We start from the raw sequence: 115,343 nt of genomic DNA, 5'->3' as shown, positions 1-115,343 counted from the left end.
GGAAGAAACGACGACCTTCAAGCTACCCGCCGACGAAGTGATGGCGGAGACGGTCGAGGATTCGAAGGAAACTGCCACGAGCGAGTCGACCCCGACCGCGCCCCCTACCCCGCAAGCAGAACTCGAAAAGCCAGAGGTTGAGCCAGCAACATCGACACCCGAAGCTCCGGCTGCCGAAGCTCCCCAGGATCGCGTCGTTGCCAAGACGTTTGACGACATCAAGTTCGACATCCAGCCCGACGCGCCGTTCTTCCGCGAGATGCTCACCCCCGAGATCGAGCAGCTTGCCGGGCAGCGAATTCGTATCCGTGGATGGATGCTGCCTACTTTTCAGCGAAAGGGAATCACGCAGTTCGTCCTGGTGCGCGATAACCTGGAGTGCTGCTTTGGTCCGGGCGCCGCACTCTACGACTGCATCATGGTCGAGATGGTTCCAGGCACTTCGGCCGACTTCTCGACGCGATCGATCGCCGTCGAAGGAACCTTCAGCATTCGCCCGTTCATGGGGCCCGGCGATCGGCACCTCGCGATCTACCATCTAGATGGCGAGAGCGTAAAGTAGCTTGAAGGCTATTGGGACTCATCCCCGCCGAGGCCCAGCTTGCTGAACCACCGGCCTTTGCCGCCGCTCGAGACGGATCCCCCTGCTTGCTTCTTGGGGATCGAGTCCCGCAGGGCTTCGAGTTCGATCCGCCACTCGGCGAGCTCTGCCTGTTCGCGGGCAATCTTCGCCCGCTCGGTCGACATTTCCAGCTCGGCCTTACGAAGCTTGTCGGTCAGCTCTTCTTCGATTGCCGCAAGGCGAGCTCGTTGCTCTAGCACGACGTCGTCCGAGTCGATCGCTTCCTGCATCGAGTGATTGGCTTGCGAAGTGCTGGCGTGCTCTTCGGCCGATTCGAGTTTGTGGCGCAGCTCGTGGATCTCGCGGTCCTTCGACGCGACCACGTCGTCGGTGATGCGAATGGTGTGCTCGATCGAAGCCCGCTCTTCACGGCGATCTTCCGAGAGGTCGCCCGATTCCTCTTCCAGGCTCAGCAGCAACTTGCGCTTGAGCTCTTCCCACTTCTGCTCGCCACCGCCGGAAGCACTACTTGCAGCCGCTTGCGGACGTTTGGCGAGTTGCTCTTCGAGGCGTTCTTTCTCGGCACGCAGCTCGCGGACATCTTCCACCGCCATCTCGAAGCGGCGCTGTAGGTCGGCAACAGCTTGGTTGTCGCCCGCGGGCACGATCGGATGCGACCGCAACTCTTCAATCTCGGCAAGCAACGCCTCGCGCTCTTCGCGGAGCGAAATCAGCTCAGCCGACTCATCCTCGTTGGGCTCAGGCCGGCGAGCAAGCTCTTGCTCCAACTCAGCGTTCGCTTGGCGAAGCGTCCGCACGTCCGCCATCGCCAGTTCGAACTTGTGTTCCAAATCGGCAAGCGGCTCGCTCGTCAACTCTGCGGCGGCAAGCTTCTGCGAAACCTTTTCGAGCGTCGAGGCAAGCTGCGAGCACTCGGCTTCCAGCGTTGCGCGCTCTTGCTGCCAACCGGCAGCCGCTTGCTCACCCTGCTCCAGCGCTTCGCGAAGCACCAGGGCCTCGGCTTCGAGACTCTCGACGGTCGCCAAGGTTTCGGCGAGTTCCGCGTGGAGCGAAGCTTGCTGAGCGTCATTCGCCACCGAGCCCGCCGCAAGCTGCGCTTCGAGGTCGGCGATTCGCGCTTCCAGCTCGCTGGTAGCTGAGAGTTGCTTCGCGACGAGCTCGTCGCGCTCGGCGGCCAGGTTGCTGGCGTTTGTTTTCGCTTCGAGCAGTTCCGCTTCGAGCCGTGCTACTTCGCCCGACATCCGTTCGAGCTCGGTGCCGCTGATGGCGTGATCCGAATCAAACGAGTGACGCAGATTCGCGAGCTCTTCGTGGGCGACTTCAAGTTCCGACCGTGCTGCATCGCGCTCGGCGGAGGCGGTGGTTGCGGCCAGTTCGCTCGCGGCGAGCTGGGCACTGCGCTCCGCCAGCGCGTGTTCGAGCGACTCCAGTTGTTCGTCATGGGCGTGGCCGGCGAGCGCGGCGTCGCGCTCAAGAGCTTCGCGAACCTGCGCAAGACTGGCAGACTCCTCGGCGAGCGATGCCTGCTGATGGGCGAGCTCGTCGCGTTGCACCCGGCACGCTTCCTCGCGCTCGTTCGCTTCGGACTGGCGAGATTCAAACTGCGCCTCGCGCTCGGCGAGGTCCGCGAGCTTGGTGTTCAGCTCGTCCATCCGCTGGTGGAGCTCGGCATCGGTTCGCGCGAGCTCGGCTTCCCATTCGCCGCGTTGTTGCTCAAAGTCCTGGGCGGCGTGGGCGTTCGAGTCGTGCCGGGGATCGCTCGCCAACTCCGCGGCAATCTCCACCGCCACCGACTCAAGCCGCGTGCTAAAGCGAGATTCCATCTCCCGCATCCGTTCGCGCTGCTTCTCGAGCGAAGCCTGCGCGCGCTCGCGCAACTCGCGAAGGCGATCGCGGGTTGTTCCCTCGGCGGGGTTCTCGGTGGAGGATTGTGGGGTGTCCATACTTGGGTGCGAATAGTTTCCTGTCCCGAACTTCGGGCGCGCACGTCGTGCGCCGGCCGCCCTGTTCGAGCGAACAAAGACTCTACGCAGATATATAGGCCGAGCATTGGCCGAGGTCAAAAAACGAAACCCTACGCGGGTGGGGGTTTGCGGATTGCGCGGATGGTGGCGCGGGTATCGCCGATCATGCGGGCGAGTGACCACCGAGGAGGTGGCTGTTGACGATGTTCTCGGGCATGCGGCCCTGCAGCACGGCCACCACTTGCCTTGCAACACGTGTTCGCAGCTCCTCGACCGCCCGCGTCGAATAGAACGCGGCGTGTGGCGTGACGATTACACGCCGGTCGTTGTACGGCGGTTGGCTCAAATCGGGCGGCTCGGGAACCTGCACGTCGAGCCCCGCTCCGGCAAGCTGCCCCAACTCGAGCGCCCGTGCGAGTGCCGCGTGATCGACCAATCCGCCACGCGAGGTGTTGATGAGAAACGCGGTGGGCTTCATCTTCGCCAGCGTGTCGGCGTTCATCAGGTTCGCCGTCTCGGGAGTCAGCGGGCAAAGTAGCACCACGTAGTCGCTCTGGCCCAACAAGTCGTCGAGCGAGCGCCACTGGCTACACTCGGGGACCTCTCGCGAGCGATTGTTCGCCAGCACCCGCATGCCAAGCGCCGCGCACTTACGCGCAAACACCGACCCAATCTGCCCCACGCCGATAATCCCCACCGTTTGATCTTCAAGACGTTCTAGCGGCAGCGCGGCGTTGATGTTGTAGATGCCCGACTTGGTTTCCGAGTGGTAGAACGCAATCTTCCGCGCGAGCCCGAGCAGTAGCGCGAGCGTGTGCTCCACCACTTCAGGCACGCAGTAGTCCGGCACGTTGGTCACTAGCATGCCATGTTCGCTCGCCCGCGGCACGTCGATGTTATCAAGTCCGATGCCCGTCCGCGCGATGTGCCGACAATCCTTCGCGGCGTCGATCACAGCCGCGGTGACTTTCGCCCAGCAGGTGAGAATCGCTTGGCAGTCGCGAGCGTACTCGGCGAGCGTCTGTTCGTCTTCGGCCGGAGCGACGATCAATTCGCAATTCGCCTCGGCGAGAATGGCTCGCTCGAGTTCAATGTCGGCCCAAGGATAGTCGGTGTAGAGCGCGCGGGGCATGGTGAGGCGGAGGGCTAAGAGTTAGGCAGAAGGATGCCTGTATCCTAGCTACCTACACGGCCCGATTGAACCCGCCCAAACGTGCACGACTGCGACAGAGTCCTACACTTTTGCGACAAACGCCGCGATTCTCACGAGTATAGCCCCGCGATTTCCTTCGCGAAGTTGTGCTCGATCACCGAGCGACGCAGGCTGAGTTTCGGCGTCATTTCCCCCAGGTCGATTGAGAAGCCACGCTCGATCACCACGAACTTCTTCACCTGTTGCTGGGCCGGCTGTTGGGCGAGCATCGCGTTGATTTCGCGCTCGATGATCTTGCGAATCCGTGGGTGCGACACGCCCCGCTTCTTCGACCACACGAACAGCTTCTGCTTGCGAATCTCACTTTTGATTCGCTTGGGGTTGGGCACGATGATCGCCGACAGGTAACTGCGTCCCTCGCCAATCACCATTGCCTGCTCGATCCATGGCGAAGCGCAGATCAACGTCTCGATGGCCGACGGTACAATCTTCTTCCCCGTCGCCAGGGCCATCAATTCTTTCTTGCGGCCGACAATCGACAGCCGACCCTCGGCATCCCACTCGCCCAGGTCGCCCGTGTGCAGCCAGCCGTCCTTCAGCACTTCGTCGGTCGCGGTTTCGTTGAGCCAGTAGCCCTTCATCACGCTAGGACCACGCACCAGGATCTCGCCATCGTCGGCGAGTCGCACGTCGAGATTCGCAAGCGGCCGACCAACCGTCGAAGGAGAAAACTCTTGATGATTCGGCACCGTCACCACGGGCGATGCCTCGGTTAACCCATATCCAGGCAGCAGCGGAATCTGCTCTTCAGCAAAACGCTCCACCACGCTCGGCGCGAGGGCCGCACCGCCACAGTAGCAACGCGAAACTCGGCCACCTAGTAGCTGCCGCAGCGTCTTGGGGGGCGCATCACCTGGCTTTGCGTTTACGGCTTGTTCCAGTTCCGCGTCGGCGAGATCCACCAGTTTCTGATAGAGGTACGGCACCGCGTTGATCACCAGCGGCCGCACAATCTGGCAATCACGCATGAACGTCTCACGCGGATTCTCGGCCAGCACGAGCCGCGAGCCACGTTGAATCCAGCTATAGAGGTCGCACGTCCGCGCGTAGATGTGACTGAACGGAAGAAGCGACAAACGCAGCTCGTTGCGACTGCCCACGGCTTCGGAAAGCGCGAGGGTGTTCGAGACGATGTTGGCCTGCGTCAGCATCACACCACGCGGCTCGCCACCGGTGGTGCCCGAGGTGTAGAGAATCGTAGCAAGACTTTCCGGACCGCAAATCGCGTGCGGTGGCGATTCCTTGCCGATCCGTTCGAACGACCGCTTGCCGAGCTTGATCTTGTTGCAATCTTTGCCGAGCTCGATGACGTGCTTCGCGCCACAGTGGGCAACGAGCTCTTTCAGCTTCGCTTTGCTCAGCGAGGCGTGCAGTGGAACGTGTACCGCGCCGATGTAATGCATGGCCATGTCGTTGACCACCCACTCGACGCTGTTGGGGCCGATCTGCACGATGAGATCGCCCCGCACGATTCCTTTGTCGGCGAACTCGCGAGCCCGCGACTCCACCGCCGCGGCCAGCTCCTCCCAAGTGTGCCATTTCACCGCGTTGTCGACGATGAACCCCAGCGCCCGCTCGTGCCGGTGGGTACGCACGGTAGCCACGAACAGCTCGGGTAGCGTCTGTGCACTGGTCGCAGTGGTAGCGGACATGGATCGCATAGTGGCTAGAAATAGAAAATCGCACCGCGTGCGTCCAGACGACTTTACGCACGGACCGCCGCGAAAGCTAGCGGCCAAAAAGCCTCAAAAAGAAGAGTGTTCCGGTACAGTCATTGTAGCTAGCGGTGCCCGCAAGGCGAGTAATTTCTGTGCCCGAACTCGCCATCCTTCAGAAACTCACCTCCCCCAGCCACTGGCGGAAGCCTGTGGTTCAACAACCAACCAACTCTCCCCCAGGCCAAACCGCCGGCTCCCGCCCGCGGCTAATTTTCAGGAGTGGAGGTCCCGTTAAAACGGAAAACCACACGTAGTGACTTGGCACCCCCTCCCCTCCCCCGCCACAATATCGGGCATGGAGGAAACCCCTGACCCCGCTGACACTCCGCTAGCAACATCGTGCGACCGCGCGCCGCTGGGGGTGCGTGTGATCGCGGGGTTTTTGATCATTTCGGGTACATGCGCCTTGGTCGAGTTTCTGCTTAGTGTTTGGACGGGACGCGGGGTAACGCTGGGGTTGGGCACGGCACCGCTTCTGTTGGGGTGGGGGATGCTCCGTCGTTGCGAATGGGCTCGCATCTGGACCGCTTCACTCTCCATCCTGTCGTTCATCGGTGGACTCCTGGGAGTAGTAATGATGCTCGTCGTGGGCGACGCGATCGAGATGAACCCAGACGTGGGCATCACAAGCGATGCCATGAAGTGGTTCGTTTTCATGACTACCATGACCATCACGATGGCCTCCCTGGCATGGACCGCACGAACATTGACGACCAGCCGCGTTATCGATTGGTTTCATCAGGCACCGGACATTCCTTTCATCGAATGGAATCCAAAGCGTTGGAGGTTTGGAGTTGGAACACTGCTATTCTTGACCGTTGTCGTGGCCTTCGCGACAGTAAGTGCCATCCTGCATCCCGGTATTAGAACCATGCAAGCGCAGGAATGGATCTCCGGGCAGAATCTCCATGACAAAATCTACTTTCCGTACGGAGCCGCGGCGTTGCCAAAGCTAGGTGGTCAGGGGTACCTTACGCGTTCTCAGGACGACTTGACGGTATTAATTGGCTACGCTGTTGGATCGTCAATTACCGGGCAAGGAGGTCCAGAGGTCGACTACCTCGTCATGAAGAGGAGTACAGGACCAGAGCTAGTGCTGAAGTTCTCGTCAAGCTCCACTCCTCCCGGCAAACCTCAAAGGGCCGTGCTAAAGGTGGGAGACGAGTCCATCCAGTTTCCTGGTGCAGTTCAAATTGTCGAGGTGGTCAACGACAAAATCCGCACCAGCGACATGCGAATCACTCTCCTAGAATTCTGGAGCTTCCACGAACACCCGGACGCCGTGTGGTCACTCGAAGGTCTTGAAACCTACGTCAAAGACCTCCGCAAACGCGTCGCCGAGCGCGACGCAGCGAGACCCGCATCCCCTTAGCCGCATCGCAACATAGTACCTCCATACTCCGTATGGAGAGGCGTGTGAAAGGGTGTCGCCATTCTTTGCCACGCAAGACAAAGAGAAGCTGTTCTCGAAATAGCGGAGGTTTTTCTTGCGCTTAACCATACGGAGTATGGTTGTACTATGGTTCAAACCCTACGCCCGGAGTTCGCCGCCGAGTTTCTTCGACAGCTCGCCCACGATCGCGTCGCGGACTTTGTCGGCTTGTTCGCTCGTGAGGGTACCTTCGGTGCCGCGGAGGGTGATGCTCCACAGCAGGCTCTTCTTGCCTTTGCCCAGGCGATTCGCGTCGCGGTATTCCTCTTGGAACGCGATGCTCTCGAGCAACTTACCCCCTGCCCCGCGGACGATCTCTTCCACATCGGCCCAGCGGACCGCGTCGTCGAACACCACGTTCAGATCGCGCGACATCGGTTGGAAGCTGGAGAGCGCGGACGCTCTGGGGATGAGCTCCGCTGCGTCGAGCAGCGGACCCAAGTCGATCTCGGCGACCGTCACCGGGCCGCGTAGGTCGAACTGATCGAGGGCGGCTTTCGAGAGTTCGCCGATGTAGCCAACCTTTGTCTCGCCAAGCGACAGCCAAGCCGTTCGTGAAGGATTCAGCAGCGTGCCACCATTGGACATGCCTTCCTTCAGACCAGCACTGGCGGAGCCAGTGGCACACAGGCGGTTGGACATTCCGGCGGTGTCGGCGACGATGGCTTCGAGCGTTCCCTTCACGCCGAGGAACGGCCGGCCGCTGGCGATCGCGAGCACTAGGCGCTCGTTCGGAAGCTCGCCGGGCACTGGCAGGTAGATGCGTGCGATCTCGAACTGCTCGATCACTGGATTGCTCATCGCGACGTTCGTCTTTCGACACGTCAGCAAGCTTGGCACGATGCTTTGGCGCAGCGCGTTCGCGCGGCGTAGCACCGGTGTGCTGGTTACCAGTGGCGACTCGTCGGTCCACACGCGGTGGCATTCGACCAGCTCGGGCTCAACGGTGCTGAGCGTCAGCGCCTCGTCAAAACCGGCCGCCGTGAGCACACGCCGCACGCGGTCGAGCACGATGTCGCGACGACTGCGGCTCGAAGGAGCCATCCGCACGCCGACGTCCTCGGGGATCTTGTCGTACCCATAAATCCGCGCGACCTCTTCGATCAAGTCGATCTCGCGCGTCAGGTCCGCACGCCAAGTCGGCGGGACCACTTTGACGCAGTGACCGCAGACGTGAGTTTCTTCGCAGCCAAGATCGGCGAGAATCTTCTGCACTTGCTCGTCTGGGACGGTGATTCCAAGTAAGCGCGGAATCTGCTCGAACCGCAACTTGATCTCGCCGGTCGGTTCTGGCTTTGCACCGGCCTCGACAACACCTTCACATAAGGTCCCGCCGGCGAGTTCAAGGATCAGCTCGCAACAACGCCGGCTCGCCCAGTCGAGCCCTTCCGGATCGACGCCGCGCTCGAAGCGATAGCTTGAGGGACTGTGTAAGTGGTGCGATCGAGCGGTAGTGCGAATCGACAGCGGGTCAAAGTCAGCAGCTTCTATGAGCAGGTCGACGGTCGCATCCGACACTTCGGTGTCCGCGCCACCCATCACGCCGCCAAGCGCGACGGCACGCTCGGCGTCGGCGATGACACAAGTACCTTTCGACAGCTTGTAAGTCTTGTGATCGATCGCCAGGAATTCTTCGCCTTCTTTGGCTTCGCGGACGATGATCTTGCCACCTTTGAGCTTCGCGAGATCGAACGCGTGGAGAGGCTGGCCACACTCGAACAGCACGTAGTTGGTGATGTCGACCACGTTGTTGACGATCGCGCAGCCGAGTGCCTTCAGTCGGTCCTGCAGCCACGCGGGGCTCGGCCCGATCTTCACCCCCTTGATCACGCGAGCCGTGTAGCGCGTGCAAAGCTTCGGGCACGTGATCTCCACCGCCACCAAGCTCGATGCCTTGGGCCCCCTGGCCTTGGGCTGCGGGTCGGGCTTCTTGAGCTCGCCACCAAACAGTACCGACACTTCGCGCGCGACACCAATGTGTCCCAAGCAGTCGGGCCGATTGCTAGTCACCTCCAAATCAATCGCCACGTCCTTGCCTACCGCCTCGGTCGTCTCGAGATTCAGCCCCGCAAGCGTGAGTCGCTCCGTAAGCTCATCCAGCGGCATCGCGAGCGGCACGTAATCGGAAAGCCAGTCTTTGGAGACAATCATTTTGAGCTAACCACAGAGGGCACGGAGGACGCGGAGGGAAGAATGGGACGCGGATGAACGCGGATTGGGCAGGATTTACGCGGATGAATAGATTGGTGACTAACCACCTCGGAAGATCCAAGCAAAGAACATGAAGGGAGCGAGAAGTGTGTACTCGACGACGATCAGTATGAACATCAAAGTTTCAATGACCACTTGCGCCTTCGGGGACGTTGAACCTCTTCCGTAAATCACGCCGGCCTTGACCGCAGCGGCTAAACCAAACAGGGAGACGAGGCCCCAGGTGATGAATCGCGCCCTGTCACCTCGCAGTTTCCATTCTCGGTTCTCTCGTATCCTTCTTCGGTACTCTTCATCTTCCGCATCTACGTTGGCCCTGTACTGCGGAAGTAGTGGCTCGGTGCCTGCTACGACCGTGTGAGCAAGGGAGCCCGCGAAAACGCCAATAACAGGCGCAGCCAACGCAAGAAGCAACCAGAGAATCAATAGCTCCGACGTCCAGGCGGCTGGCGGTGTTTCGTCGACCGTGCGTTCCATGAGTTAGCCACTCCCGCTCTCGATCCGCGACGGATTCTTCGCTCCGCGCCCTCTGTGCTCTCAGTGGTTACAAATCAGAACTGGGCCAAGAAGCGCACGTCGTTCGTGTACAGGTCGCGGATGTCGGTGATATTGTGTTGGCGCATGGCGATGCGTTCGACGCCCATGCCGAAGGCAAAGCCGGTGACTTCTTCGGGATCGTAGCCGACAGCTCGCAGGACGTTGGGGTCGACCATCCCCGCGCCGCCGATTTCCATCCAACCACCCTGCCAGTTGATGTCGACTTCGACGCTCGGCTCGGTGAAGGGGAAGAAGCTCGGGCGGAAGCGGATATGAACCTCTTCCTCGTGTCCCGCCTCGCGCTTGTAGTAGCTCTGGCAGAACATGCGGAGCACGCTCTTCAGGTCGGCCATCGTCACGCCCTTGTCGACCAGCAGGCCTTCGATCTGATGGAACATCGGGTAGTGCGTCGCGTCCGCCGTATCGGGCCGATACACGCGGCCTAGCGACACAATGCGCACCGGCGGAGGTGTCGACTCCATCACGCGAATCTGCACCGTCGACGTTTGGCTACGAAGCAACAGCGGCTTGCCATCCGGACCCGCACCGGCCTTCGCGGTTTTGGTGGCGGTCGACAAATAGAAATTGTCGAGCGGATCGCGTGCTGGATGGCTGAGCGGGATGTTGAGGGCTTCGAAGTTGTGCCGGTCGTCTTCGATCTCCGGGCCTTCGACGGCCGAGAAGCCGAGGCGGCCCATGATCTCTTTCATCCGCTCGATGGTCTGCGTGATCGGATGCAGTCGACCAATTCGTAGCGGCGTGCCGGGGAGCGTCACATCGAAGTCGTCTTGGTTCACCGACGAACCGGCGGAAGCCAATCGAGAGCTCGCCGCTTCGAAGGATTCTTCGATCGCTTTCTTAACCGCGTTGAACTTCTGGCCGGCGGCGGGCTTGTCGCCCGAGTCGACAGTACCCATTCCCTTTTGCACGGCCTTTAGGCGGCCGGCTTTCGCGCCGAGAAACTCGACGCGGGCGGCTTCGAGCGCATCGCGATCCCCTGCTCCGCTGAACGCAGACTGCGCATCAGCGGCAAGCGAATCGAGCTCGGCGATGAAGTCCTGAAGTGCCAAGGTAGGTGAATGTCCAATGTTCAAACTTGCAATGACCAATGACCAAATCGTTTGGTCATTGGCCATTCGGCATTGGTCATTTACTTGAGAGCGGCCTTGGCCTTTTCGACCACGGCGTCAAACGCGGTGGGATCGGAGATGGCCATTTCGGAGAGCGTCTTGCGATCGAGTTCCAGACCAGCCTTGTTCAGGCCGTTGATGAACTCGCTGTAACGCAGACCACGCTCGCGGACCGCGGCGTTGATGCGGATGATCCACAGCTTGCGGAACTCGCGGGCCCGGACCTTACGGTCGCGGAACGAGTAGGCACCTGCGCGAACCAAGGTTTCCTTGACGGAACGCAGCATATTACGGCGACCGCCGCGATTGCCCTTGGCTGCTTTGAAAAGTCGCTTCTTCTTACGATTACGAGTCGAACCGTTAGTAGTACGCATGGTAGATGGCGTTCTATTCTTGGCATCTGCGACGCGAATGTTTCACGTGAAACATTTTCGTGGCGGTTGCCTTGTGCTGCGAGTGCCAGGCCTTTGCTCGACTGCTGAGCAAACGTTATCGTGCCCGACCCGCTTGGAGGGGCTCTGGGCTATAAGCTTTAGGCTATAGGCAAGAAGGGTAAACTTCTGGCCTACAGCTTACGGCCTACAGCTCAAAGCCTAGTAGCTATTGCCGCAAAGGGCTTTGGCAATGATTTTGCTGTTGCTGTCGGTCGTGGTGGTGGTGCCACGCAGGTTCCGCTTGCGCTTGTGCGACATGCGGGCGGCCAAATGGCTAGTGCCGGATTGGCGGTGCTTGGCCTTTCCCGAGGCGGTCAGCCGGAACCGTTTCTTGGTTCCCTTGTGAGTCTTTTGCTTTGGCATGGTACACGTCGGCAGATTGCGGTGTTCGGTGAGCAGTAGGCATACCTTCAGCCCACTGCGAGCCCCGCATTGTAGCAGATAAGGCAGATGGCGAAAGGGGCGTTTTGGGTCGAGAAAACGGGGTCGGAGCCCAGGCGGCAAGCCGCTAGACTGCGGGCCGATCCTTCCCCCAGGCCCTCGAAACTACTACCTCTCCAATCGGCGAAAGGTTTCACGATGAATAGGAGATTTCTCGGGGTATTTTTGGCGGTTTGGGGGTGCTGGGTGGGGCCGGCGGGGGCGCAGGAGCCTTGGTTCGGGAAAGAGATACCGGCCAGCGAAGGAATTCCCGTCGGTGATTATGGAGACCTGACCGAGCTGGAGATCGAGGGCAACGAGCACTTTTCGGTCGAGGACATTCGTGACGAGCTTGTCGATCATGTGCGTCTCCAAGCGGCGTGCCGTCCCAGTTCCGAGATCGTCCCGCTTATCGATCTCCTCCAGGAAGTGCTGCAGGAGGCCTACCGCCAATCAGGTTGCCCCGACGCCAAGGTGTCGGTTACTCCTTCGGAGGAGCGCCAAGTCCTGAGGGCGGTTGTGGAGGAAGGAGCTCGGTACTCAGCTGGCGAAATTCGGGTGCACGGAGTGGAGCCAGGGCTGGCAGGGGGTTTGGCGCAGTACCTAAAAACTTCGGAAAGCAAAAGTCCTGCACGCAAAGGTATGTACCTTGCCCGAGGGGCGACGCGAGTCAACCAGGAGAGTTCGAGCGACCGATTGTGGGTGGCTGGGGAGCCGGTCCGTGGGAGTCAAAATCATCTGGCGCGAATTCGGCAAGCGCTCATCGACGAGCTTGCTATCGCGGGTTATCCGCTTGCAAAGCTTGAGGTGGAGATTGTGCCAAACCCAGATGACTCGCAGATCGCCGATTTGGTTGTCGATATCATCGAACTGGGGCCACGAGCTCGACTGAACGTGATAGAGATTGAGGGCTTGGAGCGTCATGCTCGGAATGAACTCCTTGCCCTCATGCAAATCTCCGAGGGCGACGCGCTGGACGTCGAGGCGTTGGCATTGGCCTTCGATCGAGTGCGTGATAGTTGTCGATTCTGGCGGCACGACTTCGTTGTGCAGTTGCCGATCCCAGCGGAGCCCAAGTGGCGGTACGACACAGCCGATCCTCGCACGAAGCTCGTGATCAAGTTAATTGAGTACGATTTCGTTCCCAAGCTCGGGGAACCGTTGGGCGAAGTGGATGAGATACTGAGGCGGTCCGCCCTCTGGACGCGAGAGTTTTTCGAGCAAGATGAGTGGGCAGTGAGGGTTCGCTATTGGTCGGGGGAAACCTATCACAAAGTTTCTGATCTGGAAGTTGACGGGGTTTATTCTCCCTCAGATGGCCTTTATGCCGATGTCGCTTTTCTACTTACTCACGCTGGTTCGTCGACCACTCAGCTGGCGAACGTAGTGTTGAATCCACGTTACACGGCAATGTCGAATCTCGCGGGCGATGCCAGATTCATCCTCCTCGGGGGAAGAATGTCGCAAGGTTTTCTTACGGTAGTGGGATCCGAGAAGGTTAATGGCTTGTTCCAAGCAACCTTCCATTTAGGTATGTCGGCATCTAGTCGAAGAACAACTGCCCCACGTATATCTTTCGCAATGGACCCTGTGGTGCTCGTCCACGAGGCTCATCGTCCCGACTCGCATGTTGAGCGACAGGGCGATGTGCTCATCATCGAGCGGCCGCGGGCCAAATGGCAGATCGATTCTGCCAGCGGTCGAATCCGAGAGGTCCAACTAAATGATGGTCATCAGCAGCAAGTCCAAATCGTAAGCGTGAAACAAGCGGATACCGGCCTATTGCAGCGACTTCAGGCGATTCACGCTCTTCCCGATCGCAACGACAGAGAGAACCTATTTGAGTCGGTCACTCTCTGGACTTTGGATTCGGCCGAACAACTCTCTTCCGATGCCCCCATCATTCCACCTGCCGTCCGCTTGGCGACGCGTCAATGGATTGAGGCAGCTTCGGAAAGCGAGCACCGGGCTAGAGAAACTCGAAGTGAACGAGAGCTCCGGCGGGCTCGTGAATTTCGATTGGCAGAAGGAGGTACTGATTGGGACTTGTCGCTAGCTGGCTTACGAGACAGCGGGGCCGCCTGTAGCGATCTTCTGTTTGAGCGAGGCACATGGCCTTGGACCCTGTTTCGCGAGGTCAACTTCATTGCACGTGGGCTAAGCAAGGACGAAGAAGGAAAGGCGCGATACCGCGAAGAGTTAGCGCGAACACTGTCTCGTGACGATGCGGGCCCCGTCGCGTTCTGGGCCTACTTTCACGCAAGCTTTCTCAACGCGGAAGGCGCCGAGATGGGGGTCGATCGTCTCGACGATGGCTCCTTCGAGCGTGAAGTCGAAATGCTCACCACCCCCGACACCGGCATAATGAAGCTCCTTGCCAAGGTGGTGCCGGTGGTTCAGAGTTTGCCGGAGGAGGATACCAACTGGCTGTGCGGGCTTGCCGGGGACGACATGGCTCCGAAGCTGGAAGAGGTCTCGCGGCTACTCAGGAAGCTCGACGCTTCGAGTCACGAGGCGCTACAGCAGTCGCTACGGGCGCTGCTTGAGGGGGAGATTCGCGAGCGCGTCGAGGCCGACCTTCGCGCGGCGGCGAGTGCGCCGGATTAGGACTCGCTACTCATTCACGATTCAATAGCCGGAGGCACACTTGCCTCCGGGAAATTCTGCGAATGGCAAAGCTTCAATTCTCGCGGACCTCGTGGAGGTCCGGCTATTGAAGGAGAGGTAGCTCAGAGGGTGGCTATCAATCGAAGTCGGATTCCGCGAGCGGGGCCGCGTTGCGGAATGCATCGATAGCGCCGGTGAAGTCGCCGGGGTTGGCCGGATCGGAGCACTTCGTGCCGTGCGTGGTCAGCAATTGCTGGTAGACGGTGTAGTCGATGTTGACACTAATTGCGGTGCCGTGGCCATCCGCGAAGACCGTATTAAAGCTATCGCCAACGTGCAACGTATTCGGTCGAGCAAAGCAAGGTTGTGTTGGGTCCCACTGCCCTGGCGCAATCGACGGATTCGCATTGGCTCCATCATCACTAAAAGGGAATTGCTCGTCTCGGCCACCACAACCGGCGTCGGGGTTGACGCTGAACACCCAAGTGATACCAAACTGCTGTTCACCATACGTGTTGTCGACGCCCAGCCAACTGTAGCGGTCGAACTTGTTCATGTTCTCGGAGACCATAATGGTGGTTGCAGAGCCGTCCTTAGCATCCGAGATTCGGGCCTTCACATTGCCTTCGACCATGTTTTGGAAAAGACCGTTTTCTTTGGTATCGCCAACATAGTTCGTGCCATTCCAATCCCAGGTGCCGGTGTTTACGGAATACGAATTACCCGCCGCTCCGTCGGCGCTGGTTAGGTCCGTGTCGTCGGCACAGATGTAAAGTTCGATTCGGGGCACTGCTTGGAGTGCGGGTGCCGATGCCTCGGCACCTTGTAGATTCTCAGCCAGATCGCCACGGTCAATCTGTCCGAGGATGTGGCCTGACCAAGCGATACGCGAACCTTGTTTGGCCGCATCTTCCTGATTCTTATTGCTGTAAGTTTGAGCCACGTAGTAGGAATTTACGTTGAAGGGAGCCGCGGTGGCGTCGGTCCGCCACTGTACGTAGCCATTTTGCTTGTTGGTGCGGCCGCGAGCTTTCATCGGTTCGATGTATCCCGGCAACCGCTGCTTATCGCTGTCGTACGCAATCAGCGCCGTGCCGATCTGCCGCATGTTGTTCATGCAGGCCGCTTTTCGCATGCGGGCGCGGGCGGCTCCCACGGCGGGGATCAACAGGGCCACGAGCATGCCGATGATGGCGATGACCACCAGGAGCTCGACGAGCGTGAAGCCGCGGCGGGGAGTGCGGTGGGCGGATAGCATGCGGCGCATGGATCGATTCTCCTCTGTGTGTCCGTAGACTCTGGTCGGTTCCGCTGTGTGAAAAGCGTTAGGCGGGGCCCCTGTTGCCTAAGGTACCAGTATCCCCGAAAGTTGCCGGCTCGGCTAGTCAATCGTCCTCGCGCCGGCGCGAAAACGCGGTAAAAGGCGAAAGTCGGCCATTTTACGTTCGCCAGCGGCGGGGCAATTTATTCTCGCCGGCGGTGAACTGCCTAAGACTCTCCCCCGTGTGCAGCTTCTCGCTGGTCGGGCGGTTCGCTAGAATAGGGGTAGAGCCGCGAAAGTGCCGATGCGCTAAGCGTTTGCGCTCGGCTGGCTGCTTTTGCTCCCCGCGGCTGTTCGCCCCACTGGTTCGCCAACCACCCCAATCTGCCATGCCCCAAAGCTTTTCGCTGCTGACCCTCGCCCAAGCCCAAGGTGGCCCCAATCTAGAGAATCTGAGCGATAGTTGGATTGTTTGGGCGGTTGTTGGCGTGGTTTGCTTGCTGATGGGGGTGGCGCTCCTGGCGCTGTTCTGGAACTACCTGAGCCTGTGGTTTCAGGCGTACGTTTCGAACGTGCCGATGAATCCGCTAAGTCTGGTGGGGATGAGCCTCAGGCAGGTAAACCCCAAGACGATCATCGAGGCGAAGATTCGGGCGATCCAGGCTGGCGTGGGAACCGACCCTCAGACTGGCATCACGACGCGGCGGCTCGAAGCCCATTATCTGGCTGGAGGTAACGTGCCTCGTGTGATCCTGGCGATCATCGCCGCGCATCGCGCGGACATCGATCTCGACTTCGACCGCGCGGCCGCGATCGACCTCGCCGGGCGTGACGTGCTCGACGCCGTGCAGACGAGCGTGAATCCGAAAGTCATCGATTGCCCCGACCCCGCGAGTACGGGCCGCAACACGCTGAGCGCCGTGGCGAAGAACGGCGTGGAGCTGAAGATTCGGGCGCGGGTGACCGTGCGGACGAACCTGGCGCAGCTTATTGGCGGGGCCACCGAAGAGACCATCATCGCCCGCGTCGGCGAGGGCATCATTACGGCCATCGGCTCGGCTGCCGACCACTTGGTGGTGATGGAGAATCCTGACCGGATCAGCAAGGCGGTGCTCAACCGCGGACTCGACGCCCACACGGCGTTCGAGATCGTGTCGATCGACATCGCGGACATCGATGTTGGCGAGCAAATCGGCGCCCGTTTGGCGGCCGATCAAGCCGAGGCCGACACGCGGAAAGCCCGCGCGCTCGCCGAGCAACGTCGCGCGGACGCGATTGCCCACGAGCAGGAAATGAAGGCCCAGGTCGCCGCGAACCGAGCGGGCGTGGTGCTGGCCGAGGCAGAGGTGCCGCGGGCGATGGCCGAGGCGTTCCGCCAGGGACACCTGCTATCGAGCGGCGCGAATAACAACGGCGCGACGAAGTAGAGTTCGCGAAGCTGCCTACTCGTAGGCTTGGTAGTCTCAATCCCGAGCCGATGGGGGAAGCCTTCGGTTGGCGCTAGAGAAACCTTCGTCTTCCGACGGGGCTAGGTGCGAGATGTTAGTGCGCGCACGCCCGAACTCTTGCGAGTCCGGCTACAAGAATAGCGATCTCCTACAGTTGCCTTTGCAGCGCTTGTTGGATCGCGATGTTCGTCGATTCCAGGGCGTCGGCGGCTGGGGGGCGGGCTAAACGCCAGCGGTCGTTCTCATAGATGAGCTCGTAGGTGACGTGCTTCTCGGTGTTCACCGTCTGGCTCATGGCGGGAGGGGTGATGCGGCTGCCGGCGGCCTTCTCAAGATCACTTTTCAGCTTCTCTGGATCGAGTACCTCGACGCCCATTTCCTTCAGGTTGGAATTGAGCTCTCCCATATTATCGTTGCGGGGATCGCTCGACTCGGCTTCGGTGCCTTCCGATTCCTCTTGCGATTTCTTGGGCGCGGGGAGGAAGGAAAAGGTGGTGGTCTTCGTGATCTCCACGCTGACCTGCGGCGCACTTCCGTCCTTGGGTATCAACACACTCTTGGGAGCCGCGATGCTGTACCGAGTGGTGGAGGTGGCCGAGCCAGCCTCACCAGGCATGATCGTGCGGCCTCCGGTCATCTTGGGGTCGGCGGAGAGGATTCGTTCGAGCTCCAGAACGAGTCGCTGGTACTTGGCCTCTGGCGAGACATCGCGCGGGGGGCGTGCTGGCGCTGAACTGTTCTTGGAGTCGCAGCCCACGCTGACGACCGAGCACACGAGGAGCGCGGACCACGCCAAGTAACGTCCACCAGTCCGACTGCTTACGCCTGATTGCATCTTGTCTACCTAACGGCAGAGGACCACCGCAACGAAGGAGGGCGACCAGTCCGCCCTCGGAACACCCTTCCCTCTCAACATACCACTTGCGCTGGATAGGGACCACCAACGATTTCAGGTAACGCAGGGCGGGTCTGTTAGGGGCAGCGACTGTGTGGCTTGGCGCGGTTGCGCGGGCCGCGATAGTCGGCAGGCGACGCGGGTGAAAATCGAATGGGCGTTATTCTGGCCATGCGACCGCAAACCTAGCGAGGTCGCGGGCTCCGCGACACCTCAGGCTTAGGGGCCAACGTCAAAAGGACTGGCAGAACTGGATTCGGAGCTGTCTTCCATCATCGGCGTTTCCGACTCGGCCTCGTCGAAAGGACTTGCGGCGTCCGCTTCGAACGGATCGCCCTCGCCCGCGTTGAAGGGATCGTCCGTGGCCGGGGCACCGGCGGGAGGTTCCGCGGGGGCGAACTCTTGAGGAGGCCCACCTGGGCCCATGCCTGGAGGTGCCATTCCGGGAGGGCCCACACCAGGAGGTAGAGCGCCCGGGGGAAGCGAGCCCACAAGCGCGGACGCCTTGTCTGCAATATAAGCTTGCCCTGCACCCGTCGTTGATCGGCTGAACACGCCAAACAGGCTACTGGCTTTCATCGATCCGCGTGCTTCTTCAGGTACACCGTCCGCGCCACTGGCGCTCGTCGTCACCGGATTCGTTGCCGCGGGGTCGAGCACCGGTGCCGGGGTCGCCGCGAAGGCGCTGGCTTCGTTGGTAGCGTCGTCGGCGAAGGGATCGCCTGCCGGCGAGCGGGCCGCTGTGGAACCGCCTGCCGCAGGCTTACCCGCGACTTGGCGAGCTTGGTCGATCGACAGTCGGCTGGCGAGCGCCTCCATCGGCAACTCGTAGTTAGATCGCAGGACGACGCGTTCGCGGGCCTCGCGCTGTTGTTTGGTTTTTGCCATCACCTGTTGCCGAGCATTCACCTCGGCCGCGTCGCGGGCTGCGCGGCGGATTCGCTCGAGCGTTAATCGAGATGAGCCCTGCACCGCTGCCAACGACTGGTCGACGAGCGGCGAGCTCGTGCCCATGCGGGCTTCGAGTTCCGAGCCCTTGGCGAGATCGGCCTGGGCACCTTGCCGGTCGCCCGAGCGAAGGCGATTGAGTCCACGCAGGTAGTAGCCCCGCGGGTCGTCGGGACTCTCGCCGATGGCCTGGGTGAGATGTTTCTCCGCCTCGTCGGTGCGGCCCGCGAAGTAGGCTCCGGCACCGGTTTGATAAGCGGAGCGGCCCACGGGCTCCTGGGCAGTGGCCAAAGCCGCCACGGCTAGGCAACCGAGTGTCACGACAAATCGCAGGTCGACCATCCTCAAGGCATCCTCTCGGGGAGCGAGCACCAACGGGCGAAGGGCGGGTCGCACAATAGCCGGCCCGCTAATCTCCTCATGGTAATCGCCCTGCCGGGCGGTGACAAATATTGCCGACCACCTGGGAGGGATAATTACAGATTATTGCCCTGTTTCTTGAGCTTTTCGATTTGCGCGGCCAGCTCGTCGTAGTCCTTCTCTTCCAGCCGGCCCACGGTTTCGCGGGTAAGCCCAAGTTCCTCGGCACGCTTCCAGGCGGCGAGGGCCTCGGACTTCTGGTTCAGTCCCATGTGGGCCTGAGCCTTGTGGAAGTACTTCGATGCCGTCGGACCATCCGTGACCGCCAGGGTCATGTCGTCCACGGCAGCCTGGTACTCGCCACGATTGAGCCAGATGGTGGCCCGAGTGTCGAGCACGTCGGACATCGGACCCAGGATATCGGTGGCCTCCTTCATGAGCTTCACCGCCTCGTCCGCAGTTTGCTCTTCGGCAGCACCAAGAGCCAAGAGGTACGCCAAGTTGTTCAGCACGGCAGCCTTAGCAGTGCCTGCTAGATCGGTGTTCTGGAGCACCTTGCGGTACAACGCGGCCGCATCCTCGTAGCGACCTTGGATGTCGCAGAGGTTGGCTTCGGACAATGCGGCGGCAATCGACTGCGGATCGTCACGGCGAACGTTGTCGATCCAAGTCTGAACTTTAGCGTCGTACTTGTCCCCAATTTCATCTCGCTTGGTGCGGATGATGTTAATCGCAGTGTCGATGACCGGGAGAGCGTTCGAGTCGTTCGACATCTGGTCGAGCATCTCGAAGGCCCGTGCGGGGTCGCGGTACACGCCGATGAACTGGGCGAACTGCAATTGATCGCCGAGAGTCGCTTCGGGGCGGCTCACCAACGTTTGCAACAATTTCTCGGCATTCTCGGTGTCGCCCTGGCTAGCAAGTAGCGATGCGACGCGAGCAACTAATTGGTACCCATTGGCATCGAGCTTCGAGAGATCCGACGGCATCATGCGCTGGAGTGCCTGCTTCGCCCGCGTCTTGTCACCCGACTTGTCGTACACGATCGAAGCGAGTTCGAGCGTGGCCGGGGAATTGGGGGCGAGTCGAGCGAGCTGCGGGAGCTGGCGTTCGCGGGCGATGCGAAGGTCTTCGGGCCCACCACGGGTGACGAGCATACGAATGTAGGCATCGCGAATCACGGGGGCTTCGGGGTACTTGGTAATCACCGATTCCATGTGGTCACGGCTCTTGGGCCAATTGCCGACGGCGAAGTAAAGCTGACCCAGTTTCAGGTCGAGCTCGGGGGGCAACGGTTGTTGAGCCCGTACTTCTTCCAGCAGCTTGATGGCCTTGTTCCGCGAAACGGGCTCGGGGCGAGCCGAGAGAATCGTGGCCATCTGAATCTTGTCGTCGACCGCCAGCGCGCCGTTCACCGAGTTCGAGGCGAGCAGCTTCTCGGCTTGCAACAGATTCTGGTAATCGCGCGTTGCGGCGAGCATCTGTGCCGCCGTGCGGCGAGCCCAAGTGGCGTTATCGCGGCTCACCGATTCGGGATCGGCGGCGAAGTCCTTAAGGATCTCGTTGATCAGCGGCACCGCCTTCTGCGGGCCATCGCCGAGCGGGTAACGCTGACTCAGGTAGAACGTGGCCAGCTGACGGGCCACGTTGTCGGCGTCGGGGTTTTGCTCGTACGCAAGGCGATACAGGCCCTCGGCGTCGAACCACCGACCCATGTTCTCGTAACAGCGTGCGAGCAGCAGCGGCTGCTGATCTTCTTCCAACACCAACTGAGCTTGGCGTAGCGCCTCTTCGGCTTCCGCGGCCTTGCCCGAGGTCAGCAGGTTGGTGATGTGGGCCAGCCACGGAGCGGGCGAATCGCCCTGCAACTCCACGGCCTTGGCGAGCGCTACGCCCGCTTTCTCTTGGCACTGCTTACGCAGGTCTTCGGGGGCCGTGGCGATGGTGCTCATGCCCTGCATGAACTGTCCGTACCAAAGTTGGAGCGGTCCGTTTTCGGCACCGGCGGCTGCCAGTCGATCGGCGGCTTCCGCGGCGTCGCGGAACTTACCGGTTTGCAGCAGGATCTGCGGGTAGAGCTCGCCCACCAACGCCACGTTGATAGCGGGGTCGAATTGCTCTAGTTCCTTCGCAGCCTCGGCGAAGCTGCCTTGAGCAGCCAGCAAGCGGACGTATTGCGCGAGCGCTTGGGCATTCCCTCGACCGCGGGCGAAACCTTCTTTGTAGTCAGCAAGGGCCGCGATGTAGTCTCGATCGTTCACGGCCATCGCCGCGCGCAGAATATAGGGGTCGCTCCAGTCGGGGCGCTCCGCCAGCGAGGTGTTGACGAGGGCGAGGATTTCTTTCTTCAGTTGCTCGTTGTTCGGCTCGTTGCGGTACTGGACGAATTTGCGAGCGGCTTCGGTGAAGGCCCAGTTGGCGTCTTTCTTGGTTCCCACCAATTCGAGCACCTTCTTCTGGGCGGCCTGCATGTCTTCGTCGTCGTTACGCATCAGCGCCATGTCGAACACCTGCATCAAGGTCGGCAGGTCGTTCGGATTTAGCTCGGCAATCTTCTTCCAAGCGTCCTCCGACTCGTCACGCTTGCCAACGCGACCCAGCCGCGTGGCAATGCCTTTCCACAGTTCGATCTTGTGGCTTTGCTCCCAGTCGTCGATCCCCTCGGTCAGGGCCAACAGGTCTTGAGCCATTGTTTCCTTATTCATTGCGACGATCAGGTCGGCGCGGTCGAGACGCAACTGCCATTGATCGCCGAACTGCTGCACCGTCAGGTCGAGCAACTTCATGGCGTCTTCGGGACCTCGCTCGGGGTCCACCGCGACGAGTCGTGCGGCGGCGCGGCGAACGTTCAGATCATCCTTGGCCATGTCGAAAGCCGTGCGCAGAATCTCACGCGCTTCGGCGTACTTCTTGCGGGCCACCATCACCTGCGCCCGAAGCAACATCAATTGGACCTCGGATCGTTTGTTTTCTTCGGCCCACTTGGTGACGTACTTGTCGAAAGCGACCCAGTCCTGCTCGGCTTCGGGTTTGCGGATTTCCTCTGTCAAACGCTGGGGGAAGTCGCCCGCCACGCTCTGACCGGGAGTGGTCTCGCCCTTGACGCGGGCGTTGAGCGCGGCGAGTTGCTGGTCGATCAGCGGATTCTTCGGGAATTCGCGAGCCAGTTGCTCAAGAATGGGGAGTGCTTTTTCAGGGGAGCCCACCTTTTGGTAAGCCAGGCTCAGCAGCAAATCGAGCTGCAAGCGCAGCCGGCGATCTTCGGCCAGTTTCGGACGAACCTCTTCCAGCGCGCGAGTGGCGGGGAGCCAGTCTTCGCGGGCGGCCAGGATACGTGCTTCCTGGAACTCGACCTGCGGCAGCTTGAAGTCGATCTGCTTCTCCAGCTCTTTGATGGAGTTCTCCGCGCCGGTCAGATTCTTCTCGTCGATCTGAATATCGATCTTGTCGATCAGCAAGTAAGGCCGCTGCTTCTCGTCGACCTTCTCGAGACCGCGTTCGATTTGCTCGAGGGCGGCTTTGGTGTCGCCCTTTTCGCGTTCCAGGCCAGCCAAACCGCTGTAGAACACGCGGTTGTCGGTGCCGCTGGCAAGGCCCTCCTCAAGATACTTCTGGGCTGTTTCGAAGTCGCGATTGCCCAGGGCTTCGGCGGCTAGAGCCAGGAGAACGCTTGAATCCTTCGGATCAAGTTCGTAGGCCTTTTGCATCGCGGCGATGGCTTCCGCTCCGTGATCCTCGCGGCTTCCCTCGCCTTGGTCGATCGTGTTGTAGTACTGACCCATTGCGAGGTGCGCTTGGGCCGAGTCGGGGTTGCGGCGGAGCATTTGCTCGGCGACCGCCTTGGCTTGGTCGCGGCGATTCAGTTGGAACTGAGTGCGGATTAGCATGCGATAGGCATCGATGTCGTTGGGCGCAAGCGCTGCTTCGTCGGAGAACTTCTTGGTTTCGCGGTCGTAGCCCACCAACTTCTCGAGCACCTCGGCCGACTTGGCAGGTTCTTGAAGCACGGCATGGCACTGAGCTTGTTTCGTTAGCAGGCCTACGTCGTCGGGCTTCGATTTCAACAGCGCCTCGACGTGCCCTAATTGCTCTTTGGCGAAGGCGGCCATCACGTCCGGTCGGGTGCCAAGCAGGTCGACGTAATCCTCGCGGAGCTCGGTCTCGCCGGGATACTTGAACAGCACGTTGCTAACCGCACCGCGGAAGCCGTTGAACTCGCGAATCTCACCCGCATCGAGCGACTTCTGAGCAAGCAGAACGTAGAGCTTGGCTTGGCGGACGCGGGCCTCGTCGTCATCGGGACGGAAGCCGAGGTAGTTGTTGAGTTGCTTGACGGCTTCGAGGTGATCGCCCTTCTGTTCCGCAGCGGTTGCCTGGTCCAGCATGTCCGCGGCATTGTTGGTCATCTGCCACCGCCAGATGCCGTAGACCGAACCGCCGGCCACGAGGGTGCCAACCAACAGACCAATAAGCAAACCGTAGTTAACGCGATAGCGTTGCATGAGAGGATATCCTCAGGAAATCAGTTCAATCCCAATCACGACCCAAAGAGTGGGTCGTTATGGCGCTTGTAATAAGGTTCCGTCTGTGTACCGACCGCCCCCATCGCAACGGCGGGCGATGGCGACCGGCGAATGCAGGGGCATCGGGTGCGGCGGCAAGCGCGACGAGGGGGTAAACCCGCGAGCTGCCACCGGACCAAGACTCCCAGCCTTGGCTGGCCGCACCGGGCGTCCCTTCATGGTAGCCGCGTCAGTGGGGGTGTCAACGAACCGCCGAGCCCCCGCGGCCCGGTCGCAACAACCGCGGTCGCCCTAGTCTCTACGACCGTCACGGTCCGCTCGTTACGACCTACCGTATCAATATCCAGCAGGTGGCCGATCGCGCACCCGCAGCGGGGGACGTGGCCGGCGGATCGCTGGCGACCACCTGTGCTACAAGCCCCACGGGTCCGCGGCCCAACGCGCTGCTGTCAATTTCTACGCTGCCGCTAGCGGAGTCTACGAAGCCGACGCGGCGTTGGTTCTGCAAAATCTCGATTCCCGCCGCGTCCGCCGGACCGCGAACCGTCACGCGAATCTTCGTACCCGCCGACACCATAGGCTGGGGCGTGACTTCCATTTGTACCTGATTGTCCGCATCCGCTTCGCCACCCACCCGCACCGGCAAGATGGCCCGACCTCGGAAGCCAATCGGGTCATCGGTTGCGGCAACGAGGCGAAACTCGTGCATGCCGGGGGCAAGTCCCGCCGTATTCAGCGGCAGCGTCAGTTCTGCCGGTAGCCCCGCAGCCATGAGCCGGCCATCCAGGTAGAGCTCCATCATGCCTGCCTTCGTGCCAGCCTGGGGGACGACCTTGGCCTTCAGCTCGACTTTGTCTCCCAGCACTTGGTTGGGCTTCATCCCTTCGACTTCCACCTTGGGCGGCTTCGCGAACGGCTGGCACAAGGGATCGCCGACGATCAGCAGTTGGTAAGGCCCCGACACCGACTGATAGAACGCCTCGGCCAGCGAAGTACCGCGCCAGTAGTGGAGGTGCATGCTGGGTAGTGGGAACTTGGCTTGAATTGCATAAGGCTCTTCCACCGTGCCACTGGAGCCCGCCGCCCCGGCGCGAAGCCACACGGCGAGCGTGGTTTGCCACTTCTGGTCGAAGATGCCCCCATAGCTCGTGAAGTGGTCGCAGATGGCACCGGGGACCAGCGTCACCTTTCCCGGGTCCACCTCTAGGCTCGCCGCGCCGGCCATGATTCCCATGGCGGCGGGGGCTGATGCTGGCACGGTCCCCTCCTGCACTTCGGCCTCGGCACCTTCGCTACGAAGCTTGGCGGCTACCGCGGCGTAGCAGTCGTGGCGAGTTTTCGAGCGAACGTCGTTGTTCTTCATAAAATAAAAGGTGCCAACAGGGTGGCCGCCGTCGATGGCTGCCGAACGGTTGAGATAGTGAACCACCTCGTCGACGGTGTTGCCCCCTGTCGCCGTGACGCCGAGCATGGTCGACAGCATGTAGGTTTGGCCCGTCTTCGAGTCGGATGTTACCTGCCCATCCTTGCCCCAGAATTGACGCATGCCGAACCCGCGCGTCTCGACGTTCGCGCAGTCGATGCAGCTTGCCTGGTTGTTGCGAGCCGCTGGTGGAACGTACCAGTTGACGGTGGGCATGGTGAACGCCGCTTGGCCCTTCGCGACGTAAGGCCATAGGTAAGTCACTCCGGTGAGCGAGGCGACGGGGGTGAACTGCTTGGGGAGTTTCTCGTCCGCGAACTGCTTACGAAAGTCGACGCGTGTGGGGAAGTCGGAGGAATAGACAATGTACGTGATCTGCGCGCTTAGTTTCCGCTCGTCGATCGCCTTCAGAACCGGGGTAAGAATCTCATCACGGAATAGGGTTCCTCCGGTGGGCGCTGTGCCGTGCTTCCAGTCGAGGTAGAGCACGTTCGTTGGCGGGATGTCACGAAGGCGGATGTAGTGGTTCGCGATGGTCATCGACGCATCGCTGTTCTGGTTGACTACCAGCAGCACGTTCTCGGGGCCGCCCCCTGCCCTCGCGGCCCTCGTCGGCCCAGCAAGGGCAATGCAAATCAACACGAGCAATCGGCAGGCAAACAACATGCGAACTCCGCATCAGGAAGCAATAGCATCACTCTGTCCGTTGTACGCGACCCGCTCGGCGGGGGCAAACCGCTCGCTCCCTGCCCCACTACCGATCTTCCGCGGTAAGATAGGCATACGCCCCACCCACCCCTCGCAAGCGATACGGCCGACCCATGTCCAACCCACCCCGCCGTGGCGAGCGGGTTTTCGAGGCGCACAATATCACCAAGACCTACCATATGGGCGAGGTCGATGTGTTTGCGTTGCGTGGTGTCGACCTCGAACTCTACGCCGGCGAGTTCGTCGTGCTGCTGGGGCCGTCGGGCAGCGGTAAGAGCACCCTGCTCAATATTCTGGGCGGGCTCGATGTCCCCACCACCGGCACCATTCGCTATAGGGGCGCGGTGCTCACCGACTTCGACGACCGCGCCCTCACTATGTATCGTCGCAAGCACGTCGGGTTCGTGTTTCAGTTCTATAATCTGATCCCGAGTCTGACGGCCGAAGAGAACGTCTCGCTGATCACCGAGATCTCGACCAACCCGATGAAGCCGATCGAGGCGCTGTCGCTGGTGGACCTCGCGAAGCGGCGCACTCACTTCCCCGCGCAGCTTTCCGGTGGCGAGCAGCAGCGCGTGGCGATCGCCCGCGCGGTGGCCAAAAAGCCCGACGTGCTGCTGTGCGACGAGCCGACCGGTGCACTCGACGTCCACACGGGCATCCTGGTGCTCGACGCCATTCAGAAGATCAACGAAGAGCTTGGCACGACGACCGCCGTCATCACGCACAACGCCATCATCGCCGAAATGGCCGACCGTGTGATCCACGTCTCCGACGGGCGCATCGCGCACACCGAAATCAACTCCAAGAAACGCCGCGCGGAGGAACTCGAATGGTAAGTCGTTTCGAGGGGTTCCTGTCGGAATGGCACGCAACACTATCGCTTTTGGTCATTGGTCCTTAAGAAATTGGTCATTATTCCCACATGCTCTCCTCCCTCGACCGCAAGCTGTTTCGCGACCTGCGTGCCCTTTGGGGGCAGGCGATCGCGATTTCGCTGGTCATTGCGTCGGGGGTAGCCACGTTCGTCAATTCGCAGAACGCGCTGCGGTCGCTCGAATCCACTCGCTCGGCGTTTTACGATCGATCGCGTTTCGCCGAGGTGTTTGCTGGCGCCAAGCGAGTGCCCGACTCGATGAAGGGGCGACTGGAAGAAATCCCCGGCGTTGCCCACGTCGAAACCCGCGTGGTCGAAGGGGTGAATCTCGATCTGCCGACGCTCCCCGAGCCGGCGTTGGGGCAGCTCATCAGCGTTCCCGACACGCACAAGCCGCTGCTCAATCAGTTGTACTTGCGCCGAGGTCGCTGGCTAACGCCGGCGGTGGACGACGAAGTGCTGGTGAGCGAGAAGTTCGCCACGGCTAACGAGCTGGAGGTGGGCGACACCATCGCCGCCATCATCAACGGCCGCCGCAAGCAACTTCGCATGGTGGGTGTGGTGCTGTCGCCCGAGTACATCTTCCAGGTCAAACCGGGCGACATCGTCCCCGACCCCAAGCACTACGGCGTGATGTGGATGAACGAGGAGGCGCTCTCCATGGCGTTCGACATGGAGGGGGCGTTCAACGACGTGGCGATCGAGCTAATGCGCGGGGCGAACATCGACGAGGTGATCTTCCAGGTCGACCGACTGCTCGATCAGTATGGCGGGCGTGGCGCTTACGGTCGTAAGGATCAAATCTCGCACATGATTCTTGAGAGCGATATCAATGGTCTTAAAACCACCGGCCTTATCGCGCCCACCATCTTCCTTTGCGTCGCGGCGTTCCTGTTCAACGTGGTGCTCACCCGCACGCTTGCGCTGCAGCGCGAGCAGATCGCCGCGCTCAAGGCGTTTGGGTACACCAACATGGACATCGGCTGGCACTACATGAAGTTCGTGCTGATGATCACACTCTCAGGTGCCGCGCTCGGCACCGTGGGGGGCAACATCCTGGCGGCGCTGGTGACCGAAATGTTGGCACGGGTCTACCAGTATCCCGAAATACTCATCCGTGTTCGCTGGAGTGTCGTCGCCCTGGCAATTGGTGTTGCGGTCGGAGCGGCTCTACTCGGAGCGTCGGCGGCCATCTGGCGTGCCGTCCGTGTTCCGCCCGCCGAGGCAATGCGTCCCGAACCACCGGCGAACTTCAAGCCCACGATGTTCGAACGGCTTGGCCTGGGGCACGCCCTGCCGAACGTCGCTCGCATGGTGATTCGACAACTCGAACGGCAGCGGATAAAGACCAGCATCTCGATCCTCGCCGTGGGGCTGTCGGTCGGTGTGATCGTCGTTGGACAGTTCATGCAGGACGCCATCGACTACGTGATCGACCTGCAGTACTTCCGTATGCAATTGTACGACGTGCAGGTGAACACCGTCGAGCCATTGTCGACCGATATTACCTACGCCCTCAAGAGCATTCCCGGCGTGCTGCATGTCGAGCCGATGCGATCGGTCCCAGCCCGCGTTCGGCATGGGTCGCGGTATCGGCGGGTGGCGGTGCAATCGCTTCCCGAGAACGTTTCGCTATTACAACTCATTGATCGCCACCACAACTCCTGGCAACCACCACCGTCGGGGCTCGTGGTGTCGACGAAACTCGCCAAACTGCTGGACGCGCGGGTGGGCGACACGCTGCGCATCGAGGTGCTAGAGGGCAAGCGGCCGACACTCGAACTGCCCGTGCTAGCGCTGCTCGACGATCTCGCCGGGCTGAACGTCTACATGAGCCTCGACGAGATGAACCGCCTGCTCCGCGAATCGCCCCGCGCGAGCGGCGCGTACCTGAAGATCGACCCCGAGAAGCAGGACAGCATCTATCGCGAACTGAAGGAGATACCAGCGCTCGCGGGGGTGAGCGTCAAGGAGTATGGCTTAACCAGCTTCAAAGAAACCATCGCCCAGAACCTCGGGACGATCAAGGCGATCAACCTGAGCTTCGCCGTGATCATCGCCTTAGGCGTGGTTTATAACGGCGCGCGAATTGCGCTTTCGGAGCGAAGCCGTGAACTGGCGACGCTGCGCGTGATCGGATTCACGCGGCGAGAGATTTCCGCGATCCTTCTGGGGGAACTGGGCGTCATCACCGTGCTGGCACTCCCGCTGGGTCTCGGTATTGGCTGGTCGTTCGCCTATTTGCTCTCCACCTACCTTGCCGATGAAGAGGCGTTTCGCTTTCCGTTTGTCATCAGCAACTCGACGTATGGTCTGGCGGTGTCGGTGGTGTTGGCCGCTTCGGTGTTGTCGGCACTGCTGGTGCGGCGTAAGCTCGACCACTTGGATTTGATCGCCGTGCTGAAGTCCCGTGAGTAAGCAGCCAGTCCCCAGTTCTTGGCCCCAATCCCAAACTCTAAGCTCCCAATGAAAAGTTGGCTTTCCTGGATTCTTGCTCTCTTCGGCATCGCACTCGTCGTGTTGATTGCGCTGTCGTTTCGTCCCGATCCTGTGGAGGTGGACTTGGCTAAGGTCGAACGCGGCGAAGTGCTGGTGACCGTCGACGAAGATGGCCGGACGCGGATTCGCGAGAAGTACGTGGTATCCACCCCGCTCGCCGGGCGGCTGCTTCGCATCAACATGGATCCGGGCGATCCCGTGCAGGCGGGCGACACGCTGCTGGCCACGATCGAACCTCGCGACCCCGAACTGCTCGACGCCCGGGCCATCGCTCAGGCCGAGGCCCGCGTGAGCGCGGCCGAGTCGGCGGTGAAGAAGACCGAGCCAATGCTCGAACAGGCCCGCATCGACTTGGGCAATGCTGAGACGCAACTTGCCCGGCTGCGTGAGTCGCTTTCCTCGGTTACCGAGTCGGAACTCGACGACGCCGAGGCTCGCTACCATGCTGCCTCGGAAGAACTGCGAAGTTCGAAGTACGCGCAGGAGATTGCCGAGTTCGAGTTGCAGCAAGCACGTGCGGCGCTGCTACGCTCGCGCCCCAACGACGTGTCGCCCGGTGAATCCACCACGGGCGAACAAGCGAATGGCAACGGCTGGAACCACACCATCCTGGCTCCCATTTCCGGGCGTGTGCTTCGAGTGTTCCAGGAGAGCTCAGCCGTCGTAACCGCCGGCATGTCGCTACTCGAGCTTGGCGACCCCAATGATCTGGAAGTCGAAATCGACGTGCTGTCGAGCGACGCGGTGAAGATCAAGCCAGGCGCACGGGTGATGCTCGAGCATTGGGGTGGCGATCACGTGCTCCACGGCCGCGTGCGACTCGTCGAGCCCAGTGGCTTTACGAAGATCTCGACACTTGGCGTCGAGGAGCAGCGCGTCAACGTGATCGTCGATCTTACCGATCCAATCGAAGACCGTGCCGCGCTCGGCGATGGCTTTCGCGTCGAGGCCCGCATCGTCGTCGCCGAGGCCGACAACGTCCTCCGCATCCCGGCAAGCTCGCTGTTCCGCCCCGGTATAGGCTGGGCTGTGTTTAAAGTCGTCAACAACCGCGCGGTCGAAACGCCAGTCAAAGTCGGCTTTCAAAACGGCCTGGAAGCCGAGATCACCTCAGGCCTCGACGAAGGGGACCAGGTGATTGTCCATCCGAGCGATCAAATCGCTGATGGCGTGCAAGTGCGTGCTCGGTGATGGCTGGGACCGCGAAAAGGGAAGCAGAATCTCCACCTTCTAGCCGAAGCATAACGCCTCGTCGGACGCCCGTGATCTGCTATCTCGGCGATCCTATTCACTAGCGGCCCTCCGCAGTCGCTGCGTATATTACAATAAAGCTAGAATCCTCCTGTTTCGTCCCCCCCTGGCATAAGGCACCCTACGCGTGGGAATTGGCAATTTCTTTAAGTCGATGCTCGAAGGGGGCAAGGTCGACGTCCAGAAGCGGTACGAGTACCTCCGCGAGGCGGTGTCGGGGACGATGAGCGAGTTCTACTTGGCTCGCGATCGTCAGACCGATCAGCTCGTTGGGCTCAAGATTCTCGACATCGACAAGACCACGGCGCTCGAGGCCCGTTTCAAAGGTCTCGACAAGCCGAGCGAGGGGAAGATTGCCAGTTCGTTTAGCCACCCGCTGATCGTCACCACGCTGCAGTACGGTACGACGACCAACAATCAGCAGTTCATCGTCATGGAGTTCCTCGACGGCCCAGGGCTTAACTCGCTGATCGTCGGCAAGAGCAAGCTGCTCGATGGCAACCGCCTAACGCTGGTGCGACAGATGGCCGAAGCGATTAAGGTGGTACACGACGCGGGTTACATTCACCGGGACATCTGCCCCCGCAATTTCGTGTGCAGTAAGGACGCTACATCGCTCAAGCTCATCGACTTCGGGCTTACGGTGCCGGCGGAGAAGTCGTACATGCAGCCCGGCATCCGCACGGGGACGCCGAACTACATGGCCCCCGAAGTCGTGCGGCGTAAGCCGACCGACAAGCGGCTCGACATCTTCGCGATGGGGGTGTCGATGTATGAGATCTTCGCCTTCGATCTCCCCTGGACCCGCGGCAGCGACGGCCTCGCCGCGATGGCGCATGGTGGCACGAAACCCAAACCGATCAGCGCCCACTATCCGAAGATCGACCCCAAGCTCGACGCCGCGATTCTAAAGTGCATCGAAAACGAACCCGACGACCGGTTCGGCTCAGTGGACGATTTTCTGAAGGCGATCAAGGGGCTTAAGTCGGAAGACGCCGCTTAACCGATGGTTTACTTGTGGGAGAGCCCCCTCACAAAGTTGCTGGACCCCCCGGCCCTGACGGGCCCAGATCGCCTGGGGTGGGAAAAGCGTCTGCGAGTGTGCATTTCCCGCCCAAAATGCCCCCTTTTCCACCGGGGGGAGACCGTCTATACTTCCGGGCTATCGATTTGTTCCGATCATTGGCCCTCCAGTGGCCAAAGCTAGCGAGACCGTCCGATGACCATCGACAAGAGCCTCAAAGTTAAGCGTGGCACCAACTCCAACCGCAGCGTGATGACACGCGTCGAGCGGCTGCGAATTCTGCTGGACAATGGTCGTTGGTCGGAGGGCGATTCGCCACTTGGCATTCCCAAGACCCGCGTTCGCAAGCTGGTCATGAAGAAAAAGAAGAAGAAGACCAAGGACGACGAGAAGTAATCGTCGGACCCTTCTGCGGCGGCCTGCTATTGGTCACCGCATTGTTGTCTCCGCTACCTTCTTTCTTACATCTCTTCGAGCTTCGCCTCGAGCGTTTCAATGGCCGCCGCGTTTTCGCGATCGGTTTCGCTCAGCTGCGACAGCCGCTCCCCCGCCAGTGCTTTCGCGCGCGACAGCGTCGGAAGTTCGGGGGTCTTGCCCGGGTGGTCGAGCTCCACAGCGTCGAGGTAGATCTCGACGAAATCTCGCTGCTTCGCCAGTTGATCGAGTTCGCGAATCACCGGCATTAGCTCGGAGAGCGTCATGCTACGCGAGCTGACGAGTTTCGCCTCGACGCCTCGCAATCCATGCACGTAGCCCTGCACGCGGGCGTTCAGCTCGGCGACGTTAATGTCGACATCGTTCATGACGGGCGACTTGCTCAGACCAGCCGGCCGCATCGCGACGCGCGAAGTCCGCTCGCTGGTGACGACCGTCTCGTCGTCGGCGAAAGGATTGCCCAGGTCAATGGGCTTGGCCGACGGGTGACGCTGCCACACGCTGGCTTCCTGCTTGGGCTCGACTTCGGGCTTCACGGGGGGAGTCGAAGCAACGGATTCGGGAACCACCGGCTTTGATGCGTCCGTGGCGGGAGACGCCTGCTCGGCAACAGTCGACGGTTCGGGTGTCGTCGCCTTGGGCGGCGTGACTGGCTTGGGTGCCGCCGGCTCAATGGTCTCGGGCAGCGCGGGCGTGTCTTGCGCAACAACGGGTGCCGCGGCCTCTGTGTTCGGCGAAGCAATCCGCTCGGCAAACCACGGCAACTGGGGCATCGACTTGGTGGCGCCAGGTAGCGAGCTCTGCAGCGACTCTTGAAGCCACTCGCGCATCTGCTGCACGTCTTCGGCGGTCTTCGTCGAGTTGTTCCAGCGGTCGAGCGCTATGGCGAGTTGCTGCGTACGCTCGTTGGCGTCGCGTCCGTTGCGCTGGCGGATCATGCGAATCTGATCACCCAGTTGGTTGACCAGGGGCTGCAAGTCGCTCGTAGGCTCTTGGGCCGAGGCAACTTCGCTCAGCGAGATGGTGAGCAGCAACAGCAGGCTTAGGATTCGCGATAGCATGGCAATTCGTGGGGCAAACGTGATCGAGCGGGGCGACGCTGCACGCTCTCCCGCCGGGGTCTTCTGGAAGTAGAATAACCCCTGTGCGCGGCGCGTGTCACGTAAAACTAGACCCATCGCTACCGAAGTCAACCACCTCCGCTCCCACGGCCACCAACCCTATGCATTCGCTCCTCCGATTGGTTCTGGTGGTAGCGGTTGTATTGGGTGTGCCGCTGCTGACGGCCGCGTTGTGGAACGGCCCGCTCGAGCGATGGTTCGCGGCCTGGCACGACTCGCCTCCGCCGACGGCGTGGATTGTTACGGCGCTGGTTGGCGTGCTAGCGGCGGACATCTTGCTGCCCATTCCGTCGGGCCCCGTGATCACCCTCGCCGGGGCCGAACTGGGCGTCCCGGTGACGGCCGTGGCCGCTTGGCTTGGGCTGATGCTCGGTGGCACCTCGGCGTTTGCCATCACCAAGCGCTGGGGGACGCGACTCGCCGAGCGGTTCGCGGCGCCGGAAGACCTCGCCAATCTTCGCACCTCGGCCCGCGAACACGACGTGTGGCTGCTGCTCGTCACTCGCCCTCTGCCGATCCTCGCCGAGGCAACGGTGCTGCTGTGCGGTGCGCTCGACACCTGCTGGTCGCGAATGCTGTGGACGCTCGCCGTAGGCAACGCCGCGGTCGCCCTGGCGTTTGCCTTCCTCGGCAGCCAAGCCGAAGAGCACGAATGGATGACCGTGGCGATCGTGCTGTCGATCGTCGTCCCGCTCGCAGGAACATGGCTCGTGAGGCAGCGTCTGAAGCGACGGTCGTAGCCGGGCTTGCAAGAGTTCGGGCATATTAGGAACAGGAGGGAACGGAGATAACAGAGAAGAAGGAAGGAGGAGAAAGAATGCTAATCCTCGCCTATCTTCGCTAGTGAATGATTAGCGTCGATTAGCGCAGATTAGTGTTCCTGATTTCTTCTTTGTTGATTATCTCTGTTCTCTCCGTTTCCTCCTGTTCAAATCACTTCTCCTCTCCGCTCGCCCGAACTCTTGCGAGTCCGGCTACAGCTACTCGAACAATCTTAACTGGCCGGTGGTGACGCGGGGTGGGCGGAAGTGCGAGGCATCGAGTGGCTGTGACTCGGTGTCGAATCGGTGCTTCGCGCGGAAGACGCGGAAGGTTTGCTCGATCTGTCTAGCGATCTCACCTTCGCCCCGCATCCGCGAGCCGAACTTGCTTTGGTAGAGTTCGCCTTCGCGGGTGGTGCGAATGCGCGACGCGACTTTCTCGACGCGATCGGGGTAGAACCGCTCGAGCCAGCCGAAGAACACGTCGACCACCGTCAGGGGCAGTCGCAGCAAGATGTAACTAGCGGTCGAGGCCCCCGCTTCGCGTGCCGCGGCAAGAATCGCTGGGATCTCGCTGTCGTTGAGACCCGGAATTACCGGCGCGACCATCACCCGCGTCGGCACGCCGGCCGCGGTAAGCTCGCGAATAGTTCGCAGACGTGCCTCGGGCGAACTGGTGCGTGGTTCCATCGTGCGAGCGAGTTCGGCGTCGAGCGTTGTGATCGACACGGCGACTTGCGCGGCGCTATAGTGCGCAAGCTCGGCCAGCAGGTCGAGGTCGCGGGCCACCAAGGCGTTCTTGGTGACGATGCCCATTGGCTGCCGGCACTCGGCCGCCACGGCCAGGCAGCCCCGTGTTAGTTCGTACTCGCGCTCGACGGGCTGGTAGCAATCGGTGACGCCGGACATCGAAATCCACTCTGGCTTCCACGCGGGCCGAGCGAGCCACGCACGGAACAACTCGGGGGCGCGATGCTTGACCATCACCTTGGTTTCAAAGTCGAGTCCAGCACTCAGGCCATAATACTCATGTGTCGGCCTCGCATAGCAGTAACTACACCCATGCGAGCATCCGCGATAAGGGTTCATGCTGTAGCGGAAGGACACATCCGGGCTGTTGTTTTGCGAAACGATCGACTGCGACTCGTCCGGCAAGTAAATGGTCGCCGGGCGGGCGAGTTGGGCCATCAATTCGGTGTCGTCGGCCACGTCGTCCCAGTAGGGTTCGACCTGGACCGACACGTACCGATTGGCTGGTTGGTTCTGGGCACCGCGGCCTTTGATCGGTTCGTGGGGAGCTGGTGAGGCGGGCATGAGTTGAGTGTACAAGAAAACACATTTCGCTGCAAGAAGTGCGGTAAAACGCGGGCTTAGAAGAATTCTTGGGAATTCCGCAAATCGACATTGACGGTCCCTCGCCAGGGTTCTATTCTCCGCCCCGTCAGGTGACACCTGACAGCGAGCCACCAGAAGTTGGACGCCTCAAAAACGCCGGCTTCAGGTTGCTCTTGCGACCGGAGGGGAATCTCGGTTACCCTCACAACCCGGCTGCGGAGGCGATCCTCCTAAGCCGCGCAAGTGTTAAAGCTGTTGGTGGCAACGGGAATCCGTACCCACCAATTTGATAGACTGCTGTAGCCTCACGCCCCTGGCGTTGCTAACATTACATCACTGGCGTCACTCAAGAGCATCTCTCCCCCCACACGCTCTTGACGACGTCCGCCCTAGCGCAGGCGAGAATGCGTCCAATCGCTCCCGGAAGAGTTTGCCGTCCTTTGCCCCCCTGGGACGTGGCTTTTCTGGGAGCTTTTTTTATGCGCCCACGTCTCGCATAAACGCTCATCTTCGCGTTTACCTCTTCGGCGCGTCCCGCTACAATCCGCCACCCGCTGTGGAACAGGGAGTGTTTCTGCGCGGTGTGCTATGTCTACTTTCAATGGAGTAATTGGCATGGATGCCACTCGCCCTCTCCGGGGCTCAAACGAAACTCACGCTGCGTCTCGCGTTAACCTGCGCGACGAACCGCTCGACGAACTCGCTCAGCTTCGCGCCGCGCGCGAAGTGCTGCGGCTCGAAGCCGTCGCGGTCTGGAAACTATCGACTACTATCGATCACTCGATCACCGATGCCATCGCCCTGGTGCTTCGCAGCACCGGCAGTGTGATTGTCACCGGCATGGGCAAGGCGGGGCTCGTCGGGCAAAAGATCGCGGCGACGCTCGCTTCGACGGGCACACCGAGTCATTTCATGCATCCTGCCGAGGCGTTCCACGGCGACCTTGGCCGCATTGGCAAGCAAGACGTCGTGCTGATGCTCACGCAAAGCGGCGAGACGGGCGAAGTGGTCCAACTGCTTCCCTCTCTACGCGATATGCAAGTTCCCGTGATCGCGATCACCGCCAGCCGTCATTCGAAGGTCGGCCGCGCCGCGACGTGCGTCATCGAGCTCGGGCAACTGGAAGAAGCGTGCTCGCTGGGCCTCGCGCCGAGCACCAGCACCACGGCGATGCTCGCCCTGGGCGATGCGCTAGCGATCGTCATTAGCAAGCTCCGCGGTTTCAAGGCTGAAGACTTTGCCCGCTTCCATCCAGGTGGTAGCCTTGGCTTCAAACTCAGCAAGGTCGAAGACCACATGCGTCCACTCGCCGAGTGCCGAGTGGCAAGCGACAGTAAAACAGTTCGCGAAGTGATCGTCAGTTGCAGCCGTCCTGGTCGACGATCGGGTGCGGTGATGCTGGTGAGCGACTCGGGCGAACTGACCGGCATCTTCACCGACAGCGACCTCGCGCGACTCGTCGAGAGCCGGCACGAGCAAAAGCTCGACCAGCCGATCCGCGAAGTGATGACCAAGCAGTGTGCGCGAATCGCCATTGGTGATCGCACTCAGCATGCGATCGACATCCTGGTCGGTCGGAAGATTAGCGAACTGCCCGTGGTCAACGCCGAGGGGCAGCCCGTGGGCATGATCGACGTGACGGACGTGGTGGGTGCTTCGGACGCGGCCCACGATACGGCCACCGATACACCCACGGAAGAATCGCCTACGATCCGCGTGTTTCCCGAGTCCCGAACCACCGCCGAACGACGAGGAGAAGTCGCATGATTGGACGATACTTCCGAGCCATGGTGTTGCTCGTACTGGTTTCGACTACTTCCGAAGCCCAGCAGTTTCAGATCCAGCCGGGCTCGGCAGCGCCCTACGCCGAGCAATTTGGCTCTGCCGCCGACATCGACGTTTCGATCAATCCGAATATGGAAGTCCGTGATTTCGACGTTGATATGAAAGATCAGCCCGAGCTCTACGAAATTGACCAGTGGTCCTACGCCGAGCCTGAACGTCATTTGGCCGGGACCTTCGACATGCTGGTGTACGTGTACGACGTGCCGTTGCCGTGGGATCCGACGATGATCGAGCGCGTGAGACAGGCCAAGGTGGTGGATGAAGAAGCAACTTTTCCTCTACCAGTGCGATTCGCAGGGCGGTGTAGGGGTGTGGAAACGGTTAAAAGGCGCGGTCCCGATCCGACCGTCTTTGTCACGTCACTTCCTGAACGCAACCAGTCTGACCGGTATAGCGACCTGCCCCAGGGCGAGGAGCCGTTTGTAATACTCGACCTCGCTGAAAGCGAGCACTTGGGCATGGTTCCTGGTTCCTGGAGACCTTAGTTTGCTCACGCTTCTCTTTCTACTTCTGGTCGCGTCACTCGCTAATCTTCGCAAGTCTTTAGGGTCCACTCGAACGAATATCAACAGACGCCTTACGGCGGCCGCTCGCCGGATACCTTAGCCCCACGTACTGTACTCCATGCTTGCACGCATCACCCGCAGCGCTATCACGCTCGCCACGCTCGTCGTGGTGTACCAGGTGTACGTGCTCACGGTGGCCAGGGTGGTCGAACCGCCGGCGGTCGAGCGGTCGGTGAAAACGATCGACAAAGAGACGCGTGATGTCAGCTACGATGCGATTGGGCGCTATCAAGCATTGCTGGCGGCTTACTTTCCTGAGGGGCATTGGGCGCTGGTGTCGCCGCCCAAGGTGATTCGGCTCGACAAGCTCATGCTGGTGCTCAAGGACTATCGCCGGCATGACGATGGCAGCGTCGACCTCGACCAGTGTGCCGTGCTGATTCTGCCGGACGAATGGGAGTTCGGTGAACCCTCGCCTCGCGAGACGGTGATTCTCGAAGCCCCCGGCGGCGCGCATTTGCAGTTCGACGAAGACTTCCAGCCGACGCGTGGCAAGGCCGGCCGAATTGTCGAAGGCCGCTTTCCGGGCGAAATCGTCATCCGCAGCGACATGAAGCTCCCCGGCACCGACGACGACCTGTTAATCGTCACTCGCGACCTATCGATGAACGATCACCTCATCCAGTCGGAGGCGGAAGTGCAGGCTCGCCTTGGGGCTAACAAAGGGGGCGGGCGTGGGTTGCGAATCCGTTTGAGTCGCGACAATCACATCAAGCGAGGTCCGAGCATCAATGGGGTCGAGTCGCTCTCCATCCGCGAGAACGTCCATCTAGAAATGGAACCGAATGGCGTCGACCTGTTTGGCGAAGAGAAGCCCCAGGACCGCATGGTGCGTGTCGATCAGCAGGGGCAGCAGCGAGTGATTCACCTCGCCACGGCCGAGATGCCTCAGCCTCAGTTCGAGACCCCGGTGGTTGTGAAGTGCCAGGGTGCGTTCTATTTCGACCTGGTGCAGTACGTCGCGTCGTTCGAGCAGCAAGTCGAGGTGCGACGCCAGCGGCTGAACGGTCAGTTTGATAGCCTCGACGCCAACGAACTAGCGATTCAGTTCTCGCCTGTCGACGAGAAGGGCATTCCGATCGCGAACGACGATCCCGACATCGCCCGCCGGCAGAGCAAGGCGCTTGGTAAGTTCAAGCCCATCGGAATTACGGCGACTGGACAACCGGTGAAGGCCTACGCGCCGATGCAGAACGCCTCGGCTCGCGCGGGACGCATTCACATCAACCTCTACGCCCGGCGTATCCGACTCGATCAGATGGAAGAGGTGGTGCTGTGTTACGGGGCGAGCGAGATTCATGCCCCGTTCATCGAGTACCAAATGCCACCGGAGAAATCGCCGCAAGCGGTGGGCGAGTTGTCGATCGCCGGGCCGGGATGGCTGCGTGCGGTGCCCGACAGCGAGCGTACCGATCGCATTGTCGACGTGGCGTGGAAGAAGGCCGCGAGCACGCCGTTTCCCGTGCAGCTCACTCGTCGCAACGGCCAGCCGATTCTGGTCCTGAGCGGTCAGCCCGTGATCGACGCCCACCGACTCGGACGCATCGCTGCCGAGCGGATGGAAGTCGAACTCGTGGAGGTCCCCGCCGATGGTCCCGACGGCCCCGCGCTCGAAGTGGCGAAGGGCGAGGACAAGCTGGCGATCATTCCGCAGCGGCTCTTGGCTTCGGGTAGCGTGGCGTTCGCTTCGCCCAAACTCACCGGCCGGACGCATCAGCTCGAAGGAGCATTCCAACCTTGGGAGCCCGCGCCGCAACCGGGTGCTGGTCTGGTGAGCGACACCGCGCCGACGAACGATGCTGCTGCGGCTGGCACTGGCAACGGCGCGCTAAGTCTTGATCCTTCGAGCAACGAACAAACCGGCTCGCAGTACGACTTGGCCGCCAATCAGATTCATCTCGATCTCGCACTCAGTGGCAAGTCGGCGGAACCGACCGCCGTGTCCTGCGATGGCTCGGTGGTGCTCCGTGAAGTGCGGGGTGCCAAGCCGGGTGAAGAGCCGATGGAGGTCCGCGGCAACCAACTGCTGGTCCGCGATCTTCAGGAATCGGCGAAGATCACCGTCATCGGACGCCGCGATCCACAGCTTGGCGGTCCCGGCACCGCGACCATCAACGCCCGCGGCATGACGCTCGCCGCCGAACGCATCAACGCCGACCAAAAGCTCGGCAAGTTCTGGATCAATGGCCCGGGCATGGCCACGATGGACGTCACCGGCGAAGCCTTCGGCCAACCGGCTGGCACCACCACTCCTGTGTCGCTCACCTGGCAAACGGGTCTCGACGCGGCCGGCACACGTGTCGTGGCGAGCGGTCGGGTGCTCATCGAGAGCCAGCATGGCTGGGCACAGGGCGACCGTGCGATCGCGCTGCTCAACCGTCCGCTGTCGGTGGACCGCGACGCCGCGAAGACGAAGATCGACGTCTCCCAAGTGTCGCTCGAAGGCAACGTCGTGGGCGACTACGTGGGTCGAGACGAGACCGGCCAGACTTCGCACGAGAACTTCCAGCTCAAGTCGATCGCGTACGATCGCGTCACCGGCAACATTCAAGGCTCGGGCCCCGGCGTGCTGCGTTCGGTGCGGTGGTCGGATTCGTCATTCGGGTTCGAGGAACTGGGCGGCGCGGCGACCCAAACCCCCAACGCCCCCAAGCCGCCGAGCAAGCCCGAGCTTCGCTTCCTGCGTGTTGACTTCGAGAAAGGCTTGTCGGGAAACGTCAACCAACGCGTGGTGCGATTCCACCAGCGCGTGCGAAGCGTGTACGGCCCCGTGGCCGACTGGCAGCAAGAGCTACCACTGCACGCCCCCGATCGATTGCCGGTCGACACGGTGACGCTGGCGTGCGAGACGCTCGAAGTGAACGAAGACCCGCTCGGCCGTCCTCCGGCGGGATCGAAAACCAAGATGGGCCCGCTTGAGATTCGTGCGATCGACAACGTCGAGATCGAAGGCCGTTCAGAAAAGAACGGCACGTTCCAAGCTCAAGCCGTCACGGCCAGCTACAGTCAGGCGAAGGACATGTTCATGCTCGAAGGGGACGGGCAGCAGGATGCCGTGATTCGCACGCGCGATCCAGCCACGGGTCGCTACTCGGAGACCCCTGCCCGCTCGATCGCCTACTGGAAAACAACCGGCATCGTGAAGCTCAACGACATCCAGCGCCCAGTCGACATCCAGCAGTTCGCACCGCGAAACGCAACACCGGCTGCGACAACGCCACGCGTAGGGCCTATTCGTTAGCTATGGACGGCACTGCTGGCGGGGCCAACAGCGGCACCCATTTATTCGCTAGCCCCGCCGCGCTTCAGTCCCAGCAACCAGTCGTAGAACATCGGGTTGTCGTACGTCTGGGTCCACGAGTCGTGACCGACTTCGGGATAAATGGTAAGTCGAGCGTTGCCACCTGCCTTGTTCACGGCGTCGACCATTGTGCGGCTACCGGCGACGGGCACGACATTATCGGCTTCGCCATGGAACGCCCAGATGGGTGTGGCTGCGATTTCGCTGGCGATGCTCGAAGGATTCCCGCCGCCGCAGATTGGCACTACTGCAGCGAAGCGATCAGGGGCAGCGGCGACAACTCGCCAGCTACCAAACCCACCCATGCTTAGGCCGGTGAGGTAGATGCGGTCGGCGTCGACGTTCAGTTCCTCCTCAATCTGGTCGACGAGTGGCAGGAGCACTTCGGGACGCCATGCCCCGCCCACTTGGCCAAAGCTGCCAGGCTTTGGGCACTGGGGGGACACTAGTACGAATGGAAAATGCTTCCCCTCGGCGGCCTGCTTGGGTGGGCCATGCTTGGCGACTCGCTTCAGCTCGTCACCCCCGGCACCGCTTTCGCCTAGCCCATGCAGGAAAATCACCAGTGGCACCGCGTCGCTGTCGGCTTTGTAATCCTTGGGCGTGTAGAGCATCAGCGGAACATCGACATTCTTAGGCGTGGCGTCGGAGGTCTCGATTGCCACGCTGGTTTCGATCTGCTCGCCCGGCTTAGGGGTGAGACCCTCGCCCGCTGCCAGCACTGCAGGAATCGTTGCAATTACCAGGGTCATTACGAGAGCCCGACGCGAAATCGCCATGTTCCATCTCCCAGAAGTTGATATAAGCCGCCACGGTTGCGAGCGACTCGTCTGGACACCCAGCGGCCGCTGCCGCAAACTGTTATACCTGAATTCCCACCATGCAGTTTCAAGAAGAGTAACACCGTGTCCTACTTCATCGGCGTTGACGTTGGCGGAACCACCAGCACCGTGGCGATTGGCGACGCTCACCGCAAGATCGTGATGGTCTCCGAGCAATTTGATACCAACTCGGCCGCCGGACCCGGTCCGTTGGTCGAGGCCGTGGTCGAGGCCATCCTCGGCGGCGTCGAGCAACTCGGTGGCACCGGCGCCGACATCCAGTCGACGTGCATCGCGACCCCCGGTCCGGCGACGCTCGATGGCGTGCTGCTCAAAACGCCCAACCTGAAGGCCGAGTACTGGGATCGCTTCAACATCCGCCTGGCGCTCGAGGAAGGTCTCGCATCGCGTTCGCTCAGCATTCCGGTGCGTTACATCGGCGATGGCCAGGCCGCGGCGCTCGGCGAGTACTCGGTGCGTAGCGGACTGCTGAAGTACGACGCGATGCGTGGCGAGTGGTCGCCCGACAAGAAGCTCCGGTCGCTGTTCATGGTGATCGTCGGCACGGGGCTTGGCGGTGGCGAGGTTCGCGATGGCCAGGTGGTGCGTGGACTCGAAGGCCGCGCCGGCCACGCCGGTCACTTGCATCTGCCGCCGTACGCGTTTCGCTACGAGCACGATCGCCAACTGATGGTCGGCAATTCGCTCTGCACCGTCGAGTCGGCCGTCTCGCTCACGGCACTCACCCATCAGCTTGGCTATCGCCTGGAGCTCGAAGAGTGGCACGAGCATCCGCTCAACAAGCAGCCCGGGACGGTACGCGATAAGGCCAAGCGGTTACGCGAACTCGCGGCCGCCGGCGACCCCCTGGCGCTCGAACTGTTCGACGACCAAGCCCGTGCGCTCGGCATCGCCCTATTGGACATCAATTACCTGGGCGACTACGACCAGATCGTCATTGGTGGCGGCGTGTGCGATCTGTCGGCCGAGGTCCGCGATCGCTACCGCATGCACGCCGAAGCCGCGTATCGCACTTACGCGCTCGATGGTTTCCGCAACCTCGACCACTTCGAGTTCTCGGTGTGCGGGGATGCGGCACCGGTGATCGGGGCCCTCGCGAGCGCGTATTAATCAGGGTTGTTCGTGTGGGAGGCGGGTGCTTTCTTGTGGGAGGCGTCTCCAACGCCGAATATCGGGCTCGGAGAGCCCTCCCACAATGGGTTCGAGCATCGGGCTCAGAGAGCCCTCCCAGAGCTAGTTCGCTACAGCGTCCAGGTGGTGATCTGCACCACCATCGCCGCGAGGAACATGAAGAACAGGATCCACAGCGCGTTTCGCCACGCGTTGTTCAGGATCGCACCCACCTGCTCGTGACGCGTCGCCGAATAGACCAGGCTCACGCTCACCACCAGTGGCAGCGCGTACCACAGCCGCTCGGTCATGGCGGCCAGGGGGAGCAGCATCAGCAGTTGGGCGAGCATGGTTGGTCGGGTCCGGCGAGGGCTACGTGGCGGGTTCGGGTGGCTTGGCGGTCACGGGGGCGAATGGTCCCCAGCGGGCATCGCAGATCGCCAGCACGTTCAAGAGGCCCGCGATCATCGTGTACACAGTGCCGAGCTCAAACATGTAGTTGAGATCGTGGTTCCACTTCTCACGCTCTGTAGCGTGGAAGACCGTCTCGCCGGCGTGGTCCTGAGTTTGGAAGAAACGCTTATTGCGCTCGTCCGACGATAGATCCGGAAAGAACTCGCGAGCTTGATCGGGCGTTAGCGGTGGGCGCTGGAAACGGTCGCCAAACCAGTTGATCGGCGGCTTGCCACTCTCGACTCGCCAGGTTTGGATGTACGCCGGAATCGCCGCGAGGCCCACCGGCACCTGGCACAGGTAGTGCCAACGGGATTGTTCTTCCATCAGATCGCGGAACGCTTGGCCGTTGAATCCGCGGGGGATTGGTAGCCGCGTAGTCGACGCGTAAACCACCCGCCCATCGCCCAGGTACATGCCGTAGGCGAAGGTGCTGAGGATGGTGACCATGAACAGCAGCCCCTTGGCGGTCCGTCCCTGGTACAGATGCCCCAGGCCCGGAACCAGCCACCCCAGGAACGCCGCGAAGCGGGGATCGCGGAGCTCGACGTCGTATTGCTCCAGCGAAGCGCTGGCGTCGGGGTTGGTCGTGCTATCGGCCATGCGTCGAGTCGAAAAGCGGGTGGGGGCAAGGGAGCCGCAGACAGTAGTTCGTCCGCGAGGGACCCCTTATTGTGCCCCACGGGTGCATTTTTGGCCAGATCGCCCCAAAAGCCCGTGTGAGCCGGGTCGTCCCCGACCCCGGACCGTCGATGGTGAGTGTTTTACTGAGTTCGGAGATCCGTGAGCGCGAACGCCACGGCTCGTTTGGCGCAAGTGCGATTTCGCCGGACTCTACACTTCGGCCAGCGGCTGCGTGGCGTCGCCAAACTCGGTCCGCTCGATGCCCATCTTACCCAGCATGCTGAGGTACAGCCGGCACATCTGGCGGTCGGGCTGGTCGGAGTAGTCGAGGTTCTGGCCACCACGAATCTTGCCACCTCCGCCACCCAGCAGCACGACGGGCAGGCTCGACGCGTCGTGGTTGCCGGTGAGCATGCTGGAGCACAGCAGGACCATCGAGTTATCGAGCAGCGTCCGCTCGCCCTCCTGGATCCCCTGCATCCGCCGAGCGATGTAGGCCACCTGTTCGAGGAAGAACTGGTTGACCTTCAGCCAGTCGTCGCTGTCGGTGTGTGATAGCAGGTGGTGAATCATGTAGTCGACCCCCAGGTGCGGGAACCGCAGTGCCCCGTGGTCGTTGTTCAGCTTCAGCGTGGTGACGCGCGTCGAATCGGTCTGGAACGCCAGAACCAGAATGTCGCACATCAGCCGCATGTGCTCGACGATGTCCTGCGGAATGCCATCGGCGGGGCGTGGGATGTTGGGCCCCGTGAGCGTGGGCCTCCAGCCTTGCAGCTCGCCCCGCTTGCCAGCTTGCGAGATCCGCTTCTCCACTTCGCGTACGGAGTTGAGGTACTCGTCGAGCGTTCGCTGGTCGTGCCCGCTGATGGTCCGCCGCAGATCGTTCGAGTCTTCGAGCACCGCGTCCAGCACGCTGCGGTCGGTCTCTCGTCCCTTGCTGCCAAAAAGCTGATCGAACGCCAGCGCAGGATACACTTCTAGCGGGGTGGGCGTCGTCGGGCTGCTCCACGAGATGTGCGAGCTGTAGAGCATCGAGTAGTTCTTGTGAATCGACGGGTTGGCCTTCTCGCAACCTAGCACCAAGCTCGGGAGCTTCGTCGCTTGCCCCACGTGCTGCGCAGCGACTTGGTCGACGCTCGTGCCCGAACGAATGGTGCCACCCGAGGCGAGCGGTGCCCCGGAGAGTAGGTTGCCCGTCTGCGAGCTGTGGATGTTTCCCTTGAGGGCCTCGGCGTTGTACAGGCCGCGTACGAACACCATTTGGTCGCGAAGATCGTTCAAAGGCTGGAGCACCTTGCCGAGCTCCATGTCGGCCCCCTGCCCTTTCGCCCACCACTCGCGCGAATGGAAGCCGCAGCCCGCGAACAGGATCGCCATCCGCGTGGGAGCACCCGGAAGCGACGCGCCCGCCGGCACCGACTGGCCCCAAACACGCAGCGACTCCATCCAGGGCAGCGCGAGACTCGCGCCCAGACCACGAAGTAGGACACGACGCGTTAGTACTCGTTTCATGGTACGGATTCCTCAGCGGCAAAAGTTGCCGTGCCTTCGCTGCGAATGTTGCGAAACTGTGGGCTTGTCACAATTGCTTCGATCGCGACATGAACCCGATAGTCGTTTGCTTTCAAAGCTTCCTGCATCTGGTCGAGTAGCAACTCGTCCGACAGTTGCGTCTCGCGTGCGAGCGCAAATCCTAACAGTTTCCGGCAAAACTGCCTGACAACGTCGTCCCGCCGCGTGGTAGTGAGGTACTGGCGTAGGCCCTCCATGCCTTCCATCACCGTGCCATCTTCGAGCGTCCCGCGAAGGTCGAGCCCGGAGTCGTCGACCGTTCGCCCGATGGCGTCGAACCGCTCGAGGGCGAAGCCGAAGCCGTCGATCTTCACGTGGCACTTCGCGCACGACGCGTCCGAACTATGCAACTCGATAAGCTGCCGGGCCGTCAAACCCTCGGGCAGATCGTCGGGCAGCAGCGGCACGTCGGCCGGCGGGCGAGGCAATCGCTCGCCCAGCAGCGTCTCGTACACCCAGTTGCCGCGGAGAATGGGGCTGGTTCGCGAAGCCCCCGACTGGCTCGCCAGGAACGACGCCATGCCAAGCACACCGCCGCGACCCCGCTGGGTCATGCCATCGACCCGTCGCCACTCGTCGCCATCGACGTCCGCTATGCCGTAATGCCGAGCGAGCGTGCCGTTCACGAACGTGTGATCGGCTTCAAGAATGTCGAGCACCGATCCGTTGTGGCGGAACATGTCGTCGAAGAACAACACCGTCTCTTCGTACATGTCGTCGCGCAGCTCGGCGAATTCGGGGAACACCCGCTCGTTCTTGTCGTTGTTCTCGTCGAAGTCGCGAACGTGCAGCCACTGGCAAGCAAACTGAATCGCCAGCCGCCGCACCCGATCGTCCTCCAGCATCCGATGGGTCTCGGCGAGCACCACCTCGTTCTCCATCAAACGGCCTGAGTCGGCCAGCTCGCGCAATCGCTCGTCCGGCATAGACGACCACAGGAAGTAGCTCAGCCGCGAAGCCAACTCGCCACTCCCTACCGGGGCCACGCCTTCGCCAGCAGCCGGACGCTCGAAGCGATACAAAAACGCGGGCGAGGTCAGCACGCGTGCGAGGGTCAAACGGATCGCCTCGTCGTGATCGACCTTGCTCTCACGCAGGCGTGCGTAGAAGTCGCGAATCGATTGCTGCTCGCCCTCGGCCAGCGGTCGCCGCCACGCCCGATCCGCCAAACGAATCACCGCGTCGACGTGCACTGGCTCGGCACGAAGCTGCTGCTCGCGGAACGCGTCGGCCCGCGCTTTCACCGGCTCGCGAAGCCCTCGGTAAAAGTTCGCGGCAGCCTCGCTTTCCTGCGACCCGAACTCAATCATCTGCTCAAGTGCCTCGCCGAGCGCAATCGGCTCCTCGGCGACATATAGCAGGTTGTCCCAAAGCTGGTCGAGCTCGCGCGATTGCGATTCGTCGAGCATTAGCCGTTTGAGCAGTTCGTCCTCGCGGTAGAACAGCACCAGCGTGACCACTTCGTCCACCGGAATGATCAGCGAGTAGCACACCGCGGGAGCAAATACTTCGCGAAACTCAGCCTGCTCCGCCACGGGTGACACCGGTTCCATCCAGGGCTTCTGAGCCAAACCCTCGGTGAACTGACCAATCGGGTTGAACTTCCAAAGCTTGAGCGACAATTGCTCGATCTCGTCCGCCAGCTCCTCGGCGTGCTCGGGGCCGTGGGCGCTCCACGCTTCGCGAACCGAGGTCATCCATGGCGACTCGTTCGAGTCGGTGGTGAGCAGCGTCCAAAGCTTGCCTAGGTACTTGGCATGAAGCTGGTGTTCGCGGGCGACCCGCTCGATGGTTGTGTCACCGGCAAGCAATCGATCGCGCTCCGAACGCAGGGCTCGCAGGTAGGGAGCCCGCTCAATCGCCCCGCCCGTGCTCGCCACTTGGCCCGCGCCATCGACACTCGCGCCGATTTCTTTGGTCACCGTGAAACGATGGTAGAAGTCGCGAATCGCCTGGACGCGTTCGTCCCGCCACTCGAGCGGCGACTTGCTCGCCGAGAACTCGATGCCCGTTGGTAGCAGCACGGCGTGGGCCGCCACGTGCTTCGCGGCGCCGAGGTACTTCTCGACCATCGCGGGTGACATCGACTGCCCGGCCCCCGTGTTGATGAAGCCCTCGCCACCCGCCCCGTCGACCGGGAACTCCTCGGTGGGATCGAGAGAGTCGACGCCGGTGAGGTCGCGAATCGTGTAGTTGTACTCTTCGTTGTTCAGCCGCCGAAGCACCAAAGGACCCGGGTCGCCCGCCGTCGCCTCGGCTTCCTTGCGAAGAAAGCTGAACAGCCAGCTCTCCAGCAGCTTCTGCTCGGCCTCGGTCGGTTGCTCGGCATCCTGCGGCGGCATCTGCCGCTCCTTGAGCATCCTCGCCGTGGCTCGCCAGACCGAGGGATTCGCCCGAATATCTGCGAGCGAGCCAAACTTTTCGTAGTCGACGTTCGCCTCGCCAGACGAGCCGGCGTGGCAATCGAAGCAATAGGTCTCCAGCAGCGGACGAATGTCGCTCGCGAAGTCGACCTCCGCCCCCTGCGCAGCGAACACGGTGCCCGGCGCGAGCAGCGCGATGGCGATCAAACAATTGGAGGGAAACGACTTCATCGAAGGCCTCACTCGGGCGAGGATTCAGAATCGCTCTCGGCGAGCAAGTTCGACCACAGCCCCGCGGCGTGCGCCCGGGCCAGTGCTTCGCACCGCTCGGCGTCTCCGTCGCGTAGTGCTGCGAGGAGTTCGCCATGCGAGCGGACGGTTTGCGTTTGGGTTCGCGCGGTAGTCGAGTTGTGCACTCGATGCCTGCCTGCTAGCCAAAGAAGCAGCTGCGGGCGAAGCTGCTCCCAAGCCGCAAGCAGTCGCGAGTTGTTCGCCGCCCTGACGATTTCTTCGTGAAAGGCGAGGTCCAGTTGCGAAAGCTGCAGCAACTTCTTCGCCCGCAGCGTTTGTTCGATGATCTTGCTGAGCCGTGCCTCCACTTCGTCGGTCATGCGCTGACTCGCCAAGCGGATGGCCGCGACGTCGAGCACTTGCCGAAACTCGATGAGCTCGCGGACGTCGTCGTCGGTAAACGCGCGAACCGACGCCGTGCCTCGCGAATCGAAGTCCAGCAAACCTTCTTGGCTCAGCTTGAACTTCGCCTGCCGCACCGACGCTCGGCTAACGCCCAGCTGCGTGGCGAGCTGCGCCTCGGCGAGTGTGTGCCCGGTAGGAATCGCTCCCGAGAGGATGGCATCGCGGAGTTGCGTTTCGACGTTGTCGACGACGAGCTGCTTCTTCACTTTCCGCAGGGCGGGGCGAGGTGGAGCGGCGGTGGCTTTTGTGGCTGGCATGAAGCCAGGGTACATCGTCGACGGTCGACCGTCAAGAAACTGACCATGGAGACTCCAGAACCACCAAAATAGGTTACGTAGAATCCCGCAAAAATGCGGCAAAAAACCGTCTGAAAATCTCGGCTTTTATCGGTAAAAATAGGGTGAAATCTATTTCCTTCTCCACCGCCGCAAGTCATAGTGAGGGAGCTTGTGGGGGAGGAGAAACCCACCCATCCCGCTGGATGGGTTCACGGGACGCGAGGCTTGTATCGCGTCCCGCTGGGGGCCCTCGACGATTTGGCCGTACTGTGTTCGCAGGCGATCGTTGCGCAACCTTTCAAGGTTGCCAGGTTCTTCTTTGGAGCAAGCACTAATGAGTAGATTCTCGCACGTCTCTGTCTATCTGGCGATCGCCGCTGCGATAGCGTCATTGCTCACGACGAGCACCACCCGTGCCGCTTTGATGCCGCTTGAAGTGAGTGGCTTCAACGCCGACCTGGTCGTCGAAGCGACCGCCATTTCCCCGTTTGCACCCTACGCCGACGCGCTGGACATCTTCAATGAATATGCCTTCTTCGAAACCGGCCTCACCGGAAGCACCAAAGGCATCCCCGCGGGTGGTGCCTTCACCGCCGATATAACCTCCGTCCCGTTCGACATCGCCGACTTCGCTAGCGACAACGCGCTGTTGCTGACGCCGACCTCGACGAGCGGAGAATTGACCCTGGTTGCGCCCGCGTTCATCGACACGCTTCACGTGCTGGCCGTCTCGACCAACGGTGGTGGTCTGGGGGCCATGGTGGTGTTCTATCACGATGGCACCTACAAGCTCACCGACTACGGGGCTTTCGACTGGTTCGGAAACTTTATTGGAACCTCCGGCGGTGGCAATGCGTACCGCCCCGCGAGGCAGGGACTTGGTCGTATCAATCTCACGTCCAATGGCCTGGAGAACACGGGTGCCGCGGAGTCGAATCCTGATCTCTACCAGACCAGCATCGACCTCGACCTCACGAAGGCCGTGATCGCCATCGGCTTCGGCCGTGGCGGGCCGACGAACGTCAACACCGCCACCGCGATCTTCGGTGTCTCTGGCGACGTGCTAGGCTTCCTACCCACCCCGGTTCCCGAGCCATCGACCGTAGCCTTGGTCGGCTTCGCTTTCGCCGGCCTGTTGGTCCATCGGCTGCGAAAGTAGCCGGCTGCTAGCGTGAGATTTTCCCCGATTTTCAGCGGGGCGCAGGCGATCTGCGTCCCGCTGAACCTTTTCCCACCCCCGCGCGTGGTCTATAATAGGGGGTCCGCGAAGTAAGCTCGCGGATTGGCTTTGTCCACATCGGGGGCGAACAGGGTTCGACCGGATAGGCGAAGCGTAAGTGGCGTGTCGTGGTTGATCGGTGGCCCACGTAAAAAGCCGATTAAAACCTTCAATTGCCGAAGGTAACTACGCTTTGGCTGCCTAGATTTAGGTGTCCCGTTTGCCAGTAGCTCGCCGGAAGCCGCTGATCGAACGTATAACCCCCTCCGGACCGCCGCGGGTCACTGCTGAGCACGTCCGCGGTTAAAAAATGTTCTTGGCTAGTTCCCAGGCAGCCCTGCCAGCGAGGCGTCCTGTGAGCGAAATCAAAACTCGCTGGACACACACGTAGAAGCTTACGTGGAGATATTACGGGACGCGGGTTCGATTCCCGCCGCCTCCACATAACAGGGGATGGTGACTATCGTCGCCATCCCCTGTCTCGTTATGCCACGAAGTGACAAAAACGCTAGAATTCTCGGGCGATTCAAAATCGACTTCTTCCTCGGTTCTGCGACAGGCAGTGCCATGTCGCGACACGTCATCTGATGTCGGTTGCGCAGAAGTGCTGACTATTTGCTGACTGAATGACTCGGAAGGAGGGGTCCATGGTAGGGACTTGAGTGCATCCGCTTGGGCAATAAGGTCGGTGTGATTGTTGTAGCCAATCGTCATGCGTACGTCGTCGTGGCGGGCTAGCTTTTGTGTTTGCGTTAGCGATACTCCATTGCCCAGTAGCATGCTAACGTAGGTGTGACGTAGAGAGTGAAAATCCGCGTAACCGGCTGATGTCTTGTATGGGATGCCCACGCGCTCAAGGTCCTTCTTAACCATCAGCCACGTTTTCCGGTGAGCCAGCTTCGGAAACAATGGGGCCTTTTGGTTCAGACCACGGAGCCAGCTCGGAATCGAGCGAATAAGTTCGGGGTGCAAAGCAAGCTCGTCCTCTTTGCGATGCTTAGAGAAAGCAGCAGCAACTGTCAGCTGCGGCGGAGTGGACTTCAAGTCGAAACTGCTGGGGGTGAGGCTGGCGAGCTCCTGGCGTCGCAGTCCCGTGAGAAACGCCAACGTGTAGAGCCGTGCTCGAAGTTCCGGTCCCGTTCCCTGGACCACTTCGCTGCTACTACGAGCCGAAGCCACAAGTTTAGTTACTTCGTCAATTGTGAGTGCACGACGCTTGTGACGGATATCAGTTTTAGCGTTGTACGTGGTTAGACCCTCAACGGGACTGACGGATAGCCGTCCATTCTTGACAAGCCAGCGACACCACCCCTGAACGGCCTGGACGTAATGGTTGAGCGTCCGAAGTGCAGGAGGCTTCTTGCGAATCTTACGAAGTTTACGAAGGTACGCGTCAATTTTTTCCGACTGAAGGTCGTCTAGAGACTGGATGCCAGTTCCGGCGACAATGTCACGAATCCGGCTCATGGTGAGCGTCTTGTGTTTAACCGTCCGCGAGCCGCCGTCCAAGTAATTTTCATAATCGGCGAGATGGGCTTCGATTTGCGTCGACCGATGGTTTCGCAAAGCTTGCTGGTGGGGGTCAATCAAGCCAAGCTTCTTCTGGCGAACCTCGCGTTCAATATCTGCCGCCAACTCGTCCGTTTCTCGCTTGCGGCTATACCCCTTCTTCCGTCGACGTTTGCCGAACTCGTCAATGTACTCGATCCACCAGGGAGCGTCCCGCTTACCTTTATCGGCGCCAAGCTGAAAGACGGATGCCATGACAGTGATTCCAATGACAAGGAAAGAAGCTATTGGCGATTATCGAGCTTCGGGCATCCGTCCGCTATCCATTGCTCCACATCGTGACGTCGCCACCGGACGCTGCCGCCGATGCGAATCTCCTTTGGGAATCGGCCCAAGCTTTTCATGCGTTGAATCTTGCGAACCGAAATGCGGAGAAGCTGCGACGCTTCCTCAATAGTCAGTAGCATCGGCTGAAACTCTTGGCTGTCATAGGTGATCCCGCCGTCACCAGGGTGGTTCGTGTTGCCAAGCTTGTCAGGCTGGCTTCCGACACCTTCCTTGTTCGCCGCTGTATACCGCAAGCCGTATTGAGATATTTTGGCTGCCATGAAAGTTCTCTCACGAGAATGGTTGCTTTGATTGATACCGGAGCCACGCCAAGGTTTAGGTCTAAGCTTGGTTAGCGGCAGAGGACTCCCGCGCTAGGCGTCAGCTTGGTACGCGGCGCCATTCAGTGCGCACTGAATTACCTTTAGGATATCAGTGCGCACTGTAAGGTCAAGTGGATTTTTTACGTAAAGGGCTATCCACAGGCTCTAGCAATCCTCGGCGGCCCTATCTTTAAGGTGGTATAGCAAGAAGCTGGCTTGTCAGAGAAGCAGTTGACTTGGGAGCGGGAGTGGGGACACAGCAGAGGATGCGTGGCTGCTACGGAGAAAGCAACTTCTCTGGCGGAATCCCCAAAGCGGCCGCGTAAGCCTTGATTGTATCCACCTGGGGCGTGCGTATTCCCCGCTCGTGCTCACTGACATTCTGGCTAAACGTTCCGGCGAGTGTAGCCAATTCTTGCTGGGTCAACTGCTTTTCATTGCGGAGCAGGCGAAGCCGTCTACCAATTTGTGCGGCAGTCTGCTTATTCAACATGCTTTGATACTTGGCATCTTCATTGAATGCCGATGCAATGGCTCGACACTGAAACGGCATCGCTTCCAATAGCCAATGGCGGTCAGCGGGATTGGCCTCTAGCCGAGCCACCAATTCTTCGACCGATTTTGCGAGTAGCGCCCTCTCAGGTGATATACGTTTATCCACATTGGCATTAGTATGCCCCTTTTTTTTACGCCGAGCAACTTTGGCGGCAACGCCTGTGGCTTCGTCGACGTCACCTGCGTCTGGGATGCGAATGAGGTGAAGGAGTTCGGCCTGTCGGCTAGCCTTCCCTTCCGCCGGGTCCATACTGGACCACTCATTTCCAGCCAAGACAACACAGGCACTAGCCAAGACTTCGCTTGGCACGACCACAGAAGGCTTGGTATGGACGAGGGACCGAACGTCTCGCTCGAATCGCTTCCATCCCGACATCGAGACGCCCGACGTCCGACGCACATGGCTTGCTATGGAGTTGAGCTGGAGAACTATCTGATACAGGTCACGCTGAGCTTCGGCGTCCCCTTCTGCTACCCGGGAAACCAATTGCTTCGCGCGGCTACGGATTGCAGCCGCATGCTCACGGGGGATGCCTACATTCGAAGTTGGCTGCTTGAGTTTTTGAGGCATAAATCAGCTCTAATGTCTAGCGTACCGCAGTGCTTCGATTCGGCGTGGGCCTCTCGATTCTAGCACGCGGCCCGGCCCGTCGACAGTTTTGGTCGCCGAGACCTCGACGGGCGAGCAGACCTCCAAGTACTCTACGCTGGGAAGGGGCACGCTTAGCAATTGAGCGGTGGAGTTACTTCCCTGTCCATATGTATGCACCAAGCAGGCTACCCCCCCACGTCGATTCCGTCTTGCGAGTCATCCCATCCGATCTCGCTTCCAAAAACCTCTTGACATAGATCGTGGATCCGATCAACGTCCACCTGGTCGATGGTCTTGAAGATGAGGACCCAACTATAGCCCTCGTCCGCACCTCGATCTGGAAACTCACCGTACGCCAGTTCTTCGAATCCCGCTCGCCCAAGCAGCTCACGGACATGGTCGCGTTGTGCATCACGCGCCGTAAGTTTGCCGCGGTGCGGTGCATTGTTAAAGACGTAAGCAGCGTTCTCGCCTACCAGCTCTTCGACGCCCCAACGCGAACAAAAGTCTTCCTGAGAGTGAACTTCGCAGATTTGTCTTGCTCGGTTAGTCCAATTGGTCGACATGGCATGGTCTCGAATACGGAGAATCGTGAAGCGAGCGATGGATATAACTAGTGCCGAGTAGACGGTTCGGTCACCACACAATGAAGTCGCCGAGTTTACTGGGAAATTGCCGGTGGTAGAAGTGAACGCTTCCTGATCGGGACGACAGATAGGGCTACGGCCGTCATAACCATGCCCTTAGCTTTTCAAACCGCGAACATACCTGGAAATGACCATCCGCTGGTAGGCAACGAAGGAGGGTCCCCCAGAATCCAAAGAGCGACGATAGCCTTCCGCTGTGTGTGGATCGGCTGCCGCGACCGCGGCGGCTTCCAGTTCGATGCGTTGCCGCATGGTGAGCGGGGCAAGATACTCCTCGACACAGGCATCCCATTCCACCTTGGTGACAGCTTCGTCCATCGTAACCGTTGCTGCTCGCGGTGGCGGCTTCTGCTGCTTTGACTTCCGATAGTCCTTCGGCGCGGCGTAGTCCTTCCGTATCGCGGTGACCAAGAAACCCGGAGCGTTGGCGGAGATTCGCTTGTCGCGACGACTGGTAAGCCAGTCGAAAACACCGATCTTCTCTTCAATTCGCGGCGCGGAGAATTCTCTGATGAGTGCTGCGGCCGTCGACTTGGAAACGCCTCGGTCCACTAGGCTGTGGAGTAGCGACGCGGGCTCGGACTGCGTCGTCGGAAGACTCCTTTGCTCAGGGATCTGCCGCGCGACGGAGATTGTCCAAATCTTGGGTCGCACTTTTCGATAGGAGACTGGCTTGATGTATCCGGCTCGCTCCAGTTCTTCCATGGCTGGCGTCAGACGGGCCTTCAATTGACCTGTGTCGTAATTGCGACTGAAGCCAAGTTTCTCGCATGCGAACGTCCTTAAATCGAATTCCCATTCGGGCTCGTGGAAGAATCGTTTGTCCAAAAAGCGATAGGCACGTTGAGCGGCTGGGCGTTTCAGGGAACGATAGAAGCCAAAGTCGAGCGGCTTCAGATAGCCGGACTGAAACGACTTAAACAGCTGGCGGTTCCAAATAAAGCTGGACTGAGTGGATGGTCCGCGCGATGCTTGATGGCGACGGCCGTCGGTGAGCTTGAAATACTCGATTATTCCAACGGCCTCCGTGTCTGTCCAACTGCCCCGTGCATGGTCCCGCCACGCATTCCAGTAGTGAACCGAAACACCTTTCCAGCGGTGCAAAGATTCCTCAATCCGTTCATAGGCCCAGCCGGAGTTGTCCCAACCCAGTAGCTGTATAATCTGATGCTTTGTGAACGTCACCTCCGGATTCGTAAAATTATTGGCAATGCCGGTCAGCTGTAAAAGTGCCGCAAGAACTTGGTCGTCCTTGGCTGTTGGCAAACCGTACAAGTCGCTGCCAGTGACGCAGACCCGACGGGTCACCTGCTGCCCCGTCTTCCAATCCTTAACCGTGTCCTCAAATTCCAGCGTTCGCTGGTTCGCTGGCACGATATCCGATAGCAAGGCCAGCGGAAACTCTGCCAAATTGTTTTCGTCGGTTCCTCGCACGAACTCCGCGAGCGGTACATGTTTTTCTTTCCTTAGAGCTGCTCTTTGTTTCACAATTCCTTTGTAAAAAAGAAACAACACCCTGTTGTTGTTCTCTTATGAGATTAAACAAAGATGTTATGGGGCGAATTCGCGAGTCAAAACGCAGCCTTGCTCCGATAAATCTCGCCCTACTGACGTACGGTCCGGCAGTTTTCTCGCCGAGATGACGTCGATTCCTCGCTCCAATCCCGTATACGTCCTCGCCTCACTTCCGTATCGTCGTCAGCAAATCCTCGCCGCAGTGACGCACACCATTTTCTCGCCCCAGTGACGTATCGGGTACGCCTTTCACAAGCCGCTTACTTTAAGCGGCTTGAAGTGGAGCGTAGCGCGAGACGGCACCACACTGCAAGTCATTTTTCTTCGACGGTTGTCTTCAGGCCGATACTGTGTGCTTGGCTTGCTTGCTTGCCGACATTCCACTAATACGGATGGATGTCCGGCGGGCTGGTTGGCATGCTGCGGGCTTTGCTGGAAAACTCGCCAGGTTGTCGTACGCCAAGTCTATATGCCTGCTGTAAACTCGGCCGAACGGCCGGTAAAAAAACATGCTTGCCAACCTACCGGCAGTCATGCCAGTGTCGAAGCATGATGATTGTGTTTGCAAATTCAAAAGGGGGCGTTGGCAAGTCGACGCTGGCTGTTCACTGCGCGGCGTGGCTGTACGACCGTGGCTTTAAAACCGCATTACTTGACGCCGACAAACAGCGTTCGTCATCCGTCTGGATGTGCGAAGTCGAGCCGCAAGTCACGGTTCGAACCGCAAACACCGCCGAGGAGTGTGCTGTAAGCGCCCAAGAACTGCTCAGAAGCCACGATTTTGTCATTGGCGATGCACCGGGGGGGCTGGAAGATCTAAGTCGCACCTTGCTAATCCTCAGCGACTTGGCGATTTTTCCGATTTCACCCTCCATCCTCGATGTCCGCTCCGTTCTGACAGCGACGGATGTTCTCCGCTACGCCCAGACCATCCGTAATGGACTTCCCGAGGGTCGGCTGGTTCTGAACAAGATGAAGACTCGCGGCCGCATCAGTACTCAGCTACGGGATGAAGCTCCCAAGCTAGGTCTCAAGGTCGCACATAATGTCATACGCAGTTTAGAAATCTTTTGTGATGCCCCGCAGCAAGGGACGGTCGTGACGAGACTTCGCCACAAGGCGTCTCGCGCGGCGGACGAGCTAAACGCCTTGTTCAACGAGTTGCTGGGGGATCATCTGGAGAAATATTCGCAAACTACAGGAGGCAAAGAACTGCATGGCTGAACGGAGAACACTCGGAGACGCATTCTCAATGAACCCAGAGGCGATGGCGTTTATCAACGGCGGTGCGTCGGAGACGACTGGCGACCCGCGTGGCCAGAGGCCGAAGCCTGTGGAGAAAGCTATCGACGTAAGCTTGAAGAACACGAACAGCATTCTGTCGGAGAGCGATGGGCCGCAGCAGTCGTCCACTAGCCGTCGGCGGCGGCAGGGAAAAGAAGCCTCTCATCCGACCGACCGAGACATTCTCGATGAGGTGCTGGTTCCCTTAACAACTCGGCTGCCTCATCGGCTCGTCCAGATGCTGCGACGCAGGTGCCTGGAGCAACAAATTCAGCATGCCAAGCCAGACAGCATCCAGGAGATTGTCGAGGCGGCACTAGTGGGCTGGCTGGCCAAACAGTAGTGACGCGTGTCTTGTTGCTTCACGCCCAACAGGTCCATTTGGCGACGTACTTCGAGTTGGGCGTGATGAGCTATCAACAGATCCAACTTCCACGTTGTCCATCGAGGCGGGGTTCAAAAGGCCATCCGTTTTCAAGCTGTGCGATGGAGGTGTGAATGAACCACCATGGTATTCCGATGCGTCCTGCTGTCAGCCAGTGCCCCACCATGATAAATGCTAGGAATTTGATTGCCGAGCAGAATTCACCATCGCAGGGCCGGACTATTTTCGGCCGCCAGCTTGGCGAAGGCGCTAGGGGCTAGGGCGCAAAATGTAAACGCTGTCAGTCGCGGCAAACTCTCGGCCTCATATTGAGAGGTTAGGTATGAATCCACTTAACGGGTCGCGCGACCCTTCAGGCAAAGCCGCTTACGATGGAAGAATCGGCGGAGTACACGACTACGGACGGCCAAGATGGTACACTGCCGGCTTCTGAGAAACCGACCACATCTCCTGCCAAACTACCCGATCGACGAACAAATTCATGAAACGAGCGGCCATTCTAACGGCACTTCCGGTTGAGTATTTAGCCGTGCGAGCTCACATTCGCAACCTCCAGGAGGTAATCCATCCGAAGGGGACAATCTATGAGATTGGTGAGTTCGAAGGTTGGGAAGTTTTGATCGCTCAGACGGGTGCAGGTAACCCCAGGGCAGCGATGGAGACAGAGAGGGCTATTGCCTCGTTTGCACCAAATATTGTTCTCTTTGTTGGAGTTGCCGGAGCTATCAAAGACTTGGACCTCGGCGATGTGGTCGCGGCCACGAAGGTATACGGGTATGAATTCGGTAAGGCCGATAAGAAGTTCTTGCCACGGCCGGAATTTGGTAAGGCTTCATACAGCCTTGAAAAGCGAGCAGACGTCGAAGCGAGGAAGTCTGACTGGAAGCAGCGTCTTGAGGGCAATGGGGTCGATTGCAAAGTTAAAGTGCTGGTCAAACCAATTGCGGCTGGAGAGCAGGTCATATCGTCGACTCGCTCTCCGACCCATAAGTTCATTCGCGCACAGTATAGTGACGCGGTCGCGGTTGAGATGGAAGGCTTGGGTTGCCTGTTGGCCTGCGATGCGAATGAAGACGTCCAAGCACTTATCATAAGAGGTATTTCGGACCAGATTGATGGAAAGGAGCAAGCCGACCTCGCTGGCTCACAAGAATTGGCCGCATCACATGCAGCTGCATTTGGGTTAGAGATCCTCTCTAAGGTGCCAGGAGCTCTAACGTCAACAGGACCCCCAACTACGACAAACCCTTTTCCGCCCCGGTTCTGAGTGCAGGGAATGAGCCGGGGCCTCATATCTTACAACCTGCTGGAGGGAGATCGCACCTCCAGGCCGCGGCGCGGCAACACGCGTCTGCCTATCAGCAAGGTATCCCAGCCCTTCCGCGACCTGCAGACCCGCATGCCTTGTTGTCAAGCATCTCTATGTTCGGTCAGCTAGGTATCCCCCCGGCGATGGCCCTTGAGACAACCGTCACCGCTGACCCTCCACCTCTACCCTCGGTTCACATCACCAGAGCTTCCGTCTTTTCAAGTCTCGCGCGCGAGTTTGATTCGCACTCCGTGGTGGCGGTGGTAGGATACCCCGAGTCTGGGAAAACCATTGCAGTCGCAGAATTCGCTACAGAGTATCAAGGCACCGTCTTTTGGTTTACGGTACCAAGTTCCGAAGCGAACCCCGAAGCCTGGTACCTGCTGTTTTGTTACGCACTCGCGCAGTTCCTGGGAAGTCCCTCTTTTGCTCCGACAGACTTGCGATCGTCCCTGCTAAGTAGAAAGCTCCCAACTCTGATCGTTATTGATGATGCGCAATACTGTCACTCGCTCGACATACTGAGTTTCGTCTTCCAAGGTGCCGACTCGTCACCCTCCGTATGGCTACTGTTGCTTGGAGTAGATGCGCCCCAATTTCGCACGGCAGTCAGGCAACGAGCACTACCAGAGTGGCGTATCCCAGGCCTCGCCGCGAACGAAACTGAATCGCTCTTTGAGCAGTTAGGCGGGGAGCTCACTCCCGAGCAGCTTACCGCATTAGAGGCTCTCCGAATAAGAACAGACGGCCATCTCGGAATGCTACGTTTAAGTCATGCCACAATTCGTGCAATTGCCACTTCCGAGAATGCAAGCACGTTTATAGAAAATCTAGAGATAGGCCTCGGCGCGAGCCTAGAGGCACTTCAAGGAGGGATGACGGAGAGACTTAGAGCTTCATTGGATGCTATGGCGGTTGAACTGTGTCGCAGGCTCTCCGTCGCGATCAGGCCATTTAATAGGAATACCGGGCTGTCAGTTGCGGAGCTAGATCCTCCAATTGAGGAGTTTCCCGCACACTGGAACAAGTGCGCTCTCGGAGTGTTTGAACATCAACCCCGGAGCCGCTACGCACTTCCTGACATCTATCGCCATGCGTTTGGCAGCGAGTTGTCAACTCAGGCGACAAAGGCACTTCATAGATGCATTGCCGACGGCTTGGTGAACGAGAGCGGCGCGCGCAACGTTTTCGACGTCGAAGCACATGTGACGCATTTATTGCTTGCAGGTGATAAAGTAGAGGCGCTGAATGCCGCAACTTACTATCTTGCACTGGCTGAAGGACCAGCAGAAAAGGCCGTGAAGCTGTTTTTCATCAATCGCTTCTCGACGCTTTTGAACGATGTTGTAAACGATGATTCCATAGCCCTTGATGGACGTATTCGATGGTTTGCGATCGCTACACGCATATTCTCTGAACTCCACCTAAGAACTGATGAGTTGGATGCCGCGTCTCAACTTGAGCGGTTGCTCGCGCTAGATGTGGAGCCAATCGATCGTCATACCTTGCAGCTGGGCTGGGCCGTCGTGCTGATGCATGCATCGCGCCATGGAATTCCAAGGAAAGCAATGGAGGCGGCCAGCCATCTTGAAGATGATGAGCTGGAGGGGTCGGGCATCCCTCCACTTCGATTCAGGGAATATCTGATACTCACTTCCTTCTTGAATGGAAAATCGAATCCGTTAGATCATCTAAAGAGCCTCTTGAGAAAGGCGGACAGCCAAGTCGAATCTCAATATTGGGACGAGTTGCTTGGCTACGATTTGTGGCGTTCAGTGGCGTTGTGCATTTTCAACGACATAGCGAATAAAAATGCCATCGATCCGCCAGCAGCTAGGCGGGCTTGTGATGTAGTCGGCTCATTAGTCACGCTTGCGAACGAGAACAGCGAGCCCGAGGTCGGAGTAATTTTAGGGGCCCTGATGGTCAGCTTGCAGATCGATATTCTTCGAGTGCCAGGCGACTCGCGATCGACTGCGGAGCGCATTAAATCCGCATATACTCTTGGGGATGCAAAAATTAGTGCATACGTCCACGATACACTCGGTGATGCCCTTCGATGTGATGGTGCATTCGTAGACGCCGAGGTTCAATATGAGATCGCACTACAGCTTTGGCCGGAGGATGTTGAATACGATCGCGCCGAATCCTATTTGATGCGTGCGATTTGTCAGGCGCGCCTGGGGGATTTTGAACAAGCTGCTCGTAATGCACAGTTGGCCGCAAAGTCACACCTTAAGAATGAATCGCATGCCGAACTGTCTGTAGCTCGCTGCTACCTTGAAGCAGCGGCGATGTATGTTCACGGCTCCAAGCATCCGAGGGCAGTGTACTTCTTGCGCCGCGCCCATGATGTTTTGATGAAGCATCGAAACGGGCCCGAATGGCCCGCTCTGGGGCAGATAGCCTGGGCCGTAGTGAATAAGATTTCTCCGGAATCGGGTGGGCCCGAACCTCCAGTACCCGGCTTTAGCTTGGGACTAAGGGACCTCGGCGGCGACGCGGAAGGGATGGTTCCCACGGCTCCGACCCTGATGTTGGCTCGCGCATACAGTGCAATTGGGTCACCCTACCGAGCCATAAAGATGTTTGAGGAAATACTCTCTGAATGCAACTCCGACGAGTTGAAAACTCAGGTCGCAACGCTGAGCTTAGAGTCCGCACTCGAGATATCAGATATTTCGCTTTCGGCACGATATGGTGCATACGCAAGTGAATGGCTTTCACAAGCTCCCGCAAATTCTCCACCGGGCCTTTATAGTTATGTTGTTGACTATCAGCTAGGTCGGGTAGTTCGAATCGCCTCTGCAGATCCGAATGAAGCAGAGGCCCTTGGAAACCTGGAGAAAGCTATAGAGGCGATTGATAGCACCGGTGTAAGGAATTCGCAAATCGAACTTGTGCGTAAGACTTATGAAGCATATTTCCACTCCCGAGAAGTTGGTGTTGACACGAAGCTCGACGAAGTATTCCGGCAAGCCATTGAATCGAATGCGATGTGGATTGCGCGCGAGATCGCTTGGTATTGGTGCTATAGGTTTGCAGTTTCAAAGTTGGTGTATGAAAGCCAATTCATCCAATGGCACTTTCGACTAAGCTGGCTAAACCTCCAAATAGCACCGACGGACACTTATTTTATTCGCGGATGTCTAGCACAGGAGATCCAAGTTCTAGATAAGCTCGATGAATCCGCTATTAGTGCACCTTTGAAGAAGTTGAGACAAACACTATCCCCGAACGATTGCACACCGCTAGAAGCAACTAAGGCGTTTGCAATTGAGCTGGCGAACATCTCGAGCAAGTTTGGCAATATCGGCGAGATCTGTGATGAAGTGTCGTACGCACTTCAGCGTTGTAGTGATCGAGAATGGCTGGCGAGGCCGCTTGATTCACTCTGCACTCGTCTGCTCGATTTGATCATACATCCAGGTGCTCACGAAGCCATCGAGGAGCTCGTGAATGAAATAGATCGAGTAAATGGGCTGTTGGATGATTGTGAGCAAACTTCACTTGCCGAAGCGCGAGAGAACCTTCAGCTCGTCCGATCTCTTGCTGAATCGATTCGGTCAGGTCAAGCCACTGAAGCGGGTTTCGTTTCAATGGTGAAGTTGCGGGACCGTATTTACCAGCTAAGTGCGAATTCTGCCGCTCAGTGTTACGTGATGTTGCGGCACTCGTCCGAGATAGGGCGACGGGATATTTTCTCCCTTGAGGATACGTGTCGCCTCCTGCTGACACCCCATGTAGACGCGTTGCTGGGCGATGGGCAGCTCTTTGAGTACATGAGAATTCGTCTCGCGACCTGTCAGCTTTGCGCGCGCAATTTGGACGCGCACCGCAGGTTACTGCGAGCAATCATGATCGTGGAGACCCAGAAGAAGCTGCACAGCCCAATTGCTAGGCAGGCCATTGAGGACGCTGCAGCATCAAAAAGCTCAGTCATTGCGGAGATTGTCGCAAATAATGCGGAGTTAGATCGCATCGAACAACTGGCAGCCGCCCAAGGGCTGAGGCAAGAAGTGTGGAGTTGCAGCATGGAGCGTGGAGGGACGCGCAAGATGACGGGTGCCACCTTATTGATTCAATGCGGCGATACCGGTGCTGAAGACATTTGGCTTCGACCATCGCTCGCAGACTTTAGAATCGCTGTAACGGCAGCTGGCTCGGTAACATCTACCACGAGCGCCGCCTTGGTGCTTAAGCCCGCGATGGCCGGATTGACTGTGGCCAAGCGACTCAACGACGAAGCAGCAATTGAAGAATTTGGCAACGTAATCGAGAGTATCCGGTCGCTCGGTCTGTACGAAGCGCAGCTGGCAGAGCAAGAGAGCTTTGAATTGCATGATCCACTTCAAAGTGGGCCTACTTCAGATGCACATAAACCGTTTCTGAAGCCAGAGGACGAGAAGGGAATTCAAGAGTACGTTGATTTGATAATGTCATCCACCGGATTCGGGCCTGATAGACGCGAGTTTGTCGAAGACGATGTTCGGAAGATTGCACAAATCGAGGATCTGCAGCGTTGCTATTGTGAGTATTTACAGCCGCTTCAGAACCTTTCCCACTTGAGCCATCCGGCGACCGCATACACTTTCAGGACGATGTATGTCGCCGCGTGCTCACTGTTGGGGTATGAGTTGAGTATTGAGGTCGATGATCTGGAGTCAACAGTTGCCGCGATGAAGTCAGTGCATTGCGACACCTGTCCGCATCGTCACCCTCGAGACGACTTTGCGGCCGAGGAGCATAGTTGAGATAGCGTCAGAGGAAATAGCGTTGATTGACGTTCCACGTGCAAGCATAACAAGCATTCTTCTACGCGAGAGTGATTCGCTCGCCGTGGCTGGGGCTATTCAGCTCAGATTATCAGTGCCGGTGCCGTAGAAGCATTTGACTTGCCGCCCGCTCTTCCTGGCTATCTGGCGGGTGATTTTATTGACGACGGCCTCGTCGACGAAGGCGATTACCTCGAGTGGAAAGAAGCTACGGATCTCGAATCAGCTTCTGGGCGGAGGGAAACCTGGATGGCAGTGTCAATCTCGCCGACTTGCTCCGCCAGGCGAGACAACTTCAGAAGTAGTAGCTCCGGGTTAACAACGAATGCGACTGTCCCTGAACCATCTTCGGCGGTCTTGCTAGTAGCGTCGAGCGTGGTGGTTCTTGGACGGAAGCTCCGCTGGCGCTTCGACCGATCATGCTGTCGGCAACAAGAAAACCAGGCCGGGAGATCCCGACCTGGGGTCGCCCCGAAGGGCTTGCCACTAGTTAGCGGCGTCCGGGTAGTTTGTCGCCATCCAGCTTTGCAGGGAGGCGACAAGTCCGGCAAGCTCAGCGAGGTGCCTTGCACCGTAGCTGTTTGAGTCCTTGAACGAATCGCCTGACTTGTAGGATCGGCTGATGATCGCAGATGGGAACTCATTCCCTTCCTTGGTTTTGTTCAAGAAGACGCTGCACGAAACCGCTCCAACTCGAATGCGATGAACTGGCTTGTTTGCTGTCTTTGTTTCATTTTTCTTCTTCATGTTTTTCTCCATAAGGTTAAAGGTAAATTGCGTTTCCGCACCCTGCGAATGAAACGCGAGTTACCGCCGTTGGAGGGGGCCACGCCTTGGAAGGCAAAAGAGATCGCTACGCTTGCCGAGGGCAACGCAAGTGACAGGCCAAAGGCCTGGCGTGAAGCTTGCCGCAAGCTCGGAGCACCTTGCCGACGGCTGTGGCCTGCATAATGAAGATAGGAAAATGTAACGGGCAACTAAGCCGGTCATGCTGCAAGCGGGGAGTGATGGTAACTCGGGGGCGTCTTGTCCAACTGAAGGGGTATCTGCATCGCTATCTATCAGGCGGTTCCAACAGGCGAAGTTCCGTAGGGGCAAAATACGGTAGGCGCTTCGCTTGCTGACCAAGTCCGAATACTGCAAAGGCTGGGGAGAATACTGACGAGACGCTCTTGCTGAAAGCCTCGGGGGCGATGCAGGTGGTGTCTCCCATTGGACTTTTCTATGCCCAGAGAAGGTGGGAAGGAATTAGTTGCTTAGCGACCTCAAAGTGGTACTATCTGGGGTGGCTCCTTTTTGGCTTTCGACCGACTGCATGACAGGCGGTGGAAAGCCCAATGCGATGCACGCAAGGCATGTGGGTTTTGAATTGGTTTTTGCGTGGAGGTTTGCAGGTGAAAGGAGCCGACAATGGCTACCCAAACGAAGAGTCGGGTTGAGAGGAATGGAGTAAGTGACAGTAGCAAAAAGCAGCGTCCCGTATGGACGAAAAAAGGCTTTCCGCTAACAGTAGCTGTGTTCGAGTTTCCCAGCGAGAACGGTCCGCCAAACTTCAGCGTGAAGCTGACTCGCTCGTTTAAGCGAGACGAGAACTCAGAATGGGAAAATACGGAGTACCTCGGAGGCGGTGACTGTTTGCGGGCGGCAAAGCTTTTTGAAGCGGCGGATGCTTTCATCCAATCGCGAATGGAAGCGGACTACCGCTCGCGAAAAGGGGATATCGATAGCTTCTAGGAAGCGATCGTATTCATGTAGTTAGCGCGACGATGTTTTCGCCCCTCGATACAACGTGCATCGCTGGGGCTCTTTTGTCCGGTCGAGTATGTGGTCAAAACCAAAGCCTATCGAAAACCAAAGAGGCAGCATCGATCACGATGACTGCCTATCTTCGCTCGCTGTATCCGCAAACGAGTACCTCAGGAGAGGCTGGTCTTTGATCCCGCTTCTTGGAAAACAACCGTCCATTCCGTCCTGGAAGGAATATCAAACGAGACTCCCTGACTCAAACGAAGTAGCAGCATGGTTTTCGAATGCTGTGCGTCCGCCGAGTGGAATAGGTGTGGTGACCGGTAGGCTCTCGGGGATCGTGGTCGTGGACTGCGACTCAGAAGGTGACGCCGATTTCTGGTCTAAGAACTTTCCAAGCTCGCCGCTTGTTGCACTGACTGGTGGCGGGGGAGTTCATTTCTACTACGCCATGCCCGAAGAGGGAGAGGTTCGCAATCGAACGGGTGTGCTTAAAAGAAAGGTTGATATACGGGGTGAAGGGGGTTATGCCACAGCTCCGCCGTCAGGTCATCCAAGCGGCAGAAAGTACCTTTGGCAGGCCTACGATACGAACACGATACTTCCATGCTTCGATGCTGCGTGGATCGCAGAGAAAGCGAGCGAATCAAGGTTGCGTGGACGGAAGCTTGTTGGGAGCGTTAGAAACGCTATCGCCTACATTGGAAAGATTCATGCCATTGGGGGCGAGGGTGGGCACAACGCCACCTTCAGGGCAGCTTGTAAGCTGCGGGATGCGGGTCTCTCCAAAGAGGAATCACTAGCGATACTATCCGATTGGAACGAAACCAATGCCTCCCCGCCTTGGTCTGCAAAAGAACTCGAGCACAAGATCTGCTCGGCCTTCGATTCGTTGCGGTGAGAGTGCTCGCGTCGCCTAAGACGGCTCGGTGCCAGGCGACGTTCGCCAGTTATCGAGCCGAAGTGCGTAGCCCAAAGCGCTGATACGCGAGAAGTGGTCCGTATTACCGGTGACAAGCGTCAGGTTATGTTCGATCGCGATGGCGGCAATCATTGGATCAGCCCGTCCGATGACTTGCCCAGAGCTCTGCAAGTCCGCATCGATGAGCCCCGCGAGGTCAGCGACAGCTCTTGAGAAGGGTAAAACTTCGACGTGATCGAGCCGTTCCCGAAATGCATCCAGAAGGTCCAGCTTACGAGCTCTCTTGTATCCGCAAACGACTTCCATCACCGTGATGCACGAAATGGTGTAGTGACCAAATTCGCTGCGATAGGCCGTAGCGCGAGAGGCGACTACGGGATCCCGGTTCTTGAGAATCTCCGACAGAATGTCCGTATCCAAGAGAGACTTAGTCACAGACCGTTCTCAATGGCCGGGCTTCGCGAGCGTGCATGGCCGAGTCTTCGATGAAGGTTGCAAGCTCAGGGTCGTGCGATAAGAGCCCAAGGAGGGGGTCATCATTAGAGGTGCCGTTGACTGGCATCTCCGGGAAAGACGAGCCTGCCAGCGTGTGTTCCACCGCTTCGAGCACAAAGTCGTGGGCGGATTTCGCCTGTGCTTTGGCTGCCAGAGATACTTTCTCGGCTAAGGGTTCGGGGATTTCGATGTGAATGACCATGGTATGCTCCTTCCTTAAGTGTACGTCAGAGCCGGATCGGGCGTCAAGTTTTACCGCTAAAGGTGGAGTACTCATTCTGTGCCTCTATCGTCTATACGGCCTCTAGGAGAGCTAACGCTCAGCCTGAGGCGGGTGCAACGAAGATAGGCTCTGGCGTCCCTGATTTCGTGTCGAAGGAACTTTCCCACGTCGGGAACCGTTAGGAGGGTTCCAAAGGCGTTGAGCTTGGCTTCGATTTCAAGCAGGTTGGTGTGCTCATCGCAGGAGAGTTGTTCTGCAACGATGCCGCAACGCAGGCGGTGGTACTCCTTGGCCAAAACATGGATGCGATCAGCGATCCGCCCCGCTAGCGGGGCTGTGTCGTGTCGTAAACGGTCTAATGTTGTCATTTGCCGCCCTCCTGAGAGTCGGTGGCTTGAAGCAGCACCTTCTTCTGAAGTTCCGACAGTTCTCCGGAGACTAGATCAGTCACGTTCTTCCATAGCTCTCGTATCTGGGCGTTTGATGTGCTGAGCCACACGGTGTCGAGTAGCGATTCTTGCTCCCCACGAAGCTTAAGAATCTGTTGACCGAGGAAGTCTTTGAGAAGTAGAGTCCGTTCTGCTGCCTCTTGACGAGTATCAACGGCCTGCTGCCATAGTGCGGCGTCATCTCGTGAACCGTAATAAGTTCTACTCGGCGTCGCTCCGTGCTTCGTAGCGATCGCGGCAAGTTCGCTCTGGATGTTATCGATGTCGGTTTCCAATGCCTTCTGCTTCTCTTGCAGGTTCCTCAATCTAGCGACAGTGTCTGTACCTCCAAGCAGCTCGATCGCGAGCTCTCGGGCTTCCTTGGCTATGCGCTCCAAGTACTGCGGGTCGTGCTTGGCGACGAGTTCTTTAATGGCACGCTCGATCTTTTGTGCGATGCGTTCTTTCCAGTGCGTTTTCTCTGCTACGGTGATGCTCATTGTATTCTCCATGATTACGTAAATGTTGTAAGCCGAAACTCGGCTCTGTGACCGCCCCGCACGGCAAGTCAAGGTGGAGGCTTTGCTGTAAGCAAAGCAGCGAGCGAGCAAACGGTTTGCGCTTTAGGCGAGCAGACCTTGAATGCCGTGCTACCATCCAAAAGAGCCGAGTGAGTCTGACGGCCAGAGTCAATGACGAGTGCTATCACGCTATCGCGAAGGTTCCTGCATTTCTGCGAACTGACTGCGTGTGCTAAGATGAGCCAACTGAAATAGAGGGTAATGTTCCGCAAGAAAGGGAGTAAACCATGGTCGTGATGAGTCGCGAAGTCGGACAAAGCATCCGCATCGAGATCGCTGGGCACGGCGAGGCCGTGGTGGCGATTCATCGGATCGTAGGAGATCGAGTTGAGTTTTCCCTGGAGGTGCCGAGCACAGCTCCGGTGTGTCGAGGTGAAGTCTTGGATGCTCCACACGGAGCTGAGGATAGGGATAAGGCTTCAGTCGCACCAGTGGAAGTCGCCATCAGAGTCGAGTAAGTACTCCCAGCGACTGCGTGCCCGGTCGGGCAATTCTTTGGCCAGGGCAATCCGGGTGAGCAGATGATCTAGCACGCCTAAGGTCGCGCGGACGAGTTGCGGCAGCGATGGCAGCGGCTGATGGAAACGGATGGGGAACGCATTCAGCCGAACGTAGGATTTACCGTTAAGCTTTAGAATCCCTTGCGATATCTCCCGATCCGGCCCATAGAAAGCACCGCCTATACCCAATGTACACGATTGACCTTCACGGTGGCTTCGGTAGGATACACGCCAGGGCCAGAGGGTGTTGATCGAGCTTCAACACAGAAAGAAGGCGTTGATGATACGTCCAATATTCTTAGCGGCCATTCTTGCCGCCAGTACGCTCGCCGCCGAAACACCACAGGCACCCACGGTTGACTCTAGCGGCATTCCCCTGAAGGACGTATGGGCCCTAGATATGCCCGGAACACGGGATGTTCGGGAACTGGAAAAGGACCTTTGGAAACAATCCTTTTCGCAGAGCTTCTTAGAAGAATCCTTGTCCATTAAGGTGCAACGAATTCTCACAAAGAGGCTGAAACCAGATGAACAGGCTCCCCCCGCATTCCTCGTGGAGAGAACGGGATTGTCTGCCTTGCGGCAAGTGGTGGAGCAGCTGGAGCTCTACGAGAAGGATCCCCGTGGCAAACGTCCGGCCGTAGCGGAAGTGCCCGCTCATAAGGAGCTCTCGCTTGTGTTTTTCTCCTATGCCCGTGGTCGTTATGTAGAGCTTGATCGCGTGTTAAAGAGCGAGAATCGCATTCGCATCGATTACCATTACGTGGCTCATCAATCAACTGACGTAACAAGTCATTTCGCCATTATCCCTGTGGGCAAGCTCGAAGCGGGTACTGGAAAAGTGCTTATCGAGAGATTGCCTCCTGTTCACCAGGATGGAGAACGGGTAACGGTACTTAATGACGGCCACAAGAGCGTGTGCTCGTCATTCACGTTCGAGGTAAAAGAAGATGTCGATCGCGATTGAAGATACCGAAGACCAAGGGGAGCTACTCCGCATGCGTCCCCATCTGCTGCTCGCGATCCTGTGGGTAACGTCGATCTGTGCCGCCGGAGAGCGGCAGACAGAAGAGGGGGGCCACGCCATCCCCATCAGTAAGGTGTTTGCGCTGGGCATGCCAGGGACGAGCGATCTCGACGAACTCCTCTCCAAGTCCGCCGAAAAGATGGGTAGGAAGCCGTTCCTGGCGGAGCGAATAACCAGAGCGCTCACTGCTCGACCAAATGGGCCGATGCAATCGCTCGTGGTGTCGGGACCACCCGAGCTCGCTGCGGCGCGGGCATTCACCGCCTTGCAGAAGGCGGACGGGCTATTCGATAAGAAGTCGACGGTGTTTGGGACGGAAGTGCAGTTGGTCTTCTGCCGGTTTGTCAGCAGCTACGAGGCCGAAATCGTGAGCGTGACGCAGAAAGGAAGGGAGACTTTCGTGGAATACCGGTTCGTGCCATCTTCCGATCCGCAGGCCACGGTCGATTTTGCCTTGATCCCGCTGGGGGATTTACCGGCGGGCGAGTATTCCGTGAAGTTCCAGCAACTGCCGCTAGAGCCCAAATACGTGAAACAGGGATTCGTTCCGGTGGAAAAATCCGTCTCGGAAAGACTGGTGCCGGGGGATACCATCTTTGAGGTGGCTGCAACTGTGGATGGGGACACCGGTCAACCGGTCCTCACTCCCACGCTGGGAGCTGCCGGAGATGAAGGTCTCGTTGCACTCGACGAGGTCTGGGCGCTGGATATGCCCCGAACCCGGGATGTCCGGGAGCTTGATCCAGCAAGCTTCGGCCGCACCCCACGGGACTTGGCGGAAGAGCAACGCATAGAAGTAGCGAGGCGATATCGCAGCTCCAGTGTGGTCGCCATAAAGAACGCCTTGAATAACGGACCGTTGAGAGAAAGTAATACGCCCCAGGCGTTTGCCGTAACTGGTACCGGAAAGACGGCGCTGGAGAACTTCGAACGCATCGCCAGTGGACAATGCGACGTTCCAGAGACCGTGCCGGCAGATCAATCGATCAGCGTGATCTTCTACTCGCTACCAAGTGGCTATTACGTGCATCTAGATCGAGTGCAGCAAGTGGGGCCTGCGAATATAGAGATTACATATCGACTCGTTCCCCATATGTCTCGAGCATCGTCAGTGCACTTCGCGATCATTCCAATCCATGTCAAGGGAGATGCAGAGCAGCTAGTGGTCTCGGTGAAGCCTCCCGTGCATGACAAACTGTTCTCGCAATGGGGTCTACCTCCGGCGACGAGAGCTGAGGTAAAAGCTACGGTCTCCCAGTCGAATACAATGCCTTTCGAGCTACCGGAGTGAGCACGTAGCGGCCCCTGCGGCGGTCGTTGACTTTTGTCTCGGTCCTCGTCGATGGCGTCTTAGTCCAGCTGGATAACCACGAAGTCGCGAATTCCCTCAACGGTGCAATCATTCGCCGACCAACACCGATCGCGAATGCCAACCAAGTTTCAGAACGCGGCCGCTAAGCCGCTGACCCTGCCCACCAACAGCCCAACGAAAAGAAACAACTCATAGAGCAGGTCCCGCAGGCAGGGTACCGCGATCGCGTCTTCGCTGAGGGTGCCGTCGCATTCAACAGTTCAGCCCACCACGTAGGCAGGTTGCTCTTTACTTAAGATTACCAGTCGAGTGCGAACGCCTGTCTCCCGAAACGCGTCGCGGCCCTGGAAGGCGTCTTCCGGCAGCTGTTCTATCTCGCCGCCTATTTCATCAAGCCACTGGCGAAATTCCGTACTCTGTTTGTCGGAGCGAAAGAACGGACCTTCCGAGATGACAGAGACAAGTCGTCCGCCAGGTGCCAAGAGCGAATAGGCATGCTGAATGTGAGCCATGTCAGCACCTTGCTCAAACGGCGGATTCATTAGGATCCGATCGTAGTCGCCGTTATGCTCAAGGAAGTCTCCAAACGCAACCTCGTGTCCTTTGGCGGACAGCACGTCCGATAGCGTTCGATTCCATTCGATCGCGTAAAGCGTCGCTTCAGGGCATGCGTCTTTGATGGCGTCCAGGATATCTCCCTTGCCGCACGATGGCTCAAGAACTCGATGCTCGGCGTCGATTGCCGCCAGCTCAAGCATTTGCTCAATGATGGGTCGCGGGGTTGGAAAAAAGCCGGGCAGCTTCTTCCCGATAAGCTCTCGCTCTGCGATGAGAATGGGTGAGTCTCCGCGGGCCTCGCCGCGATGTCCGAGGTACTCCCGAAGGGCAGCTCTGAGCTCATGGATATCAGCAATTCCTGCCCGCTGAAGCCGGTTGTATTCTTCGATGGACTGCGTGGCACGTTCAACATTTAGACCTGCTGCCTTCGCCCGATCGATGAAATCAAAGACGGACGTGATATCGTGCTCTGCCTTAAAGGTGATGTAGTCCTCCTTCTCGTAGGAGAGTCGCTTTTGCATCTTCTGAGCGGCCTGTTTCATGCCGCTTTTGTTCAGTCCGGCCGTGACAAGCTCTTGGAGCGTGCGTTTGTAGAAATGTGGGTAGGGGTACTCAGCAATTCGTACCGTCGCGAGCCCCATAGGCTCGTTCTCGATGCGGTCACGGCGGCGGCCGTGCTCATAGGTACTTTCACCAGCGTCTCTCTTGTGGGCCCGCACTCGCTCCCACTTGGCCCGGCGAAGAATCGCGTCTAGCGTTTCGGCGTGCGTCTTGTGCCGGATCCCATCGAGGTACTGTGCCTCGCCGCGAGAGAGGGCTTCTGCAATCGAGTGAAGCGTGCGTGCCATGGCCTGGTCCGAGTAGGCTCGCCCCCGGACGCCTGCCTGGATATCTGCACGCCTGGCCGTATTCTGCAGGGACTCGTTGCTCCGCTCGATGGTCTCTTCTGCCCGGGCACAAAGCTCGGTAGCGAGCTCATGCAGCCGCTCTGCGGCCGTAAGCTCCCTTCGTTCCCGCCTTGCCTCCACCACCTCGGTGCGGTCGGCGTCCCCCTCCAGTAGCGAGCAGAACTTATCTGCGTTGTCTTTATCCAGAAACTGGAAGCCAGCGTCCGATTTCTTGAAGCTCGAATACCAGCCCGCGAGCATTTTGGCCTTACGGTTGAGCTCGTTAAATGCGTCTCGCTCGACGCGGGTCTCAAGCTGCACGATCCAGAGAGGACATTGGCGTTTGTCGTGGAATCCCTCCTTCATCTGGAAGCTGATTCCTTGCAGATCCTCGCTCTGAAATCTGGCGACGGTGGCAGGGAGCGCGCTCGCTCGTCTTTCCCGAGTGACATCAGCGTGCATGGCGTCGTAGCGGGCCAGCTGCTCATCGCTTAGTGCGTCCTCTCCTTTGTCGAGGATAAAGGTGCGAAACTCTGCGAACGTCTCAGGATTAGTGAGTGCCTTCTCCTGTGCTAGGGACTCTTCCTGCCACTTCTCAAAAGTTCGGGCGTACTGGCCAGCGTCTAGGGCTCGTACCTTCTTGGTGATAGCCTCCTCGTAGGTCTCGCCACCAAGTGGCTGATACGTGACGGATCCATCCAGCAGAAATGCGGAGAGCATCTTCTGGACGATGTGGGCGGCGTTCTCCTCCTTCGTGGAGCGTTTGGCGTGCCACGATCCGAAGCGGGAAGCAAGGACAGCCATCTCCTTCGCTTTGTAGCGGGACATGAGCTCTTGCTTCAGGGAATCTCGACTCTTAAGCAGTCGCTCAAACTGATGGCGGTAGTCATCAAAGGTGATGCCGCCGCGTCGAAACTCGCCATGAAACTTCTTGAAGTCCTCAAACGTGTAGGGCACAAGGTCTGCGGGTGGCGGCGTGGCCATAGCGGTGGAAGCGGCAGAGGTCGCGACCGGAGTCAAAATGGCCTCAAGCCAGTCCCTTACTGCGTTTCGCTCACCGAGGCCTCGCTCAAAGACTTCCCGAATGTGTTTCTGAGTGAAGCCGCATCGCGTGGCAAACTCGGCGACGGTCTGCTTGTGTTTGGTGAAGAGCCTTCGAACCTCTGAGCCCGAGAGAGTATCGGGGCAGTGAGAGAGGGTGAGTTCGGCCGCGGTGCCGGGTAAGTCCAGGACGGAAACCCGAGGATCGCCAAATCGCGGCTCCACGACATGCATCTTCCCAGCATCCCTTAGCTCCTTAAGCACCTTGTGAACAGGATTCAGAAGCGGGTTGCTCGCGTCAAAGCCCGTGCACCCAAATTGATGTCGCAGCTCACTGGTGGAGAACTCTCGCCCCGCGTGCTGGCTTAGAAAATCAAGAAGTAGAGCAGTTGTTACCGGAACGCTCGGCGGCGAAACGCGGTCTGCCTCTGTAAGCTCGCCAGCGTGCCTGCTATTGACCGCTGCGATGACTTTAGAAAGGGACTGACCTTTTGGGGGTCGTGCTGGCTCGGGCTCACTAGCGGGATAAATTCGCCCTACATGAAACCAGCCTCCTTTTGCAAGCGTTTCATCCCAAGCGACTCGAGCTTCCTGCCGGGCGTGACTAATCCCGATTACCTCCCCGACATGCAAGTTGCCTTCCGAGATGTAGACTTCGACGGTATCGCCCCGTTTAATGACAAACCGATGGGCTGGTCCATCGATGTCATCCACAACGCGATCGACGGTGATCGTGTCGTGGTCGTGAAGGAGCTTGGCATCCGGCCAGTCGTAGTGGGTCGTAGCTTCAGGATAGACAATCTGCCGGTCTGGACGGACTAGCGACAGCGGCTTGCTGCCAGCCTGGTCAGCCGGTGGCGGCTCGGAAGTAGTTTCCGCGACATGCTGCACTTCGTTATTGGCTGGGCGATCAAAATCAATCGTTCGTTGTATGTAGATCATAGAGTTTCTCTTATCCATGTTTGTTCCTTGTGGTTATAAAATGCGGTCGCACTTCGACCGTAACCGGGCACCAGACACGGCAGGTCAAGGTGGAGTCTTTGCGGACGCTCGGAGCGGACGCGAAGCAAAGCAGCAGCAAACTGGGCTAAGAAACCGCGAAGTTTGCGGACCTTGACGCCGTGGTATGATGAAAGAAAGTCGAAGAAGAAGTCTTCAGTCGACCTATAACCACTCAAGAAGCGTTGTTCGTTGCGAGTTTACTACGAAGGCGATCGCTACTCAAATCGACTGGGATGTGTGTCGGTTGAGGAAAGACACGAGGTATGCAGTCCAGCGGTTGACGAAGCCAGCAAGATGGCTAGTGGTAGAACCAATTGGCGGTGTCGATGTAGCGATCATCGGACGACCACCCGCACTTTCTAGCGTCTCGCATGGCATGCCCTTATAAGGGAAAAATCAGCCGCGTAGGTCTCCGTTATCGAACCGTCAGATGTCGGTTAGGGCCCAGAGTCTTACGCGACTGAAAGCGTTCGGAACGCAATCATACTTGATGAAGAACCAGCTCGAAAGTTAGCCTAAGATCGGACAGTTCTTCCGTATGGTCTGACCAAAGCGACGTCTTGGGCCTTCTTCCACCGACCTAGAGTGCGTCACGAATAGTACCCAGGGCACTTTCGGTCAGACGTCGCCGCGGCATGGAAAATCGGACAAGAGCATCGTCGTAAGTCGTTGCAACGACGCCGCGAGACTCTAAGGTTTTCCTCAAATCTTCGTGACTAGAACCGTACTCGCCTGGTGGACGCAGTAGCAGAATTCCTGATCGCATCGACTGGACAGGGAGAATCCTTTGCCACCCAGCCCGTTCGGCCAGCAATCCTACCTTCTCGCCGTTCATCAATTGGACGGACAGGGCCTTGCCGCGTAGACGCGAGGGGGAGGCATCCACGGCGGCACCGTGTGCGGACAGCAAGCCTGAGAGATTGATCGTTTCTGTGGGGCCACTCAAGGCCGCATTCTCCAGCTGCGAAGTAAACCTTAAGAGGGGATCATCAACGATCCCCGCGGTCAACAGTTCGTTGATGACTGTTTTGATCATGGACCTTGACCGGGGGTGTCCATAGGCGGCCACCCCGAGCGGATAAAGACTCCGCAGCCATTTGTGCGTTCCGGCAAGATAAAAGTCACAGTCCATGTCCGCCAGATCGAGATCACCGTGAGCCAGATGCTGTGCACCATCAACCAAGACAAAACGCAGATCGCTCGACGCCTTCAAGCCAGTGGTGATTTTGTCGATCGGCAATTGGACGCCATCGTGGCTTACCGCCGGAAGAAAGAGACCCGACGCGTGAGACTTATGAAACGCTTCCACGACGGAGCAAACGACTGTCTCGACGGAGGCACCCTGAAGCACCAGGGCCCTGAGGTTCACCGTGACGAGGTTTCGTCCCAGCTGGGAGGCAACGTTTTGCAGTACCTCGCGATAGGCTGGCCAGGCGAGATCGACCGTCAGCACCGTGTCACAGTTTCGAAGTACCAAATAAGCCGCCAGCTCCATCAAAGCATGGGTGCGGCTAGTCAACATCACGGCGGAGTCACGCGGAGCACCAACGACTTGGCGAATCCGCCGCTTCAGCGATCGAACGCCACGCCAGCCCGCTAGGAAGGGAAACCGCCGCTTTAAAGCGGCCGACCAATCTCGCCCCCCATGGACTAATAGATCAGAGATGGCGGGGGGGCAACCGTGCTCGCCCGCAAAGCGTAGATAGTCTGTTTGGATCGCCCTCGCCGTGGGCGAGATTCTGCCCATTCTGGCGGTGTCGAGATAGACAGGCGCTGGCATGGTGAAGCGGCGAGGTCACGAATAGATGCATCGCTGTACACTATGTTAGGGTTTGTCATGCTCGCCGTCTAGTAGCGTGCGAAGGGGCGTCGCGTGCAACGTTAATCGTCGCCAGCGATCTTCCGCCAGTTTCACGGCTTCCGGATTGAATTCAAGCAAAAATTCGCGTGTACGGCAGTCGTCGTCCATGTCTTGCCTACCAACGGCTGAGTTTCCGTAGATGCCGAAATCCAGCGGCAGGTCGGGCTCGGCCGCGATGTCTGCTTCCAGACACAACAGTACCCACACCCCATGGTTGTACTGGTCCATGATCCAGGGGAGGACAATTTCATTGGGTAACAATTGTCCGGCGGGCCACAACTCAGCCGGGAGGATGAAGATGCGTTCAATGAGGACGCCACGATTCATGGCATCGTAGTTGGCACGGATACTTTGCCGACCGGGAGCGTCTTGCCAGTAGGAAGGGGATTTGACCCACGCAACAGACCGATAGAGCCGCAAGGACTTATCTTGAAGCAGATCGCGGTAGGCCGCCCGCCACGACTCTGTTTCGCGAAAGGTAATCTTGCCACGCGACACCAGCTCCAACTCGTTCCCCAAGGCTAAAAGCCTAGTAAGGACGGCGGCACGAAATACGGGGTCCGTTTGTTCCGCAAGAGCTAGAAACGCATTGCATATCCGACGCAATTCACCAGCTAGCTCCGGGTCATCCTGGAGCGCATCCACGACACGTGCGACGCCGCCCAAATCCGCCCGGCCCACGTCTCGGCGGGCCTGCTCGTCAAGCCAAGTGAACAACAGCCCTGCCAAGATGGAGACCAACACCCCCAGGACGGCGATCTGAACGGAGAGAGACGCCGATAGGCCAACGATCCCTGCGATGAGGGATCCTAGTAGGGAAATTCCCAACAATAGCGGGCTAGAGAAGATGCTGCGACGACGCGTCATGGGGTGACACTATAGCAAATTAGGCCCAATGGCAAGCAGAGGAGTTAGGACCCATTTGGCCTTTCTGTCAGGGCGTGTGGACTGAGGGATCGTGTCGTCGGAGCCGCCGCCCCGATACCGCATGTCACGCTAAGTCATTAACTGGCGCGACTTTGCAGCAATTGGCACTCCGGGAATCGAACCATCCGACACATTTGCCGAAAGCCTTCTGAGCTAGTTCAGACACCGCAAATGCGGCAGGGGGTGCGTGGTGCTCAGAAGGCCCGATGTTGCAGCGTACGAAGTCGTAGATTAGTCGGAGATGGGCAACGTGTCCCACTACTGCACATTCTGATACACCCGATTTATTGCAACTGAGAAATGCGACGCCCTCAGGAACTGGCAAGCAGGGAGGTGATATGCGGTGTACTTTAGGATCCGCCCGGCACCGTAGCCCAGCAACGGCTTCTGATGGGGACGCTATCGGCACCGCAGTGCCTCCAACAACCATGAGTCAATTCCACTGGATCGAGGCCAAGCCGATCGTTGTGGTGCGCCCATTTTACGATTTCAGCAGGCGTAAAGCATTCGCGATAACCAACAGGGAGGCGCCCATATCCGCAGCGATGGCGGCCCAGAGTGAGGCGAAGCCGACAAACGTTAGGACGACGAAGACTGCCTTCACGGCTAATGAGAAGGCGATGTTCTGGCGAATAACTCGCAAGGTTCGGCGAGAGTGGTGAATCAGCCATGGCAACTTTGTCAGATCGTCAGACATCAGGGCGATGTCGGCAGTTTCAATAGCTGCGTCACTTCCTACGGCTCCCATCGCAAGGCCTAGGGAAGCACGTGCGAGCGCTGGAGCATCGTTGACGCCGTCGCCGATCATGGCCACAAACTGGTATTGTTGCACCAGTCTCTCGACCGCGGCTACTTTGTCTTCTGGCAGCAAATCGGCCTGAACTTCGTCGATTCCTGCTTCCTTGGCGACCGCCTTCGCCGTTCCCGCATTGTCACCGGTGAGCATGACGATGTGTTTGATGCCGGCGTCGTGAAGCTGCTGGACTACTTGTCGACTTTCAGCCCGAATTGCATCGGCAAGTGATATAAAGCCACAGACATGCTCATCGTTGCCTACAACCACCACACTTCGACCGGCGCCCTGCATGGCTTGCAGTTGCTCGTGAACCTCGGGACTTTCCTGGCCGCGCTGCTCCACAAATCGATGAGAGCCCAACCAGTATCGCTTTCCGTCAATCGTGCCGGATGCGCCTTTTCCTTGGATGGTCTCAAAGTCTTGAGCAGCATCAAAGCTCATCCCCCGCCGTCTGGTCTCTTCCACAATCGCACGGGCCAACGGGTGGTTACTGTTAAGTTCCAAAGCACCAGCTCGCATCAACAGCTCGTCCTCATTATGGCCATGCATTGGCACCACATCGATGACGGCCGGTTTTCCAAGCGTCAGAGTACCAGTCTTATCCATCGCGATGGCGTTAAGCTGTGCCGGCAATTCGATGAAGACGCCTCCCTTAATAAGAACTCCGTGGCGGGCGGCTGCGGCGAGAGCAGCAACCACGCTTACCGGAGTTGAAATCACCAGGGCGCATGGGCAGGCAATGACGAGCAGCACAAGCGCTCGGTACAGCCAATCGCCCCACTGACCGCCTAGCATCAGTGGAGGAAGGAGCAACACCAGCAGCGCAATGCCCATGACAACGGGCGTATAAACTGCGGCAAACTTTTCGACCCATTGCTCGGAAGGTGCACGCTTTGACCCCGCATCTCCGACCATCTTAATGATACGGGCCAGTGTCGTGTCTTCGGCACCCTTAGTCGTTTCGATTTCAAGTAGTCCGTCCCCGTTGATTGTGCCGGCAAAGGCTTCGTCCCCCACCTCCTTTTCAACGGGGACACTCTCGCCGGTAATCGGTGCTTGATCGACAGCGCTCGCACCCTTGGTCACAATTCCGTCCAGCGGAATCTTTTCGCCTGGCCGCACGATCACCGATGCGCCAACGGATACCTCAGACGGTGGAACATCGGTGACATTTCCCAATTGATCGCGAAGGTGAGCGATCGGAGGGGAGAGGTCCATCAGTGCAGCGATAGCTCGTCTGGCACGCCCGACGCTCCACGACTCAAGCAGCAGCGATAGCGAGAAGAGAAAGGCTACGGTGGCTCCCTCGAACCATTCGTCGATAAGCACTGCGCCCGCCACTGCAACCGACATCAGCAAGTTCATGTCCGGTCGAAGTGAAACGAGAGCCCGCCATGCTTTTGGCAGCACCATGCACAGTCCGGCGGCAATTCCGAAGCTATACAGCGCAATTGCAAGGACGGGAACATCCACATCTTGCTCCGTGGCATACAGCTGCACAATCATTCCCGCCAAGCCGAACAGTCCGCTTGCTGCAGTAAGAAGTGTCCTCTGGTGCCGGTCCCAGAAAGAAACGCCGCTTTGCGCTGTGGTCTGATCGCCCCAGCGTTCAGCCCGGAGGCCTGTTCTCTCGACCGCCGCGAGGATGTCGCCTTCTGTAGCCTCGTGTGGCAAGACTGTGAGTGTTAGCTTGCCCTCAAGCAGATCGAATCTGAGACGCTCTTCTGTCTTGACCAATGGCAGCAATTCGCGTTTGAGCAAGCGAACTTCCTCAGCACAATCCATTCCATGGATGCGGAGTTGTATTTCCTGTGGATTATTCATTCTCTAGCCATTCCTCTAAAACAGACGCATGTGAATGATTTTCCATGACGCAGTCGAGGCTCAAGCGACTCGCGTCTGATTCAAGTGCCCGTGCCGCTGAAGATGCCAGGAATCCAACGGACGATCAGTGACCCGGGTCAGTCGGAGGGGGAGAATGCCACTTGGACTTTTCGTGATTGGGATGGCAAATGCCATGGTGACGCTCATGGGGCTCTGGGCGTGATCGATGACAGCTGTCACAGCCTCGCAATAGCGACTACTCCGGACGTTCGACGTCAGAAACTCGGTCTGGAGCAAACTTGTTCTACAATGCTAGCGGAATATCGGTAACTCAGGCAGACTTTGCCTCCGACACCCCATTCGTGTAAACTACAGTGGCAACCTCTACCGATTCTACCAAAAGTGCTCACAAGATAGTTTATTAGAGACGCGATGTTTGGCCGTTCTCACAACTTGAAGCGGATGGTTGCCTCCGGGGCGATCCTGCTTTCGTTGTCGACGCTGGCTCAGGCGTGTGGGTTCTACTGCTATCTGGGTGCCTGCGGCGCATCCATCGAGACCACTCTTAGCGAATGTACCTGCTGTCATCAGGGAGGAAGTTTCGCCGAAGAGCCCTGTGCACCTGAGCAAAGTAGCGAAGAGCACGACGCGTGCCCCTGTTCGGAAGAGTGTTGGTGCCACGAAGCACCTCAGCCGTACGATCAGGCGAAATCGAATGGCGAACCATTAAAGCTCGCTTACTTCACGCTGATTGCGATTGTCGATCCGTACTTCTCCGACGTTGTTGCGTGTCGAGCTGACCAGTTGAATTTGCGGGTGCCGCCGGATGCAGGGGATCACTCTGCTGTCGAACGTTGCTCCAAGCTTTGCCGCTTCTTGATTTGACGACCGCGCACCCGATTGATGCGATTGGGTGCTTTCTCTGCGGTTCGCGATGCTGCATTTAAACCAGAATGCATGCTCTCAGAGTTCCACTTCGTAGATTGCCGCGCCTTTTCCATGCGCGCTTTCGCCGAATGACTAATTTTCATGTTCAAACAAGGAAGTCCTATGCAGGCTCAAAACCGTCTTGCTTTGTCCATCGCTCTGTTCTCGATGGCTATTAGCGCGCCAACACCTAAGGTTCACGGGCAGACTTCGTCGCTACCCGATGGTCGGCTTCAGGTGGTTGCTGAGAAGATGTGTTGCGCGGGGTGTGCACGCAAGGTTTCGTCGCAGATCTACACCGTCCGCGGGGTGAGAAGCGTGTCGGTGGATCTCGCCACTCACACCGTGTCCATTGAGCACGGCCAATTGTCGGCCCCTGTCCTAGGACAGATTTGGAACGCCGTTCAGGTCGCAGACGGAGGCCCCGTGACCATGACGACGGGCGAGGCGACCTATCGTCTTACCGTACCGGAAGATCCCAAGGCGATTGAGGCGCACCGGCGCATGGGAAAGAGTCAGCAAATCTCGTTCGTGGAGTTAAAGGATCCGCAACAAGCACAACTCGTTGCGTCGAAGCTTCAAGAAATCACCGGGGTAGCCAAAGTAAGCGTGGACATGCCTTCGCAAACCATCACGGTCGATGTTGCCGACAAGCCCATCTCGCCTTGGTCGATGTTGCAGGTAATCCGTGCAGCCGGCGCGACTCCAGCCGCCTTCCTCGGTAACTACGGAACCCTAGCTATCGAGCCGACGGCGCCCGCGGTCTCGAATGTCTCTCAACCTAAACAACCCTTACGTTAAGGAGCGATCGAAATGAAATCGTTATCACTATTTGGATTAGTATTCGTACTGGGCTTGGTGCAGGTAGGCTGTGGCACCTCTCCGGGATCGCAGTCCCCCGGTGCCAGCATCGACGGCAGCCATTTCCTTCTTTCGGAGGAACCCGAAGGCGCCGTCTCCGTCATCGCGGCCCGGGAAAGCGCCGAAGACGGAACGCCGATCGTACTAATGGGCCGGGTGGGTGGCACGGCGAATCCTTGGATCGAAGGGCGTGCAGCGTTCATGTTGATCGATCCATCGGTAAGCGTGGTCGCCAATGGAACCGACTCTACCGAAGGCGAGATTTGCCTGGACGACTGTTGCGCCGATGAACGAGCGGGATGCACCTCTCTGGTAAAGGTCGTGGATACCGATGGAAACATTGTTCCCGTGGATGCACGTCAGTTGCTCGGCCTGAAGGAGTCGGACTTGGTAGTCGTTCAAGGAACGGCCAAGAAAGACAAGAGCGGCAACTTCAGCATGCTGGCCACCAAAGTTTTTGTGCGGAATTAGTGACTGCCAACACGTGAAGGTTCTCGAATGCTTGGTCAACGTTTACTCCCCTGGGACTACGGCGTGCGGAACTTGTTCCGCCGGCCGACGCGGAGTGCGCTCACTTTCGGGGGCCTTTCGATCGTGGTGCTGCTAGTCCTCGTGGTGGTGGGATTCATCCGTGGTCTGGAGAAGTCCCTCTCCGCCACGGGTAATCCCAACGTAGCGCTGGTTTATGCTCTCTCGTCAGCAGCCGACATCGAGAATTCCTCGATCGCCGCCCAGACTCCGGGACTTGTGTCAGCAAGTGTCGAAGGTATCCGCGAGCGAAACGGCGTCGCGTACGTCTCTCCCGAGCTTTACCTGGGCACACGCATGCAAACGGCGCAATCAGAAACGCCAGGCATGGGGTTGGTGCGAGGCGTGACAACAGCCGCTCCATTGGTACGTGACCGCGTGCAACTAGTTGAAGGCAATTGGCCTGCGGCCGGCGAAGTGATGGTGGGACGTCTTGCGTATTCGAAGCTTGGCGTACCTGAAGAAGATACGGCAGTTGGCCAAATGATCGAATTTGATGGTAGGCAATGGAGCATTAGCGGCCGATTCGCCGCGGCCGGTTCTGCTTTTGAATCGGAGGTGTGGGCCCCGCTAGCTGATCTACAGACAGCGCTGAAGCGACAGGATCTAAGTCTTGTTGCCGTCTCGATGGAGTCCCCCGCACAAATTGCGGATGTCGATCTTTTTTGCCGTGAGCGAGTGGACCTGGAACTGAAAGCTGTGGGCGAAGCCGATTACTACGCGTCGCTCCAAAAGCACTACCGTCCGGTGCGGCTACTGGGATGGATCGTCGTAGGGCTGGTCGCCGGATCGGGAGTATTTGCTGGCCTTAACACGATGTATGGGGCAGTAGTTGGTCGGATACGAGAGCTGGCGACGCTACAGGCGATGGGGTTCCGTCGGCGGGCGATTCTCCTCACGCTGATTCAGGAAGCGACCATCCTGGCATGTGGGGGTGCGCTCGTTGCATGCCTATTGGGCCTACTGTTAGTCGATGGGCTGGCGGTCCGCTTCACAATGGGGGCATTTATGCTGCGAGTTGATAGTGTCGGCATCGCGATCGCTTGCGGCGTAGCGGTCTTACTAGGGGTAGTCGGGGCCTTACCGCCAGCGGCAAAGGCCATGCGACTTCCTGTGGTTGAGGCCATTAAGGCAATTTAGCGAGGGATTCAACTAATGTCTCAAACGGCCTCCAATATTGATCTGAGCCAATTGGCCGTCGATCGTACCCGACCTGCGCCGCCGACGATGAGGCGCCGCACGCCCTGGCTGACTCGCTACGCGTTGCCGGCGATTATCCTGGGCGGTTTCGTCGCGCTATTCGGTTGGTCGACCCGCGATAGCTTTCTTTCCGCTCAGCCGGTCACGATTGTGCCCGTTACCATCAGCCGCGCTGAAATCAAGCAAGCTGGCACTCCATTGTTCCAGGCGGCGGGATGGATCGAGCCTCGGCCAACCGCCGTTGTGGCGTCGTCGCTGGCTCCGGGAGTGATCAAGGACTTGCTCGTGGTGGAGGGCGACAGAGTGGAACTGGGCCAACCGGTTGCCATGTTGATCGATACCGACGCCAAGCTCGTATTGGCGGAGGCGAAGTCACTTCATGCAATACAGCTGGGCGAACTAGAACGCGCGAAAGCCACTCTAATGGCAGCTCGGATCAATCTTGAGCAGCCAGTGAAGCTGCGAGCCGAGTTGGGGGACGCTGAAGCTATGCTGGCCGAAACGCAGCGAGAGCTTAACAACCTGCCCTACGCCATCGAGGCAGCCCGAACCAAGTTGCAACTGATGCAGGAAAATACACGCCGTAAAGAGAAGGCCGGCGATGCAATTATGGGAAGACTACTTCGCGAAGCTCGTGGCGAACAGGCACTCGCCGAAGGCTCGCTCAACGAACTCATCGCCCGTGAGCCGACCTTGCGTAGCCAACTGGACTCGCTCACTCGAAAGAAAGAGGCGATCGCTGCTCAATTGAATCTGCTGACCGAAGAGAAACGCGCGCTTGCCGACGCCGAGGCGAACCTAAAGGTGCTTGAAGCGCGTGTTCAGCAAACTCAGCTCGCGGTCCAGACCGCTGAACTCCAGCTCGACCGGATGATCGTACGATCGCCCATCGCTGGGTGTGTCCTGTCGCTGGAAGCTCGTCCCGGGCAGTGGCTGTCGGGGATGGGTAATTCGTCATCGCAGGGATCGAGCGCGGTAGTCTCACTATACGATCCCCATAGCTTGCAGGTTCGAGTGGACGTGCGATTGGAGGATGTTCCTCAGGTCATTATCGGTCAACCGGCGCAGATCGAGTCGGCAGCACTGCCTAAAGCCATCGCGGGGAAGGTGATTTCGGTGACGACGCAGGCGGACATCCAGAAGAATACCCTGCAGGTAAAGGTAGCGATCATCGAACCACCCACAGTGATCAAGCCCGAGATGCTGGCCAAGGTAACGTTTGTCGCGCCGCCGACGCCGGAACAAGAGGGGGTGGAGCAAACACCTCCGGTTCGCACCTTTGTTCCGCAGTCGTTGCTCGCGCAGGGAGAAGCGGGGCACTCTGTGTGGGTCGTCGACTTAGCCCAAGGCACCGCGAGCCGACGCTCGGTTACCGTCGGGCAGGCGATGACGGAGGGCAACATGGTAGAGATCGTCAGCGGTTTGTCTCCCACCGACAAGCTGATCGTTGGTGGCCGGGAATCTCTCAGTGAAGGTGCTCGCGTACGGGTATCTAGCGAAGCCCCTTCGAACTCCGGAGTATGAAGCTACTTTGAGCGAATACAGCCGAAACCATCATCGCCAGCCGCAAATTAACTAGCTCTTCAGGATGAAACCATGCCCTTAGTAACCGTCTCGAACGTCACCAAGGAATACACCAGCGGGGAGGAGACCATACGACCTCTCGACGGCGTGAGTCTTTCCATCGAGGAGGGAGACTACGCGTCGCTGATGGGTGCCAGCGGTTCAGGGAAGAGCACCCTGTTGAATCTGATCGCTGGCATCGATCGGGTAACCTCTGGCGAGATATTCGTCGCCGGCACGGACATCACGAAACTGTCACGCGGCAAGCTTGCCGATTGGCGGGCTGCCAACATCGGCTACGTGTTCCAAACTCATAATTTGATACCGGTGCTCACCGCCTACGAGAACGTGGAGCTTCCGCTACTTCTTCTTCCCTTGTCGGCTGCCGAACGGCGCAAGCGGGTCGAGATTGCGCTGGAGGCCGTCGACCTCACTTCCCGCGCCTCGCACTATCCTCGCCAGATGTCGGGTGGTCAGGAGCAGCGGGTGGGCATAGCGCGGGCGATTGTGTCCAACCCAACCGTCATTGTCGCTGACGAACCTACCGGTAGTCTCGACGATGAAACAACCGAGCAAATCCTGCAACTACTAACCCGCGTCAACTCCGAACTAGGGATGACGCTGTTGATGGTGACGCACGACGCGGACGCCGGTGCCAGGGCCAAGAGACAAATTCGCCTCGAACGGGGCCGCCTGGTTGAGAATGGAAAAGTCACCAGCACCGCCAACTTGAGGACCGCCTAACTGTGTTAAAGTTCTTACCCTACGTCCTGAAAGGCCTGTGGCGTCACCGTGCTCGCACCGTACTGACCGTCAGCGGGACGGCGATTGCGCTGTTGGTTTTCTGTTTCATCGGCTCGGTTCAACAGGGGCTGCTGTCACTTACGGCGAACGCTGAAGCTGATCGGACGCTGATCGTGTTTCAAGAGAACCGCTTTTGTCCACAGAGCAGCAGGCTGCCACAGGATTACGAGCGAACCATCGCTGAGCTGTCAGGCGTTCGTGAAGTGGTTCCAGTCAAAGTATTCACGAATAATTGCCGTGCCAGCTTGGATGCCATTGTGTTTCAAGGCATGCCCTCCGATAAGTTGAAGTCGGCTCGGAATCTGACCCTTACCAGTGGAAACTGGAATGCTTTCGACGACCAGGACGACGCTGCGTTCGTGGGACGAGACGTGGCCGCACGCCGCGGACTAGCAAGCGGCGACAAGTTTACGATCGGCGACGTGTCGGTGGTGATCCGTGGTGTTTTCGAGTCCCCGGTTGCCGCCGAGAATAGCCTAATTTACACCCACCTGGATTTCCTTCAGCGTGCGCGGGGGCAGGATGACGTGGGCACCGTCACTCAATTGGAAGTCCATCTCACCGACGCGGCCAACCCTGATACCGTTGCTAAGCATATCGACGAAAGCTTTCGCGCGGGGCCAGTGGCAACCACTACCCGGACGAAGGGAATGTTCCAAGCCGACACCTTAGGGGATCTGGCCGAGCTGATCGGGTTTGTTCATTGGCTTGGGTACGCGTGCGTGGGACTCGTGCTCTCTCTGGTTGCTACGACGACGGTAATGTCGGTGCAGGATCGCATCAAAGAGCACGCCGTACTTCAGACTTTGGGCCTGCGCCCCATGCGAGTGTTTCGCTTGGTGCTCATCGAGAGCCTGGTACTGAGCTGTTTAGGGGGACTACTTGGCGTAGCCGCTAGCAACGGAGTTCTTGCCTTCACCGGCATGTCGGTGGCGGCAGAAGGGGTGACGATCGCTTTCGAACCTTCGGCGAGCCTTGCGCTACAAGGAATTCTTGTCGCCATCATCGTTGGAATTGTTGCAGGCCTGGCACCCGGCTGGCAGGCAGCAAGAACCGAGATTGTCTCTGCCTTACGGCACGCATAACCCTTCGAAGGAGGTCATGGATGACCAAGCTCGCCTATATCGCCGCTATCGTCGGTGGCTTCGCCATTACCGGATGCGCGAATAACCCGCACGCGGGTAACCCATCCCGTGGATCGATGGTGCCACAAGTGGCTTCGCCCATCTTGGAAACCTCGTACAACGAGGACGCTACATCCGGCGACGGATTGGTTCACCCTCAAGCATTGCGTGCAGAAGTCGAGGTCATCAGCTCACCGTTGGCGACGCCGCAGGGCCCATTGACGATCGAGGCACTTGAGGCGACGGCACTAGCGAACAATCCAGCGATCAGCGAGGCGGCAGCCCAGGTGCGGGCTCTTCAAGGCAAGTGGCTGCAAGTCGGCCTCCCCCCGAATCCGACGGGTGGCTACACGGCTAGCGAGATTGGGGATAGTAATACTGCGGGCCAACAAGGTGGGTACATGGGCCAAACTTTCGTAACAGCCCACAAGCTTGAGCGGAATCGGGCAGTGGTAGCGGCGGAAGTATCCCGAGCCGAACAAGAGCTGGCCGCCACGGAAAGGCGCGTCCGAACAGACGTTCGTGGCGCGTTCTATCTGGCGATTGTCGCGCAGCGTCGCGTTGAACTCGCCGAGCGGCTGTTGGAGATTGCCACCGATGGGGTAAAAGCGTCGCAAGCGTTGGTCGATGCCGAGGAGTTGTCGGCGGTGGGTCTACTACAAACCGAAGTCCGCCAGCAGAACTCCCGCGTGCAACTACAAACCGCTCACAATGCTCGCGAGCAGGCATGGCGAAAGTTGTCCGCGGTGACGGGAGGGCCCGAACTGGATATCCAACCACTAGAGGGAGATGTCACTACCTTGCCAGCTCTTCTCGACTGGCAGTCGGAACTCGCAAGGTTACAGGCCGATAGCCCCGAGGTCGCGGCGGCCGTCGCCGAGGTGCAGCGCGCCCGTCGTTCGCTGGACCGCGCCAGTGTGCAGGCCGTTCCCAATGTGTCGACCCAGGCGAGCGTCCAGTATGACAATTCTACGGACTTCACCATCGCGGGTGTGCAAGTCGGGATGCCGCTACCAATTTGGAACCGCAATCAAGGTGGCATTCAGCAATCGCGTGCTCAGATCACCGCTGCTGAGCGGGATGTCGAACGGGTGCAACGCAATCTAACGAATCGCCTTGCCGTTGCGTTTCGACAGTACGCGGACGCTCACGTAACCGCCAGTAAATACGCCGAAGACATATTGCCACGGTCCCAGCAAACCCTCGACTTGGTGGGCCAAGCCTTCGAGCATGGCGAGGTGGGGTATCTCGACCTGTTGGCAGCTCAGCAAACCTATTCGCAGACCAATCTCGACTACCTCAACGCACTTGAGCAGGCGTGGCAGAGCTACGTTTTGATTGATGGATTGCTATTGGACGGAAGTTTGGACAACGGGGCGACACAATGATGTGACGTTTGGCGGTATCTGACAGACCCTTAGAGCACGAGGCCTTTCGTATCGCTCGCCATTTGGAGAACAGGGGTCCATGGACGCCTAAGATTGGTGAGGCGAATTCCCCAAGCAAAGCGACTCGTGGGACCACGCCGCCTCAGCCGGAAGACTGCATCGATCGGACACTTCGCGGGAGAGCTCGGAGGAGGGGGTTGGAACTCCGACACGCGGTTTACGAGACTGCGTGCCGGTATTAACAAGGACTTATCGGGTAACAGCTTAGGACAACTCGCTTTAGGCTGTTGTACTCATTGTTGTATGCAGACAGAAGTTAATCACGATCTGAGGACTCTTGTCGCGGCTTGGCCGCTATTGACTTCAACTCAACGCAAGGCGCTCACTACCAATGGCTTAGCAATGTTACCCTCCCTCTCCTAGTGGGTCACTTTCTCAAGCAGCGGTTTCGATCCAGCCATTCTGCTCTGCATAGTTGAAGCGAGGGCTTCAACTCTGCCGCTCTGTCAGTACATATCGCGTAAAGACCTTAATTGGCAGCGATTTGCGACAATTGGCACTTCGGGAATCGAACCAACCGACGCGTTTCCCCCAAACGTTGATACCAAAAGAGCTACGACCTCTAAGATTGCAGTGTGTGCACTGTGTCTGCACGATGGTGCCTCCGCATGTCGTTTGTTGGCAGCGGATGAGGCAATGCTGGAGACAATCGTAAAGTTGCGGCCAAGGCTGCCGCCCGCTATTCGCCAAGCCGTTCATGCCTTGTGTACTGAGATGGCAAATTCGAGAAGCGACTAGGTATCCAATGGCCGAACCCAGCTTTCCTGAGGTCAGAGCAACTCTCTGCAGCTGCACCATGCCGGAATGATTCGATCTCGACACTAGGTCCACGACCTCACGGCAACGTAACTTGGCGCTAAGTCAACTTCGTTGTCTCCGTACGCCCCGTTGTTGCCAGGGCCTCGACTTATAGCCGGAGCGATCGCAAACGCAGCGCATTGGCGATGACCGACACCGAGCTAAAACTCATCGCCGCGGCGGCTATCATCGGATTGAGCAGTAGTCCTAACCACGGGTAGAGTATGCCAGCGGCAATCGGTACTCCCAAGACGTTGTAGACAAAGGCAAAGAATAGGTTCTGGCGAATATTCCGCATCGCGGCCTCACTCAGCCGCCGGGCGCGGACGATCCCGCGAAGGTCTCCTTTCACCAATGTCACCCCGGCACTTTCAATAGCGACATCGGTGCCAGTGCCCATCGCAATGCCAACCTCGGCTGCCGCGAGTGCCGGGGCATCGTTGACTCCGTCGCCGGCCATAGCTACGACACGGCCCTCAGCTTGAAGCCGCTTCACCACGGCAACTTTCTGTTCGGGAAGCACCTCTGCCTCGACTCGGTCGATGCCCAGTTCCCGCGCGACGGCATGAGCCGTCGTGCTGCTATCGCCAGTGACCATCACGATCTCGATCCCCTCCTCACGCAAAGCGCGAAGCGCCTCTGAAGTCGTCTCCTTGATGGGATCGGCAACTCCGATCAATCCGGCGAACGCACCATCGATGGCAACAAACATTACGGTTTGCCCTTTACTTCGGAGCGACTCCGCATCACGCACGACGTCGGCCGGCAGTGAATTGCCTTCTTCGACCAAGCTGCGATTGCCAACCGCGACATTTCGCCCCTTCACTTGGCCATGAACACCTTTACCAGTTACGGATTGGAATCCTTGCGCGTCCACTAAGCCGACGCCGCGCGCTTCAGCTCCGCGGACGATTGCTGCCGCTAGGGGATGCTCGCTACCTTTTTCCAGACTGGCTGCGAACTGAAGTAGGGCGGCCTCATTCCAGTTTGTAGTGGGACTTACGGCAACGAGCGTCGGTTCTCCCTCCGTGAGGGTGCCCGTCTTGTCCACAATCAGCGTACTCACTCGCTCCAGACGTTCCAACGATTCCGCATTCTTGACAAGCACACCAGCATTAGCGCCACGGCCGACGGCAACCATCACGGACATCGGAGTTGCCAACCCCAAGGCACAAGGGCAGGCAATGATCAGGACAGCCACCGAATTGATGAGCGCATACGCAAAGCGAGGCTCCGGCCCCCATATAGACCAAGCGATGAAGGTCAGCACGGCGATAGCAAGAACAGCCGGTACAAAGTACCCGGATACTTGGTCCGCTAGTCGCTGAATAGGGGCGCGGCTTCGCTGGGCTTGCGCTACCATCTGCACGATTTGGGCTAGCATCGTTTCGCTCCCCACCCGCTCCGCGCGTAGGATGAATCCACCGGTAGTGTTAACCGTGCCACCAATGACGGCGTCGTCCACGGATTTGCTCACAGGAAGTGGTTCGCCCGTGATCATCGATTCATCGACATGGCTGGTCCCTTCGACCACTACACCATCGACGGGAATCTTGTCACCAGGACGAACACGCAATCGATCCCCAACGTGCACGTGGGTAAGCGGTATTTCCTCGTCTTGGCCGTCTGGCCGAATTCGCCGCGCGGTCTTCGGCGCTAAACCCAGCAGGGCTCGAATAGCCGCTCCTGTTTGGTTGCGTGCTCGTAGCTCCAGCACTTGGCCCAGTAGCACGAGGGCAACGATTACGGCAGCCGCCTCGAAATACAGTCCGACTTCCCCATGGGTTCGGAAAGACTCGGGAAAGATGTGTGGAAAGAACGTCGCGACGGTGCTGTATAAGTAAGCGGTGCCGGTGCCAATGCCAACCAAAGTGAACATATTGGGCGCTCGGTTCAGGAACGACTGCCACATGCGCACAAAAAAGGGCCACCCGCACCATAGGACTACCGGCGTCGCGAGCACGAACTCCGTAAACGACAACGCTGCCTGCGACACCCACGTATGGAGCCCGTCCGCAAAAAACATTCGCACCATGGCTAGCGTTGCCAGGGGCACCGTGAGCAGCACGCTAATCCAGAATCGCCGCGTCATGTCGGCCAGTTCCGGATTACTTGCCTCCGCGGTCACTGTCCGTGGTTCCAGGGCCATGCCGCATTTCGGGCAACTGCCTGGACGATCGCTCACGACCTCTGGATGCATCGGGCAGGTGTACTCCACCTGTTCGCTGGTCGCCGGCGATTCTCTTTCGAGCGCCATACCGCACTTCGGGCAGCTCCCCGGTCCCCGCTGCCGAACTTCCGGATCCATGGGACAAATATAAATGGCCTCTTGGCTGTCAGGCGGCGAGATAGCGTGAAGCTTTTCGCCTCCCGAGGAATCATCCTCGCCCGCAGTCTGCATTGCCTCTCGGCCACCTCCAAGGTATTGCTCCGGGCTTGCGCGAAACCGAGTCGCACAGCCTTTGCTGCAGAAATGGTAAGTTTTGCCTGCGTGGACGACATGGTCGGCAGCGCGGCCTTCCTCGACGGCCATGCCGCATACAGGATCGATGGCGGATCTCATGGATTCTCTCCTTGGGTAAGTGATTCTCGCCAAGGACTACGAACGGCCGGGCCAAAGGTTACACCCAATTAGCAAGAATTGCAGGTGCAGTCGTAGCATCCATGGTGGGTGCAAGTTCGGCAGGTTTGCTCGAGCCGCTTCCTGAGAGCCAACCGCGCCCGGTGGAGACGGACCGAGGCGTTATTGGGAGAGATGCCCAACGATTGGGCGGCCTCCCCAACCGATTCGCTCCCCAAGTCGACCTGTTCCAGGATGGTCCGATACTCGGCCTTTAAGGTCGGTAGCAAGCTGCGAAAGCACTCACAAATTGTTCGCTCAAGCTCGGGGTCGTCGCTGGAGCCGGCCTGCTCGCGTCGGGCGGCCAGCGCCCGCTCCTCAACGCCTCGCCGGCGGTGATGGTCGATGATTGCGTTTCGGAGCACTCGATAAAACCAAGCGACGACGGTTTCGTGATCCAGCTTCTCCATCTGCTGTACGGCCTTCATCAGGGCCGACTGCAAGATTTCTTCCGCTAGCTCCAGCGTTTCGACTCGGCGACTTAGGAACGACAAGAACGTACGATGGTTCTGCAACAGTATCTGCAACGTCGCTGCATTCGGATGTTCTTCGGCCGTATCCATCGTATCGTTGTTCGCCTGTTGTCAAATCGATCGCTGAAAAACAAGAACACGGTCGGGCTGCTGTGTTCATTCTGACGGGATACTGATGGCCCTGCCATCCCCATGCCCAACGACGCTGCTCCATCTAGAAGCTTATTGGCAAGTCACCTCGTCTAAGTGGAGAATCGACGCGACACCATCGGTGAAGATTTTGGTCGGAACACGCGGAGTGAGGCCCATCTTCGGAGATACTCAGACTGAAAGGAGTTTTTGTCCGCCAATGATTGAGAGTGAGAGTTAGTACCAGGATTAGCAGACACGTCCCCCTGAGGGAGGTAGTCGATGGAGGATGGTCGAATCCACTATATCTAAATAGATGGGGATAGAACAAAGACGAGGCCGCTGCGCGCCCAAGCCGCTCGAATTGCGTCCACGCCGTGTCGATGTATCTCGACCGCTCTCGCGTCTGTACATTGCTTGAAGGACCCTGCGGGTAACGATGAGGAACAAATTAGCGGGAATGCACCGCCAAGCAGGCCTTCGATGTGCGTTTTGGTATATCACATGCTGCACTTCTTTCCTGACTTCGAATGCAGTACTTCGAGGTCATGTTTCACGTAACAAATGGAAAGGAGAGTATCATGTCGCATCAGGAATTTCGGTCGTGTATCGAGGCGTGTGTCCAATGCGCTCAGGAGTGCGAGCACTGTGCCAATGCTTGCTTGAGCGAAAAAGACGTCGCCAAGATGGCCGAGTGCATTCGGTTGGACATCGATTGCGCTGCGATCTGCTGGTCCGCAGCAGCATCCATGAGCCGCGATTCGCAGTTCATGAACGACATCTGTCGAACTTGCGCAGAGATTTGTGAAGCGTGTGGCGCGGAATGCCGCAAGCATAAAGCCGATCATTGCCAACAATGTGCCGACGCCTGTGACCGCTGCGCCGAAGAGTGCCGGCAGATGGCAGGAGCGGCGAGTCGCTAAGTTGGTCGTTGTGCACTCCCACTGAGGCTCAGGCCACGGCGTGGATACGCCGTGGCCTTTTCTTTATCCGCAAATCGGCGGCGCCGACTTCGCTAGCATCAGAGGGTTTCTTGGTGCAAAGACCACGGTACCGACTAGGCATCTGGCAATTTCGCCTCGTACTTCGCAAAGTTGCTTTTAATCTCGTCCTCACAGCCCTGGCAGCATAAGAACACTTCACGGCCCTCCACAGTGACCTTGATGGGTGTACCCATGCTGCCTAAGAGCTCATCCGTGACGGGGCAGGTCTGTTGCTTCTCGGCGAGCGCCCGGTCTTCCGGTGATAAAGTCGCAAGTGCTGCTTCGATTTTTGCGTCGTCTTCACTACTTTCTGCCGTTTCAGCGGCAGCTGGTTGAGATGGAGGCGTAGTCGTCGTCTTCGGCTCGAGTTGCTCTTGCGCGGAGCACCCCAGGAAGGCCGCGGTTACAATGAGGGTAATTATCCACCCACTGAAGTTTAGAGAACTGGACATCGCGATACTCCTTGTGAAATTCAGAAACATCTTGGAAACATCAGCGTTCAGACCTGGCTTACGACCCATTCGCCCGTTAGTGCTACCCCAGATTAGCATCGGCTTCCCATCGAGGATCTTCCCATCGCATGCGCAGCTTGAACTCCATGTATCCGCAGTACAACACGGGGACGACGAATAACGATACGAGTTCAACGAACATCCCGAAAAAAACCGGCAGGGCCATCGCTCGGGCGACATCGGCGCCGCGGCCAGTGGCGATCATTAGCGGGAGCAGCGCCGCAAAGGTCGTAAACGCTGTCATCAGGCAGGGCCGAATGCGTCGGCGGCCTGCTTGAACGGTCAGTTCACGCAAGTCCTCGACCGATAAAATGGGATGACGAGCGAATAGCTGCTCCATGTAAGTCGCAATAACCACGCCATCGTCCACGGCGATTCCGATCAGTGCAATGATACCAATCCAGATGGCCGTGTTCATCTCCACCTGAAATATTCCCAGGCCGATCATACCGCCGAATATGGCAATCGGAATCTGTGAGAAGATGATTAGCGAGAGGGGCAGATTTCGAAAGTTCAGGTAAATGACGAGCAAAACCAGAAGGATCACGATCGGGATAAGCACCATCAATCGTCGATTGGCTTCGATTTGATTCTGGAACGAACCAACGGGTAGAAGGCCATAGCCGGTCGGTAAGTTTAACGCCCCGCTAGCTTGGTCCGCGCGGAGTTGAGTATTGACCGCGTCAACCGTTTCTAAGTCGCCGGTCATTCCCGAGGGGGCGAAGGCGACGTGGGCGACCAAACGGGCGTCTTCACTGCTGATCATGCCGGGCCCCCAGGTCGTTGTCATCTCGGCCAGCGTCTCTAAGGGAACCACTTCTCCTGCCGGAGTTACAACGGGTAGTCGAGGCAGGTCGTCGATTCGCTCGCGCAGATCACGTTGGTAGCGAACGCGGATTGGATACCGTTCTCGTCCCTCGACCGTCAGAGTAAGGTTCATGCCTCCGAGGGCCGACTCAATGATCTGGTTGACAGCCATCGTGGACATGCCAAAGCGGGCCGCGGTTTCGCGGTTTACCTCGAACTCGACGTAGGGAACGCCAAGCACAATGTCCGGGTTGACCGTCGCAGCGTTGACTTGCGGAATTTCTCGCAACCGCGCCGCTACATCACGAGCGGCCGAAGCCAAGCCGTCAAGCGTGTCGCCATAGATACGGATCGCCATGGGAGCCTTAATGCCGCTTTGCAGCATGACCACGCGTCCCTCGATGGGCTGCAGCGGAGAGGCGGGCGTAATGCCAGGAAGCGTCGCAAGCTGATTGATTTCCTCCCAGATCGACTCGATGGTCACGCCTTCACGCCACTCCGTCTCCGGCTTGAGCATCACGTAGGTTTCGATCATTTCCTTGGGCGCAGGATCGAGGGCCGACTCGGCCCTACCCAGCTTACCCAGCACGTTCTCCACTTCGGGGATTTGGGCGATCAGTGCATCTTGGGTCTGGAGCACCTCCATCCCCTGGGAAAAACTTCCCGCAGGATAGAGTGTTGGCATGTAAAACCATGTCCCCTCGTCGAGGGCGATCCAGTCATCGGTGCGGAGGCCCGGAAACCGGTGTTTCAGGTCGACGTAGCCCGGTACATCATTCGGCTCCGTACCAAGCACCCGAGCGAACTGTTCAGCTGGGTAGAGAATCGTCGGCAGACCGAACCAAGCCCCGGCCCCAAGGAAGATGATGAGCCCCGGGAGGATCATGAAAGAGAATTTGTGAGCCAGCAAGAAGCGAAGAACCGGCTCGTAGATCCACAGGATGAGGAGGCTGGTAGGATTTTCTTCAATCGGACGTAGCCTCTCGCGGGTCATTACCAGCGTGAGAAGACCTACCAGCAGGCCGGCTCCGGTGGCCGCGGCCCAGAAGGGAATGGCCATCGCTTGTTTAAGCCACGGCTCCCAAAACACTGCTGTTGCTATTACGCCAGCCAGCCCCGCGACGACTGCGACGATCGCGCCCCGCCATAGCGGCCAGCGAGCGCTGTGCAGGAGTAATCGGCATAGTGCAGGGACCAAGAGCACGGCCACCAATAGCGCTGCAAACATCGCAAACGTCTTCGTCCATGCTAATGGGGAGAAGAGCTTCATGTCGCGGCCCGTCAAAAAGAACACGGGCAGGAAGCTGAGGATCGTCGTCGAGACGCCAGTCATCACTGCGGGCGCCACCTCGTACGCGGCGTCAATAATCACGTCAACTCTACTACGCCGATCCTGCTCACCCTTACCTCGGCTCGCCTCCCAATCCGTCAAGTGCTGATAAACATTCTCCGATATAATGATGCCCAAGTCGGCCACTTCGCCGATGGCGATGGCGATGCCAGCAAGCGACATGATGTTGGCGTCGATGCTAAAGATCCGCATGCCGATGAAGGTCATTAGCACGGCCATGGGCAGCGTAATGGCGACGATCAAGCTGGCGCGGACGTGAAGAAGGAAAATGACGATTACCACCGCCGTGATGATCAGTTCCTCTCGCAGCGATTCGCTCAACGTCGCCACCGTCTCGTCGATGAGCCCCGTGCGGTCGTACACGGGGACCACTTTGACTCCTTCAAGTCCTGGTTCAATCTGCTCTATTTTTTCGAGAACGCGCTCGATGACTGCCCGCGGGTTCTCTCCAAACCGCATCACCACGATGCCCCCCACGGCCTCCGTACCATTGAGATCAATGGCTCCGCTGCGATAATCGGGCCCCACCTGTACTTGACTGAGGTCGCGTATGCGAACCGGTATGCCGCCGCGAGACAGTACCACTGTCTCCTCGATGTCCGACAGAGACTCTTCAATGTCTTTGCCTTGGCCAATGAAACCGCGACCCCGGATGAGGTACTCCATACCGCCAGATTCGACCGTTTTCGCACCGACGTCGATGTTCGATTCTTTGACGGCGGCAATCAAGGACTCTAGCGGTACGTCATGGAACCGAAGCGAGTCGGGATCGACTTCAATTTGGTACTGACGCACGTAGCCGCCGACGCTGGCGACTTCACTGACGCCAGGAACTGACTGAAGTTCATACCGAATGACGTAATCCTGTAAGGTGCGCAATTCCGCGAGATTCATCCCACGTGGCCCTTGCAGCACGTAGTAGAAGACTTGGCCTAGCGCCGTGGCATCGGGGCCCAGTGTCGGCGTGACTCCTTCCGGCAGTGAACCAATAGCAGTTCCCAGTCGCTCAAGCACACGTGTGCGAGCCCAATAGAAGTCCGTGCCATCGTCAAATGTGATCTGAACAAAGCTGTAGCCAAACATGCTCTTACCCCGCACGCTCTCGGCATGAGGCACTGTGAGCAAAGCTACGGATAAGGGATAAGTGATCTGGTCTTCAACATCCTTTGGTGAGCGACCTGGCCACTCCGTAAAGACAATGACTTGGTTCTCCCCAACATTGGGAATGGCATCTATGGGAACGATGGTGGCACAGTAGCCGCCAATCGCCGCCAGGGCGACGAAGCCGAGCACCGCCAGCAGCGGCTGACGCACACAAAAGGCAATAGCAGCTCGCAACATGCTTATACCCCTTCACTAGGAGGATGCGGGGCATCAGGCTGGGGCGGCTGTGATTCGGCAGGTTTTTTCTCCCCACCACCATACTCGGCCACCTTCTCGCCGCAGCGAAGCATTTGGCTTCCGAAGTAGGGATTCAATAATTCTCCACCGGCTTGCAACCAATCGCCTCCGCCGCCAGGGACCATCGGGCAGAAGAAGTGGGTAAAGGAGTTCTGCGATTCGGCACTCCGAACTTGGGTAGCCAGCGTGACGATCGCATGACTGATCGGCTTGAAAGCCTTTCGTGCGCCTGCCAGATCCATGTGATGCAAGTGCTCGCCTTCTGTAGAAATCTCTTGAACAAGCTTACGCGATGCCTCCGGAAGTTCGCGGGCGTCGGCCAAGTCGCGCGCCAGCGCGGCGAGTTGTCGCGCAGCCTCAGCGGGGGGTGTTTGGTCAGCCGTAAGGGCCTGCTGGACCTCGAAGTAAGCCGCGTAAAGTTGTTCAAGCTTCGTGCCATTCTCGTCAGCAACTGGCACGATTGCGATCTCCTCGAATTCCAGTGGCCCTTTCCGGTCCTGCTGCTTGGCAATCGCCCGCGTCGGATCGATCAAGCTTGGTTTACCCGCAAGCTGCATCTGAGAATCAATCAGAAAATTGCCCGACGTGGCTACCTGCTCACCCGGCTTGAGGCCTTCGAGGATAATGATCTTATCTTCCAAAATGGGCCCAATGTTGATGGGCCGAATTTCAAACCTACCGGGCTCCGTTTCGACATAGACGACGCTGGACCCTCCGGCGAGCAGAACTGCCGACCGAGGCACATAGATGGATTCGGGTTGCGGTACTGCCGTGGTCGCGTAACCGTACTCCGAGGTCGGCACGAGATCCATTCCGCAAATAGGGCACTGCCCAGGCTCGTCTCTGACTATCTGCGGATGCATCGGGCTGATCCACTTTCCAGCAAGGTGTGCGTCAAACACTTCCCCTTTGGGACCAATCGGAAGCTGGATGCGCGCCTCGGCATAATCGCCCGGCCGCAGGCGTCCCTCCTGGTTATCGAGTTCGACCCGGACATCGACGGTTCGGTTTTCTGGATCAACAGTAGGGTCTATGAACGCGACACGGCCGACTAAGGTTTGCCCGGACAGTGACTGCACCGTCGCATCGACCCTTTGGCCGAAGCGCACCATGTCGGCATCCTCAGGGAAGAGTTTCAGCATGAGCCAAACGGTGGAGAGTTCGGCAATGCGGTAGATGGGGTCGCCCGCTTCAACATAGTTGCCTTCGATCGCTAGCTTTTCGACAACTGTGCCGCCTTGCGGGGCGTAGATGGTGAGCCGCGATTGGGGTTCGCCCCCCTGTTCAAGTTGCCGAAGCTGCTCGTCGGTCATTCCGAATTCTTTAAGCCGGTGCAGCGTATTGGCAGCCAGCGACTCCTGCGCCTGCCGAACCGCGGGAATACTGCCGACGGCGGCCTCAAGGGCGCGCCGTGCTTCGATATATTCGGCCTGAGCGCCAAAAAGCTGAGGGCTGTAGATGATGGCGAGATGATCTCCCTTGTCGATTCGTACGCCCGTGTAGTCGGCAAATAGTCGCTCTAAACGACCGCCGACGTAAGCGGCGATGGTTGCTTGCCGGCTTTCGTCGATTGCAATCGCGCCGATCGTGCGGAGGGTGGCGGACAGGGGCTCGCTTTTAACTTCGGCAGTTTCAATATTGGCCAAGCGTCGTTGGGCGGATTCGACGTGCACGGCATACTCATCAAGCGATGCACCCCCCGAGCTCGAAGCGGGGACCAACTCCATCCCACAGATGGGGCATCTACCTGTCGTTGGTTGGCGAATATTGGGATGCATGGGGCAGGTGTAAATCGTTCCGCTATCGGCGTCACCAGAGGTGACGGAGCCGGACGCAGGCTCTGCACGAATCCAGTTGAGCCTTTGGGCCACACCCAATAGCGCGATGAGCACTACTCCTGTGGCAAAAAAGAGCCCCACCGAAAGTAAGCGTGAACTGATCCAAGCCATTCGGCCTCCCAGCGGTACCTTCTCAGGCACCACGGGAGATCTAGGCGATGATGATTCCGTCATGGACATATCGAAGTCCTTTTGGATGGCTCGCTCGTAGCGCGAGAATGAAGTGCAGCACGCTCTGAAGACAAAAGAAACAGCTACGGTGCCAGGGTTACGCTGAGATGAGCGCGCACCGGTAGCCAGAGCGATCAAATGCGCCAGATACAGCACAGCAATCGAAGAGAGGGTCCGCTTGGGGAAAAGAATTTCGCCTCGGCAGTAAACGGCAGCCTGCTGACCTGGGTGAACGTTGCGGAAGCGAAAGCGGTGTTAGTCAACGGAGCCAATTTGAGCTCTAACGGCAAAGTATTGACAGCGGACCTCGGCGGCTGAGGCTGCCGCGTAGGGGACTCCTTTACGCAGCAGCATGGGCTCGGCTCTTTAGTCTCCCGAGAACAGCGACACCCATTTGCGCAGCAGGTATTCGGGAGAACGCCATTGGGGGTGTCCGTGCAGCGGCCAGCTAGCGCAAGATCTCCGAAGTCGCTTACGGCGATCGACATCGCCAGCAGGAGCGGGAGAGTGGCTTTCAGCTTATGAGATCGTGCGTCCATTAGAAATCCCTTACACCTAGTATATCTTGCTCCTGTCGCAAGGGGATGTCTAGTCGACTAACTGCCCATCGCTGGGAATTATCACTAAATCCGTGCCAATCGTCTGCTGCAGGCGGGCGGTCGCCGAAGCGAGTTGGCCCAATGCCCGATGGTAGCCGAGCTGCATGTTCAATAGGGATCGATAATCTCGAATGACTCGGTCGAAAGTGACGGCATTATTGGCCAGAGACGCCTGATCGGCTTCGAATGTCTGGCGCGCCTGCGGAAGGATCGTGTGCTCATAGAGCTGGACCGTCTGGTGGCTCGCCTGGACTTCCTCCCAGAGGCCGCGAATCAATGCCTCAAGCTCCTGAATTACTTCGTCCTCAGAGGCATGGGCGGCTCGATGCATGCGCGAGGCCTCGGAAACCATTGCGTCGTACTTATCTCGCCAGAGGGGGACAGTGGCGCTCACGCCGATCATTGCTGAATCCTGGCCGGCGTCGGGGGCTGTAGCACCCGGCGCATCCATGATGATCCATTCGGCGCCGAATGTCAGATCGGGCCGTCGCTGCAAGCGGGCGACTTCGATCCCCCACCGCGTCGCAGCCGCTCTCATCCGAGCCGCGTTGAGTTCCGGCTGCTGAGCGAACGCCGTACTCTGCAAAAGCTCATAGTCCCAATCCGGCAGTTCCGCAGAAATCATTGCGGGCGGATCAATGGGATAGTGCCCGCGTCGACCGGCCAAGCGGTTGATTTCCGCCGCAGTTGCAACCATTTCTTGGCGATAAGAGATCAGTTGTTCCTGCAAGCTGCTCAGTTCTAGCGTTGCAAGTAACACATCCCCTGGTGCTGCCGTACCGTTGCGCACGCGCGCGTTCGCTGAAGTGATCAAGGTTTCGAGCTGCAACTTCTCAGCTTCGGTCGTTTCAACCTGCTTATTCAGGACATAGAGTCGATACCACGCTACACGGAGGTCACCCATTACGCGCAACCGCTCAGCTTGGTAATCATTGACCGCCGCCAGAGCTTCAAAACTGGAACGCTGAGCCTCCGCTCGTAATCGCCCGATCCAAGGTATGGTTTGCATCACTTCGAGATTTGCTAATTGCCGATCGGGGTCAAGGTTCATTGGCGGTGCGAACGCAGTGGCACCAATGGATGGATCGGGGAGCTTATCCACGTAGCGGACTTGTGCCCATTCGGCAGCGGCTTCCTCACGCAAGCGGCGGAGCCTCGGATTGGCGTCGATGGCATACGCTTCCAGTTCAGCGAGTGAGGCGACGACGTGCTGCTCCGTTGATCCTCCCGAGACGCCAAACTCCTCCACCGTGGGAATGGGAGGCGGGACAGATTCCTCCAATGCCGTAAGCTGCACGTCGGCAGCATCTTCCTCCACAGAAGGTGAGCACTCGGCCCGTCCGGCTGGCTTCTGCTGTGACCGAGAGGAGACTGCCCAACTTGTCGCGCTGTTTGTGCGGCAGCCAAGTGAGCACAGCAGTGAGAGCCCAATGGCAATCGAAGTACCGATCCTGTACGGGACGCTTATCATCGACGCTGTACCCCCCATCCTTCTGGATCTTATCCCGAAGCTATCCCGCACTCGCAATCGCTCGTGCAAGGAGTCCACGAACCAACTGATTTTTTCGACACAATCGGCTCTCGCCTTACAAACCAACCGCTCGGGAATGGTGTAACGCATCCGGGCTATGGTGGTCGTAGGGATTAGGTAAAGGCTGCGGGGTGATCGTCTTGCTATCGAACTCCATCAGGGTCAGTTTTCGAGACCGCTCTTCCAATTATGGTGCTAGCGGATGACTACCAAGGCTCGATCTATGCGAGCCGGAGCCGCCCCTCATCCACTTCAGAGTATGCCGCGTTAGCCCTGGCACATTTGATTTTCGCGCGAAGTTGCGGCCTACGGAGCCAGAAGGCCTGCTGGGCAATCACGACTTCATCCGCGACGTTGACGTCGTGATTGTCCTAAATTCGCCCTGACTTGTCTGCGAAAGCGGCACATTCCATCTGGCTTGTGCTTCGGGAGGCGGCAGATACGTGCCAACGTTTTAAGCATTCACCTCGCAAAGCCCACGCGCCACGAAAAATGCGGAATCGGCTTAAGTCTCACCTAGATGACATCTTACGTCGTTAGGTTTCGCCTCGGCAGAGGGATGTGGAATGGCTCTTGCCTAACGCTTCGCGACTGCCTTCACCCTTGATTCTAGGTTTTGCCGATGTCCCCACTTCAGCGCTGGCTGTTCATGGCCGTCTTTATTCTCAGCGCCGATGCCGCGTTGGTAGCAATCGGTTGTGATTCGGCTAACTGCACTTGTCATCAGGTTACCCACGCGTACCAATCTCGCTGCTGGTGGGCATCCACGGGCAGCTTTCGCGTGTGCTCATTTAAGAGTGCTAACGAAGCGGAGCAGGTGGCTCGGCATTGCGAGAAGCTGCGCAGCGAGCTCGCCGACTTGTATAGCTTTGAAACTGATAAGCAGAAGTGGCAGCCCCGATGCGAGGTCTTCTTGCACTCCAGCAAGCGGAAGTATGGGGCTATCGTGGGCCGAGCGGCGATGGAGACATTAGGTTCCTCGCTTGTAACCCCCGAAACTGGGTCCATCAAGAGCAGGCGGATTGATCTGCGAACGGACGTGGCAGGTTATCTCCAGAAAGTATTGCCTCACGAACTAACGCACATTCTAATTGCCGACCACTTCCGCGAGGGTGCGCCGCCTTTGTGGTATGATGAGGGGTTGGCGCTACTTGCAGATCCGCCATCCAAGCTCGCGCTCCATGGTGATGACCTCCGTAATGGGCTGGAACGGGGTATCGCTTACTCGTTGGAGGATTTGTTAGCGGCAAAGCAATACCCTCCGGCAGAGAGAGTGAGCGTTTTCTACGGTCAGTGTGCGTCTCTGGCACACTTCTTGACCGAGCACCGAGGTTCGGTGAAGGTGCATGCATTTGCACGTCGTGCTCAGGAAGTGGTCGCAAATCTTGCCCTGAAGGAGACTTATGGAATTCGGGGAGTGGCGGAGTTGGAGCTAATGTGGCTAGATAACGTTAACTCGCATCCCAATGGCAATGCGGCACGGCATTCGCTCCACTGAAGATCTAATCCAGCTCCTTCGTCCAGGAAGTGATTGGTCAAGAGTGCTTGTTGGCACGATGTGACCAACCTTCCTTCTGTAAGCTACGATAGTGTCATGAACCCCGCGCGGCCCTATTTCCGTTGTTTGATGGCGGTCAGCCTCTCGCTGAGCTTCGTCGTAAGTGGGTTCTACGCCAGGCGGGATACACTTGAGTGCTTATCGGCCAGGCAATCTACAGTGGATAAGACTTGCTGCTGTGGTGAAATCTGCCGGTGTGGTCCGATGTGCTGTGGCGATAATACGCCTAACCCGACGCAGCAGCCGGCGACGACCAGTGTACACGAGTTCCGTGACCCTGGTGGAATGACAGCAACTGAATCGGACGTTGCTAACCAAGTCCCCGCTGCATTATCCTCTTTAAGGTTTGCTTCTCTTCGCTGCGGCGATTCTCAGGTGCCGCACACCCTTATCTCTCTACACATCTGCCTTCAGGTGTGATGCGAGCGCTACCGGTGCACTCTCTTTACGCGCCGGCTTATTGTTTATGGCGCCACATTTGCGTCGCATTGACGGTAATGGCTTGTTGAAAAGTAGAGTTTTTTCTCGGTTCGGCTGTTGGTTCTAGATCATCTTAGTTGATGATCAGGCGACAGCCCCATTTTAGGCGGAGGTATATCATGAACGCCGGTAGATCAGTTACTTTATTTGTTGCACTTGCCCTCTTAGTGCCGAGTATCGGTCACGCAAGAGAAGGTCTTGGCACCGCCAAGGCCCGCCGCGACTACCACAGTTTCCAGCCACAGCGGTCGGCTAACTGCCTGATAGTTCGGTCAAGCTCCACCTATCAATATAGTGTCCCTGTTGTCCGTGAAGTGCCCAGTGACTCCATAGCCCAGGCACCGACTGGGGAACGCCGCTTCTCGCAATCTCCCTCTGTCGAAAGGATCAATCCTTCCCAAGAGCCCGCAACCACAGTAACGCAACCCTCGGGGCGCCGTTACTCATATGCACCCGCACCGCAAAGTGCAGGGCCACCGGTGCAGCGTTACTCGGGTAATGTCGGCCGCAGCAGCCAGCCTCTTTGGGCACTGCCCAAGACCGACCCGCGTAAGCATAGCGCCCGCTAGTCAGCGATTGGATCAAGACTCCTCAGCCCGGCCTTCAGACCGGGCTGAGGCTTGTTATATAAGCTCGGCAAACCATTCGACTCAAGCTGGGCAGCTTTATGAGATAAACGAGTCTCGCCACCAAATCAAAGAGGCGCAATTCAGCGAACTGTCTTACCTTCTCGCTAAAGAGCTTGCGAAGTGATTTCGGTGACACCTTGGAGCTTTGTAGGGATTAAGCGTCCTCACACGTGAGCCGGATCATAGTTGCTCGTCTAGCGGCCGCCAACGGTCTAGTTTCGAAGATGCGAGCGGCGGCATTCCACGGGCGAGTGTGAAACGCGGCTCCAAGAACTTGCCCGTACGGTGTCTTCGCCTCTCCGAACGCTCCGCTTAGGCAGCATTTAGTTGGGCGGGTAATCGTTGGGTGGCCCTACCAGGTTCCAGTGGAGTAGATGCCACCAAGTGAGTCTTCATGCAGGTGCTGGGTAGGTAGGTTCTCGCAGTAGCCTCGCACAACGACGTGTTCTTCGACGGAGTAGTATACTTTGATAAGGCCAATCCCAAGGGAGTAGATGAGCGGCTGTCTGCCGTAGGGGAGTTCTTCGACAATCGCAGCTTGGTGGCAGCTACGGATAGTCGATTCGGTAAGTGCCTTGAGCTCGTCTGCGTTAAGTCCAGACGTGTCCGTCCAGAAGCAAAGTTCGGCAAGGACTCCATCGTGATAGGCGAAAGTCTTGTTGGTGATATTAGCTAGTAGGTTGTTCATAAGGTTCCTCCTGGCTAAAAGGTTTGCTCGCCACGGCCTCTTTTAACCGGGAGGAAGCGACGCTTCGCAGGGTCGCACACAAAGGGGCTTCTGGAAGCAAGGCGAGTGACAGGCTACGCCTGGCAAGAGCGTTGTCTCCAAAGCTTGCCCCGCGGACCTGCGGCGAGCCACTGAACAACTAACTCCGCTGAAAAGCCAATAGGACCCTAGGAGCTAATAGGCTCAAACATCATTTGATTTCTGGAGGTAAGGCGTGGTATACGGAGCGGTAGAGGAGCCGGAGGATAGGCTCTTCGACTGTTGGTGGTCGTAAAACGCTTTGTCAGCAGTTGTCCGTCTGGGAAACGCACCCGTTTAGCTTGGTCACCAACCAAGCCAAGGGCATGATGGGATTTACCATCCATCTACGCGTTTCGCCGGTAGAGCTGAGTGCAACGAGAGTTGCTCGCTCAGTTCGAAGGAGGCTTCGTTGAGTAATCTCAAAAACGCTCGCTGCCTTTGTAGGGCAGAGAAGACGCTTGAAGTAATCCAACGATTCTATCCTATGAAATTCTTTTCTTTTTCTCGCCCCGAAGCGGGGCGATACGGAAAAACTTGCAAAGGTGTTCTTTTGCAAGCCGCCAATGTTCAAAGTGGTGAGGTCACCATTTGTGATCAAATCCATACGCGGGGTTCGCTGCCAGTAGTGGGGCGTTCAACGTTGTCCGGCGTCGGGAGCCATGAGCCTGGTGACAGGCCATGCCGGAGCGTGACTGCTTCGGGCTCCAGGGTAAGTCCCTGGGCGTGAATAGCTCAACGATGAGAGGCCCGTGAGGGCTTGCCGGTAAGTGTTTGGAGAGTCGATTGCCGAGAATGTTTGCGGGCTCGCGATAGCGAACCGTGAACGGGGACAAGCGGATGATTCAATCGGTAGGGGGAGCTTCTAGTCTCGTACCCCGGAAATCGCATCCCCTGAGGGATGTGTAAAGTAGGACCGCCTGGCGGCGGCACCTAGAATCATTCGCCATGAGCTTCGCAGCTCTTACCCACGAGACTCCAAACGTGAAGACATTGGCTAACGTAGGAATCTCTGCTGAGACCGGTTGGTAACCGGCGCCCAAGGTCGTCGCCTTAGGTAATTCAACTTCAGCAGAGAGGGAGCGTGTCGCAAGTAGAAAGTCGCGGACGCTTCGCACGGGAGTGCGAGGTGAACGCGAGCGGTGGCCAAGGGGAAGCCCTTGGACTGGGAGCGAGAGGAACTCGCTCCCGGGTGCGGCAAGGCAGTCGCAACCCGTGCTCGTTTGGGGGTGGTACCCTGAACGTTAAGAGCCGACGAAAGCGATGACTGGCATTGTGCCAGACGGATGACTGACGCCGGTGGCTCGCTCAATTCAGGGCGAGCTGCCGGTGTTTCTTGGATGAAAGCTAGGTGGATAAACGAGTTGTCATGGGAATGACAAGTCCTTTATCAGCGAATTGACGGTGAACAGGCGACGTGTGCTTTGCACACGACGGTTTTTCATCGAGGTAGTTGCGGACACGGTTAGCATGAAATTGGGCGGGCTGCTGCTAAGAGATTAGCAAAGCAGCATCGCCCAAAGGACTAGCTGCGTCGCAAATCAAGGTTTGCAAAGAACGAAGGCAAGGTTCTTGCTGGGAGGTTTTTGCACGGCTAGCTCAAGTTGCATCGCGAAAGGGAGGTCGCACAGCAACGAGAGCGTATTGCAGAAAGGTTTTTCATACCGGGGCAAACAGGATGTTTGCCCCTTTTCACGGAAGCTCGAAACTCGAGTTTCGGCGAAAAGGAGGGGCCTATGAGAAAGGGGGAGTACAAGTACGAGACGACATCGGTGACAGGATTCGTGCAGCGGATAGCAACCTGTCTATTGAGGCATGGCTATGTTCACTACGTCCAAGGGGAGGTGCCCGAGGGGAAGGATCCTCGGGTGATCGACAGGAAGCTGCTTACCAAGTACGAGGTCGTTCAGAACGAATGGCGGAGGGCCAGGCGAAAGGAGAGGGGGCTTGCGAACTTGCAGTACCTCCGGTGCGACAGGACCTGGGTGCTGATGGCAACTGAAGGCTACCATCCGATGAAGAGCGATGAGCAGAAGCAGCTCCGTGACATCCGCGAAGCTCCGGTTCAGATTGCTGGGTACTCGATCTACCTCAAGCGGGGGGACTTCAAGAAGAAGACCTCACCGGATGAGGAGCCAGTGCGGGACGACAAGTGGCATGCTCGCGTGCTCATCTCACGCGAGCGGTACAAGGAGCTCCGGGCCCGGTTCCTCGACATCGCTTGTCACCGGACTGTGGAGGGGCTAGTAGCAGAGATAAACGGATTGCCGTTTGAACCTTACAAGCCAGTGTGGCGGCAGCTCAGGAAGCTTGTTCGACTCATTAACAAGAAGCGGAAGGCGGCCGGATACTCCCCGGTGCCGATGGCGGCCGTCCGGTGGCGGCGGACGATTGTGAAGGCCTTTGAGCCTTTCGAGGAGCCAATTGCTGCCTAGAGGCATATCGGCAAACAATCAAATGCTAAGCCTCGAAAACCGGGGTTTGGCGGTGCAGACATGAAATGAAGGGTTGAGAAGTGTAGTATTGAACGCGATACTGCACGACCGCAGTGTGCCAGATGCAAAAGTCGGGCAGCGTCATCTGAGTTGTAACGGAGCAATGCAATGGAGCCCCTGGATGTCGCCTTTGAAAAGTTTGGAGTGTTCGTCAAAGAGGTATCGGAGACGGCCTACTGGGCTTCGATTGAAAGCGAAGCAGACACGCGTCTGAAGGTGATTGACCGAGTGTTCGCGCACATCCTCGGCTGGCCAATATCACAAATTCATTTAGAAAGCGATGCCGGGAAGAAGTTCATCGATTATCGATGCACAGTAGGCGATCTGAACCGCCTCATCATTGAAGCGAAGAGGGCAAGCAGAGACTTAGGAATTAAGCCCGATCATGCCGGGCGATTCTTTAAGCTCAATGGGGCTGTGTTCTCCACAGAAGCGGCAAGGGAAGGCATTGACCAGGCAATTTTCTATTGCGGACATAAAGGAGCTGAGCTTGCCTGCATGACAAATGGCATGCAGTGGGCCGTGTTTCGTGGGGCTAAGGGGCCCGATGGACGCGATATCCTTGACGGGGTCGCGTGCGTCTTTGGAAGTCTTGAGGCAGTGTCAAAGGAGTTCAAAACATTCTATGAGTTGCTCTCCTATGAGAGCGTGTCCGACTACACGTACCGTGGTATATTTCGCCAAGCTGAGGGACAGCCGCTGCGTCACAAGTCTGTAAAGGTGGTAGCCAGAAATCCGGATTCGAAGTCTTTAATGAAGGCAGACAAGCTCTCTATCGATCTCGATAGGATCATGCAGACGTTCTTTCGTGATCTCAGATCGCAGGAAGACGCCGAAGCGAGAAAAGCCTGCTTTGTAACTACTGAAGAAAGTTCTACGGCAGAGCAAGGGTTAACCCGTATTTCCGAAGAGCTGCGAGATAAGGTTCGGGCGCTTGGCGGCGTTGAAGCCAACGAACTAGAGGAGGCGATCAAGCGAGTTCAGGAAATGAAAAAGAATGAACTTGTTCTGCTCGTTGGAACAAAGGGGGCAGGTAAGAGTACCTTTATCGATCGTTTTTTTGAGGACGTGCTATCCACCAAGATTCTTGCCGACTGTGTGGTCGTGAGAGTTGATCTCTCCAAGTCAGGGGGTACCGTAGCCATCACGAAATGGCTCGATGAGCATTTTCTGGAAGCGGCGGAACAAGCGACCTTCCCCAATGGCCCGCCAACCTATGATCAAATCCAAGGCATGTTTTGGGGGGAGTATCAACGTTGGATGTTGGGTCATGCACAACATCTATACGAGACTGACAAAACGCGGTTCAAGATTGACTTCGGAAGGCATATAGAGAGCATAAGACACGACCGTCCACATGAGTACATTAAACACATTCTCTTTTGGATTGTGAAAGGGCTCGGCAAAGTCCCATGTCTGGTGTTCGACAACGCCGATCATTTCAACGTCCCTTTCCAAGAGGAAGTGTTTAACTACGCGTACTCTTTGTATCAGGAAGCTTTGTGTCTCGTGATTCTTCCAATCACGGACACTACGAGCTGGCAACTTTCTAAGCAGGGGCCAATTCAGTCCTTCTACACCGACTCGTTCTTTCTTCCCACGCCACCTACAGATTTGATTCTAAGGCGGCGAATTGAGTTTATCGAAAGGCGTATTGCGGAAGAACAAGCGAGTGCAGGTAAGAAGCCGGAGGTTGGAAAGGGCTATTTTTTCTCTCGAGGCATACCCCTTGAGATCGAGAACATTCGCGGTTTCGCCGCGTGCCTGCAGACAGTGTTTCTGAATACCGGACAGGTAGCGGAGTGGATTGGACGGCTCGCGAATCACGATATAAGGCGATGCCTCCAGTTCACTCGTGAGACTGTCGCGTCGCCGCATATTGACGTGGCGGAACTTGTCGCAGCCCACGTTGCGAAGACAAGCATGACTGTCAATTCTGACGACGTGAAAATGGCAATGATTCGAGGCAGATATGACATATACTTTCCCACCGTGCAGTCGTACGTGCAGAATCTATATAATCTTGTTCCCGAGTATGAAACGACTCCACTTCTCCCGCTCCGCATTCTTCAGTTCATGGAGTCTGCCTACGCAGGCAACGAAGAGAACGATGGCCGTTACGTCTTGATCGATGAAGTTGTAGAGTACTTTCAGGCTTTAGACATAGATTCACGAGTATCGATGGCCTGCTTGGATGGAATGCTTACCCGCGGTCTTTGCGTGAGCTATGATCCGACCTCTCAGGGGATCAAGGACACAGTTAAAGTAGAAATCGCACCGAATGGTCGTCAGCATCTTGCGTGGGGGCAGCGAGATTGGGTGTATATTGAGTCGATGGCTGAGATTACACCGATGTATGATCCCGAAGCATGTGATCGGATTCGAGCAAGTGTAAGTGACGGGGCCGCGCATCTGCGGAGGTTGGCCATTGCAACGTTCGTACAGTATCTTATTCAAGAGGACAGCCACTTCTGCGTCATTCCTAAGCATCACTCTTATCAGGATCAGGAGCGTTTACTTACCACTTTGTCGCAACAGCTGACATTGTTGTCGTCGGCGACATCGCTTACATCTTCGCGCTATCGAAGAGAAACTGGACGCCTTACGGTGTGGAAGGCCGAGGGCCGATATGGATTCGTCAAGCAAGATGGTGGCGGCAAGGATGCGTTCTTGCATATCGGCGACGTTCTAAATCCATCAGATGATCGTGTGCCAATTGGTGCTGCGATTGAATATGAAGTAGTTGACAGTACCCAAGGTCCCAAAGCGGTCAGTGCACTGATTTTGTCGTGACCCTACGAGATCACGTGAGCAGTGGTGGTAAAAGAATGACGTGCATTGCTCAGAAGCTGGAGAAGTCTTCTCCGCACTCCGGGCATGAGCGACGCCGAAGCTGGGCAAGGTACTCCTTACGATACTTCTCTTGTAGTTCGACGTCGGCTAACTGAGCGGCGTCCGTTTGGGACGCAGCGATGCTTTGAGGGGCCTCGTCGGCCGCATCGCGGCCAACGTCCTCCCCTTGGGGCTCCAAGCTCACGCAGCTAAAACTCCAGGTTGTCCTGCCTGGTCTTTAGCTTCAACGTCTGCGATCCACTTGGTTGCTTGCCCAATCACATTAATAAGCTGGGCTTCGTTTCGGCTGAAGTAATTCTGCGAGTAACCAGCCCTACCGGCTTGGTTCTTCCAGCTTCGGCTGATGCTGTACTCGTAGTACGGAAAGCCAGTAGTTGACTCGCGACGCCAAATCATGGCGGCAATTCCACCGTCGCGGATTACGTGCTCGGGCTTCTTACTTCCGTCTTCCTTTTCTTTCTTCTTAGGTTCAGTTTTCAATTCGTTAGTCATATAGGTACATCCTCCAAAATATGTTGAGACACAATTGTGCCAGAATCTGGGAGCTACGCAAATTTATTTCGCTGTGCACTTTTACCTCTCAGGGATTGACCTGCCCCCACGATAGGAACCAGTTTTCAAGTTAGTGCTGAGCGCACGGACGCCCCACCTGACTACTCCCAGGTACTGCCTTGGAACCCAAGCGACTTCGCGTTTTCAGAAGTGGCTCGTTTGATTTGGTCAGAGGCACCCTCGGGGAAGTCGGCGTTGATCTCGATCGAGACTTTCAGGACGGCGTTGGGGTCGCTGGCGAGGAGGCTGATGATTTCGTCAGCGACCTGAACCATCTGCATTTTTGCTCCCGAGGGCGTGATCTCGATCGAACCGTAGTACGTCTTTGCCTTCTTCGTCGTTACGACTGCGGTGCCGCCAGGAGTGGTGGAGCCGGTAGCGGTGCTTCCGTTGTTGGTTAGTCCGTTCTCGTCAACCGTTGCTGTGCCGCTTGTCTCTGTGCCCGATGCCCCAGACGTTTCGGGTGGCGTTTTGATGCTTGCTTCGTAAGCAGCGGCAGCGTCGGGCTGGATCAGCAGAAGCGTGTCGTCGAACTGGACATTATCGTCGCCGAACTTAAAGCCTTCGTACTTGTCACCGGTCTGGCCGAAGGCGGTGCCGAAGAAATCCTTAGTGTCGGCACCTTTGATGATCGCCTGCTCCAGAATGGTGCGATTCTTCAGTCGCGGAAGGTAAAGGTATTTCTGTGTGTCCTCCCAGAACGTCTTGGCTGCGATCGCGGGCTTGTCGTCCTTCCAGTAGACTTCGGAGAGTTTTGCTCGCAAGTGGATCGGCGACCACGCCGAGATCACTAATTCGTTTTCGACGCAGATACGTTCGACTTCAGGGCCGAACGCGCTGCCGCTGGTGTTCATCAGGAACGGTTCGATCGTCGTCTTGGAATCGGTCGGGGTGTGCTTCACAGGGCACAACAGCCATCGGTAACACTCGCGAACGACCTTGGGAAGAACTTGCTCGGCCGTTTCTAGCTCCTTCTTCGCTTGGTTTTCCTGCAAGCGGTCAATGTTCAACCTCTGCTCTTTGACGTCGTCGACTATCGAGCCCCAGGCGAGTGCCGTTCGGATGCAGTCGTAGACGCGGGCTAGTGTGGCCCAGTCGGGTGCGACGAAGATCAGCCGGTTGCCTCGATAGCGTGGCTTCTCACCGTTATTGCGAACGTAGTTGTCGACTTCGGTAAATGAAACTTTGGTATCGTCTTTTTGGTAGGCGAACTTCGGTGGCAACAGCACTAGCCGGAGCGACGCATCGTCGGGCACGTCGCTGTTGGGCGTGAAGATGTGCGTTCCGTCGAAGTACGTTACGCCCGCTGTCATCTTCTTGGCGACTTCACCTAGCTTTCCAAGGATTTCGCTCTCCTTATTGAATCGGCCCTTACGGTCTTCCATCTCGCGACGCAAGTTTGCTCGCGTATCGAACCAGAATCGCGTTGCATCCTGCGCCTTGTCGCCCGACGAGTTCATATAGTGCAAGCGATCCGCCAAGCGATTCAACGCGTCGGAGAACAGCGAAGTTGATTGACCGGGTTGGGCACACCCGAGCAGCACGCGCCCACGGTCAACGCCTTTGGCACCTTGTTTGGCCGATCCGGCCGATGGGGCACTGCCCAAGAAGACCGTTCGAGCCACGCGGCGTGCCGCTTGATTCTCGCCGAAGCGTGGTTCCTTCGTGTCGATCGCTGTCGTTTCGGCACGCTCTCCGTCAATGTCTTTTTCAAGCACCGCGTCCCAACCCGGCGCTAAGTAGTAGACCAATTCGTTTCGCGAATCACTGTCATACAATGGCAGGCTGCTGGGCATGATCATCTGATCGCCGTTATTGTCCTTCCACAGGCGGTAAATGACCTTAGCCATTAATTTCAATACGCCACGAGTGCGTTGAAACGCGTCGAGCGTCGTCCAATCTTCGTACAAGCGATCGAACACCTCGGGGTGGATCGGATAGGCTTCCACGAGGCGATCGTAGTAGTGCGACTCCTGAGTCTCCGACGGCATCTTGCCGCCCTCGGCGATGTACATGTCTGCAAACGCTCGGCAGGTTGCGTCACGGTCTTTTGCACTCTTGACGTTGTTGAACAAGCGGCGACGAACGATCTCGAACGCCTCTTCCGTTGCGACCGGTTTCCATAACGCTTGGATGCGGCCAAACGTTTTCTCCATCGCTTTCAAAGCCGCAACGCCCCGTTGACTACCAGCTTCCACTTCAGATTCGGGAAGCGATGCGAGAACAAGTGCGTTGGGTACCAGTTTCACCGCTTCGGTCAAGGCTTGAACGAACGAAAGATTCGTGTCATACGAACCACCGCTCACGCTGCCGTGCTCGGGGAACTGGCGAATGTAGGCGACCAGTTCGTCGATCAAAACGACGCATGGCGAGCAGTCTTCCAACAATTGACGGATGATCTCTTTGCCGGGCGACGTCCCATTCTCGTCCGCTTCTTGAACTAGCTTGTAGCCTTCCTCGCCACCAAGCTGATAACCGAGTTCGCCCCACAGAGTATTGATCTTTTTGGGACCATGTTTCCAAGGCTGACCCGGCGACAGATTCGTGCCGTCGATCACCGCGACGCGAGCCTTCGGGACATCCATCAAACCGGCTTGGTCCAGCAGACCAGGGATTCCCGCCATTTCGTCAAGCGAACCGGTGCGCGTCGCCATGTGGTAGACGGCCAGCATGGTGTGCGTCTTGCCACCACCGAATGCGGTTTGCAATTGGATGACCGGATCACCGCCTTTGCCGTTCAGACGGTTTGCGACCGACGTCAGCAGCAGGCGCATGCCTTCGGTGATGTACGTTCGCTCGTAGAACGCGACCGGGTCTTGGTACTCCGGCGTCGCCTTACCCGAATGAACAGCGGTGATGTCAGCCGCGAATTCGGATTGCTGGAACGTACCCTCCAGCACGTCGGCGTGCGGAGTGATGATTTCTCGCCACGGTTTGTGTGTCATGGTGTCGTTCTCTTACTCGAAAAGCGCGGTTTGGACAGTTTGTGGTGTCGACGATTCAATCGCTGACCAACTAGTGATGAGTTCGTTGTAGGCGCGAGCGTCTTCGGCCCAGCCTTTTCGTTCGCAGAGGGTGTAAAGTCGATAGGCAAGTTGACGAGATGCCTCGGCACGTGACTGAATGTTTCCTTGTGCCAATAGTTTCCCCGCGGATGACTCTCCACCTTGTCGAAGTGCTCGGATCAGTTGGTGTAGCACTTCCCAAATTGGAATGCGAGTGTCGGTTTGTGGATTCCAGTCTGCCGGATAGTCATTCCAACGCAGCAATTGCACGAATCCACCACCTGACTTCAAGACGCCAGCGTCTGCCAACCCGCTTACGCTCGTCGATTTCGCTCTTGCGAGTACGTCGGCTTCGCCAAAGCTCTCCGCGTTCCAGCCGTATTGCTCGAACCAATGCAAACAAAACTGAGTGTCCGCGTCGAAATCATCTTCCGCGAGAAAGCGATTTATCAGTTGCAAAGCCGTACGAACCGTCATTGGTGACCCATCGGCTTCAAGGACTGAAGAGTATTTTGAGTATACGGACATGCCTGGGCCGATTATCGCTTGCGACAAATCGACGGGTGCAACTGGTGATTGCTCTCCTGTTACGCCTCTCGTCATCTCGTCTAAAGCTTCAGGAAGAACCTCATTGAGTTCGCGTATGAAGTCTCGCCTCGAAATCGCTGATGCGATCGTCTCTCGTGGCCGACAAACCAGAATGACACTCGACGCAAGTGCGTTCTTTCCCTGACTGCTAGACCGGACCGCACGTTCAGTTCTCATTGGCCAAGTTCCACAAATACTCAAACCGGCTTTGATTACTGCTTCCAAAAAGGTCTCCCAACCCGTACTGGATGTTCCATGCTCCAAGCTCGTTTCGGACTGCTTGAACGCATAGTAAATTGCAGTGGGAAAAGTTGGCCGAGCTTGAGCGATCATCTTCTCGAAGGCGGACGTCATTCCTTTAAGGAAAAACTCTTCTGCCACTTCTTTGGAGCCATGCCGATATGGCGTAGCAACAAGTTCCTCAGCTTTAGGAACTGCAACAGTTGCAAATAGATCGGGAAATACTGAACGGAGTGACCTTCTAAGCCAAACATAAAAAAAGTCGGAGAGGTCCGCGTACCCAATATTGTCGTAGTACGGTGGGTCGGTCGAATAGATGAATCTCTGCTCTGAGTCTGGGACTCCTGATGCAGCATCAAATTGACGTGCGACAGACGATACCGTCGCTGGCGTCGCCTCAACCATTCGAGAAACCCACTCAAGATGGTTTGTGAAGTTGCCAGCGGAGTTGGAAAAGATATTTGTTTCAATGTAGTCCCAGACCATCGGGATTGCTTGGCGACTAAAAAGATGGCCGAGACCTTCAATTGCCGGAATATAGCTGCTGACGGAATTTGACCAATCAGTCTGTTTGCTGAGGGCAAATGCTAGATATGTGCTTATTGCGTCTGCGTATGCGGTCGCCCCAGTACCACCCGAGTCTAGCGTATCTCCCTCTTCGAGTCCGGCTGCAATTGCATCGCGTTTAACTAGACTCCTACATTCCATAATCAAATCACATAGCGTTGATAGCCCGACTAACTGGCGCTCAGTAAACAGATCGCAGTATCTCGTAAGACCATAGATCTGCGTTTTCATATCACGGGGGTGATAGTTGATGTCTAGTTCAGGTTTCCATTCCGGGGTGGCCTTTCGTGCTTGTGCCTCAATCGCGTCACTTGGGGGAAGGTAGACTCGCTGGCGATCGCCCTCAACGACGACCGCCATAAGTCGCTCCCCGAGCTTTCCTGCTACACCCTCGTCGCGAATGTACTGGAACGGAATTGACGTCCCTGAGAGCAGGCAAGCGAAGTTGCTGTGACTTCCGCCGGACTTGCATCCTTTCTTGACCGAGTCAAAGTCCTTCGGCTTTCCTGTGCGAACTACAAACGTGTAGTTAAATCCATCAATCAAAGGTTCGATATATGCTTCTTTCCCCTTCTTCGTAGAAAGCATGAACGTGCTTGCAAGCGGAACGTGAACGTGATTGAAT

At 58.1% G+C, this 115,343-nt stretch carries 81 protein-coding genes and 1 other RNA gene (2 of these 82 running past the window's edge); 37 read left to right on the top strand and 45 right to left on the bottom strand.

The genetic code is table 11. The features are described from left to right. A protein-coding gene (locus tag SH292x_RS23345) for a DUF3299 domain-containing protein (RefSeq protein WP_442483434.1) crosses the window boundary here: on the top strand, window positions 1–562 show its 3' portion. Its footprint begins 107 nt before the window's first position; the window shows 562 of its 669 coding nt (coding positions 108–669); its start codon lies beyond the left edge, outside the window; the stop codon is at window positions 560–562. Between the two features lie 8 nt (window positions 563–570). Here the strand turns inward: SH292x_RS23345 and SH292x_RS23340 are convergent, their stop codons facing one another. The 3 genes from SH292x_RS23340 to SH292x_RS23330 form a co-directional block, all read right to left on the bottom strand. Next, window positions 571–2,526: a hypothetical protein gene (locus tag SH292x_RS23340; RefSeq protein WP_442483433.1), complete on the bottom strand. Its 1,956-nt coding sequence runs from the start codon at window positions 2,524–2,526 to the stop codon at window positions 571–573. 184 nt (window positions 2,527–2,710) lie between these two features. Further along, entirely contained in the window at window positions 2,711–3,679 is a 969-nt protein-coding gene (locus tag SH292x_RS23335; protein ID WP_442483432.1) for a C-terminal binding protein, read from the bottom strand. A gap of 131 nt (window positions 3,680–3,810) precedes the next feature. Further along, complete coding sequence (locus SH292x_RS23330; protein WP_442483431.1) at window positions 3,811–5,412, bottom strand: AMP-dependent synthetase/ligase; 1,602 nt, start codon at window positions 5,410–5,412, stop codon at window positions 3,811–3,813. Between the two features lie 361 nt (window positions 5,413–5,773). On the opposite strand from SH292x_RS23330, the gene SH292x_RS23325 reads away from it, so the two are divergent. After that, window positions 5,774–6,850 carry a hypothetical protein gene (locus tag SH292x_RS23325; RefSeq protein ID WP_442483430.1) on the top strand — a complete coding sequence of 359 codons (1,077 nt, stop codon included), beginning with the start codon at window positions 5,774–5,776 and terminating at the stop codon, window positions 6,848–6,850. Window positions 6,851–7,009: 159 nt separating this feature from the next. Here the strand turns inward: SH292x_RS23325 and pheT are convergent, their stop codons facing one another. From pheT to rpmI, 5 genes are all read right to left on the bottom strand, one after another. Continuing rightward, window positions 7,010–9,061, bottom strand: a complete 2,052-nt coding sequence (gene pheT / locus SH292x_RS23320; protein ID WP_442483429.1) for a phenylalanine--tRNA ligase subunit beta — start codon at window positions 9,059–9,061, stop codon at window positions 7,010–7,012. 99 nt (window positions 9,062–9,160) lie between these two features. Beyond that, the gene (locus SH292x_RS23315; RefSeq protein ID WP_442483428.1) at window positions 9,161–9,598 is read right to left on the bottom strand and encodes a hypothetical protein; all 438 of its coding nucleotides are present in this window, start codon (window positions 9,596–9,598) and stop codon (window positions 9,161–9,163) included. Window positions 9,599–9,672: 74 nt separating this feature from the next. Next, window positions 9,673–10,728 (bottom strand): phenylalanine--tRNA ligase subunit alpha, encoded by a 1,056-nt coding sequence (pheS, locus tag SH292x_RS23310; protein WP_442483427.1) that lies wholly within the window; start codon window positions 10,726–10,728, stop codon window positions 9,673–9,675. Window positions 10,729–10,808: 80 nt separating this feature from the next. After that, window positions 10,809–11,162, bottom strand: a complete 354-nt coding sequence (gene rplT, locus SH292x_RS23305; RefSeq protein WP_442483426.1) for a 50S ribosomal protein L20 — start codon at window positions 11,160–11,162, stop codon at window positions 10,809–10,811. 219 nt (window positions 11,163–11,381) lie between these two features. Beyond that, window positions 11,382–11,585, bottom strand: a complete 204-nt coding sequence (gene rpmI, locus SH292x_RS23300) for a 50S ribosomal protein L35 (protein WP_442483425.1) — start codon at window positions 11,583–11,585, stop codon at window positions 11,382–11,384. A gap of 216 nt (window positions 11,586–11,801) precedes the next feature. Here rpmI and SH292x_RS23295 point away from each other — a divergent pair, with 216 nt between their 5' ends. Next, window positions 11,802–14,249 carry a hypothetical protein gene (locus SH292x_RS23295; protein WP_442483424.1) on the top strand — a complete coding sequence of 816 codons (2,448 nt, stop codon included), beginning with the start codon at window positions 11,802–11,804 and terminating at the stop codon, window positions 14,247–14,249. A 136-nt stretch (window positions 14,250–14,385) separates the two neighbouring features. Here SH292x_RS23295 and SH292x_RS23290 read toward each other — a convergent pair whose 3' ends face one another. Continuing rightward, the gene (locus SH292x_RS23290) at window positions 14,386–15,516 is read right to left on the bottom strand and encodes a DUF1559 family PulG-like putative transporter (protein WP_442483423.1); all 1,131 of its coding nucleotides are present in this window, start codon (window positions 15,514–15,516) and stop codon (window positions 14,386–14,388) included. 383 nt (window positions 15,517–15,899) lie between these two features. Between SH292x_RS23290 and floA the strand changes: the two genes are divergently transcribed. Then, window positions 15,900–16,937: a flotillin-like protein FloA gene (floA, locus tag SH292x_RS23285; RefSeq protein WP_442483422.1), complete on the top strand. Its 1,038-nt coding sequence runs from the start codon at window positions 15,900–15,902 to the stop codon at window positions 16,935–16,937. A gap of 169 nt (window positions 16,938–17,106) precedes the next feature. Here the strand turns inward: floA and SH292x_RS23280 are convergent, their stop codons facing one another. The 4 genes from SH292x_RS23280 to SH292x_RS23265 all read right to left on the bottom strand — a co-directional run bounded on the left by SH292x_RS23280 (window position 17,107) and on the right by SH292x_RS23265 (window position 25,773). Beyond that, entirely contained in the window at window positions 17,107–17,793 is a 687-nt protein-coding gene (locus tag SH292x_RS23280) for a hypothetical protein (RefSeq protein WP_442483421.1), read from the bottom strand. Between the two features lie 279 nt (window positions 17,794–18,072). Then, window positions 18,073–19,149 (bottom strand): hypothetical protein, encoded by a 1,077-nt coding sequence (locus tag SH292x_RS23275; protein WP_442483420.1) that lies wholly within the window; start codon window positions 19,147–19,149, stop codon window positions 18,073–18,075. 128 nt (window positions 19,150–19,277) lie between these two features. Further along, window positions 19,278–23,663 (bottom strand): tetratricopeptide repeat protein, encoded by a 4,386-nt coding sequence (locus tag SH292x_RS23270; protein WP_442483419.1) that lies wholly within the window; start codon window positions 23,661–23,663, stop codon window positions 19,278–19,280. A gap of 349 nt (window positions 23,664–24,012) precedes the next feature. Then, a complete protein-coding gene (locus tag SH292x_RS23265) occupies window positions 24,013–25,773 on the bottom strand; it encodes a TIGR03790 family protein (RefSeq protein WP_442483418.1) in 1,761 nt (586 codons plus the stop codon). A gap of 155 nt (window positions 25,774–25,928) precedes the next feature. Between SH292x_RS23265 and SH292x_RS23260 the strand changes: the two genes are divergently transcribed. The 5 genes from SH292x_RS23260 (at window position 25,929) to SH292x_RS23240 (ending at window position 31,862) form a co-directional block, all read left to right on the top strand. Then, a complete protein-coding gene (locus tag SH292x_RS23260; RefSeq protein WP_442483417.1) occupies window positions 25,929–26,654 on the top strand; it encodes an ABC transporter ATP-binding protein in 726 nt (241 codons plus the stop codon). Between the two features lie 86 nt (window positions 26,655–26,740). Beyond that, complete coding sequence (locus SH292x_RS23255; RefSeq protein WP_442483416.1) at window positions 26,741–29,110, top strand: ABC transporter permease; 2,370 nt, start codon at window positions 26,741–26,743, stop codon at window positions 29,108–29,110. Between the two features lie 48 nt (window positions 29,111–29,158). Beyond that, the gene (locus tag SH292x_RS23250; protein WP_442483415.1) at window positions 29,159–30,382 is read left to right on the top strand and encodes an efflux RND transporter periplasmic adaptor subunit; all 1,224 of its coding nucleotides are present in this window, start codon (window positions 29,159–29,161) and stop codon (window positions 30,380–30,382) included. A gap of 187 nt (window positions 30,383–30,569) precedes the next feature. Next, window positions 30,570–31,445, top strand: a complete 876-nt coding sequence (locus tag SH292x_RS23245; RefSeq protein ID WP_442483414.1) for a serine/threonine protein kinase — start codon at window positions 30,570–30,572, stop codon at window positions 31,443–31,445. A 216-nt stretch (window positions 31,446–31,661) separates the two neighbouring features. Next, complete coding sequence (locus tag SH292x_RS23240; protein WP_442483413.1) at window positions 31,662–31,862, top strand: small basic protein; 201 nt, start codon at window positions 31,662–31,664, stop codon at window positions 31,860–31,862. A 65-nt stretch (window positions 31,863–31,927) separates the two neighbouring features. Here SH292x_RS23240 and SH292x_RS23235 read toward each other — a convergent pair whose 3' ends face one another. Next, window positions 31,928–32,962, bottom strand: a complete 1,035-nt coding sequence (locus SH292x_RS23235; RefSeq protein ID WP_442483412.1) for a hypothetical protein — start codon at window positions 32,960–32,962, stop codon at window positions 31,928–31,930. A gap of 161 nt (window positions 32,963–33,123) precedes the next feature. Here SH292x_RS23235 and SH292x_RS23230 point away from each other — a divergent pair, with 161 nt between their 5' ends. After that, complete coding sequence (locus SH292x_RS23230) at window positions 33,124–33,762, top strand: TVP38/TMEM64 family protein (protein ID WP_442483411.1); 639 nt, start codon at window positions 33,124–33,126, stop codon at window positions 33,760–33,762. 240 nt (window positions 33,763–34,002) lie between these two features. Here the strand turns inward: SH292x_RS23230 and SH292x_RS23225 are convergent, their stop codons facing one another. Next, window positions 34,003–35,097 carry a PA0069 family radical SAM protein gene (locus SH292x_RS23225; protein WP_442483410.1) on the bottom strand — a complete coding sequence of 365 codons (1,095 nt, stop codon included), beginning with the start codon at window positions 35,095–35,097 and terminating at the stop codon, window positions 34,003–34,005. A gap of 636 nt (window positions 35,098–35,733) precedes the next feature. Here SH292x_RS23225 and SH292x_RS23220 point away from each other — a divergent pair. The 3 genes from SH292x_RS23220 (at window position 35,734) to SH292x_RS23210 (ending at window position 40,770) form a co-directional block, all read left to right on the top strand. Next, a complete protein-coding gene (locus tag SH292x_RS23220) occupies window positions 35,734–36,885 on the top strand; it encodes a KpsF/GutQ family sugar-phosphate isomerase (protein WP_442483409.1) in 1,152 nt (383 codons plus the stop codon). Then, on the top strand, window positions 36,882–37,448 hold the full coding sequence (locus tag SH292x_RS23215; RefSeq protein WP_442483408.1) for a hypothetical protein: 567 nt from the start codon (window positions 36,882–36,884) through the stop codon (window positions 37,446–37,448). Before SH292x_RS23220 ends, SH292x_RS23215 begins: the two co-directional genes overlap by 4 nt. Before the next feature lie 139 nt (window positions 37,449–37,587). Further along, window positions 37,588–40,770, top strand: a complete 3,183-nt coding sequence (locus SH292x_RS23210) for a hypothetical protein (protein WP_442483407.1) — start codon at window positions 37,588–37,590, stop codon at window positions 40,768–40,770. A gap of 41 nt (window positions 40,771–40,811) precedes the next feature. On the opposite strand, the gene SH292x_RS23205 is transcribed toward SH292x_RS23210, so the two are convergent. Next, a complete protein-coding gene (locus tag SH292x_RS23205; protein ID WP_442483406.1) occupies window positions 40,812–41,609 on the bottom strand; it encodes a prolyl oligopeptidase family serine peptidase in 798 nt (265 codons plus the stop codon). Between the two features lie 126 nt (window positions 41,610–41,735). Here SH292x_RS23205 and SH292x_RS23200 point away from each other — a divergent pair, with 126 nt between their 5' ends. Then, window positions 41,736–42,782: an ROK family protein gene (locus tag SH292x_RS23200; protein ID WP_442483405.1), complete on the top strand. Its 1,047-nt coding sequence runs from the start codon at window positions 41,736–41,738 to the stop codon at window positions 42,780–42,782. A gap of 131 nt (window positions 42,783–42,913) precedes the next feature. On the opposite strand, the gene SH292x_RS23195 is transcribed toward SH292x_RS23200, so the two are convergent. The 5 genes from SH292x_RS23195 to SH292x_RS23175 all read right to left on the bottom strand — a co-directional run bounded on the left by SH292x_RS23195 (window position 42,914) and on the right by SH292x_RS23175 (window position 48,747). Continuing rightward, entirely contained in the window at window positions 42,914–43,132 is a 219-nt protein-coding gene (locus SH292x_RS23195) for a hypothetical protein (protein WP_442483404.1), read from the bottom strand. A gap of 22 nt (window positions 43,133–43,154) precedes the next feature. Beyond that, window positions 43,155–43,838: a DUF6677 family protein gene (locus tag SH292x_RS23190; RefSeq protein WP_442483403.1), complete on the bottom strand. Its 684-nt coding sequence runs from the start codon at window positions 43,836–43,838 to the stop codon at window positions 43,155–43,157. A gap of 231 nt (window positions 43,839–44,069) precedes the next feature. Beyond that, window positions 44,070–45,371: a DUF1552 domain-containing protein gene (locus SH292x_RS23185; RefSeq protein ID WP_442483402.1), complete on the bottom strand. Its 1,302-nt coding sequence runs from the start codon at window positions 45,369–45,371 to the stop codon at window positions 44,070–44,072. Beyond that, window positions 45,368–48,025 (bottom strand): DUF1592 domain-containing protein, encoded by a 2,658-nt coding sequence (locus tag SH292x_RS23180; RefSeq protein ID WP_442483401.1) that lies wholly within the window; start codon window positions 48,023–48,025, stop codon window positions 45,368–45,370. The genes SH292x_RS23185 and SH292x_RS23180 overlap by 4 nt, the downstream gene beginning before the upstream one ends. A gap of 8 nt (window positions 48,026–48,033) precedes the next feature. Then, on the bottom strand, window positions 48,034–48,747 hold the full coding sequence (locus SH292x_RS23175; RefSeq protein WP_442483400.1) for a GntR family transcriptional regulator: 714 nt from the start codon (window positions 48,745–48,747) through the stop codon (window positions 48,034–48,036). Window positions 48,748–49,102: 355 nt separating this feature from the next. Here SH292x_RS23175 and SH292x_RS23170 point away from each other — a divergent pair, with 355 nt between their 5' ends. Together SH292x_RS23170 and ssrA are read left to right on the top strand one after the other, a co-directional pair. After that, complete coding sequence (locus tag SH292x_RS23170) at window positions 49,103–49,927, top strand: PEP-CTERM sorting domain-containing protein (protein ID WP_442483399.1); 825 nt, start codon at window positions 49,103–49,105, stop codon at window positions 49,925–49,927. Window positions 49,928–50,067: 140 nt separating this feature from the next. Then, window positions 50,068–50,432, top strand: a transfer-messenger RNA (tmRNA) gene (gene ssrA, locus SH292x_RS23165). Here the strand turns inward: ssrA and SH292x_RS23160 are convergent. The 5 genes from SH292x_RS23160 to SH292x_RS23140 form a co-directional block, all read right to left on the bottom strand. Further along, window positions 50,396–51,751 (bottom strand): tyrosine-type recombinase/integrase, encoded by a 1,356-nt coding sequence (locus tag SH292x_RS23160; protein ID WP_442483398.1) that lies wholly within the window; start codon window positions 51,749–51,751, stop codon window positions 50,396–50,398. The two genes, ssrA and SH292x_RS23160, sit on opposite strands and share 37 nt — an antisense overlap. Window positions 51,752–51,780: 29 nt before the next feature. Further along, window positions 51,781–52,104 (bottom strand): helix-turn-helix transcriptional regulator, encoded by a 324-nt coding sequence (locus SH292x_RS23155; RefSeq protein WP_442483397.1) that lies wholly within the window; start codon window positions 52,102–52,104, stop codon window positions 51,781–51,783. 319 nt (window positions 52,105–52,423) lie between these two features. Further along, window positions 52,424–53,272, bottom strand: a complete 849-nt coding sequence (locus SH292x_RS23150) for a helix-turn-helix domain-containing protein (RefSeq protein WP_442483396.1) — start codon at window positions 53,270–53,272, stop codon at window positions 52,424–52,426. Between the two features lie 206 nt (window positions 53,273–53,478). Further along, window positions 53,479–53,859, bottom strand: a complete 381-nt coding sequence (locus SH292x_RS23145) for a hypothetical protein (RefSeq protein WP_442483395.1) — start codon at window positions 53,857–53,859, stop codon at window positions 53,479–53,481. 177 nt (window positions 53,860–54,036) lie between these two features. Continuing rightward, on the bottom strand, window positions 54,037–55,455 hold the full coding sequence (locus tag SH292x_RS23140; RefSeq protein ID WP_442483394.1) for a replication initiator protein A: 1,419 nt from the start codon (window positions 55,453–55,455) through the stop codon (window positions 54,037–54,039). Window positions 55,456–56,004: 549 nt separating this feature from the next. On the opposite strand from SH292x_RS23140, the gene SH292x_RS23135 reads away from it, so the two are divergent. The 4 genes from SH292x_RS23135 (at window position 56,005) to SH292x_RS23120 (ending at window position 63,187) form a co-directional block, all read left to right on the top strand. Beyond that, complete coding sequence (locus tag SH292x_RS23135; RefSeq protein ID WP_442483393.1) at window positions 56,005–56,679, top strand: division plane positioning ATPase MipZ; 675 nt, start codon at window positions 56,005–56,007, stop codon at window positions 56,677–56,679. A 28-nt stretch (window positions 56,680–56,707) separates the two neighbouring features. Next, window positions 56,708–57,082 carry a hypothetical protein gene (locus SH292x_RS23130; protein ID WP_442483392.1) on the top strand — a complete coding sequence of 125 codons (375 nt, stop codon included), beginning with the start codon at window positions 56,708–56,710 and terminating at the stop codon, window positions 57,080–57,082. Between the two features lie 523 nt (window positions 57,083–57,605). Continuing rightward, window positions 57,606–58,391 carry a 5'-methylthioadenosine/S-adenosylhomocysteine nucleosidase family protein gene (locus SH292x_RS23125; protein ID WP_442483391.1) on the top strand — a complete coding sequence of 262 codons (786 nt, stop codon included), beginning with the start codon at window positions 57,606–57,608 and terminating at the stop codon, window positions 58,389–58,391. 185 nt (window positions 58,392–58,576) lie between these two features. Continuing rightward, a complete protein-coding gene (locus SH292x_RS23120; protein WP_442483390.1) occupies window positions 58,577–63,187 on the top strand; it encodes a hypothetical protein in 4,611 nt (1,536 codons plus the stop codon). Between the two features lie 507 nt (window positions 63,188–63,694). Here SH292x_RS23120 and SH292x_RS23115 read toward each other — a convergent pair. After that, window positions 63,695–63,955: a hypothetical protein gene (locus SH292x_RS23115; protein WP_442483389.1), complete on the bottom strand. Its 261-nt coding sequence runs from the start codon at window positions 63,953–63,955 to the stop codon at window positions 63,695–63,697. Window positions 63,956–64,618: 663 nt separating this feature from the next. Between SH292x_RS23115 and SH292x_RS23110 the strand changes: the two genes are divergently transcribed. Both SH292x_RS23110 and SH292x_RS23105 read left to right on the top strand, forming a co-directional pair. Beyond that, window positions 64,619–64,942 (top strand): hypothetical protein, encoded by a 324-nt coding sequence (locus SH292x_RS23110; protein ID WP_442483388.1) that lies wholly within the window; start codon window positions 64,619–64,621, stop codon window positions 64,940–64,942. Window positions 64,943–65,030: 88 nt separating this feature from the next. Next, window positions 65,031–65,855 carry a bifunctional DNA primase/polymerase gene (locus SH292x_RS23105; RefSeq protein ID WP_442483387.1) on the top strand — a complete coding sequence of 275 codons (825 nt, stop codon included), beginning with the start codon at window positions 65,031–65,033 and terminating at the stop codon, window positions 65,853–65,855. A gap of 15 nt (window positions 65,856–65,870) precedes the next feature. Here SH292x_RS23105 and SH292x_RS23100 read toward each other — a convergent pair whose 3' ends face one another. The 3 genes from SH292x_RS23100 to SH292x_RS23090 all read right to left on the bottom strand — a co-directional run bounded on the left by SH292x_RS23100 (window position 65,871) and on the right by SH292x_RS23090 (window position 67,522). Continuing rightward, window positions 65,871–66,311 (bottom strand): PIN domain-containing protein, encoded by a 441-nt coding sequence (locus tag SH292x_RS23100; RefSeq protein ID WP_442483386.1) that lies wholly within the window; start codon window positions 66,309–66,311, stop codon window positions 65,871–65,873. Further along, window positions 66,304–66,573, bottom strand: a complete 270-nt coding sequence (locus SH292x_RS23095) for a hypothetical protein (RefSeq protein ID WP_442483385.1) — start codon at window positions 66,571–66,573, stop codon at window positions 66,304–66,306. The genes SH292x_RS23100 and SH292x_RS23095 overlap by 8 nt, the downstream gene beginning before the upstream one ends. 385 nt (window positions 66,574–66,958) lie before the next feature. Further along, entirely contained in the window at window positions 66,959–67,522 is a 564-nt protein-coding gene (locus SH292x_RS23090) for a hypothetical protein (protein WP_442483384.1), read from the bottom strand. 308 nt (window positions 67,523–67,830) lie between these two features. Here SH292x_RS23090 and SH292x_RS23085 point away from each other — a divergent pair, with 308 nt between their 5' ends. From SH292x_RS23085 to SH292x_RS23075, 3 genes are all read left to right on the top strand, one after another. Next, complete coding sequence (locus tag SH292x_RS23085) at window positions 67,831–68,061, top strand: carbon storage regulator (protein WP_442483383.1); 231 nt, start codon at window positions 67,831–67,833, stop codon at window positions 68,059–68,061. A 286-nt stretch (window positions 68,062–68,347) separates the two neighbouring features. Continuing rightward, on the top strand, window positions 68,348–69,070 hold the full coding sequence (locus SH292x_RS23080; RefSeq protein WP_442483382.1) for a hypothetical protein: 723 nt from the start codon (window positions 68,348–68,350) through the stop codon (window positions 69,068–69,070). Further along, window positions 69,054–70,421 (top strand): hypothetical protein, encoded by a 1,368-nt coding sequence (locus SH292x_RS23075; RefSeq protein WP_442483381.1) that lies wholly within the window; start codon window positions 69,054–69,056, stop codon window positions 70,419–70,421. The genes SH292x_RS23080 and SH292x_RS23075 overlap by 17 nt, the downstream gene beginning before the upstream one ends. 281 nt (window positions 70,422–70,702) lie before the next feature. Here the strand turns inward: SH292x_RS23075 and SH292x_RS23070 are convergent, their stop codons facing one another. The 4 genes from SH292x_RS23070 to SH292x_RS23055 all read right to left on the bottom strand — a co-directional run bounded on the left by SH292x_RS23070 (window position 70,703) and on the right by SH292x_RS23055 (window position 79,338). Then, window positions 70,703–73,888: an HsdM family class I SAM-dependent methyltransferase gene (locus SH292x_RS23070; protein ID WP_442483380.1), complete on the bottom strand. Its 3,186-nt coding sequence runs from the start codon at window positions 73,886–73,888 to the stop codon at window positions 70,703–70,705. A gap of 622 nt (window positions 73,889–74,510) precedes the next feature. Next, complete coding sequence (locus SH292x_RS23065) at window positions 74,511–75,677, bottom strand: aminotransferase class V-fold PLP-dependent enzyme (protein WP_442485882.1); 1,167 nt, start codon at window positions 75,675–75,677, stop codon at window positions 74,511–74,513. 78 nt (window positions 75,678–75,755) lie between these two features. Next, window positions 75,756–76,658: a hypothetical protein gene (locus SH292x_RS23060; RefSeq protein ID WP_442483379.1), complete on the bottom strand. Its 903-nt coding sequence runs from the start codon at window positions 76,656–76,658 to the stop codon at window positions 75,756–75,758. Between the two features lie 541 nt (window positions 76,659–77,199). Then, entirely contained in the window at window positions 77,200–79,338 is a 2,139-nt protein-coding gene (locus tag SH292x_RS23055; protein ID WP_442483378.1) for a heavy metal translocating P-type ATPase, read from the bottom strand. A 432-nt stretch (window positions 79,339–79,770) separates the two neighbouring features. On the opposite strand from SH292x_RS23055, the gene SH292x_RS23050 reads away from it, so the two are divergent. The 8 genes from SH292x_RS23050 to SH292x_RS23015 all read left to right on the top strand — a co-directional run bounded on the left by SH292x_RS23050 (window position 79,771) and on the right by SH292x_RS23015 (window position 87,733). Next, a complete protein-coding gene (locus SH292x_RS23050; RefSeq protein ID WP_442483377.1) occupies window positions 79,771–80,223 on the top strand; it encodes a hypothetical protein in 453 nt (150 codons plus the stop codon). Window positions 80,224–80,388: 165 nt separating this feature from the next. Further along, window positions 80,389–81,066 carry a cation transporter gene (locus SH292x_RS23045; protein ID WP_442483376.1) on the top strand — a complete coding sequence of 226 codons (678 nt, stop codon included), beginning with the start codon at window positions 80,389–80,391 and terminating at the stop codon, window positions 81,064–81,066. Window positions 81,067–81,078: 12 nt separating this feature from the next. After that, entirely contained in the window at window positions 81,079–81,597 is a 519-nt protein-coding gene (locus SH292x_RS23040) for a hypothetical protein (protein ID WP_442483375.1), read from the top strand. Window positions 81,598–81,624: 27 nt separating this feature from the next. Continuing rightward, the gene (locus tag SH292x_RS23035) at window positions 81,625–82,794 is read left to right on the top strand and encodes an ABC transporter permease (protein ID WP_442483374.1); all 1,170 of its coding nucleotides are present in this window, start codon (window positions 81,625–81,627) and stop codon (window positions 82,792–82,794) included. 15 nt (window positions 82,795–82,809) lie between these two features. Further along, on the top strand, window positions 82,810–84,378 hold the full coding sequence (locus tag SH292x_RS23030) for an efflux RND transporter periplasmic adaptor subunit (RefSeq protein WP_442483373.1): 1,569 nt from the start codon (window positions 82,810–82,812) through the stop codon (window positions 84,376–84,378). Window positions 84,379–84,450: 72 nt separating this feature from the next. After that, window positions 84,451–85,161: an ABC transporter ATP-binding protein gene (locus SH292x_RS23025; RefSeq protein WP_442483372.1), complete on the top strand. Its 711-nt coding sequence runs from the start codon at window positions 84,451–84,453 to the stop codon at window positions 85,159–85,161. Window positions 85,162–85,163: 2 nt separating this feature from the next. Continuing rightward, complete coding sequence (locus SH292x_RS23020; protein ID WP_442483371.1) at window positions 85,164–86,306, top strand: ABC transporter permease; 1,143 nt, start codon at window positions 85,164–85,166, stop codon at window positions 86,304–86,306. 20 nt (window positions 86,307–86,326) lie between these two features. Further along, window positions 86,327–87,733 (top strand): TolC family protein, encoded by a 1,407-nt coding sequence (locus SH292x_RS23015; protein ID WP_442483370.1) that lies wholly within the window; start codon window positions 86,327–86,329, stop codon window positions 87,731–87,733. A gap of 967 nt (window positions 87,734–88,700) precedes the next feature. Here SH292x_RS23015 and SH292x_RS23010 read toward each other — a convergent pair. Both SH292x_RS23010 and SH292x_RS23005 read right to left on the bottom strand, forming a co-directional pair. Then, window positions 88,701–91,154 (bottom strand): heavy metal translocating P-type ATPase, encoded by a 2,454-nt coding sequence (locus SH292x_RS23010; RefSeq protein ID WP_442483369.1) that lies wholly within the window; start codon window positions 91,152–91,154, stop codon window positions 88,701–88,703. A 68-nt stretch (window positions 91,155–91,222) separates the two neighbouring features. Then, window positions 91,223–91,774 (bottom strand): RNA polymerase sigma factor, encoded by a 552-nt coding sequence (locus SH292x_RS23005; RefSeq protein WP_442483368.1) that lies wholly within the window; start codon window positions 91,772–91,774, stop codon window positions 91,223–91,225. A gap of 569 nt (window positions 91,775–92,343) precedes the next feature. Between SH292x_RS23005 and SH292x_RS23000 the strand changes: the two genes are divergently transcribed. Beyond that, window positions 92,344–92,736, top strand: coding sequence for a four-helix bundle copper-binding protein (locus SH292x_RS23000; RefSeq protein ID WP_442483367.1), 393 nt, complete (start codon window positions 92,344–92,346; stop codon window positions 92,734–92,736). 134 nt (window positions 92,737–92,870) lie between these two features. Here the strand turns inward: SH292x_RS23000 and SH292x_RS22995 are convergent, their stop codons facing one another. From SH292x_RS22995 to SH292x_RS22980, 4 genes are all read right to left on the bottom strand, one after another. Continuing rightward, entirely contained in the window at window positions 92,871–93,248 is a 378-nt protein-coding gene (locus SH292x_RS22995; protein ID WP_442483366.1) for a hypothetical protein, read from the bottom strand. Window positions 93,249–93,330: 82 nt separating this feature from the next. Then, a complete protein-coding gene (locus SH292x_RS22990) occupies window positions 93,331–96,807 on the bottom strand; it encodes an efflux RND transporter permease subunit (RefSeq protein WP_442483365.1) in 3,477 nt (1,158 codons plus the stop codon). Between the two features lie 2 nt (window positions 96,808–96,809). Beyond that, entirely contained in the window at window positions 96,810–98,816 is a 2,007-nt protein-coding gene (locus SH292x_RS22985) for an efflux RND transporter periplasmic adaptor subunit (RefSeq protein WP_442485881.1), read from the bottom strand. 648 nt (window positions 98,817–99,464) lie between these two features. Beyond that, window positions 99,465–100,724, bottom strand: a complete 1,260-nt coding sequence (locus tag SH292x_RS22980; protein WP_442483364.1) for a TolC family protein — start codon at window positions 100,722–100,724, stop codon at window positions 99,465–99,467. Window positions 100,725–101,628: 904 nt separating this feature from the next. On the opposite strand from SH292x_RS22980, the gene SH292x_RS22975 reads away from it, so the two are divergent. Continuing rightward, on the top strand, window positions 101,629–102,504 hold the full coding sequence (locus SH292x_RS22975) for a hypothetical protein (protein WP_442483363.1): 876 nt from the start codon (window positions 101,629–101,631) through the stop codon (window positions 102,502–102,504). A gap of 1,521 nt (window positions 102,505–104,025) precedes the next feature. On the opposite strand, the gene SH292x_RS22970 is transcribed toward SH292x_RS22975, so the two are convergent. Beyond that, window positions 104,026–104,361 carry a hypothetical protein gene (locus SH292x_RS22970; RefSeq protein ID WP_442483362.1) on the bottom strand — a complete coding sequence of 112 codons (336 nt, stop codon included), beginning with the start codon at window positions 104,359–104,361 and terminating at the stop codon, window positions 104,026–104,028. Window positions 104,362–106,154: 1,793 nt separating this feature from the next. Between SH292x_RS22970 and SH292x_RS22965 the strand changes: the two genes are divergently transcribed. Both SH292x_RS22965 and SH292x_RS22960 read left to right on the top strand, forming a co-directional pair. Beyond that, entirely contained in the window at window positions 106,155–106,853 is a 699-nt protein-coding gene (locus tag SH292x_RS22965) for a hypothetical protein (protein WP_442483361.1), read from the top strand. 168 nt (window positions 106,854–107,021) lie between these two features. Then, window positions 107,022–109,706, top strand: a complete 2,685-nt coding sequence (locus SH292x_RS22960; RefSeq protein WP_442483360.1) for an AAA family ATPase — start codon at window positions 107,022–107,024, stop codon at window positions 109,704–109,706. Window positions 109,707–109,755: 49 nt separating this feature from the next. Here the strand turns inward: SH292x_RS22960 and SH292x_RS22955 are convergent, their stop codons facing one another. The 4 genes from SH292x_RS22955 to SH292x_RS22940 form a co-directional block, all read right to left on the bottom strand. Next, window positions 109,756–109,950, bottom strand: a complete 195-nt coding sequence (locus tag SH292x_RS22955) for a hypothetical protein (protein WP_442483359.1) — start codon at window positions 109,948–109,950, stop codon at window positions 109,756–109,758. Further along, a complete protein-coding gene (locus SH292x_RS22950) occupies window positions 109,947–110,258 on the bottom strand; it encodes a hypothetical protein (RefSeq protein ID WP_442483358.1) in 312 nt (103 codons plus the stop codon). The genes SH292x_RS22955 and SH292x_RS22950 overlap by 4 nt, the downstream gene beginning before the upstream one ends. Window positions 110,259–110,419: 161 nt before the next feature. Next, window positions 110,420–113,263, bottom strand: a complete 2,844-nt coding sequence (locus tag SH292x_RS22945) for an ATP-binding protein (protein WP_442483357.1) — start codon at window positions 113,261–113,263, stop codon at window positions 110,420–110,422. Between the two features lie 12 nt (window positions 113,264–113,275). After that, a protein-coding gene (locus tag SH292x_RS22940; protein WP_442483356.1) for a DUF1156 domain-containing protein crosses the window boundary here: on the bottom strand, window positions 113,276–115,343 show its 3' portion. 839 nt of this gene lie beyond the right edge of the window; the window shows 2,068 of its 2,907 coding nt (coding positions 840–2,907); its start codon lies beyond the right edge, outside the window — the gene reads right to left on this strand; the stop codon is at window positions 113,276–113,278.

Origin of the sequence: Aeoliella fuhlenseeensis (assembly GCF_052161615.1) — a bacterium.
Lineage (GTDB): Bacteria > Planctomycetota > Planctomycetia > Pirellulales > Lacipirellulaceae > Aeoliella.
The sequence above is the reverse complement of the archived record's forward strand: the minus strand, read 5'-3'. Positions and strand labels throughout refer to the sequence as shown.

Coding starts and splice junctions, on each gene's coding strand:
- SH292x_RS23340 (WP_442483433.1), bottom strand. CDS start 2,526: ATGGACACCCCACAATCCTCCACCGAGAACCCCGCCGAGGGAACAACC.
- SH292x_RS23335 (WP_442483432.1), bottom strand. CDS start 3,679: ATGCCCCGCGCGCTCTACACCGACTATCCTTGGGCCGACATTGAACTC.
- SH292x_RS23330 (WP_442483431.1), bottom strand. CDS start 5,412: ATGTCCGCTACCACTGCGACCAGTGCACAGACGCTACCCGAGCTGTTC.
- SH292x_RS23325 (WP_442483430.1), top strand. CDS start 5,774: ATGGAGGAAACCCCTGACCCCGCTGACACTCCGCTAGCAACATCGTGC.
- pheT (WP_442483429.1), bottom strand. CDS start 9,061: ATGATTGTCTCCAAAGACTGGCTTTCCGATTACGTGCCGCTCGCGATG.
- SH292x_RS23315 (WP_442483428.1), bottom strand. CDS start 9,598: ATGGAACGCACGGTCGACGAAACACCGCCAGCCGCCTGGACGTCGGAG.
- rplT (WP_442483426.1), bottom strand. CDS start 11,162: ATGCGTACTACTAACGGTTCGACTCGTAATCGTAAGAAGAAGCGACTT.
- rpmI (WP_442483425.1), bottom strand. CDS start 11,585: ATGCCAAAGCAAAAGACTCACAAGGGAACCAAGAAACGGTTCCGGCTG.
- SH292x_RS23295 (WP_442483424.1), top strand. CDS start 11,802: ATGAATAGGAGATTTCTCGGGGTATTTTTGGCGGTTTGGGGGTGCTGG.
- SH292x_RS23290 (WP_442483423.1), bottom strand. CDS start 15,516: ATGCGCCGCATGCTATCCGCCCACCGCACTCCCCGCCGCGGCTTCACG.
- floA (WP_442483422.1), top strand. CDS start 15,900: ATGCCCCAAAGCTTTTCGCTGCTGACCCTCGCCCAAGCCCAAGGTGGC.
- SH292x_RS23280 (WP_442483421.1), bottom strand. CDS start 17,793: ATGCAATCAGGCGTAAGCAGTCGGACTGGTGGACGTTACTTGGCGTGG.
- SH292x_RS23270 (WP_442483419.1), bottom strand. CDS start 23,663: ATGCAACGCTATCGCGTTAACTACGGTTTGCTTATTGGTCTGTTGGTT.
- SH292x_RS23265 (WP_442483418.1), bottom strand. CDS start 25,773: ATGTTGTTTGCCTGCCGATTGCTCGTGTTGATTTGCATTGCCCTTGCT.
- SH292x_RS23260 (WP_442483417.1), top strand. CDS start 25,929: ATGTCCAACCCACCCCGCCGTGGCGAGCGGGTTTTCGAGGCGCACAAT.
- SH292x_RS23255 (WP_442483416.1), top strand. CDS start 26,741: ATGCTCTCCTCCCTCGACCGCAAGCTGTTTCGCGACCTGCGTGCCCTT.
- SH292x_RS23250 (WP_442483415.1), top strand. CDS start 29,159: ATGAAAAGTTGGCTTTCCTGGATTCTTGCTCTCTTCGGCATCGCACTC.
- SH292x_RS23240 (WP_442483413.1), top strand. CDS start 31,662: ATGACCATCGACAAGAGCCTCAAAGTTAAGCGTGGCACCAACTCCAAC.
- SH292x_RS23235 (WP_442483412.1), bottom strand. CDS start 32,962: ATGCTATCGCGAATCCTAAGCCTGCTGTTGCTGCTCACCATCTCGCTG.
- SH292x_RS23230 (WP_442483411.1), top strand. CDS start 33,124: ATGCATTCGCTCCTCCGATTGGTTCTGGTGGTAGCGGTTGTATTGGGT.
- SH292x_RS23225 (WP_442483410.1), bottom strand. CDS start 35,097: ATGCCCGCCTCACCAGCTCCCCACGAACCGATCAAAGGCCGCGGTGCC.
- SH292x_RS23220 (WP_442483409.1), top strand. CDS start 35,734: ATGGATGCCACTCGCCCTCTCCGGGGCTCAAACGAAACTCACGCTGCG.
- SH292x_RS23215 (WP_442483408.1), top strand. CDS start 36,882: ATGATTGGACGATACTTCCGAGCCATGGTGTTGCTCGTACTGGTTTCG.
- SH292x_RS23210 (WP_442483407.1), top strand. CDS start 37,588: ATGCTTGCACGCATCACCCGCAGCGCTATCACGCTCGCCACGCTCGTC.
- SH292x_RS23205 (WP_442483406.1), bottom strand. CDS start 41,609: ATGGCGATTTCGCGTCGGGCTCTCGTAATGACCCTGGTAATTGCAACG.
- SH292x_RS23195 (WP_442483404.1), bottom strand. CDS start 43,132: ATGCTCGCCCAACTGCTGATGCTGCTCCCCCTGGCCGCCATGACCGAG.
- SH292x_RS23190 (WP_442483403.1), bottom strand. CDS start 43,838: ATGGCCGATAGCACGACCAACCCCGACGCCAGCGCTTCGCTGGAGCAA.
- SH292x_RS23185 (WP_442483402.1), bottom strand. CDS start 45,371: ATGAAACGAGTACTAACGCGTCGTGTCCTACTTCGTGGTCTGGGCGCG.
- SH292x_RS23180 (WP_442483401.1), bottom strand. CDS start 48,025: ATGAAGTCGTTTCCCTCCAATTGTTTGATCGCCATCGCGCTGCTCGCG.
- SH292x_RS23175 (WP_442483400.1), bottom strand. CDS start 48,747: ATGCCAGCCACAAAAGCCACCGCCGCTCCACCTCGCCCCGCCCTGCGG.
- SH292x_RS23170 (WP_442483399.1), top strand. CDS start 49,103: ATGAGTAGATTCTCGCACGTCTCTGTCTATCTGGCGATCGCCGCTGCG.
- SH292x_RS23160 (WP_442483398.1), bottom strand. CDS start 51,751: ATGGCATCCGTCTTTCAGCTTGGCGCCGATAAAGGTAAGCGGGACGCT.
- SH292x_RS23155 (WP_442483397.1), bottom strand. CDS start 52,104: ATGGCAGCCAAAATATCTCAATACGGCTTGCGGTATACAGCGGCGAAC.
- SH292x_RS23150 (WP_442483396.1), bottom strand. CDS start 53,272: ATGCCTCAAAAACTCAAGCAGCCAACTTCGAATGTAGGCATCCCCCGT.
- SH292x_RS23145 (WP_442483395.1), bottom strand. CDS start 53,859: ATGTCGACCAATTGGACTAACCGAGCAAGACAAATCTGCGAAGTTCAC.
- SH292x_RS23135 (WP_442483393.1), top strand. CDS start 56,005: ATGATGATTGTGTTTGCAAATTCAAAAGGGGGCGTTGGCAAGTCGACG.
- SH292x_RS23130 (WP_442483392.1), top strand. CDS start 56,708: ATGAACCCAGAGGCGATGGCGTTTATCAACGGCGGTGCGTCGGAGACG.
- SH292x_RS23125 (WP_442483391.1), top strand. CDS start 57,606: ATGAAACGAGCGGCCATTCTAACGGCACTTCCGGTTGAGTATTTAGCC.
- SH292x_RS23120 (WP_442483390.1), top strand. CDS start 58,577: ATGGCCCTTGAGACAACCGTCACCGCTGACCCTCCACCTCTACCCTCG.
- SH292x_RS23115 (WP_442483389.1), bottom strand. CDS start 63,955: ATGAAGAAGAAAAATGAAACAAAGACAGCAAACAAGCCAGTTCATCGC.
- SH292x_RS23110 (WP_442483388.1), top strand. CDS start 64,619: ATGGCTACCCAAACGAAGAGTCGGGTTGAGAGGAATGGAGTAAGTGAC.
- SH292x_RS23105 (WP_442483387.1), top strand. CDS start 65,031: ATGTGGTCAAAACCAAAGCCTATCGAAAACCAAAGAGGCAGCATCGAT.
- SH292x_RS23095 (WP_442483385.1), bottom strand. CDS start 66,573: ATGGTCATTCACATCGAAATCCCCGAACCCTTAGCCGAGAAAGTATCT.
- SH292x_RS23090 (WP_442483384.1), bottom strand. CDS start 67,522: ATGAGCATCACCGTAGCAGAGAAAACGCACTGGAAAGAACGCATCGCA.
- SH292x_RS23085 (WP_442483383.1), top strand. CDS start 67,831: ATGGTCGTGATGAGTCGCGAAGTCGGACAAAGCATCCGCATCGAGATC.
- SH292x_RS23075 (WP_442483381.1), top strand. CDS start 69,054: ATGTCGATCGCGATTGAAGATACCGAAGACCAAGGGGAGCTACTCCGC.
- SH292x_RS23070 (WP_442483380.1), bottom strand. CDS start 73,888: ATGGATAAGAGAAACTCTATGATCTACATACAACGAACGATTGATTTT.
- SH292x_RS23065 (WP_442485882.1), bottom strand. CDS start 75,677: ATGGGCAGAATCTCGCCCACGGCGAGGGCGATCCAAACAGACTATCTA.
- SH292x_RS23060 (WP_442483379.1), bottom strand. CDS start 76,658: ATGACGCGTCGTCGCAGCATCTTCTCTAGCCCGCTATTGTTGGGAATT.
- SH292x_RS23055 (WP_442483378.1), bottom strand. CDS start 79,338: ATGAATAATCCACAGGAAATACAACTCCGCATCCATGGAATGGATTGT.
- SH292x_RS23050 (WP_442483377.1), top strand. CDS start 79,771: ATGTTTGGCCGTTCTCACAACTTGAAGCGGATGGTTGCCTCCGGGGCG.
- SH292x_RS23045 (WP_442483376.1), top strand. CDS start 80,389: ATGCAGGCTCAAAACCGTCTTGCTTTGTCCATCGCTCTGTTCTCGATG.
- SH292x_RS23040 (WP_442483375.1), top strand. CDS start 81,079: ATGAAATCGTTATCACTATTTGGATTAGTATTCGTACTGGGCTTGGTG.
- SH292x_RS23035 (WP_442483374.1), top strand. CDS start 81,625: ATGCTTGGTCAACGTTTACTCCCCTGGGACTACGGCGTGCGGAACTTG.
- SH292x_RS23030 (WP_442483373.1), top strand. CDS start 82,810: ATGTCTCAAACGGCCTCCAATATTGATCTGAGCCAATTGGCCGTCGAT.
- SH292x_RS23025 (WP_442483372.1), top strand. CDS start 84,451: ATGCCCTTAGTAACCGTCTCGAACGTCACCAAGGAATACACCAGCGGG.
- SH292x_RS23015 (WP_442483370.1), top strand. CDS start 86,327: ATGACCAAGCTCGCCTATATCGCCGCTATCGTCGGTGGCTTCGCCATT.
- SH292x_RS23010 (WP_442483369.1), bottom strand. CDS start 91,154: ATGAGATCCGCCATCGATCCTGTATGCGGCATGGCCGTCGAGGAAGGC.
- SH292x_RS23005 (WP_442483368.1), bottom strand. CDS start 91,774: ATGGATACGGCCGAAGAACATCCGAATGCAGCGACGTTGCAGATACTG.
- SH292x_RS23000 (WP_442483367.1), top strand. CDS start 92,344: ATGCAGTACTTCGAGGTCATGTTTCACGTAACAAATGGAAAGGAGAGT.
- SH292x_RS22995 (WP_442483366.1), bottom strand. CDS start 93,248: ATGTCCAGTTCTCTAAACTTCAGTGGGTGGATAATTACCCTCATTGTA.
- SH292x_RS22990 (WP_442483365.1), bottom strand. CDS start 96,807: ATGTTGCGAGCTGCTATTGCCTTTTGTGTGCGTCAGCCGCTGCTGGCG.
- SH292x_RS22985 (WP_442485881.1), bottom strand. CDS start 98,816: ATGGCTTGGATCAGTTCACGCTTACTTTCGGTGGGGCTCTTTTTTGCC.
- SH292x_RS22975 (WP_442483363.1), top strand. CDS start 101,629: ATGTCCCCACTTCAGCGCTGGCTGTTCATGGCCGTCTTTATTCTCAGC.
- SH292x_RS22970 (WP_442483362.1), bottom strand. CDS start 104,361: ATGAACAACCTACTAGCTAATATCACCAACAAGACTTTCGCCTATCAC.
- SH292x_RS22965 (WP_442483361.1), top strand. CDS start 106,155: ATGAGAAAGGGGGAGTACAAGTACGAGACGACATCGGTGACAGGATTC.
- SH292x_RS22960 (WP_442483360.1), top strand. CDS start 107,022: ATGGAGCCCCTGGATGTCGCCTTTGAAAAGTTTGGAGTGTTCGTCAAA.
- SH292x_RS22950 (WP_442483358.1), bottom strand. CDS start 110,258: ATGACTAACGAATTGAAAACTGAACCTAAGAAGAAAGAAAAGGAAGAC.
- SH292x_RS22945 (WP_442483357.1), bottom strand. CDS start 113,263: ATGACACACAAACCGTGGCGAGAAATCATCACTCCGCACGCCGACGTG.